This is a genomic window from Streptococcus sp. oral taxon 431, from assembly GCF_001553685.1.
Taxonomy (GTDB): Bacteria; Bacillota; Bacilli; order Lactobacillales; family Streptococcaceae; genus Streptococcus.
Genome location: NZ_CP014264.1, coordinates 819,729 through 935,071, shown reverse-complemented (window position 1 = coordinate 935,071; position 115,343 = coordinate 819,729). Strand labels below are relative to the sequence as shown.

Genomic DNA, 115,343 nt, shown 5'->3' with positions numbered 1-115,343 from the left:
CTTTGCCAATAAAGACAGATGTAAAATCTACATCATAACCATGAATATCATAGACACTTCCCACTCTCTTAGAATGAGTTGAATATTCTCTAAATTCTTTTCCTTTCATACTCCATTGTAGTACCTCTCCAGTAGATTCAATCTTAATAAATTCATAATCATTTGCTTTTTTTACTGGTTTGCAGTACCCAGCCAAACGAAGTGATTTTTTTTCGGAAAATTTAAACTGCTTATCTGGAACATATTTCACCCATTCTTCTATATTTCTTGCAATTTTAAAATATTCTTTTTCTCCTAAATCTTTATATTTAGAAACAAAGTGATCATCCAATTCTTTTTGAGATTCTATTCCTAACAGATCTTTTATAAATTTTATAAACTTATTTGCAAATTTACTATCATTACCTTTTAAAATTCTGAGCTGTGGTTCTAATTCAGGAGTATTATTAACAACACTCTGTACATCTTTAAAAGTTTTTTCAACATATTTATTATCAACTTTTCTTAAACATTGAGTATTATTATAAGAAATTATTAACTGTGAATCATCGAATTCTTTTTTGATATAGTCTAAAACAGATGGACACGGTAGTTTTTCAAACTCTTCCTTAGTTAAATATTTTTTATTATTAGAAATTCCATTAATTTTTTTCAAAAGATCTGTATCAAGCTTTGCACCTGTAGGATACATTAAATCCGTTGTTATTCTAGTTGTTCTCTGGGCTTCATCAATAATTATATAATCATACTTCTTTTTTGGTTCTGTTAATTGATTAAATGTAACTATATCAATATTGTTATCGTCCAGTTTCAATCCGTAACTAGTTAAAATTTTTTCAAATCGATCTCTATGTATATTCCTTACAAATATAGCAATTTGAGAATTAGGTCTTTCTAATTTTAAATGAGCAATAATATGTAATAATAGTACAGTTTTTCCTGTTCCAGCTCCTCCTTTAATAAAATGAACACGCTTACCACTTGGTTTTAAAATCTTTTTTAAAATGGCATTTTGATTTTTCGTGAGTTCAAAGAATGGACTCTCTGCAAATAGACATGAAGTAACCCTCTCTAAGTTAAGTTTATCATCAATAAATTTACTCTTCTTTAAAAAATTAAGAATATTGTTGATTACATTTTTTTCAAGTTCTTCTCTTGAATATTGATTTTTTCCTGACTCATTACCTCTATCTTTGTTTGCAAGTAATTTACCAACGTAATCTCCATCTTTATTCATGTTTACAAAATTTAAAAAATTAAATTCTTCAATAAAAGTTAAAATTAAAATTTTTTCAATATAGTTTAAGTTTTGAGATATATTCTCCCCATAAAAAGCAATATAGTCGCCACCTTTAAAAGATTCAAATCGTTTATCATACTTTTTATTTAATTCTTCTTTACCTTCTTTTATAAGATATCTCTCTATTTTCTTACTATGCTCTTCAGTTCTTCTACTCACATCAATAGTCTGACCAATGTAATACTTTCTTCCATCACTTTGAATAGGAGATATATAAATATATATCAAAGGAAAGTCAGATAGTGCTCTAAAATCTTCATCAGAAATCTCAGGAATAATTTTATCATTGAGTTTAGCTCTAACATATTTAAATTTGGGATTCTCTTTTGGATATTGACCCCAGCATGGAAATTCATTATTTTCTGTAATCTTCATAAGCTCCTCCTATCTAACCCAACGCCTTGACTTCCAACATCATATCACGTATTTGCGCTGCCAACTCAAAGTCAAGCACTTCGACGGCTTCTTGCATTTGTTTTTCCAGTTTCTTGACTAGTTCTTTGCGTTCTTGTTTATTGAGGCTATTGATATCGACTTCCTTGTCCTCTTCTTTAGCCACAGTTTTTGTGACAGAGATAAGGTCTCGGATTTCCTTCTTAATAGTTTGTGGGACAATGCCATGTTCTTCATTATAGGCCATCTGAATTTTACGACGACGAGCTGTTTCATCAATGGCTTTTTGCATAGACTGAGTCATAGTATCAGCATACATGATGACATGCCCTTCACTATTACGAGCTGCACGTCCAATGGTCTGAATAAGACCACGTTCATTTCGGAGGAAGCCTTCCTTGTCAGCATCGAGAATAGCAACCAGACTTACTTCAGGAATGTCAATCCCTTCACGAAGGAGATTGATTCCAACCAAGACATCAAAGACTCCTAATCGTAAATCTCGGATAATCTCTGTCCGCTCTAAAGTCTTGATATCCGAGTGCATGTACTTGACCTTGATCCCCATTTCCTTGAAGTAGTCTGTCAAGTCTTCTGCCATTTTCTTGGTCAAGGTTGTAATAAAGGTACGCTCGTTCTTTTCAACTCGGGCATTGATTTCCCCCAGGAGGTCATCAATCTGTCCCATGGTTGGACGCACTTCTACCTCAGGATCCAAAAGACCTGTTGGACGAATGATTTGCTCAATCACGGTGTCCGTTTGTTCCATCTCGTAATCACCAGGTGTCGCTGAAACGTAGACAATTTGGTGGACATGACTTTCAAACTCTTCACGACGGAGGGGACGGTTGTCCAAGGCAGACGGCAAACGGAAACCGTAGTTAACCAACATTTCCTTACGTGAACGGTCTCCATTATACATTCCTTTGATTTGCCCCATAGTCATGTGACTCTCATCTATCATAATCAAAAAATCATCCGGGAAGAAATCAAGAAGGGTGTACGGTGGCTCTCCTTCGCTTCGTCCATCCATGTGACGTGAGTAGTTTTCGACACCATTGGTATAACCCATCTCACGTAGCATCTCGATATCGTACTCTGTCCGTTGTTTCAAGCGTTGCGCTTCGAGGAGTTTGCCTTCCTTCTCAAAGATAGCTAACTGCTCCTCCAACTCGGCCTCGATCTTAGCAATAGCTACTTCCATGTGGTCATCATTAGTCACAAAGTGAGTAGCTGGAAAAATAGCCAAATGATCCACTTCGCCCAGAACTTGACCAGTTAAAGCTTCGACTTCACGGATGCGATCGATCTCATCGCCGAAAAACTCTACGCGAAAGGCATGCTCATCACGAGAGGCTGGGAAAATCTCCACCACATCTCCACGAACACGGAATCTTCCACGCTGAAAATCAATGTCATTGCGTTCGAACTGAATATCAACCAAGTCATTGAGCAGTTTATCTCGAGAAATCTCAAGACCTGGACGGAGACTAACGACACTATCAGCGTATTCCTTAGGCGAACCCAAACCATAAATACAAGATACAGATGCTACAACGATGACATCGTTACGCTCCAAGAGTGCTGAAGTCGCGGAGTGACGAAGTTTATCAATCTCATCGTTGACTGAACTATCTTTTTCGATGTAGGTATCGCTCGATGGAACATAAGCTTCCGGCTGGTAGTAATCATAGTAAGATACGAAGTACTCAACTGCATTTTCAGGGAAAAATTCCTTAAACTCCCCATAGAGCTGGCCTGCTAGCGTCTTATTGTGGGCGATGACTAGGGTTGGTTTATTAATTTTAGAAATCACCTGGCTCATGGTATAGGTCTTTCCTGTACCAGTCGCCCCCATCAGGATTTGGGCCTTTTCTCCACCCTCAATGTTATCTACCAACTGCTCAATAGCCTGCGGTTGATCCCCAGACGGTTGGTATTTAGATACGAGTTTAAATTTGTTGTCTGTAATTCTATTGATCATAATTGCCTCATACATCTTTTCTATCCTTCTATTTTACCATAAAAAGGATCGACTTACTGATTCTCAACTTCTTGCCATTTAGTATCTCATGTCACATCTTCTTACATAAAAGCACTAAATATTTGCCAACTTTTTTAGTTTCTGCTATAATGGTTAAATATTCTAAAAAGGAGACTAAACATGAAGAAAAAAATCCTTGCATTTTTATTATTTTTATTTCCCTTATTCTCTCTAGGCTATGTTAATGCGGACACTATCAAGATTGTTAGTGATACTGCTTATGCGCCCTTTGAGTTTAAAGATACAGACCAGACTTATAAAGGAATTGATGTCGACATCATCAATAAAGTCGCTGAGATAAAAGGATGGAATATCCAAATGTCTTATCCAGGCTTTGATGCTGCTGTCAATGCGGTCCAAGCAGGGCAAGCAGATGCGATCATGGCTGGTATGACAAAAACCAAAGAACGTGAAAACGTCTTTACCATGTCTGATACATACTATGATACAAAAGTTGTCATCGCAACGACTAAGTCTAATAAAATCACTAAGTATGAAGAACTAAGTGGTAAAACTGTTGGTGTTAAAAACGGTACTGCTGCACAACGTTTCCTAGAAAGTATCAAAGATAAATATGGTTTCACTATCAAAACCTTTGATACTGGGGATTTGATGAATAACAGTCTCAGTACAGGTGCTGTAAATGCCATCATGGATGACAAACCAGTTATCGAGTACGCTATTAACCAAGGGCAAGATCTCAGTATCAACATGGACGGAGAAGCCGTTGGAAGCTTTGCTTTCGGTGTTAAAAAAGGCAGCAAGTACGAATACCTAGTTACAGAATTTAACGAAGCTTTAGCTCAGATGAAAAAAGATGGTAGCTTGGACAAAATTATCAATAAATGGACAAACTCTTCTAAAACTAGTTCACAAGTGACTTCTCTCACTTCTACTACAAGCGCAGGTCAAAAAGCTACTCCAGTTAAATCAAAATACGTTATCGCTAGTGATTCTTCATTTGCACCATTTGTCTTCCAGAACTCAAGCAACCAGTACACTGGTATTGATATGGACTTGATCAAGGCTATTGCCGAAGACCAAGGTTTTGAAATTGAAATCACCAACCCAGGTTTTGACGCTGCTATTAACGCAGTTCAATCTGGTCAAGCTGATGGTATGATTGCTGGTATGTCTGTTACAGACGCTCGTAAAGAAACCTTTGATTTCTCTGATTCTTACTATACAGCTAATACTATTCTTGGAGTTAAGGAATCAAGTACGATTTCTTCTTATGAAGATTTGAAGGGTAAAACCGTTGGTGTAAAAAACGGGACGGCTTCTCAAACCTTCCTAACTGAAAATCAAAGCAAATATGGTTATAAAATTAAAACCTTTGCAGATGGTTCATCTATGTATGACAGCTTGAATACTGGTGCAGTTGATGCTGTGATGGATGACGAACCCGTTCTTAAATACTCTATCAGTCAGGGTCAAAAATTAAAAACACCAATCGAAGGTACTCCAATTGGTGAAACTGCTTTTGCAGTTAAAAAGGGAAGCAATCCTGAATTGATTGAAATGTTCAACAACGGTCTTGCAAATCTTAAAGCAAGCGGTGAATTCCAAAAGATTCTTGATAAATACCTTGCAACTGATTCAACAAGTGAATCATCAACTGTTGACGAAACTACTATTTGGGGCTTGTTGAAAAACAACTATAAACAACTCCTCAGCGGACTAGGAATTACCCTTTCTCTAGCTCTAATTTCCTTTGCAATTGCGATTGTTATTGGGATTATCTTTGGTATGTTTAGCGTTAGTCCTTATAAATCACTTCGTCTCATTTCGGAAATCTTTGTCGATGTGATTCGTGGTATTCCATTGATGATTCTTGCTGCCTTTATCTTCTGGGGAATTCCTAACTTTATCGAATCCCTTACAGGTCAACAGAGTCCAATCAATGACTTTGTCGCTGGTACAATCGCCCTCTCGCTAAACTCAGCTGCCTACATCGCTGAAATTGTTCGTGGTGGTATTAAGGCTGTTCCTATCGGACAAATGGAAGCTAGTCGAAGCCTTGGTATCTCTTACAGTAAAACCATGCGTAAGATTGTCTTGCCACAAGCAACCAAACTTATGCTTCCAAACTTTGTCAACCAATTTGTTATCGCACTTAAAGATACAACTATCGTATCTGCAATCGGGCTAGTAGAGCTCTTCCAGACTGGTAAGATTATCATCGCCCGTAACTACCAAAGTTTCAAAATGTATGCAATTCTCGCAGTCTTCTATCTTGTGATTATCACTCTTCTTACTAGACTTGCAAAACGCTTAGAAAAGAGGATTCAATAATGGCTAAATTAAAAATCGATGTCGATAATTTACATAAGCAATATGGTAAAAACAAAGTCCTTAAAGGAATTTCAGCAAAATTCTATGAAGGAGATGTTGTTTGTATCATTGGACCTTCTGGTTCAGGTAAATCAACTTTCTTGCGTAGCTTGAATCTCCTTGAGGAAGGTACAAAAGGTCATATCACGGTTAATGGTTATGATTTGACGGATAAAGCAACCAACGTGGACCACGTTCGTGAAAATGTCGGAATGGTTTTCCAGCACTTCAATCTTTTCCCACATATGACGGTATTAGAAAATATCACTTTCGCTCCAGTGGAGCATAAGTTGATGACTAAGGCCGAAGCTGAAAAATTGGGAATGGAACTCCTTGAAAAAGTTGGATTGGCTGATAAGGCTAATGCAAATCCTGAAAGTCTATCAGGTGGACAAAAACAACGTGTGGCTATCGCTCGTGGCTTGGCTATGAATCCTGACATCATGCTCTTTGACGAACCCACTTCTGCCCTTGACCCTGAGATGGTCGGCGACGTTCTTAACGTTATGAAGGAATTGGCTGAACAAGGCATGACTATGATCATCGTAACCCACGAAATGGGATTCGCCCGCAAGGTTGCCAATCGTGTAATCTTTACTGCTGACGGTGAATTCCTCGAGGACGGAACACCCGACCAAATCTTTGATAACCCACAACATCCTCGTCTTAAAGAATTTTTAGACAAGGTTCTAAACGCCTAGAGGCAGGGCTAAAAGTCTTTATAATCAAAAAACGCATTGTATCAGGTGTTAAAAGCTTGATATTATGCGTTTTATTGTAGAAAGATTTACTTCGGTTGCTCCTAATACTCAATGAAAATCAAAGAGCAAACTAGGAAGCTAGCCGAAAGCTGTACTTGAGTACGGTAAGGCGACGCTGACGTGGTTTGAAGAGATTTTCGAAGAGTATGAAATTGAGTTTTGCCTAACCTCTTAGTATAGACGTATTGGATTTTTGGTTTTTTTAGAAAATTATGATAAAATAAAGGATATGAAAATGGGGATTCCTCATGCCTAGGATATCTAGGAAAGTAAATAGAAATTAGGTAGCTGGATGTCATCTAAAGTTATTGTTACAATTTTCGGTGCAAGTGGAGATTTGGCTAAACGCAAGCTCTACCCTTCACTTTTTAGACTTTACAAATGTGGTAATCTATCTGATCATTTTGCAGTGATTGGAACTGCTCGTCGTCCTTGGAGTAAAGAGTATTTCGAATCTGTTGTTGTCGAATCTATTTTGGACTTGGCAGATAGCGCAGAAGAGGCTCAAGCATTTGCTAGTCATTTTTACTACCAAAGTCACGATGTTAATGACACTGAGCACTATATTGAATTACGTAAGCTTCAGGCTGAATTAAACGAAAAATATCAGACTGAGCACAACAAACTCTTCTTCCTCTCAATGGCACCTCAGTTCTTTGGTACCATCGCCAAACACCTCAAGTCAGAGCAAATCGTTGACGGTAAAGGCTTTGAACGTTTGATTGTTGAGAAACCTTTTGGAACAGACTATGAAACTGCAAGCAAACTAAACGAAGAACTCCTTGCTACTTTTAACGAAGAGCAAATCTATCGTATCGACCATTATCTTGGTAAGGAAATGATTCAAAGCATTTTTGCCATTCGCTTTGCCAATATGATTTTTGAAAATGTTTGGAATCGTGAGCACATCGATAATGTTCAGATTACCTTTGCAGAGCGTCTAGGTGTTGAAGAACGTGGTGGCTACTATGATGAGTCTGGTGCCCTTCGTGATATGGTTCAAAACCATACCCTACAGCTTCTGTCACTTCTTGCTATGGACAAGCCTGCTAGCTTTACAAAGGATGACATTCGCGCAGAGAAAATTAAGGTCTTCAAGAACCTTTACCACCCTACAGATGAGGAGCTTAAAGAGCACTTCATCCGTGGCCAATATCGTTCTGGTAAAGTCGATGGCATGAAATACATTTCTTACCGTAGCGAACCAAATGTCAACCCTGAATCTATGACAGAAACATTTGCTTCAGGTGCCTTCTTTGTAGATACTGATCGCTTCCGTGGTGTACCTTTCTTCTTCCGTACAGGTAAACGCCTAACTGAAAAAGGAACACACGTGAACATTGTCTTCAAACAAATGGATTCTATTTTCGGAGAACCATTAGCACCGAATGTGCTTACCATCTACATCCAACCGACGGAAGGATTCTCTCTTAGCCTTAACGGTAAAGAAGTTGGAGAAGAGTTCAAACTTGCACATAATTCGCTTGACTACAGAACTGATGCTACAGCTACAGGTGCTTCACCAGATCCTTATGAAAAGCTAATCTACGATGTATTGAATAACGATTCAACTAACTTTAGCCACTGGGAAGAAGTTAGCGCTTCTTGGAAATTGATTGACCGTATTGAAAAGCTTTGGGCTGAAAACGGGGCTCCACTTCATGACTACAAGGCTGGTAGCATGGGACCTCAAGCTAGCTTTGATCTCCTTGAAAAATACGGAGCTGAGTGGACTTGGCAACCAGATATCGCCTATCGTAAAGATGGTCGTTTAGAATAATCAAAAACAATCCTGCAAGAATTCTTGCAGGATTTTCGTTTATATCAAACCTTCTAGAAGGCCCTTCATAAAGTTTTCAGAGTTAAATTCACCGATATCATCGATTTTTTCACCAAAACCAATCAACTTAACAGGAATATTGAGTTCCTCACGGATAGCCAGAACAACACCACCTCGGGCAGTTCCATCAATCTTGGTTAAGACAATTCCTGTAACAGGAGTAATTTTTGAAAACTCTTTGGCTTGTACAAGAGCGTTTTGACCTGTTGAGGCATCCAGAGCTAGGAAGGTTTCATGCGGAGCTTCTGGCACAACACGTTTAATGATACGACCAATTTTTTCCAACTCTGCCATCAAGTTTTCCTTGTTTTGTAAACGGCCAGCTGTATCAATCATCAAAATGTCAACACCTTCTGCTACTGCACGTTCCATCCCATCAAAGACAACACTAGCTGGATCTGCTTTTTCAGGCCCAGTAACCACAGGAACATCTACACGACGGCCCCATTCTGCTAGCTGAGCTACCGCACCGGCACGGAAGGTATCCGCAGCAACAAGCATGACTTTCTTGCCAGCTTGTTTGTAGCGGTGAGCTAATTTACCGATTGAAGTTGTTTTCCCGACACCATTAACACCTACAAAGAGCATGACTGTCAAGCCATCTTGGAAGTTAATGCTTTCATTGTATTGTCCATCTTTTTCGTAAAGCTCTACCAATTTTTCGATGATCACACGACGGAGAACATCTGGTTTCTTGGCATTTTCAAGCTTGGCTTCATAACGCAATTCTTCAGTGAGATTTGAAGCTACCTGTACACCAACGTCACTCATGATTAAGAGTTCTTCTAGTTCTTCGAAGAATTCTTCATCAACAGAGCGGAAGTTAGCAAAGAAGGCATTCAAACGAGCACCAAATCCCGTACGAGTTTTCTTGAGACTACGGTCATACTTTTCCTGTACAGTCTCTTGAACTTGAGGAGTTTCTTCGCTTACTAGATCTTCTTCCACTTCTTCAGAAGTATCTGACTCCGTCTCGTCTGATTGAGCTTGATTAGCTTCTTCCTCGTCGCTATCACTTGAAGGTACTTCTTCGACTGGTGACTCAGGTTCTTCTGCAACAAACTCTGCTACCTCTTGAACTCTTTCTTCAGTTTCTTCAACTTTTGTTGACTCTTCCTGACAACAATGGCATTCAGTTTCTTCTTCAAGCTGAATTTCTTCATGAGGAGTTACTATTGGTTCAACTGTTTCTAGAGTTGTTTCTGCTACTGGTTCTTCCGACTCACTAGCTTCTTTAGAATAAGTTTCCTCAACTTCTGAACTTTGGTCGATTTCTTCAGTATTTTTCACTTCAACTTCTTCAGTTCCAAGTGCTTCAACTTCCTCGCTAGGTTCTGTCAGATCCAAGTTTTGCAAAGCTTCTTTAACGACTTCTTCGATTTTTGGTTCTTCTTTTCTACCAAATAAACGGTCAAATAATCCCATGCTTTAGTTCTCCTTCAGTACATATTTTTCAATGGCCCAAGCAACAGCTTCCTCGTCATTGGTCATAGGGGTCACCACATTTGCAACTTCCTTGACCTCAGGCACAGCATTTTGCATAGCAACACCTAGTCCTGCCCATTCAATCATAGAAAGGTCATTGGCCTCATCTCCACAAGCCATCACCTGACTTTGGTCAATTCCTAGATGGTCGATCAATTTAGCTAATCCAGTAGCCTTATGAACGTTCTTTGGTGACCATTCCAAAAGCATGTCGCGAGATTTAAAAATTTCATAATTGTTAAACAAGTCTGATGAAATGTTAGCAATTGCTGCATCCAGCGGTTCTTGGGCAAAGGCTGTCACACATTTATTATAAGTCATTTGACTAGACAAATCTCCAAAGTCAATTGGAACAAAAGTCAGAGCAGGATTAAATTTAGCATACAGACTCTCTTGATCTGATTGGATTTGGTAAACTGTACCTTCTGAAATGGCGTCTAAGGGAATGCCTAGTTTTTCAGTTTCCTCGTAAATACGTGTCACATCATCAATAGAGAATACTGTCTTATCGAGGATTTCACCCGTATTTTTCTGAACCAATCCACCATTAAAAGTGATAGTATACTCGTCATCATGGCCGTCTGTTCCAAGCTCTTTGAGGAAGAAATCCATAGCCTTGAGGGGACGTCCAGTTGTCAGTACCACTTTGACTCCTTGATCACGCGCAGCCTTTAAAGTTGCCTTAGTACGATCAGTCAATTTCTTGTCTGTCGTCAGCAAAGTCCCATCTAAGTCTAGGGCAATTAATTTAATATCTGCCATTACAATCCCTCCATATAAGCAATAACTGATTGGTCTTTGTGATGTCCGATAACTGTTTCAGCTAGTTCTAAAATCTCTGGACGAGCATTTTCAGGTGCGACTGGGTGCCCTACAACTTGCATCATGTGCAGGTCATTAAGATTATCACCAAAGGCCATCACCTGGTCCATATCTAGATTCAATTTCTTAGCCAATTCGACAATAGCGACTCCCTTATCAACATGGTCTAAAACGATATCAATGGATTCAAAGCCTGTCGTCATAGCCTTGACACCAGGAACATGTTCATTGACCCAAGCTTCTCCAGCGTCAACCGTTTCTTCAGTGAAGTTAGTTGTGAATTTGAAAATCTCATCGGTAATATCTTCTAAACTAGCTACTTTTTTGATATTTTCATTGTAATGATGGCTAAACATAAGATAGGTTTCGTCTACTGTGTCTAATACATAACAAGCTTTCTTACCAGTCAAGAGCATCTTCTTCTCATCAAAATAAGGTGAAGTCTTTAGCTTTTCAAATGTTGATAGGTAAAAATCACGAGGCATGGTTGCTTCATAAAGGTCCTCTCCATGAAAACGAACCAAACTACCATTTTCAGCAATAAAGATTATCTCATCTTTGACATCCGCAAAATGCTTTTCAAGTGACAAAAGCCCACGACCAGATGCAACAGCAAAATAGATTCCTTTTTCTTTATAAGAATGGAGCAACTTTTTCAGACGCTCCATATCAAATTGACCGGCACCATCCAAAAAAGTACCGTCCATATCCGTTGCTACTAATTTAATCATAAAATTCTTCATACTCCAATTAATAAATCTACCTTCTATTATACCATAGAAAAAGTAAAAAAAGACGTGCTGAATTGACACGTCTTTGTCTTCTATAAATAATCCCGTAGGGCCAATTTAAAGGCCAGGCTGATTTGCTTATCTTCTTTTATATCCAACCTCTCAACACTTTTCTTCCAAAATTCTTGATTGAAGTCTATTCTGAGAGTTCATCAGCTATTGCGTAAAAATTATCAATCTTTGGCTGAGATACATTTGTCACAACCATAAATAGTATATAGTTCTTGACATATAATCTTGCTTATGAAAAAATACTTGTTGGAGGTTAATAATATGACTGAAAAAATCAAAAACTGGGTTAATATTTGCGTTTTGAAAAATCAAGAAATTTTATTACTTAATAGACAGCACGATAATTTTCCTGGCTGGATTCCACCGGGGGGAAAAGTTGAATTCCCTGAAAGTTTTTTTGAAGCTGCATTACGGGAACTAAAGGAAGAAACTGGACTCACTGCATTAAATCTTGAATTAAAAGGAATTTCAGGCTTTACTAATTCAATTGGTAATGAGAGATTTGTCTTCTATGACTTTTTATGTACTCAGTTTACTGGTGAACTAAGCACATCTGCTGAAGGTGAGCCAAAATGGTGGAATCTAAAAGATATTGATAAAATACCAATGCAAGATGAAATAAGAAAAAGGCTACCACTTTATTTAAGAAAAGGAAGCTTTGAAAGTATTAACTATTGGGATGATAATAAAAAATGCATTAGTGAAAACAAAACAATTTTATTTGACTAATATTCTCTACGGTATAATCAAGGCTATCTAATAAAAATCATCTACTCTAACAACTTTTTCCTTATATCTATAGATAGCTAAAAAGCCTTGGAATAAGCTGTTTCCAAGGCTTTCTTTGTATTTTACTGTATCAATTTCCTTATTCCGATTTCAGTTGTGACAAGTTTAATCATATATATTTCCATTCTCCGGTTAAAATTCTATCTTCTATTGGGCTAACTGTTATTAAAAATATAAGCCCTTTTCCACACTTTCCTGAATCAAGTCTTCCGTCAATTTCCATAATTCTTCCGATTCACTTTTTATGAACTTTTTCTTTTCTAATACCATTTCTGCACTGATATTATCAGGATTATAATTGAATTCTGACACTTCTAAGTGATTTATCAGTGGTACCAAGGCGTCGATCACTCTTGCATATCTTGCTTCAGCACTCTGCCCTTTTTCAAATTCCAACCACAAATTTTTCATATTCAAATATTTCTCTTCTGGAAGGAGGCTCATTGTTTTTTCTATAGATGCTAGTTCTTTATCATGAGAATGAAGCTTTTTTTCATCATCAAAAACCCAAGTATCTCCGGCATAAATCTCACCTAAATCATGAATCAATAACATAGGAATCACTTTTTCCATATCCAATTTTTTAGGATAATAATCTTGAAGAACCATCGCAGCTATGGCACCCTGCCAGGAATGCTCGGCACTATTTTCAAATCTGCCATCAAGAGTTCTATTAAATCTTGTCACTGACTTTAATTTCTCTATTTCTTTAATAAAATCAACTGAATGTTTCAAATTACTCATTGCTATTCCTACCTTATTCTAAATTACAAATATAATAGCAAAAATTAATCTTTACATCATTAATTTCCCGTATTTGCAAAAAAATAACGCCTAATCCACATGAGATTAGACGCTGATAAAATGACTATTTTAAACTTATTTACGGGTTTAGAATCAAACTTTCAGCCATTCATCAATTCAAGGTTCTCTTATCCATATTTGGCAAAGAGAGTCGGAATTTAATGATGCAGAGTCGAATCACAAAACCAACAATAGAAACAATGATAAAGACAGTGATTCTTGGAAAGTGAAGGACAAAGGCCAACCAATAATAAATAACTCCAATTACGAAAGATAGAAGGGCATAAATATCTTCTTTTAGAACACTTGGTACTTCATTGATCAGGAGGTCTCGGATAATACCTCCACCAGCACCAGTTAAGCAGGCTAAAAGACCTGCAGACATCAAATTTAGCTTACTATCCACTAAGGCTGTCGCTCCAATCAAGGAAAAGATAATCAGCCCAATGGAGTCAAAGATGAGGTAAGCTTCTCTCAGCCACTTATAGAACTTTTTTTCATGACTAGCATTGGCCTGTTTTGAAGTTACAAAGACATACATGATAACCGCTACAAGGATAGAGACATAAATCGGGCTGGGATCAGCAAGAGAGGAAGGAAAACGACTGATAATAGAATCTCTCAAAATCCCTCCGCCTACTGCCGTTACAATTGCCAATAAACTAATTCCAAAAATATCTAATCGTTTACCAAATCCTTTGATAGCACCTGAAGCAGCAAAGGCTATAGTCCCAATATAATTACAGATCATTAGGAATAGATCGAAATCCATATAAGCTCCTCAATTTATTTTTGTAACCCTCCGACTTCTTGAAGGTCATTCTAAATACTTTAGCTTGAAATGTTGTATCGAAAACAAACTAAGCATCCATATTCTCTAAGTCTTTTAGTTTAACAGACACAATCTTAGAGACACCAGATTCTTGCATGGTCACCCCATAGATAGAGTCTGCGGCCGCCATGGTACCCTTACGGTGGGTAACGACGATAAACTGGCTATCCTTGTCAAATCGGTTGAGATAATCTCCAAAGCGTTTAACGTTAGCTTCATCGAGTGCAGCCTCTACTTCATCCAAAATAACAAATGGAATGGTCTTGACACGAATGATTGAGAAAAGCAAAGCAAGAGCTGACAAGGCCTTCTCTCCACCACTCATGAGGTTGAGAGATTGGATTTTCTTACCTGGCGGTTGAACAGAGATTTCAACACCTGCTGTCAATAAATCTCCCTCGGTCAAGATTAGATCCGCTTGACCACCACCAAACATCTGCTTGAAGGTCACCTTAAAGGACTCACGAATAGCTTCGAATGTTGACTTAAAGCGTTCTTTCACTTCATCATTCATCTCTGTAATGGTTTCAAGAAGTAAGTTTTTAGCAGAAAGAATATCATCTCGCTGACTATTTAAGAATTCCAAGCGTTCGTGAACTTCGTCAAACTGTTCAATGGCATCCAAATTGACTGGACCAAGTGAACGAATGGATTTTTCCAAATCCTTGACCTTTTGTTCAGCGACAGCCAAGTCTTCCAATTGGTTGGCTTGTTCTAATGCTTCAGTATAACTAATCTGGTATTCTTCAGTCAGTTGACCTTGAAGATAGCGAAGGCGGTCCGTAATCTTCTCTTTAGTTGCCTCTGCACGTGTTTGCTTACGAATCCATTCTTCATTTTTCTGACGAGCTTGATCCAAATGACTGGCAATATCATCCAACTGACCTTCAATATCATCTAGTTCAAACTGCTTACGAATGAGCCCTTGTTGAATTTCTTCCTTCTGACTCTTGGCTTCTGCTTCCTGCTTGGCCAAAAGTTCTGTATCAACTTTTTCAAGATTGTCTACCTTTTCTTGGAGAAGACGTTCGATTTCATCTTGCTCGATATTGAGGTTCTCAAGTTCCTTGTTAATCCGTTCAATATCTGCAACTTCGTAACGTTTTCGCCCTATCATTTCTGTTTTGAGCAGACGTTCTTGGGAAAGTTTATCCTGCAAGTTTTGATAACGTTCCTGGATAGCATTTTTATTGGACTTGATTTCTTCAATTTCTGATTCTAGCTTTTGCTTTTCAGTTGCAATGATTGAAAGACGTTCTTGGCATTTTTCTTTTTCAGCTTGCCAATCTCCATCTCTGAGATTGTTTAATTCTTTTTCCTGAAGTTCTAGAAGTGTTTCGAGTTCTTCGACTTGCTGGCAAGTTTGTTGATAAGCAAGATATAAGCCCTGCTCCTCTATACGAGCTTGCTCTCCTTGAGACTTAATAGTCTCCAAAGTTTGACTGAGGGCTGTCAAGCCTTCTTGAACAGATTTCAGATTTTCTTCCTCTTGACGAAGAAGTTTTTCTTCTTGAGCAATCTCTTTTTGCAACTGTTCTAATTCAGGCTTGATGAAAATACTGTTATTCTGACGATTAGCACCACCAGCATAAGAACCACCTGTTCGCAATTCTGTACCATCGAGAGTTACCATACGAACCTGATAACGTACCTTACGAGCTGCATCACGCGCATGCTCTACCGTATCAAAGATTGCTGTTGTAGCTAGCAAGTTTTTAAATATTGCTTCATGTTTGGCATCAAAGGTAACCAGTTCATCTGCCATACCAAGAAAACCTGGACTTGAGGCAATCACATCTTGGTTCTGACCAGAAATGCTACGAGCCTTAATCGTTGTCAAAGGTAGGAAGGTAGCGCGACCAGCTCGGTTTCTCTTAAGAAAATCGATGGCCTTTGTTGCTGCCTGTTCATCTTCAACGATAATGTGTTGGCTACTTGCACCAAGAGCAATTTCAAGTGCTGTCTGATAACGAACATCAAAGGTTAAATGTTCACTAACAGCTCCAACAATACCTCCTAGGCGATTTTTCTCTTGTAAAACACTCTTAACACCAGCATAGAAATTACTATGGTTTTTAAGAATGTTTTCCAAACTTTGCGCCTTGGCCTGCTTGTTTTTCAGACTATCCAAGCGGTCAAATAGTTGATTTTGCTGGCTTTGATAAGCCTGCTTTTGTGCTTCTTCTTCTTTGGCACTGGTTTGATAGTCAGCGAGTAAGTTCTGTACTTCTTCTTTAGCAGACTTTAGGGCAAGCTCTTGGTCAGCAGCCTTAGACTTGGCAGTAGCCAATTGTTCCTTCAAGGATACTAATTGTTCTTCCTGCTTTTGAGTCTGTTGGCGACTATTTTCAAGGTCATTTTCAATACGTGTCAGCTGGTTAGACACATCAGCTTCTTCTTGTAAAAAGGCAACGAAACGTTCACGCAATTGCTCAATCATTTGGTCTGGATCATCAGAAAAAGCTAACAACTCAGCTTCTAAACGATTGACTTCCTTAGTATTGACAGCTAGATTTTCTTCTAACTGACTGAGATTTGTTTCTTTTTCTTCCTTCTCTTGAATGAGAACATTTCTCTTTTCGTCCAAACTAGCCAAACGAGCCTGTGCCTCTTGTTGATTAAGAGCAACCTGCTCAGTCTCAAGTTTAGACAAGGCCAACTTACGTTCCAAATCACTGATTAAACTTGTCAAATCCATCAAACTAGTTTGATCTTTAGCCATCTCTGCTTGTAAATCTTGTCTCTGCTTCTTGAGAGTTTGATTTTCAAGCTCTAGTGACTGGCGTTTTTGATAATAGCTGGTCAAAAGTTCCTGAACTTGGTTTAATTCCACTTCTGTTAGATCCAAGTCAGCCTTATTGGCTTGAATTTGTGCGACCAAAACATCCAAGTAGATGGCTTTACGTTGTCCGTCTAGTTCTATAAATTTACGGGCTGTTGCTGCTTGCTTTTCTAATGGTTTGATTTGATTATCCAACTCATAGATGATGTCTTCCAAGCGATCTAAATTGTCTTGAGTTTGTTGCAGTTTACTTTCAGTTTCTTTGCGACGGGTTTTATATTTTAAAACTCCGGCAGCTTCTTCAAAAATAGCGCGACGTTCTTCAGGCTTAGAGTTAAAGATTTCTTCGACCTTCCCTTGGGAAATGATGGAGAAGGAATCACGTCCAAGTCCAGTATCTAAGAAGAGGTCATGAATATCACGAAGACGAACTTTTTTGCCGTCAATCTTGTACTCACTATCTCCGCTCCGATAGATATGGCGCTCCACCTTGATTTCCTGTCCTGCATCCTTGATAAAGCCATCTTGATTATCCAGAGTAACAGTAACAGATGCATAATTTAAAGGTTTCCGACTTTCTGTTCCTGCAAAGATGACATCTGGCATCTTACCACCACGCAGACTCTTGACACTGGATTCTCCAAGTGCCCAACGGAGGCTTTCAGTAATATTTGATTTCCCAGAGCCATTTGGTCCTACAACCGCCGTCACCCCTTGGTCAAAAACAACCTTGGTCTTGTCAGCAAAGGACTTAAACCCTTGGATCTCAATTTCCTTTAAATACATGAATCCAGCCCTTTCTCAACTGCATTTTTAGCGGCTTCCTGCTCGGCCAATTTTTTAGAGCGTCCTTTACCTGAACCTAGACTTTGCCCCTCAACAAGGACTTCAACTTCAAACATCTTATCATGGGCTGGCCCAATCTCTGAAATCACTTGATAACGAATATCAACATCACCATTAACTTGGAGCAATTCTTGAAGGTGAGTCTTATAATCCTTGATCATCTCAAAATCGCCAGCTTCAACCTTTGGAATCATGACTTGGTAGATAAAGGTTTTAACAGTTTTTATATCCTTATCTAAAAGCAGGGCACCCAAAAAGGCTTCAAAGGCGTCGCCCAAGATCGTATCTCGGTTACGGCCTCCCGATTTTTCCTCACCCTTACCAAGCTTGATAAACTGGTCAAACTGACAATCACGGGCAAAACCAGCCAAACTCTCCTCACGGACAATCATAGCTCGTAGTTTTGACAGGTCCCCTTCTGGTTTTTTAGGGTATTTTTTAAACAGATATTCTGAAATCAATAATTGCAGAACAGCGTCTCCTAAAAATTCCAAGCGTTCATTGTGTGAAATTTTTAAGAGGCGGTGCTCATTGGCATAACTGGTATGGGTAAAAGCTGTTTCAAGTAAGCTTTTATCTGCAAAAACAAGCTCAAAACGGTCTTGTAACACTGATTCTAATTCTTTCATGATTACCTCTTTCTAAATCATTATAATCCTATCCATTATATCAAAAAAAGCCTTCATAGTCAGAAAAGAACAGTGAAAAGCTTATTTTCTAACTTCTAGCTAAAATCAGCCCCCAGCTAGCGGATTGGGCTTTTTTTTGGTATAATAAATCTTATGGAAATTGAAAAAACCAATCGAATGAATGCTCTGTTTGAATTTTATGCAGCCCTTTTGACTGATAAGCAGATGAACTATATCGAACTCTACTATGCAGACGACTATAGTTTGGCTGAAATCGCTGAAGAATTCGGCGTTAGTCGCCAGGCTGTTTATGACAATATCAAACGTACAGAAAAGATACTGGAAGATTATGAAATGAAGCTCCATATGTACTCTGACTACATTGTTCGCAGTCAGATTTTTGATCAGATTTTGGAGCGTTATCCAGAGGATACTTTTCTGCAAGAGCAAATTGAGATTTTGACCAGTATTGATAATAGGGAGTAATCATGGAAAATCTTGTCGTCTATAAAGGGATACCCTGTAAATTATTAGCTGCAGAGGAACCATTTCCTAGTCGACTACAGATTACCTCGCCCAATGATATCTCTAAAGCTATGCAAATAGGTTTTAGCTGTTGGGGATATCCAAATGAAATCATGAAAGAAGTCACACCCGAAGAACTAGAGTGTTTGCAACATTTCGGACGATTTCCACTGAATTGAAAAAATAGGAGAAAAATATGGCATTTGAAAATTTAACAGAACGTTTGCAGAACGTTTTTAAAAACCTACGTAAAAAAGGAAAAATCACAGAGAGTAATATCCAAGAAGCAACCAAGGAAATCCGTCTGGCTCTTTTAGAAGCCGACGTTGCTCTTCCTGTAGTCAAGGACTTTATCAAAAAGGTTCGCGAACGTGCGATTGGGCATGAGGTTATTGACACCCTCAATCCAGCCCAACAAATCATCAAGATTGTCAATGAAGAATTGACGGAAGTTCTTGGTTCAGACACTGCTGAGATTGTCAAGTCACCAAAAATCCCAACCATTATCATGATGGTCGGTTTGCAGGGGGCTGGTAAAACAACTTTTGCAGGTAAACTTGCTAACAAACTTAAAAGGGAAGAGGATGCTCGTCCTTTGATGATTGCGGCCGATATCTATCGTCCTGCTGCTATTGACCAGTTGAAAACACTTGGACAACAGATTGATGTTCCCGTATTTGCTCTTGGTACTGAAGTTCCTGCAGTTGAGATTGTTCGCCAAGGTTTGGAGCAAGCGAAAGCTAACCATAACGACTATGTCTTGATCGATACGGCCGGTCGTTTGCAAATTGATGAACTTCTCATGAATGAGCTCCGTGATGTTAAAGCACTTGCTCAACCAAATGAGATTCTCTTGGTCATCGATGCCATGATTGGTCAGGAAGCTGCAAACGTTGCGCGTGAATTCAACGCTCAGTTAGAAGTTACTGGTGTCATCCTTACAAAGATTGATGGTGATACTCGTGGTGGTGCTGCCCTTTCTGTTCGTCACATCACTGGAAAACCAATCAAGTTCACTGGTACTGGTGAAAAGATTACCGACATTGAAACCTTCCACCCTGATCGTATGGCTAGCCGTATTCTCGGTATGGGGGATATGCTGACTCTGATTGAGAAAGCTTCCCAAGAATACGATGAGCAAAAAGCCATTGAAATGGCTGAAAAGATGCGAGAAAACACCTTTGATTTCAACGATTTCATCGATCAGTTGGATCAGGTGCAAAATATGGGACCAATGGAAGATTTGCTCAAGATGATTCCAGGTATGGCCAACAATCCTGCCCTTCAAAATATGAAGGTGGATGAAAAACAAATTGCTCGTAAACGTGCCATCGTCTCTTCTATGACTCCTGAAGAACGTGAAAACCCAGACTTGCTTACTCCAAGTCGCCGTCGTCGTATCGCTGCCGGTTCTGGTAATACCTTTATCGAAGTCAACAAGTTCATCAAGGACTTCAACCAAGCTAAACAACTCATGCAAGGTGTCATGTCTGGTGACATGAACAAGATGATGAAACAGATGGGCATCAACCCTAACAATCTTCCTAAAAATATGCCTGGGGGTATGGATATGTCAGCCCTTGAAGGTATGATGGGACAAGGTGGTATGCCTGACTTGTCAGCTCTTGGTGGAGCAGGAATGCCAGATATGAGCCAGATGTTCGGTGGAGGTCTCAAGGGCAAAATCGGGGAATTTGCCATGAAGCAATCCATGAAACGCATGGCCAATAAAATGAAAAAAGCTAAGAAAAAACGCAAATAAAAGGGACTCGCTTGAGTTCTTTTTTTAGTGGCTCTTTGTCAACTGTAGTGGGTTGAATAAAAGCTAACATCTGGAGAGGACAATCGTTGTCCTCTCCATTTTTATATTCAGAGCGATGAAAATTCGTTTCTTAAAGTTGTTAAAGTTCCTAAAACCAAAAGCATTTCGTTTGATGAGTTTAATGAGATTATTAGTCGCTTCCAATTTAGCGTTGGAATAGGGCAATTGAAGGGCGTTGACAATTTTCTCTTTGTCCTTGAGAAATGTCTTAAAGACAGTCTGAAAAAGAGGATGAACCTTTTTTAGATTGTCTTCAATAAGTCCGAAAAATTTCTCGAGCTCTTTATTCTGAAAGTGAAAAAGCAAGAGCTGATAGAGATTATAGTGGTGTTTCAACTCTTCGGAATAGCTCAAAAGCTTGTCTAGAATCTCTTTATTAGTTAAGTGCATGCGAAAAGTAGGGCGATAAAAACGTTTATCACTCAGTTTACGGCTATCTTGTTGGATGAGTTTCCAATAGCGCTTGATAGCCTTGTATTCATGAGATTTTCGCTCAAATTGATTCATGATTTGGACACGAACCCGACTTATAGCTCGGCTAAGATGTTGAACAATGTGAAAACGATCTAGAACGATTTTAGCACATGGAAAAAGCTGTTTAGCCAAGTTATAGTACGGACTAAACATATCCATAGTAATGATTTTCACTCGACATCGGATCGCTCTATCGTAGCGAAGAAAGTGATTGCGGATGATAGCTTGTGTTCTTCCCTCAAGAACAGTAATGATATTGAGCTGATCAAAATCTTGTGCGATAAAACTCATCTTTCCCTTGGTAAAAGAATACTCGTCCCAAGACATAATCTCTGGAAGACGAGAAAAATCATGCTTAAAGTGAAAGTTATTGAGTTTACGAATGACAGTTGAAGTTGAAATGGATAGCTGATGTGCAATATCAGTCATAGAAGTCTTTTCAATCAACTTTTGAGCAATCTTTTGGTTGATAATACGAGGAATTTGATGATTCTTCTTAACGATAGAGGTTTCAGCGACTATCATTTTCGAGCAATGATAGCACTTGAAACGGCGTTTTCTAAGGAGGATTCTAGTAGGCATACCAGTCGTTTCGAGGTAAGGAATTTTCGACGGTTTTTGAAAATCATATTTCTTCATTTGACATCCGCACTCAGGGCAAGACGGGGCGTCATAGTCCAGTTTAGCGACAATTTCCTTGTGTGTATCCATATTGATGATATCTAGAATCTTGATATTTGTGTCTTTGATATCAAGCAGTTTTGTGATAAAATGTAATTGTTCCATATGATTCTTTCTAATGAGTTGTTTAGTCGCTTTTCATTATAGATCTTATGGGACTTTTTTTCTACACAAAATAGGCTCCATAATATCTATAGGGGATTTACCCACTACAAATATTATAGAGCCTTTTTAGTTATTTCGAAGTTTTTCCAGAGTCTCTTTAAAGATATCTGGGATTTCGGAAGTAAATTCCATGGTTTTCCCTGTTCTTGGATGGGTAAATCCAAGAGTCTTTGCATGAAGAAATTGTCCATGCCCCTTCAGAGTTTTACGAGGACCATAAACCTCATCCCCAGCGACAGGATGACCGATGTAAGCCATGTGTACACGGATTTGGTGAGTTCTTCCAGTTTCCAGTTGCAATTCCAGCAAGGTATAATCACCAAAGCGCTCCAAGACTTGGAAACGTGTCACTGCTGGTTTACCTTTGGCAGTCACAGCTTGTTTCTTGCGGTCTTTTTCGCTACGTCCGATTGGTGCCTCAATGACTCCACGGTCATTTGGGAGATTGCCATGAACGATGGCCCAATACTTACGAAGAGACTTCTTGTCCTTCAATTCCTGAGCTAGTGCTAAGTGGGCTTCATCGTTTTTAGCAATCATCAAGAGACCTGAAGTATCCTTATCAATACGATGGACAATCCCTGGACGCAACACACCGTTGATTCCAGAGAGATCTTTGATATGATACATAAGGGCGTTAACCAAGGTACCAGTGGTATGACCAGCACTTGGATGAACAACCATTCCTTGAGGTTTATTGACTACTGCTACATCCTCATCTTGATAAATGATTTCTAGAGGAATATCTTCAGCTACATACTCCAAAACTTCTGGTTCTGGCACCTGATAAGTAACGACATCGCCCTCTTGGACCGTATACTTTGCTTTTTTGACCTGACCATTGACCAAGACTTGGCCTGACTTGATTTGTTCATTGGCGAGACTTCGCGACAGTTCTGTTAAATCTGACAAAGCCTTATCTAAGCGTAGTCCACCTGTTTCAATTTTAATTTCCATTCATTTCCTCTTTTAGCATTGCAAGCAATAACACAACGACTCCTACTGTCAGATAACTATCAGCCACATTGAAAATCGCAAAATTGATAAAGTCTAAGTGAAACATATCCACAACGAATCCTTGACTGATGCGATCGATAAAGTTTCCCAGACCACCTGCAATAATCAAAACCAATCCAAAGACTGTCCAGAAGGAATCCTCTATATGCTTATGCAAATACCAGATAGCTCCTACCATGACCACTAAGGTAATCACTGCAAAAAACCACTGTTGATTTTGAAGTATAGAAAAGGCTGCACCCCTATTTTGCAGATAGGTTAAACTAACTAGATTTGGGATCCATGACTTGATTTCACCAAGAGCAATATTTTGAACGACGTACGCCTTTACAAATTGATCTAAGACAATCAAGGCTGCTATAATCCCTGCAATTATTCCTCTTTTTTTCATGCTTTCCTCTTCTGATCAAAATACTCTTGCATAACCTCTACAAATAAAGTCCCTGCTTGGCTCAAGTCTACTTCCTCACGTTTTACATAAACCATGCGATTATTGAGATTATCATTTAATGGAATAACGGTAATCCCGTTCACACTGTCGCTATCTAAGAATCCAGAACCAGTCGCATAAGCATTTGTTCTTTCAAGAATCCCATTTAAGGTAGCGCGGTCAGTTACATTAAACATTTGAGAGCTAGCACTGGTATCCACAAAGTTCTCTGAGTAATAAAGATACTCATCCTTTTCCTGTGTAAATCGAACTGTTGGTAAATCTGCCAAATCCTCCATAACTAACTCTTTTTTCTTGGCTAACGGATGTCCTTCACGCAGATAGATATGGGTTTGGAAAGGAATCAACTCAATCACTTCAAGTCCTAACTTTTCAACCCGTTGCATAATTCCCTTTTGGTTTTGATTATTGAGATAAATAATCCCAATCTCACTATGTCCTTGAGCTACTTCATCCAAAATCTGAACAGTTGTTGATTCAAAAATACGGAAATTCTTATAGTCAGGATATTGTTGCGAAAAAGCTGTAATGGTTGGTGGCAAGAAATCATAGTGCTGGCTGGCTATTGAAAACTCATCTTTCTCCTCTTCAGGATTGGCATACTGGTTCTGGAAAACATCAAATCCTTTGACCAACTCTTGTGCCTTTTCATAAAATTCCATACCGCGACGAGTAAGGAAAGTTCCAGAACTGGTTCTGCGAAAAATCTTAAAGCCAAGCTCTTTTTCCAGGTCTCTTACAGAAATAGATAGACTGGGTTGGCTAACGTACATTTTCTCAGCCGCTTCACGAAAAGTACCACTATTAGCAATAGCTACAACGTAGCGTAATTGTTGAATATTCATGATTTCTCCTTCGATTTCTATCTTATCATTATACCATAAATCAAGCCTATCTAACAAAGGAAAATCATGAGTCACAGATATCTTCGCAAAGCAAACAAAAAACACCTTTCAGATTAGACTAAGGTCTAAGCAAAGGTGTTAGGTTCAATATTATTTCGCTACTGCGTAGAGTTCGTCTACTTTATTCCAGTTGATAACTGAGAAGAAAGCTTTGATATAGTCAGGACGCACGTTACGGTATTTCACGTAGTAAGCATGCTCCCAAACATCCAAGCCCAAGATTGGTTTTTTACCTTCTGAGATTGGTGTGTCTTGGTTTGCTGTTGAAGTCACTTCAAGTTTACCTTCTTTGTTAACAACCAACCAAGCCCATCCAGAACCAAAACGAGTTGTTGCTGCTGCAGTGAAGGCTGCTTGGAATTCTTCGAATGAACCGAAAGTTTCATCGATTGCTGCTGCAAGTTCTGCTGAAGGAGCTGTTTTTTCAGGAGTCATCAATTCCCAGAAAAGAGCGTGGTTCAAGTGTCCACCACCATTGTTGATAAGCGCTTGACGGATATCAGCTGGGATAGATTCTACGTCAGCAAGCAAAGCTTCAAGGTCTTCACCGATTTCAGGGTGTTTTTCAAGAGCTGCATTTACATTGTTAACGTAAGTTTGGTGGTGTTTGTCATGGTGCAAGTGCATTGTTTCAGCATCGATGTATGGTTCTAATGCATCGTAAGCGTATGGAAGATCTGGTAAGATAATAGCCATCTGTAATACCTCTTTTTCTTTCTATATAATGATGATAACGCAATCATCCTATTTTTTCAAGTTATTTGCTCAATTTGACTGGCTGGCAATCTGTAATAGAGCCTTCTCAAACAGGTAGCCTTTCTCATAAACTCCTGTCTTAATTTGGTAATCAGCTTGGATGAGATAACGAATAGAATTCTGGAGAAAATCAAGGGATAGTCTTCGAGAATCACGAAGGGCAAATTTGATTTGGTAGGGATTCGGATTGCGACCAAGATAGTGACCCAAACTGCTGACCATCTGGGACTCTGTCTGACCAGATTCTTGCAAAATTTTCACTTGTGTATAGAGTCTGAACTGCCCCAACATAATGGCAATCAGTTTAATCTCATCTTCTCCCTGCAAAGTCAAATCTTTCACTAAATCACGTGCCTGATCAATCTTCTTAGTCAATATTAATTGGGTCAAATCAAAAATATTATCCTGCAAAGTCTTTGGTATAGCTTCAACAATGTCTTCTTCGGTAATCCAGTCATCATCCTTATAAGACTGTAAGAAGAGTAGATTTTTCTGAATTTCACTGAATTGAAAACTAGATTTAATAAGCAACTGTTCGAAGGATTTTCCATCAAAGGTCAGTCCTTGTTCCTGAGACCACTTTTGAAAATAAGCTCGCATCTCTTGCTCTTTTGGTTCAAGGGCTTCAAAAATCTTGGCATCCCTCTTGAGTAATTTGACTAGACGTCTCTTACTATCCAGCTTCCCTTCCGCAAAAATGACTAATTTACTCGTCGGAGATGGATTTTCCAAATATTCTTCAAAAGCCTTAAGCTCGTCATCAGATAGATAGCGTTTTTTAGCTGTTGTTATATCGAGAAAATGATCTAAAATAACAATCTTTTCATCCGCAAAGAAAGGAAGACTGACCAGCTCTAGTTCCAAGCTTTTGTAGTCTACTTCTTTCATATCAAAATAAGCAAAGTTCAAATCAGCAGAATCGTAGCCGATTTGTTTTAGCACCTGAGTTTTCATGACTTCATACTGTCCTTGATCAGCGCCTGTAAACAAGGTCAAACTAGGTAAGTTTGATAAAGATAGCTTTTGGCTTTCTTCTATTGCTAGCATCATTTCTCCTTTCTTTTTAGTTTCGCTTTTATTTAATCAATATAATTCAATTTACCACGGAAATCTTCAAGGCTTTCATAACCTTTTTCCGTCATAATTTCTTTGAGTTCGTTTGTAATGCGATCAAAAGCACCTACACCTTCTTTGTGCAGGGTAGTTCCTACCTGCACCATGCTGGCACCACATAGGATATGTTCAAAGGCATCACGTCCTGTTAATACTCCACCTGTTCCAATGATTTGAATTTCTGGATTCAAGCGTTGATAAAAAGCATGGACATTAGCAAGAGCTGTTGGTTTGATGTATTCTCCACCAATCCCACCAAAGCCATTCTTAGGACGAATCACGACTGACTCGTCTTCTATATAAAGACCATTTCCAATAGAGTTGACACAATTGACAAACTTGAGCGGATATTTGTTAAAGATCGCTGCAGCCTGGTCAAAATGCACAATATCAAAATAAGGTGGAAGCTTAATTCCTAATGGTTTTGTAAAATATTCAAAGACTTCTGACAAGATACGGTCTGTAGTTTCAAAGTCATAGGCAATCTGAGGTTTACCAGGAACATTTGGACATGAGAGATTGAGTTCAGTTAGACCTCGAAAATCACTTTCTTGAACCTTTTTCAAAATGGTATGAGTTTCCCCTGGAGACATTCCAACTAATGATAAAAAGAAGGTACGATTTGCTTCCTTTTCTTGTAACTTTAAAAGATAGTTTAAGTAATAATCTAAACCATTATTTGGTAGACCCATAGAGTTGATTGAACCGAGTGGAACATCTTGATAACGTGGTTCAGGATTTCCCTGACGAAATTCCAAGGTTGCTGTTTTAGTGACAAAGGTTCCTGCTGCTGAGTTTTTGACACCTTCCAACTCCTCAACTGTCATACAAGCAACTCCTGCCGCATTCATCAAGCAATTGTCAAACTCAAAACCAGCAATCTGTGTTTTAGTTGATACCATGATTCTGTTCCTCCAGATTCCTTTTTATGTCTATTATTATACCATACTTTGACTTTTGCTTTTCAATAAAACCATTTCCATAGAAAAGGTTCGTTTTTTAGCATGTTTTGAATCAGTCATTTTAAATTGAAAGAATTTTTAGAAAATTTATGTTTTTTTCTTTACACTGAAAAAATTTTCTGCTATAATGTCTCATGTAATAAAATATGACAACAAAAAGGAGAACGATATGACATCTGCTAAAGAATATATCCAAAGCGTGTTTGAAACTGTAAAAGCTCGTAACGGGCACGAGGCTGAATTTCTCCAGGCGGTTGAAGAATTCTTCAGCACTTTGGAGCCTGTCTTTGAAAAACACCCTGAGTATATTGAAGAAAATATCTTGGCACGTATCACAGAACCTGAGCGCGTGATTTCTTTCCGTGTTCCTTGGGTTGACCGTGATGGAAAAGTTCAAGTTAACCGTGGTTACCGTGTTCAATTTAACTCAGCTGTTGGACCATATAAAGGCGGACTTCGTTTCCACCCAACTGTAAACCAAGGGATCTTGAAATTCCTCGGATTCGAACAAATCTTTAAAAACGTTTTGACTGGACTGCCAATCGGTGGTGGTAAAGGTGGATCAGACTTCGATCCTAAAGGCAAAACTGATGCTGAAGTGATGCGCTTCTGCCAAAGCTTCATGACTGAATTGCAAAAATACATCGGACCATCTCTTGATGTACCTGCTGGTGATATCGGTGTTGGTGGACGTGAGATTGGTTACCTTTACGGACAATACAAGCGCCTCAACCAATTTGATGCTGGTGTCTTGACTGGTAAACCTCTTGGATTTGGTGGTAGCTTGATCCGTCCAGAAGCAACTGGTTACGGTTTGGTTTACTACACTGAAGAAATGCTTAAAGCTAACGACAACAGCTTTGCTGGTAAGAAAGTTGTGATTTCAGGTTCTGGTAACGTAGCTCAATACGCGCTTCAAAAAGCAACTGAACTTGGTGCAACTGTTATCTCTGTATCTGACTCAAATGGTTATGTCATTGATGAAAATGGTATCGACTTTGACCTTCTTACAGATGTTAAAGAAAAACGTCGTGCTCGTTTGACTGAGTACGCTGCAGAAAAAGCAACTGCTACTTACTACGAAGGTTCTGTATGGACTTACACTGGAAACTACGATATCGCTCTTCCATGTGCGACTCAAAACGAGATCAACGGTGAAGCTGCGAAACGCTTGGTTGCTCAAGGAGTTATCTGTGTATCTGAAGGTGCTAACATGCCTAGCGACCTTGAAGCTATCAAAGTCTACAAGGAAAATGGAATCCTATATGGACCTGCCAAAGCTGCCAATGCTGGTGGGGTAGCTGTATCAGCTCTTGAAATGAGCCAAAACAGCCTTCGCCTTTCATGGACACGTGAAGAAGTTGACGGTCGTTTGAAAGACATCATGACTAACATCTTCAACACAGCTAAGACAACTGCAGAAACTTACGGTCTTGGTACTGACTACCTTGCAGGTGCAAACATTGCAGCCTTTGAAAATGTAGCAAACGCTATGATTGCTCAAGGTATTGTTTAAGATAAAATATGCTGAATCCTCAATCACGTTGATTGGGGATTTTTGTGTTGATTTAAAAAGTAGACTAGGTAAAAACTCAATTTGAATATGAAATTGAGTAAATCTTTCCATTATAAAACGCATATTATCAAGATTTTTGAACACCTGATAATATGCGTTTTTCTTATTTTAAAGACTTTTTGTGTAATCTCCTTATCATTAAAAAGGCATAGATCTAGCACTATAGCACTATCTAACTTTCACCATGCATAGTTAGGTTCAACACATGATAGCATGGCTTCAAATAATTCTTCTGGAGTTACTTTCTTTAGGCCACCATAAATTGGATCCTGTTTAGTATAAGATGGATCGATATAGTATAGATAAGCAATATCAGAACCATCTTCAGACAATTGGTAACCAATACCGATAACATTATGTTCACCGTAACTAGCTGGATAAATCTTTGCACAGTCGAATGTATAGTACATTGGATATCCGTCTGCTATATTTTGTTTCAAACGTTTTTTAAAAAGATGCATTTGTTTAGAGTTTACATCAGATGTTGTTACGGTTTCTAATCGATAGCCAGTTTGACTATCTTGTGGTGTAACATAACCAAATAAATGGTAATTTAAAATCTGAATAGCATTTACATTATGAGTTCCAAATGTCTCATCCGTTTGCATTTCTTTTGCCAATAACTGTTGAGAAACTGTAATACCTTGACTAGAAAGTATCATACTTACAGTTGTAGGAGCACACATATTCCAGGAATGTTGAACTTGTGGGGATACATTGAGTAGGATTTTCTCTCCTACATTAGACTGGTTTATCAATTGTTTTTTGTGTACTTGGTGTATTTACTTTGGGAGCGGGCTCTTCATCTGGATTACTTTGTTCAATATCTTCTATTTTTTGGGAAGATTCTTCTTGTGGCTTTTGGATAATTGTAGACTCATCGTCAAAATTTTTCCTTAAACTACTCTCTGTTGTTTTTTCTATTGTTTTAGAGCTTTTAGCGTCCTCCTTTATCTTATCATCTTTGTATCCTGGATTTTCTTTGCGTAGCAAGAGCAAAGCAATACAAGTTAAAATTATAGAGAATAAAACTATAATACTCCAAATTATCTTACTGTTCATAAGCTACGTCTTCCTTTCTAATTTTTAAATTCAAAATTCTTTTTCTTGAATTCTCTTTAGAAAAACTCTAACTTTAGCAACATTTTTGTTTCCTTTCCTCACCCTTTTAAATAATAAATACGAAACAGGAAAAGATACACATATGCAGAAAAAAGCTACTTCCCTTGCCAAGTTTACTACTAATTTTATAATGTAATCGTTTACATCTTGATTGTACTATTTTTCTTTTCTAAAATCAATTCATTTAAGTTCACCCTACAGATTTTAAAGGAGTTGATAATCATAAGCTACTTATTAAATTAAATCCCCCTTCAACATTTTCATGAGTTTCAAGAGTCTTCTAACACACTATATTTGCAGATCACTCTACAATAAAACTACACTTTAAGTAACAAAAAGACCTATCCGAGTGGATAGATCTTTATTTTTTTACAATTTACCTGCTACGGCATCCAATAATTCTTGAATTTTTGCTTGGTTGCTTCCTCCTGCCATGGCCATGTCTGGTTTACCACCACCACGTCCATCGACGATTGGAGCCAATTCTTTGATGACATTACCTGCGTGCACATCTTTTGTCTTGCTGGCTACAAGGACATTGACTTTGTCACCGATTGCTGCGACAAGAACAAGCACATCAGAATAGTCTTTTTGCTTCCAGTTATCCGCAAAGGTACGAAGGGCACCTGCATCTGATACAGAAACTTGACTAGCAATGTAACGGTGTCTGTTTGCTTCTTGAACATTCTTGAAGACATCCCCAGCTGCCGCTGCTGCTGCTTTTTCCTTCAATTCTGCATTTTCTTTTTGCAATTGACGGAGTTGTTCTTGAAGTCCTTCAACCTTGTGAGGTACTTCTTTGAGTTGAGGAGCTTTCAAGGTTGCTGCGACTGCTTTCAGTGCATCTTCTTGTTCACGATAAGCTTCGAAGGCTTCCTTCCCAGTCACTGCCAAGATACGACGAGTTCCTGATCCGATCCCTTCTTCCTTAACAATCTTGAAGAGACCGATTTCAGAAGTGTTACCTACGTGAGTACCACCACAAAGTTCAACTGAGTAGTCACCAATCGTTACAACACGGACTTCTTTACCGTATTTCTCACCAAAGAGGGCCATAGCTCCCATTTCTTTAGCTGTGTCAATATCAGTCTCAACTGTTTCCACTGCGATGGCTTCCCAGATCTTCTCATTGACTTGTTGCTCAATAGCACGCAATTCTTCTGGAGTCACGGCTTGGAAGTGGGTGAAGTCAAAGCGGAGGAATTCTACTTCATTAAGTGAACCTGCTTGAGTTGCATGGTGGCCAAGGATATTGTGAAGGGCCGCATGGAGCAAGTGAGTTGCTGTGTGGTTCTTCATGACACGGTGACGACGATTGCTATCGATGGCCAAAGTGTATTCTTGGTTCAAAGCAAGAGGAGCAAGAACTTCAACAGTGTGCAATGCTTGTCCATTTGGTGCTTTTTGAACATCTGTCACAGTCGCTACTACGTTTCCTTGAGCATCCAAGATTTGACCGTGGTCCGCAACTTGTCCACCCATTTCAGCGTAGAATGGTGTTTCTGCAAAGATAAGTGAAGCAGTTCCTTCTGTTACAGCTTCTACTTCCGCATTGTCCGCTACGATAGCCACCAACTTAGAAGACAATTGACTAGCATTGTAGTTGAAGACACTCTCAACAGTAATGTTTTGAAGGGTTTCATTTTGCATACCCATAGATCCGCCTTTGACAGCAGACGCACGCGCACGTTCTTGTTGTTCCTTCATGGCTGCTTCAAATCCTTCACGGTCTACAGTCATTCCTGCTTCTTCAGCGATCTCTTCTGTCAACTCTACTGGGAATCCATATGTATCATAGAGTTTAAAGACATCTTGACCAGCAATGACAGATTGTCCTTTTTCTTTCAAGTCTGTTACGATGTCCTGGGCAAAGTGTTGACCTGAGTGAAGGGTACGAGCAAATGACTCTTCTTCGCTCTTAACGATTTTCTCAATAAAGTCACGTTTTTCAAGAACTTCTGGGTAGTAGCTTTCCATGATTTTTCCAACAGTTGGAACGAGTTTGTAAAGGAAAGGCTCATTGATACCCAATTTTTGACCATGCATAGAGGCACGGCGGAGAAGACGACGGAGGACATAACCACGACCTTCATTTCCAGGAAGGGCACCATCCCCAATGGCAAATGAAAGAGAACGGATGTGGTCAGCGATAACTTTAAAGCTCATGTTGTCGCCATCTTGGTCATAAACCTTACCAGACAATTTCTCCACTTCGCGAATGATCGGCATGAAGAGGTCTGTTTCAAAGTTTGTCTTAGCCCCTTGGATAACTGCCACCAAACGCTCCAAACCAGCGCCCGTATCAATGTTCTTGTGTGGTAATTCTTTGTACTCGCTACGAGGAACAGCTGGGTCAGCGTTAAATTGTGACAAAACGATGTTCCAGATTTCGATATAACGGTCATTTTCGATATCTTCTGCAAGAAGACGAAGACCGATGTTTTCTGGGTCAAAGGCTTCTCCACGGTCGAAGAAGATTTCTGTATCAGGGCCAGAAGGTCCCGCACCGATTTCCCAGAAGTTGTCTTCAATTGGGATCAAATGACTTGGATCCACTCCCACTTCAATCCAGCGGTTGTATGAATCTTTGTCATCTGGATAATAAGTCATGTAAAGTTTGTCTTTAGGGAAGTCAAACCACTCAGGACTTGTTAAAAGCTCATATGCCCATGTAATTGCTTCGTCACGGAAGTAATCCCCGATTGAGAAGTTTCCCAACATTTCAAACATAGTATGGTGACGAGCAGTCTTCCCTACGTTTTCGATATCGTTGGTACGGATAGCCTTTTGCGCATTGGTAATCCGTGGGTTTTCAGGGATAATAGTTCCATCAAAGTATTTTTTAAGAGTGGCAACCCCTGAGTTGATCCACAAAAGTGTTGGGTCGTTTACTGGAACCAAGCTAACGGATGGTTCTACTGAGTGGCCTTTTGTAGCCCAGAAATCAAGCCACATTTGGCGGACTTGTGCACTAGATAATTGTTTCATATGTATCTCCTTTTTACTAATTTGATTGGCTTTCTAGCATTTCCACATAGTCGATAGCGACACAGAGGGAAATGACTAGGTCTGCATAAGATTCGTCATAAACGGTTACGGTATAGGTAGAGGTTAAATGGAAAAGTTCCTTAGCAATCTCTGCAATTACTTGATCGCGGTCATCTAGCAATTTAAAATTCAAATCCCAGACATTTCCTTCGATACGAAGACCGAGATTGTCAAATTCATACTTATCTCTAAAGAACGTCAACTTCTTCCGAATATAAAAATGATCGCCGTTACTCAGTTGAATTTCAAAACGAGGTAGGAAAGTTAAGACTTCCTTACTAATCTCACTGACCTGTTCACCAGCAACATCATAGATGGTAAAGGTTTTAGGAATCTTAAAAAATGAACCTTCAACCTGATAGGCGACATTGCCCAACTCATCCTTGATATCAAAACGTTCACCACCTAGGCGAAATTTTTGTTTGACAAGAAATCTTCTCATTAGCACCTCCAAAAATAAAAGACAAATCCATATCACAAAGGGCGAAAAACCGCGGTACCACCTTCATTCAATGAACTTGTCATTCTTTCGTTCTTATGCAATTGTTAGATTGAGTAGCATGATTTTCTATCTTAGATGGCTCGCAGCACCGCCAATTCTCTGAACTAAGATGGAGAGAAAATCAATTCTCAACTTTCTTATTATATCGTTTTTTTAAGTCTGCGTCAACTGGAAATAATCCTCATTTAAATAACCAACTCCCTACATCCCTGATTACTTTTTCAGGATATATTTTTTCTTACTGCCATTTTTCTTTTTATCCCAACTTTTATTCCAAGTTTTCGAATTGCTATACATAAATACGAAAATATTTGCAAATATAAAGTAACCTATCACCAAATGTATGGAATCCGTTGTTAGATATTGCCGATCCAAGCCATCCTTTAAATGAAATAGTATAATTGTTTCGTTAACAATCAAAAAGGTTGGCCAATAACTTTTTTTGAAAAAAGTAGACATTTTCATGATTTGTTACCGCTTTCTATTATTATAAACTTAGTATACTACTAGGCTATAAAATAAGCAAATAGGATAGTAAAAATAAACAACTATACAAATTACTTTCTATTCAAAAAACGAACCAGCTGTTACTGATTCGTTCTTTTACGTTTATCTATTACTTCCGATACATCTTAAATTGTAGGAAGAGATCGCTGTAGATACCTGTCCATTTATGGTCAAATTTCTCATAGACCTCTAGGTGTTTCATAGTGTCTGCATCTGGATAGAAGGACTTGTCTTCTTTTGTCTCCTCTGGGAGCATTTCCTTAGCAGCATTGTTTGGTGTTGAATAGCCGACATACTCTGCATTTTTTAGAGCATTTTCAGGTTTTAACATAAAATTGATGAAGGCATAGGCTGCATCCTGGTTCTTGACAGTCTTAGGAATGACCATATTGTCAAACCAGAGGTTACTTGCTTCAGTTGGTACAACATATTTGAGGTTAGGATTCTTTTCCAACATCTGACTAGCTTCACCTGAGAAAGTCACACCAATAGCAGCATTGTTCTGAATCATATAACCCTTCATCTCATCCGCAACAATAGCCTTGATATTCGGTGTTAGCTTGTAAAGTTTATCTACTGTTTCCTCCAACTGCTGTGGATCTTTAGAGTTGAGGCTATAGCCTAGTGAGTTAAGACCTAAACCAAGTACTTCACGCGCTCCATCAAAGAGCATGATAGAGTTTTTATACTCTGGCTTCCAAAGGTCGTCCCAGTGTTCAGGCGCTTCTTCCACCATAGTCTCATTGTAGACGATTCCCAGGGTCCCCCAGAAGTATGGGATAGAGTACTGGTTGTTGGGATCAAAGGACTGGTTGAGAAATTCAGAACCGATATTCTCAATGCCCTCAATCTTACTATAATCCAGCGGTACCAAGAGGTCTTCGTCCTTCATCTTATTAATCATGTACTCACTTGGGATGGCAATATCATAGGTTGTCCCACCCTGCTTGATTTTTGTATACATGGCTTCGTTAGAGTCAAAGGTCTCGTACTGAACTTGGATTCCTGTTTCTTCTGTAAATTTCTCCAGAAGTTGAGGATCGATATAGTCTCCCCAGTTGTAGATAACCAATTTTTGACTATCGCGACTATTTATTTTGCTATCAAGATGATAGGAAATTCCCCATAAGATAAGGATAATGGCTAAAATTCCTGCTAAAAATGAATAGAGTCGTTTCATGCTTGCTCCTCCTTCTCACGTGAAATGAAGTAATATCCGACAACTAGGATAATACTAAAGAGAAAGACCAAGGCTGAAAGAGCATTAATTTCTAGAGAAATTCCCTTACGAGCTCGAGAGTAGATCTCAACTGACAAGGTTGAAAAACCATTTCCCGTTACAAAGAAGGTCACAGCAAAGTCATCTAGGGAATAGGTGAATGCCATGAAGTAACCTGCAATGATAGACGGCGTTAGGTAAGGAAGCATAATTTCCTTGAACATCTGGAACTGACTGGCTCCAAGGTCATAGGCTGCATGGATCATATCTCCATTCATCTCTTTTAATCGAGGAAGAACCATGAGCACTACAATTGGAATTGAAAAAGCCACGTGACTAGATAGAACTGTCAAAAATCCAAGTGAAAACTTGAGTTGGGTAAAGAGAATCAAGAAGCTAGCACCAATCATAACGTCTGGTGCAACCATCAAAATGTTATTGAGTGATAGGAAGGCTTCTTGATATTTTTTACGTGATTGGTAGATGTAGATAGCACCGAAAGTCCCAATAACAGTCGCAATCAGGGCTGATAGGAAGGCTAGTAAAAAGGTCTGAACCAAGATGAGCATGAGTCTTCCATCTCCAAACATGGTTTCAAAGTGAGACAAACTAAAGCCTGTAAAGCTATTCATATCATCCCCGGCATTGAAGGCATATCCGATCAGGTAAAAGATTGGCAGATAAAGGACGATAAAGACAAAGGCTAGGTAAAGATTCGATAATTTTTTCATCGTTCTCTCCTTTCCTTAGTCACCCACATAGTGATAAACATGGTCAGGATAAGAACAACACCAATAGTTGAACCCATACCATAGTTGTCATTGGTCAGGAAGTTCTGCTCGATGGCAGTCCCCAAAGTAATCACTCGGTTCCCCCCAATCAAACGGGTCAACATGAAGAGACTCAAACTTGGGATAAAGACAGATTGGACTCCACTTCGCACCCCGTTCATAGACAGAGGGAAGATGACATGACGGAAGGTTTCCCACTTGGTTGCACCAAGGTCATAGCTGGCATTGATGAGATTGTTATCCATATCATCCAAAACGTTGAAGATAGGCAAAATCATAAATGGAAGCTCGATGTAGCTTGCGACAAAGATAAAGGAGAAATCCGTAAAGAGCAACTGCTGAGAACCAATTCCGATAAATTCTAGGAATTGATTAATAGAGCCATTTTGACCAAAAATTCCGATAAAGGCATAAGCCTTAAGGAGAAGGTTGATCCAAGTTGGTAGGATAATCAGCATGAGCCAGAGTTGACGGTGTTTAAGACGAGTCAAAAAGAGGGCTGTTGGATAGCTAATCAAGAGTGTCACTAGAGTCACAAGCCCTGCATAGAGAACAGAGTTGAAACTCATTTTAAGATAGGTCAAGTTTTGTGACGCAAAATAGGATTTATAGTTTTCTAAACTGAACTGGCCTTCGATATTGAAAAAGGATTGACCAAAAATCAAGACCAAAGGTGCCAAAACAAAGAGTGCAATCCAAAGCATGTAGGGCACTACAAAGAGTTTAGAGGTTGTTTTCTTCATCTCTTTCCTCCTCGATAGCGTTAATCAAACCTGCTTCTTGCTCTTCGATTTCTACATATTCCTCGATACGAGCATCGAACTCTTCTTCTGTTTCATTGAGACGCATGATGTGGATATCTTCTGGCTCAAAGTCCAGACCGATTTCCTCACCAACGATGGCCTTACGAGTTGAGTGGATCATCCATTCATTACCAAGTTCATCATAAGCAATAATCTCATAGTGAACCCCACGGAAGAGCTGTGTATCGACTTTAACTTGAAGTTTTCCTTCTTCTGGAAGGGTAATACGCAAGTCCTCTGGACGAATGACGACTTCGACTGGCTCATTTGGCTTCATCCCACCATCGACCGCTTCAAATCGTTTGCCATTGAACTCGACCAAGTAGTCCTCAATCATAGTTCCAGGCAGGATATTTGATTCACCGATGAAGGTTGCAACAAAGTGGTTGATGGGCTCATCGTAGATGTCAACGGGTGATCCTGACTGAACAATTTCACCGTCATTCATAACGAAGATCCAGTCACTCATGGCCAAGGCTTCTTCCTGATCATGGGTAACAAAGACAAAGGTGATGCCCAAGCGTTGTTGCAGTTCACGTAGTTCGTACTGCATGTCTGTCCGCAACTTCAAGTCAAGTGCTGACAAAGGCTCATCCAAGAGCACCACACGAGGCTGATTAATGATAGCACGCGCAATAGCTACACGCTGACGTTGTCCTCCAGATAGTTTACGGATCGAACGTTTTTCAAATCCTTCTAGCTGAACCATCTTGAGAACTTCTAATACGCGTTTTTCGATTTCTTTTTTATCGACCTTACGCAATCGCAATGGAAAAGCAACATTTTCAAACACATTCATATGTGGGAACAAGGCATAAGACTGGAAGACCGTATGAACATCACGTTTATTGGTCGGGATGTCATTGATTCGCACGCCATCCAGTAAAATATCTCCAGTCGTTGCGTCTAGCAAACCTGCAATGATATTTAGGATGGTTGATTTACCAGATCCTGAGGCACCGAGAAGTGTATAGAACTTCCCTTCTTCCAACTCAAAATTAATATCTTTGAGAACCGTAGTGTTGCTATCTTCAAAAACTTTAGAAACGTTTTTGAATTCGATAATTGGTTTTTTCAATTGTCATAAATTCCTTCTTTTTCATAGATTAACAGATCAAGGCTCTGTCAGGCCGCCACTACCTCTTGCAGGGAGTTAGACCTCCTGCATGCATCTTCGCTACCGATAGGCTTTCACACCCTCTACATTCTAGTTAGTAGCAGCTAAGCTATTTCTACTATTTACTCATGTTCACCCAAGATACGAACTTCTCGCTCAAGAGTAACACCTGAGTGTTCTTTAACTTTTTCAATGACAGACTCAATCAAGTCTTCATAATCTCTAGCAGTTCCATCAGCAACATTAATCATAAAACCTGCGTGCTTTTCTGAGACTTCGACGCCACCGATACGATAACCTTTCAAGCCAGCTTCTGCAATCAATTGCCCTGCAAAATGACCTACCGGACGTTTAAAGACTGAACCACAAGAAGGATACTCTAAAGGTTGCTTGAGTTCACGAAGGTGGGTCAAACGTTCCATTTCTTGCTTGATGACTTGGTGATTACCTGGAGCTAAGGCGAACTTAGCAGATAGGACTACTGCCCCTGACGCTTGAATGGCTGAATGACGATAACCAAAGGTCAAGTCTTTAGCAGATAGGGTTTCGATTTCACCTTCCTTAGTCAAGATTTGACAAGACTGGAGAACATGAGCAATCTCACCACCATAAGCGCCAGCATTCATAAAGACAGCACCACCGACGCTTCCTGGAATACCACAAGCGAACTCAAAGCCCGTCAAACTATGACGAAGGGCAATACGAGTAGTCTCAATCAAGTTTGCTCCAGCTTCAGCCTCAATGGTATAGCCATCAACAGAGACATTATTGAGCTTGTCACACATGATTACAAAACCACGGACTCCACCTTCACGGACGATAATGTTACTTGCATTTCCAAGAACCATCCAAGGAATGTTTTCCTGATTGGCAAACTTGACCACACGAGCCATCTCATAGCGATTGCGTGGAAAAACTAAATAATCTGCCTTTCCTCCAACCTTTGTATAAGTATAGGATTTTAATGGTTCGTCGAAACGAATATCGATTCCTTCTAAGGTTTCTTTTAATTTATCTGATACAGTCATTTTTCTAATCCTTTTATGAAATTCATTCCATTATACCATTTTTAGCTCTATTTTTCGATGATTTGGTTAGCTTTTTCAAAAGCTCAAACTAAAAAGAGGATGAACCTCTTTTTTGTATTATTGCTTTTTATAAAAGATCGATTTTGTAAAGTAAATAAAAATAATAACTTCCACTGCTAACAATCCTTCTACGAGAAGGGGATTTGACAACCAGCCAACTTGAGATAGGCTCGGAGCCAAATCAAATAGTGCGTGTAAACCATAAGCAGCTACTAGGTAAATCCATTTCTTTTGGCGAACTGCTTGATAAACCCAGAAAGAGAGACCGATTTGCATAACAAGAGCAAGCACACGCTCAAAACCGAGTAAATAAACCTGCCATACAGATAGAGATTGTACTGTTTCAAGTGTATTTTGGGGAAGGAGATTTGCCAGAGCTGGATTTGAAGACTCTAATAACGAAAAGAGGATCAAAAGACTAATCAAGCTTCCCATTCCGAGGTAGAGCAATTCCAAGCCACCATGCCCCAATCCATAAGCAAGAGCATCTGAATCTTCCAAAGTTCTTTTCTTCTCCAACCATTTAAAGAAAATAAGTCGAGCTGTTTCTTCAAACAAAGCAGCCATACAGATCCCATAAATCACATAGAGAAGGGGATTTCCCGTCATGAGTGGAACTGTCCCATCCTTTTGTGGATGAAGAACCAAGAGATGAACGATTTTCTCTAAGACCTGAGATGAAGCAAAAAATGCAACTGCCCCAAGTCCCAAAACTGCAAAATTAATCTTGTATTTCTTTCTTGCGTACCAAACTGCTGCAATGAGAACGGCAAACAAGGCCAGCATCGTTATTATTACATGAATTTTCATATTTGACTCCTATTATTCTGCCTGTTCGATATCTTTTTTCATCTCGTCAACGTTAAACTTAGCAAATAGATATTGACGATCCTGAACAGGAAAACGTTGATCCAACTGGTCAACAGCTCCCACTTCTACAATACCTTCCTTGATGACAAAGTCCATGACGTGACCACCAAAGGTTAGGTCATCTGAGATAAAGTGTAGATGGTAACCAGCAACACTAACTCCATGGAAAATTTCAGGTGTCCAAAAACCAACGATAGTTCCTGAAACATTGTCGCAGCTATATTCAGGCTGATGTGTCGCAACCTCAGCAAACTTCGTTTCGTTTGTTGATTTTGGAATCATACGAACATGCATGTATTTAAAATCACCATGAATCTTGATGGAACGAAATAGATTTTCTCCATCATAATAGGACTCAATACGTGTTTCAAGTTCCTGATCAGTCATTTCAAAACGCTGACGGAAAATAACTTCTGCCTGGTGGGGTACAACTGCTGCATAGGGAATCAAAGCATCTGGTGAAACTTCCACAATTTCAGGTTTCTCACCTGATCCCTTAGCCTGATAAGCTTTCCCATCTAAGACAATCAACTCCCCATCAATAGAGTCCAAGGTTCCTAGCCCTAAATCTCCATGTTGGAGTAATTCACCAACGGTCATGGTTCCACCGTAAAGTCCCGCCATCAAGGCTCCCAAAGTATTGTATTGGAATAATTTAACTGGTTCTTGCACCTTCATCATCTCACTCTTCTTTGAAAATTTTACTTACTAAGTATATCACATTTCTGATTAGAATTGAATGCTAGACTGCCTTTTAATACTCAATGAAAATCAAAGAGCAAACTAGGAAACTAGCCGCAGGTTGCTCAAAGCACTGTTTTGAGGTTGTAGATGGAACTGACGAAGTCAGCTCAAAACACTGTTTTGAGGTTGTGGATAGAACTGACGAAGTCAGCTCAAAGCACTGCTTTGAGGTTGTGGATAGGACTGACGAAGTCAGTAACATATATACGGCAAAGCGACCTTGACGCGGTTTGAAGAGATTTTCGAAGAGTATAACATTGCCAAACTTCTAAAAAAAAGGTACAATGTAACAAAATCATGGGAGGTCTGGGATGAAGCAAGAAAGCAAGTACGAACAAGTCGTACACTATCTAAAAAATGAGATAGAATCAGGTAGACTACCAACTGGAAGTCGCCTGCCATCTATCCGAAAACTCAGTCAAGATTTTCACTGTAGCAAAGACACCGTACAGCGCGCACTCTTAGAACTTCGATACCAGAAATATATCTACTCCAAACCTCAAAGTGGTTATTATGTATTGGAGCAACAAACCAGTCATGAAGACTTAATTATCTCAGTTAACGATGAACACGCAGCAGCCTATGATGATTTTCGTCTGTGCGTCAATGAGAGCTTGATTGGGCGAGAAAATTATCTCTACAACTACTATGAACACCAAGAGGGTTTAGAAGAATTACGTCAGTCCGTTCAGACATTACTCTTTGATCAAGCGATTTATAGTAAGGCAGACCAGTTGGTCATGACGTCTGGAACCCAGCAAGCACTCTTTATTCTTTCCCAGATTGATTTTCCAGGTCAAGCTCAGGAAATACTGGTCGAACAACCGACCTATCATCGGATGAACCAGCTGCTACTAGCTCAAAATATTCCCTATCAAACCATTGACCGTCGAGTAGACGGCATTGACCTGAAAGAACTTGAGGAACAGTTTAAAAGCGGAAAAATTAAGTTCTTCTATACCATTCCACGTTTCCACTATCCTCTGGGGCATTCCTATTCTGAAGAGGAGAAACTTGCCATCCTTGACTTAGCTGCAAAATATCAGATTTATATCGTTGAGGATGACTATCTGGGGGACTTGGATCCTAAAATTGGACAAACCTTTCATTATTTAGACCAACATGATTTGGTCATCTATATCAAGTCCTTTTCTACGAGTCTATTTCCTGCCCTTCGAATCACTGCCCTTCTTCTTCCAAACACTATCAAGGAAGCTTTTGTGACCTATAAAAACATTCTCGACTACGATAACAACCTTATCATGCAAAAGGCTCTATCACTCTACATCGATAGTCAACTCTTTGAGAAAAACAGACTAGCACGACTGGCACTGCAAGAAAAAAGTCAGGAGCACATCCAACAGCTCTTACAAAGGTATCCCATTTCCCTACCGAACTATCCACTTCATGATGGGCTTTTGCTTGATCTCAGGAACTATCCTAGCATCGCTAGTCTTAAACACAGCCCTCTAGAACTCGACTTCTTCGAATCTTCCTATCTAGCGAACTGCCCTTATCACTTTGCAAAAATTTCCTTAGAAAATATTGAAGAAACATTAAGCTATTTAAAAACAGAGAGTGGGACAGAAATTGGTAATTCGTTAGAATTCGATTTCGTCGTCCCACCTCCGCACAGTTGAGTAAGGCTGTAAAAGCTGATGAAATCAGCGTAGTACAGCCCACTCAACCACTGCGTCTTGCTCGATAATCCAAAGACAATTGAGAGGCTAGGACTTTTGTCCCAGCCTCTGTTATTTTTTATTGCTCTACTTCTGTTAGCTTAGCAGCTTTTTCAAGATAAGTTTGGTAAGTTCCGTCATCTTTCAGTTTCTGGATGACCTTATCAACCACTTCCTTCAAATCTGAGTTACCTTTTTTGATAGCTACAGCATTTGCTTCGCCTTCCTTCATAGTCAAGCTTACTGTAGCCACTGCCAAATCTGAGTTCTTAGCAGCATAGCTTAGTGCTACTGGCTCATCCATATGAACGGCATCAACTTTACCAGATTGGAGCTCGTTGACTGCTTCTCCCATGTTTGTCAAAGAAGTCAACTGTGCCTTTGGAAGTTGCTCTTTAACCATAGATTCAGGAACAGTTCCTTTCTGAGCTGCAATATTAGCACTTGCTAGAGAGTCCAAATCCTTGTATTTTTCAAGATCTGATTTTCTGATAAGGAAGCTAATTTTATTTTCATAGTAAGGAATTGAGAAATCAAAGACTTCTTGTCTTTCTTCAGTTGCACTGATTCCCGCAATTGCTAGGTCTGCTTTTCCTGTTTGAAGACTGGTCAAGACATTATCAAAACTCATGCTTGAAACTTCCAATTTCACTCCAAGTTCATCAGCGATTGCTTGCGCCATGTCAATATCCGCACCTACGACTTGGTTTTTACCATCCACAAGTGCTTGAAACTCAAAGGGAGCATAGTCGGGACTAGTTGCGACCACTAATTTTCCTTTTTGCTTGATGGCCTCCACTGCAGACTGCGAGCTTGAACTAGACGATTGGCAAGCTACCAATAAGAAGCTTGCAAGAAAACTACATAAGACAAATATCCATTTTTTAAAATTCATAAATAAACAACCTCTCTGTTAATTTTGTATAATTATAACTTATCCAGAAATACTTGTCAAGTTTTTCTTGCATTTTCATAAAATATAATTAAAAAATATAGAAATTCAGTGGTTAGTTTATCTATCTATTGGGAACTTATTTTCAAAAAAATCATTTATCATATCTCGATGTTGCTGGTTTACAATTGTGATATTTTGTATGTCCCTATGTTCAAAAAATCCTAATTCTAAAGTTTCGTCACTCGTAAAAACATTTGTAGAGATAGAAGTTTCAGATGCAACTAAATACAAAATTGTAAGAACTTGAGCCTCATCACCATTTGGATAACTATCTGAATATTTTGTATAAACATTTAAAAGTTTTTTCACTGTCACTTTCAGTCCAGTTTCTTCGTAAAACTCTCGAACTAACGCTTCTACAGCCGATTCGCCTAATTCAATAGCTCCGCCTGGTAATCCCCAAGTTCCTTTATCTGCTCGTTTTTGTAATAATATTTTTCCTGATTGACTTAATATTCCACATGTGAAATTTAAAATAATTTTATCTTTTCCAACTTTTTTTCTTATATTCTTTATGTAGTTCATTATTCACCTCTGACAAAGTAAATTATCTATACAATGAAAGCTTACTCTAGTAAAAAGTAAGCTTTCACAATAATTTTATCATTTGAATACTTTACAATTCAACAATCTTACCTGTTTCAAAGTAAACAACCCATTCACAGATATTTTTTGCATAGTCACCGATGCGTTCCAAGTAAGAAATAACTTGGAAATAATCACGACCTGTGACGATAGCTTCTGGATGTTTTTTGATTTCTTCTGTAGCTAGGTCTCGAATATTATCAAAGTAATGGTTGATATTTTCATCCATGGTTGCAACTTCATAGGCTTGATCCACAGAACCATTCAAATAAAGTTCTAAAGCGGCTTCAACAAAGTTTTTTACTTCACGACCCATTTTTTTAATTTCTTCTTCAACTGCAGGGATACGCTGCTCACCCTTCATACGAATCGTTGCTTTTGCGATAGATACAGCATGGTCCCCCATACGTTCTAAGTCTGACACAGCTTTTAGAACTGTTAAAACTGTACGTAAGTCTTGTGAAACTGGCTGTTGTAGGGCAATCATTTCAAATGATTTCTTTTCAAGTTTCACTTCGTATTCGTTTACTTCTGCATCTTCCTCAATGACTTCTTTAGCCATGTCACGGTCATGTGTTACAAAAGCACGTACGGTACGATTGATTTGGGAAAGAACTTCTTGTCCCATAGCATAAAACTGATTATGCAATTTCTCTAAATCTTCTTCAAATTGAGATCGTAACATCTTCTCACTCCTTATCCAAATTTACCTGAAATGTAGTCCTCTGTCTCCTTATGTTGAGGATAGAGGAACATATCCTTGGTATCGTTAAATTCAATCAAATCTCCATTGAGGAAAAAGCCTGTCTTATCAGAGATTCGAGATGCTTGCTGCATAGAACGAGTAACCAAGAGCATGGTGTATTTGTCTTTTAGACCATACAAGGTTTCCTCAATCTTACCAGCAGAAATAGGGTCCAAGGCTGAAGTTGGTTCATCCAAGAGGATGATTTTAGGGCTAGTCGCCAATACACGTGCCACACAAACACGTTGTTGTTGCCCACCTGAAAGACCGATAGCAGAATCATGCAAGCGGTCCTTGACTTCATCCCAGATTGAGGCACGTTGTAAAGCCTTCTCCACTGCTTCATCTAAGACCTGCTTGTCCTTTTCTCCATTTATACGGAGGCCATAAACGACATTTTCATAGATAGACATAGGAAAAGGATTGGGTTGTTGGAAGACCATACCAATTTCTTTACGTAATTCAACTGTATCCGTACGAGGGCTATAGATATTGTGACCGTTATAAACAACTGATCCAGTTGTCGTCACTTCAGGATTAAGGTCACCCATTCGGTTAATAGCCTTTAGAAGTGTTGATTTTCCAGATCCAGACGGACCGATAAGGGCCGTAATTTCCTTGGGTTGGAATGATAAGGAAACACTATTCAAGGCCTTCTTTTTATTGTAATAGACTGACAGGTCTGAAACCTGTAAAATCGGTTCTGTCATACTATTTCCTCTCTAACCAAAGTGTCCAGTTACATAGTCATTTGTTGACTGTAGCTTGGCATTTTGGAAAATATTTGAAGTTTTATCATACTCAATCAAGTCACCCAGGTAGAAGAATCCTGTATAATCACTAGCACGCGCAGCTTGTTGCATACTGTGAGTTACGATGATAATGGTAAAGTCCTTCTTCAACTCCAACATGGTTTCTTCAAGCTGAGCTGTCGCAATCGGATCCAAGGCTGATGCTGGCTCATCCATCAAGAGGATGTCTGGTTTTACAGAAATAGCACGCGCGATACAGAGACGTTGCTGCTGACCACCTGAAAGCGTCAAGGCTGACTTGTGAAGATCGTCTTTTACTTGGTCCCAGAGGGCAGCCTGACGAAGAGAGGTTTCTACAATTTCATCAAGGACCTTCTTATCCTTAACACCTGCACGTTCATGTGCAAAAGTGATGTTGCGGTAAATAGATTTAGCAAATGGATTTGGACGTTGGAAAACCATTCCGATGTGTTTACGCATTTCATAAACATTAATTTCAGGACGGTTAACGTCAATACCTCGATAGAGAATCTGTCCTGTCACCTTTGCAATATCAATGGTATCATTCATACGGTTGAGACTGCGTAGGTAGGTTGATTTCCCAGATCCAGACGGGCCAATCAAGGCTGTAATTTTATTCTTTTCGAATTGCATATCCACGCCCTTGATGGATTCATTTTTACCGTAGTAAACATGTAAATCCTTAGTAGAGAGGGCCACTTTTTCTTCTGGAAAAGTAATAATATGCCTTTCATCCCAATTATATTTCGACATGGCTTCTCCTTTAGGCAGCAGTTAATTTCTTATGTAGATAGCTTCCGAGTTTTCGTGCTCCAAAGTTAAAGATCAAGATAAAGATGAGGAGCACCGCAGCAGAACCTGCTGAAACAAGTGTTCCATCAGGAATAGTTCCTTCACTGTTGACTTTCCAGATATGAACAGCCAAGGTTTCTGCTTGACGGAAGATTGAGATTGGACTGGTTACGCTGAGGACATTCCAGTTTGACCAGTCAAGAGCTGGTGCTGATTGTCCTGCCGTATAGATAAGAGCCGCAGCTTCACCAAAGATACGACCTGATGCAAGCACGATACCTGTTACAATACCAGGTAGGGCTTCGGGGATAACGACATGAAGAACTGTTTCCCAACGAGAAAGCCCAAGCGCCAAACCAGCCTCACGTTGCGTGTGGTGAACATGCTTCAAACTATCTTCAACATTACGAGTCATCTGAGGTAGGTTAAAGACAGTCAAAGCCAAGGCACCTGAAATAATAGAAAATCCATACTCGAACTGGACTACAAAAATGAGGTAACCAAAGAGTCCCACAACTACGGATGGTAGAGAAGACAAAATTTCAATACAGGTACGAACGAAATTGGTAACACGACCTTTTTTTGCATATTCAGCCAAGTAAATTCCAGCTCCCATTGATAGAGGTACTGAGATAAATAAGGTAATCACCAAAAGGAAAAAGGAATTATAGAGCTGGATTCCAATACCACCACCTGCTTGGTAAGAAGATGATTTTCCAGTCAAGAAGGACCAAGAAACATGAGGTAAGCCTCGAACCAAGATATAGAGAATCAAGGAAGCAAGGATGGTCACAATGATTCCTGCGATGGTATAGAGGACAGCTGTAGCAAGTTTATCTAATTTCTTAGCGTGCATAGTTTTTCTTTCCTCTTTCTTTCGTAATCAATTTAATCACACTGTTAAAGGCCAAGCTCATCAAAAGCAGTACTAAGGCTAGTGACCAAAGAACATTATTATCAACAGTTCCCATAACAGTATTTCCGATACCCATGGTCAAAACAGAGGTCAAAGTCGCAGCCGGTGTTGTCAATGAAGTTGGGACAACGGCTGAGTTTCCGACCACCATCTGAATAGCTAGTGCTTCACCGAAAGCACGCGCCATACCAAAGACTACTGCCGTAAAAATACCTGAACGTGCCGCCTTCAAGGTTACACGCCAGATAGTCTGCCAACGAGTAGCTCCCATAGCTAAACTAGCTTCACGGTAGTGACGAGGAACTGCACGTAAGCTATCAGTTGTCATAAAGGTTACAGTCGGCAAGATCATAACAAAGAGAACGAAAATCCCTGATAAAATACCAAAACCTGTTCCACCAAAGACACTACGTACAAATGGTACGACGACCTGCAATCCGATAAATCCATAAACTACTGAAGGAATCCCGACTAGGAGTTCAATAGCAGGTTGCAAAATCTTTGCCCCTTTTGGTGATACTTCTGTCATAAAGACTGCAGCCCCAATGGCAAATGGTGTTGCAATAAGAGCTGATAGGATGGTAACAATAAAGGAACCTAAAATCATCGGAAGAGCACCAAATTGTTTCCCTGAAGGATTCCAAGTCTGTCCAAATAAAAATTCAAAAATGTTAACACCATTGACGAAGAAGGTAGATAACCCTTTCTGAGCCACGAAAATCAAAATCATGGCTACAATGATGACAATCAAAGAAAGGCAGGCAAAGGTTAGCCCTTTTCCTAATTTCTCAAGACGAGAGTTTTTTGAAGGAGAGAGCAATTTTTTAGATAATTCTTCTTGATTCATTATTGGCTCCCTTCTATTGCTGTCACAGTACCTGCAGCATCTTTTTCAACCTTCATTTCCTTGACAGAAATATAACCCATTCCTTTAACGATTCCATTCTGAGCTTCGTCTGAAAGGACAAAGTTTAGGAATTCGGCAACCAGTTCATTTGGCTCACCAAGTGTATACATATGTTCATAAGACCACAAAGGCCAATTATTCGTGGTTACATTCTCTGAAATGGGTTCATAACCATTGAGTTTGATAGTCCCAACAGAATCATCAACATAGGCAAAGGCTAAGTAGGAAATAGCTCCAGGGGTCTGAGAAACAATTGATTTGACCATTCCGTTTGAATCTTGCTCCTGACTTTGCATTGCTGATTGCCCATCCATGATCACACTGTCAAAAGTAGCACGAGAACCTGAACTTGCCGCACGGTTGATAATAGAGATGGCTAAATCTTTACCACCGACTTCTTTCCAGTTGGTAATTTCTCCTGTGAAGATTTGTCGGAGCTGATCGGTCGTTAGATTATCAACATCTACTTCTTTATTGATAATAACAGCCAAACCTGCGACAGCTACCTTATGGTCGACTAAGGCTGAGGCATCAATACCGTCTTTTTCCTCCGCAAATACATCGGAGTTGCCGACATCTACTGCTCCTGACTGAACCTGCGACAGTCCTGTACCAGAACCACCACCTTGAACATTGACTGTTTTTCCGATGTGAGCTGATGCAAATTCATCTGCAGCCGCCTCGACTAAAGGTTGGAGAGCAGTTGAACCAACAGCCGTCATAGACTCCCCACGATCAATCCAACTTGCACATCCTACTAGCGAACCAGCAAGTAAAAGAGTCGCAAGAGAGAGTGTGAGTTTTTTAAATTTTTTCACTATTTGTCTCCTTGAAAATAATGATGAATAGCTTGGAATTTCGCCCTATTTTTCTATGTTTTATGCAAAAAATCCATACTTCCACTATAACATAGAATACTGATTTTGACTAGTTTTTCACCTTAAACCTCAAGCCCTTAGGGAAATAATTCTTCAAGATATTTCCGGTCACTTTTGCAAAGCCTAAACCATTCCCACCAACCAAAACTTGATACCAGCCATTTGACAAAGTTTCAGACAGCTGAACTGTTTCACCGGCCACGTATTTAACGAAGTCTTCTTGATGTATTTCAATGACTTGCTTGACTTGGCTTGGTTTTAAGGCTAAACCAAGAGCAAAACTTGGTTCAAAACGTTTCTTCTTAAAAGTTCCAAGATGAAGTCCGTTTCGAGCAATCCTAAGTTTACCCAAATCTGGTAGAACTTCAGGCAAGAGATACAGTTGGTCACCAAAAGTCTGTAAAATACCTGGCAAATTAATCTTTAGATGTTTTTTTTCAAAATCTTGCCATAAACTCAACTGTTCGCGACTGAGATTAGTCTTTGAAGGCTTGAACTTAGAGGCTTTATTTTCCCCTCGAAATTGCAAATGGGCAACAAATTGACCTTCTCCCTTAAAACGATGTGGGTACATCCGAGCTGTCTCTGGAAAATCAATCCCAGGAGCCATACCATTAATATGTTCGATTGGAATCAATTCAAAATCATAACTATCCAATAACCATTTGACAATTTCTTCGTTTTCTTCTGGAGCCCATGTACAAGTCGAATAGACCAAACGACCACCATCAGCTAACATGGTGACCGCATCCTCTAGAATTTCACGCTGCAAGTCAGCACATTGGCTTGGATATTCTACACTCCAATAATCCATGGCATCTGGCTGTTTTCGGAACATCCCTTCTCCAGAGCATGGTGCATCTAGGACAATTAGGTCAAAATATCCCTTAAATACTTTAGCCAAACGATCGGCAGATTCATTGGTTACAACAACATTTGTTGCACCAAAACGCTCCATATTTTCAACCAAAATCTTAGCTCGCTTGCTAGAAATTTCATTGGAAACAAGAAGACCTTCGCCTGCAAGATAGGCTGCAAGTTGAGTGGATTTACCACCGGGAGCCGCTGCCAAGTCCAAGACCTTCATACCCGGTTTTGGTTGAGCTACTTGTGCAACCATTTGTGCAGCAGGTTCTTGGGAATAGACCAAACCTGTTACATGCTCAGGTGATTTCCCTGAAACCTTGCCATAATAGCCCCAGGGCGTATTTGGAATAGCATCTGAAAAAGAAACTTGGCTTTCTTTTAAGGGATTGATGCGAAAGGCGGAAACTGCCTCATCATCAAAAGAGGCAAGAAAAGCTCTTGCCTCATCTCCCAATATTGCTTCATATTTTTTTACAAATCCTTCTGGAAATTGCATGTAAGTTTATTTCCTTTCATAGATATAGGATTGGATTTCTGTCAACTTGTCAGTTGGAACCATCATAATTGGTTGTCGTGTCTGAAAATCCACCGGTTCTCCAGTTAAGGTTACAATCTGATACCCTAAACTTTCTCCTATAATACTAGCTGCAGCATAGTCCCAAGGTTGGAGGTAGGTGATATAAGTCAATAGCTGACCTGAGAGGATTTTTGAAAAGCTGATAGCTGCACTTCCATATATCCGCACACCAAGTGAAGCATTAGCCAATTCTGCTACACCCCAAGCGTTTGTTTCCAACATACCAGCATTACTCGCAATCAGAAAATCACGCAAGGGCTTATCCTTAAAATTAGGCAAGGGTTCTTCATTGAGACAGGCCTGAAAAGCACCTCCTCCATGGTAACAATGACCTTTCATGACATCATAAATGATCCCAAACTGACCCACACCGTTTTCAAAATACGCTACCATAATGGCGAAATCTTCACCTTGGGCGACAAAGTTGTTAGTACCATCAATGGGGTCAATGACCCAAACAGATCCATATCCAACTGAAGCACGCAGACAGCCCTCTTCTGCACAAAATTGGTCATCAGGATAATGCGAACGAATCCTATCAACCAAAAAATTCTGAACTTCCTTGTCCAAACGAGTCACCAAGTCTGTAGGAGATGATTTTCTCTCAATATGCAATTCTTCCTGCATGTGAGCTAGAATATAGTCCCCTGCTTCCTTGACAATCTCTTTGGCAAACACAAATTTATTTTCCAAGCGAAATCTTCCCTTCCCCTTGTTCTTTAGCTAATTGGACAACTCGATAGAAGGAATAACCACTCGCAGTTTCAAATTCACGGCCCAGGCGTTTTTCTTCACTTTTGCTTGGAACAACTGCTTTGAATCCCTTGTAGGAATCTAGTAGTTTCTTTGCTTCTACCTTAGTCTCATAGGCTGCTTCAACATCATTAAAAAAAGAAAGCACTGAAGCAAGTTCTTCAGTGCTCCACGACAAATCTAGTGGGTAACTATACTGTTTATTCATCTAATTAATACCAGCTCTCAATGTAGCTTCTTTCAGTTCTTGTTTACGGTAACTACGAGGGAGAAAAGCACGAATCTCATCTTCATTAAAACCGATTTGCATCCGCTTTGCATCAATAATAATCGGACGACGCAAAAGACTTGGATACTGCTCAATTAAATGAAGCAACTCCGATACTGAGATACTCTCTACATCAATATTCAATTTTTGAAAAATCTTTGAACGAGTCGAGATGATGTCATCAGTACCATTTTCGGTCAAGGAAAGAATATGTTGCAGTTCTTTTCTCGTTAAAGGGCTGGTCATAATATTATGCTCTTGGAAGGGCACTTTATGCTTCTCGAGCCAGGCCTTTGCTTTACGACATGATGTACAACTCGGTGATAAAAATAGTGTAATCATGCTTTCCTCTTCTTTACATACTTTTCTATTTCTATTATACAAAAAAATAAAGCGCTTGACTAGTTATTTCCGTAAAAAAAAACCTACTTTTTCAAGAAAAATAGGTTTTTTAGAATCAAATGTGAATGTTTTGCTTAAATATAGACATATTCATGTTACAAAAGATAGTTTTTTCCTACATTTTATTTGGAATCAGTAAGACTTTTCTTCACTTATCTATTTGTTTTTCGACTCTGTAGGTACATAAATCCAAAAATCAATTCATACAAGCAGAAAAATAGGAGAAAGGCATGGAGGAAAAAGTTCTCTGGTAGGATGAGAATGACTGGATCTTTAGCGGGATCAAAAAGCCAGGTATCATCACCTACAAAAAGAATCTGATGAAATAAGGTAAAGAATTGTTCAAAACCAATGAAGACACCAACTAAACCAAGAACCAAAGGTAGAGAAAGTATGATTAAGAGTGCTCTACGATAAAGTGGCAGAAAACCTTTCTGAATAACTTGCTTCCAAAAAAGATAGAAAATCGGTAGAGTTACTACTGCTACTCCTTGAGCAAGATGGAAAAGTCCCTTTACAACCACAAAGTGGTGAATACCAGAGGCAGAGGAAGGAAAATCCGGCATTTCCAATACTTGAGTCAATGGATTGGTCAAATAATCCATCAAAACATTAAAATTATGCTGGATGGTCTGAGGTTGCAGATGAACACGATTTGTCAAGTTTAACCAAGAAATTTCCTGAGGATAAAGCAACCAAGCCAAGTAAATAGTCAATAAAATCGTAAGCGAGAGGAGAAAGAAAAGACTTCCTACAAAAGTAAACTTAGTTTTCATCGAAATTCCACTCCGCTAGACTTGAGAGGACATGAGTTGGTGCAATTGGCAAATCCTCTACTTCTTCAGGTTTTGTAAATCCTGTCGTTACCAAAAGACTAGGAATGCCATTGTCAATACCAGCTCGAATATCAGTAAGATAATTATCTCCCACCATGACAATTTCTTGGCGTTCAAGTCCTAGGTGTTCAACAGCCTTGTCCATAATAATCGCATTAGGTTTTCCAATATAAACTGGTTTTACACGAGTTGCTGCTTCAAGAAGAGTAATCAGTGAACCGGCACCAGGCAAAAGTCCACGTTCCGTTGGAATATTTAAATCTGGGTTGGTACCGATAAAGTGAGCACCTTTATGGATAGCTAGGGTTGCCTTAGCAAATTTTTCATAGTCTACTTGCCAGTCCAAACCAACAACTACATAGGCTGGATTTTCTTTATCTTCGACATACCCTGCTGCTTGAATGGCCTCCTTGAGCCCTGCTTCTCCGATGACATAGACTGTCTTTTCAAGTCCTAGGTCATTCATGTAATCAATAGTCGCTAAAGTTGCAGTATAGATCGTCGATACAGGCGTGTCAATGTTAAACTGATTGGCTAACATCTCTTGAACACTTTCAGGTGTACGAGTGGTGTTGTTTGTTACAAAAAGATAAGGAATCTCTCTTTTTTGTAACTCGTGAACAAAAGCCTCTCCCGCGGGGATTCTATCTTTCCCCTTATAGATCGTTCCGTCTAAATCAATTAAATAGCCTTTATAAGTCATATCTTTCTTTCTAATCTTTGTTAATTTCTTGCCAAGTTATCTTTGCTTGAGCATTGATGTCACCATCACTTGTGACTTGATGATTACTCTCTAATCCATTTAATTCATAACTAGAAGTAATCATTCCACCTGGTCGAACTTCCTTGACATATTTGAGGTTGATTTTTTGGGGGATATGATTTGTAAGGAAATCTGCTCCCATGACCTCAAAAATCCAGTCTAGGTATTTGCTGTTATTGACGTGACCATTCATATCTAAGTCATAGAAACGAACGTGATAATCCTTGCTTATCGCTTCTTCCAGCTCTCTATATTTTGGCCCACGAACCAGTTTCTTAGAAAACTCAGAATGATAAGGGGCGACAATTTCTGGTACTACAGGATGAACCTTTCGACTTTCACGATCCATAAGGACAAAGGTAGCTACCATGCGAATGATTTCTTGACCATCTTCATCATAAATAGTAAATCGGCGGTAGCAAAAGAGACGATTATAGGTCAAAGCTTCTGTTTCAATGGTGATTTCCTCAGCAAAACGAGGCAAACGAGCCACATTGATATCATAATCTGTGATAATCCAGACCAGATTATACTGTTCTAAAACATCCTTGTCACTCACTCCCAGTTCAATTGACTGCATCCCTGAGACCTGCAGGGACAACAAGATCACATCTGGCAACTTGATATGGCCATTCATATCAGCCATATCAAAAGGAATTTTCATCTTCATTTGATAAGTTAAGCCCATAATTTTACTCCAATATAAATCGTTCTGCTACTGTATCTCCTAAAAAAAGACCTCTCTTGGTCATGCGAACACGGTCACCATCAAGCTGCATGAGACCTTGTTGAATCAAGTCTTTGACGATTTCTCCATACAGTTCCTGGAAAGACCGTTCGAATTTTTCTTCAAAGCGTGCCATGGAAACTCCTGACTTCTTGCGAAGACCGAGAAACATCTCTTCTTCCATTTGTTCTCTCTGACTCAAGTGTTCTTCATTTATGCGAGCACTTCCCTCTTCTACCGCCTTTAAATAATGGCGGATCGGCCCATGATTTTTATAGCGAACACCGTCTACATAGCCTGATGCCCCCGCACCGATACCATAGTACTCGGCATTATCCCAGTACATGAGATTATGTCGACTTTCAAAGCCTGGCTTAGAAAAATTAGAAATTTCATAGTGCTCAAACCCAGCTTTTTCTAGCTCTGCAATGATATACTCAAACATCTCTGCTTCTACTTCTTCTTTAGGAAGAGGTAATTTCCCGCGTCTCATACGGTTCATAAAGACCGTATGATTTTCCAAAATCAAGCTATAGAGGCTCATATGAGGAATATCAAGGGCAATAGCTTTAGCGACATTGTCCTTGACCTGATCCATGGTCTGACCAGGAAGTGCGTAAATTAAGTCAATAGAGATATTATCAAAACCAGCAAGTTTGAGACGATTGATATTTTCATAAATATCCTTTTCCGTATGACTACGCCCAATCTTTTTCAGCATTTTGTCATCAAAGGTCTGAACTCCTAGTGATACACGATTAACTGCAGAGTTTTGCAAGACAGCAATCTTATCAGCATCCAGGTCACCAGGATTAGCCTCAATGGTCAACTCTTCCAACATTGATAAGCCCAGGTTTTTAGTCAATCCATCTAACAAAACTTCCAATTGAGAAGCAGACAAGGCTGTCGGTGTCCCACCACCAATATAGAGTGTACGCAATTTTTGAATATCATAAGAATGAAATTCTTGCAGTAGATGCTCTAAATAGCTGTCTACTGGCTGATTTTTAATAAAGACCTTTGAAAAGTCACAATAATAACAAATCTGTGTGCAAAACGGAATATGCACATAGGCTGATGTCGGTTTCTTCTGCATAGTATTTATTATACCACAAAGAGTTCACTCAAGAAAAAAATCACCATTCTTGATTTTCTAGAAAACCAAGAAATGGTGATTCTATGTTAATTTTCTTGAAGCTCGATGACAATTTCTTGACCAGTTTCTTTTTCTTCCACAACTACTTTCTCTTCCAGTTGTGATTTAAAATGATTCAAGGTTTCTTTTGAAGCTTCAGTCGCTTGTTGAGCATGATATTTTGCTTTATCAAGAACAGTGTCAAGAGTAATTTCCCCAGATTCAATCTGCTCTTTTGTTTTAAGAACAAATTCTTTGGTTTGTTCTTTGACATCCGTTAATTTTTCACAAACCTGCTCTTTAGCATACTCAGGATCTTCTTTTAGATCTTCTAAAAATTCTTGTGCTTGGCTTCTAACTTGTTTTCCTTTGTCACTTGTTAGAAACAAGGCAGCTGCAACACCTGAAACTGTTCCTAAAAGGATAGATGATAGTTTTCCCATTAGTCAACTCCTTTTTTATTTTTTAAAAAATTTACTTGCAACACGAATAGCAGACAAACCTGCACCAGTTTTTATAGTTTTTGATCCAGCAGATGATGCCTTTTTACTCAAAACACGTGCTTGTTCATTTAGGTCAGAAACAGAAACAGAAAGGTCTGCAACAGCTGTAAAGAGGGGATCAATTGTAGCAACTTTGACATTGATATCATCAACAAGAACGTTGACCTTTGTAAGCAATTCATTTGTTTGATGAAGAGTTACATCTACATCTGATGTTAAAGTTTTAACAGTTTTTTCAGTTTCATCAATTACACGACCAACTTTTTGAAGGGTAATAATCAGATAAACTAAAAAGACAACCAAGGCAATCGCCACAATAATATAAGCCACTTCTAACATTTTAATTCTCCTTTTTTACATTATAAAATGGTGCTTTTTTCCGATTTTGATAAAAGATGATATAAATACCGAGGCCAATCAATAGCGCAGACAACCACTGGGATACTCGGAGTCCAAAGAACATGAGACTATCCGTACGCATGCCCTCAATAATCATACGTCCAAATCCGTACCAAATTAGATAAAAGGCAGTGATATGCCCACGACGGATATTCTTTAACCGGCGTCTAAAAATGACAATCAAGGCAAAACCGATCAGATTCCAGATAGATTCGTATAAGAAGGTTGGTTGGCGGTAAGAGCCATCAATATACATCTGATTCTTAATAAAATCAGGTAAGTAATCAAGATTTTCAACGACTGCTCCATAAGCTTCTTGGTTAAAAAAGTTTCCCCAACGCCCTAAACTCTGAGCAATCATGACGCTCGGAGCTGCAATATCTAAGAAATCCCAAGTATTGATTAATTTGCGATCAGCAAAGATATAGAGAACAATCGCTCCAGTAATTAAACCACCATAAATCGCAAGACCACCATTCCAAATAGCAAAAATCTCTCCCAGATGTTGGCTATAATAATCAAATCTAAAAATAACATAGTAGAGTCTAGCACCAATGATGGATAAAGGAAAGGCAATTAAGATAAAGTCCAAAATATCATCAGATAAAATCTTCTTTTTAGGCGCTTCTTTACTAGCAAGATATACCGCTAAAACAAGACCTGAAACAATGCAGAGTGCATACCATCTAACAGCTAAAGGACCAATTTGAAAAGCGATTGGATCAATCATCTTTCACCTCGTTCTTTGCAATCAGATTTGTCAATCTTTCTTCAAACAAGCGAGTAGCATCAAAGCCCATTTCCTTAGCACGATAATTCATCGCTGCTGCTTCGATAACTACAGAAATATTACGTCCTGTTTTTACAGGAATGCGGATACGTGGAATGGTTACTCCAGAAATCTCCAATTCCTCAGCATTATTGCCTAGGCGATCAAAAGTCTTTTGCGTGTCATAATTTTCTAGATAGACAGCTAACTGAACTTGTGAAGAATCCTTAACTGCACTGGCACCATAAAGACTCATCACATCTATAATACCAACACCACGAATCTCAAGTAAATGCTTCAAGATTTCAGCTGGTTCACCCCAGAGAGTCATTTCATCCTTAGCAAAGATATCTACACGGTCATCAGCCACCAAACGGTGTCCTCGTTTCACGAGTTCTAGACCTGTCTCACTCTTACCAATACCACTGTCTCCCTGGATTAACACACCCATACCATAGATATCCATCAAGACACCATGTACACTTTCACGCTCAGCCAAACGAGAATCTAGGTAACTTGACAATTCCCCAGACAGACGACTTGTTGCTGTACGACTCGTTAAAATAGCGATTTTACATTCTCTAGCAGCCTTTAGCATTTCCTCTGGAACTACTAAACCACGCGCAACAATAACTGCAGGTGTTTCCGGCTGGAACAATTTCTGCATAATATGGTAGCGATTATGAGAAGACATGCTAATCAGATAAGACCACTCTTTCATCCCCAGTAGTTGAATCCGCTCTGGGGTATAGTAATCAAAATAGCCTGTCATTTCGAGACCTGGACGACAAATATCGCCTGTATTGATTTCTTTTTCAAGTAATTCTGGCTCACCATAGACAATGTCTAGTCTGAGCTTATCAATCACTTCTTTGACTAAAACCGACATAATTTTCTCCTTCAATCGAGTTCTCCCTACTATTATATCAAATTGTAGTAGGAAGTTTATGTTTTTAACAGTATTTGAGGTATTTATTTAAGAAAGTAACCTTTATAATTTTAACAATCAAAAGGGATTAAACAGACTCTTAGAAGCTAACAAAAAAAGACTAGACAAGTCTAGCCTTTCTTATTAATTAGAATTTTTTACGTTTACGAGCTGCTTCTGATTTACGTTTACGTTTTACAGAAGGTTTTTCATAGAATTCACGTTTGCGTGTTTCTTGAAGAGTACCAGCTTTAGTAACTGCACGTTTGAAACGACGAAGAGCATCGTCAAGAGATTCATTCTTACGTACTACTGTTTTAGACATTTTTTTCACTCCCTTCAAGTTCAAGATCTATTCTATTTTACACGGAATAAAGAAAATTGTCAAGAAAAAAATGAAATTCTCCCAAATCATTCCATTTGATTTTTAAAAAATTTCCCCCTTACACCTAACCTAGTTCTCCACTTATAAAATTCATTCCAGACGGCCAAATAATTCATTTATTTCACACTCAATGGAATCTAGATATTCCCGATAATCTGACGGTAAATCAGAAATGATATACAGATCCTGACTATCAAAATGCCAGACAAGATGTTTAAGTATCTGCTCTTGAATAAAATGTGAACCCTTTAGTTGAGCTAAACTGATAGCTTCTATCTTTGCCAAATACTGACAAAAAGCAGAAAGTGCAGAACAATCAAATTTGTCTTCTTCATATCAATTCCTATAACATTTCTTTTTCAAGAATTAATAATTCTTAAAAAATGGAGATTATATATTCTTCTTTTCAAGGGAAAATCTATCATACACCCTACTATTAGAACTAATGTACTACTTTCAGAAAAACTGTATTCATTTTTGAACATATCCAGACCAAAAAACCACCCAATCCATAGGATCGAATGGTCTTTAATGAAAAAAATCTTATTTCTTTAACAAGCTGAGTGCTGCTGCATCTGCGATAATAGTCACATCTGGATGGTTTTGCAGGCTGCTTGCTGGAAGACTTTCTGTCACAGGACCTTCAACAGTTCCAGCGATAGCTTCTGCTTTTGATTCCCCATAAGCAAAGAGAAGGATAGATTTAGCATCCAAAATATTTTTAATCCCCATTGAAATAGCTTGTGTTGGAACATCTTCAATCTTCTCAAAGAAGCGCGCGTTAGCTTCGATTGTAGACTGGTCAAGCTCTACAAGGTGAGTTTGGCTATCAAATGGTGTGCCTGGTTCATTAAAGCCAATATGACCATTGCGACCAATTCCTAAAATTTGTAGGTCAACTGGATGGTCAGCAAGAATTTGGTTGTAGCGTTCTACTTCTGCTTCTGCATTATCCTTGACACCACGTGGCAAGAAACTTTCTTTAAACGGTTTCTTGTTAAATAGATTTTCTTGCATAAAGTAACGGTATGATTGAGGATTATCCCCATCAAGACCTACGTATTCATCCAAGTTTACACTTGTGAGATTTGAAAAATCAAGATCGCTCTCAACGATTCGTTGGTAAAATTCCAGAGGGCTACTTCCTGTTGCAAGCCCTAATGTTTGTGCACCGTTTTCCAATTTTTCTTTTAAGATATCAAAAGCAACTTTTCCACCTTCAATTGGATTTTCCACTTGAATAACTTTCATAATTTTGTCCTCCATATTCTTTATTTCATTATATGGTATAGACCAATTTTTGTCAAGTGAAAACGGTTTATTTTTGTTGGAAATATAAATATACTAAACAAAGCAATTAAGAGTTCTACCCTTAAACAAAAAAAGAGAGGAGTTTGACGTCCTCTCTTAAATCTTCTATCAGAAGCACTTCCTGATTATATTTTAGAAAATGATTCTTTTTCTTATACTATTTTTTACGTTTGGCAACCAAACTCAATCCAACTAAACCAAGTGCTACTCCTAAAATGATTAAGACTGTAGTTTTCTGTTCACCTGTTTTCGGTAACTCATTAGCCTTTTTCTTTTCAGGCGTTGACGATGTTACTGGTGCTGGAGGTGTAACTGGGCTTGGAGGTGTTACTGAACCTGGAGGTGTTACTGGACCTGGAGGTGTTACTGGACCTGGAGGTGTTACTGGACCTGGAGGTGTTACTGGACCTGGAGGTGTTACTGGACCTGGAGGTGTTACTGGACCTGGAGGTGTTACTGGCCTGGAGGGTTACTGGACCTGGAGGTGTTACTGGACCTGGAGGTGTTACTGGACCTGGAGGTGTTACTGGACCTGGAGGTGTTACTGGACCTGGAGGTGTTACTGGACCTGGAGGTGTTACTGGACCTGGAGGTGTTACTGGACCTGGAGGTGTTACTGGACCTGGAGGTGTTACTGGACCTGGAGGTGTTACTGGACCTGGAGGTGTTACTGGACCCGGAGGCACTGGTGGTTGGTAAGTGTTAATCAAGACTAGGTTCGTTTCGTTTTCTCGAACTGTTTTTGATACATATCCCTCAGGAACATTGACCTCACTAATTGTATAGCTAATCATTTTTCCTGCTATATATTTCGGAAGATTTGTAAAAGTATGAGTCCAATTATTATCTTCTTTTAAAATAACTTCTGGCCCTACTTTACTTCCATCAGCATAGAGTTGTACCTTAATGCTATTTGGGCGTTTTCCTGCTTTATTATCAGCATCCTCCCAAAGCTTGCTGACTTTTAATTCTGTCACTTCAGGAATATCAGGGACATGTGTATTAGTGATAATATAGTTTTTCTGATCAATAACAGTCGTATATCCTGCAACTTTATCTTCTGCTACAGTATAAACAATTGCATTTCCCTCAGCATCATTTTCAGGTAGCTGCTCAAAGATAAAATTCCAATTCTCTTCTGATTTAACTGATTTACTTGCTACTTCTTTACCATTAGCCAAGAGACGAACAGTTATAACATCGGGACGGATACCAGCTTTATTATCAGCATCATCCCATATTTTCTTACCTTTTATACTTGTAGTTCCTCTGTAAATATTGGTAAATGTAGTTTCCTCTTCACCGTAAGACACTGTTCCCATTTTGATACCATCATCATCCGTTACTGTTACAGTAACCTTTAGTTCATGGCTATCATAATCGTAATTATCAGTGCTTTCAGGAAGAACTTCACGAATGATATAGTTATAAACTCCTTCTTTTTTATACTTAATAGCATTGAAGGTTACACTTCCATCTTCAGCATTTTTTACAATTTGAAGAGGTTCACTAGGGTTTGCAGCATCATAAAGTGCAAAGTTAAACTGATCTTTTTCTAGTGTTTTCCCTTTTAAAGTTTTGTGAGCCTTTAAGATAACTGATTCTGATTTTTCAGCGTTACCAAAACCTGATCCTGACTCTAGACGGACTTCACGTACCATACTACGTGTCTTAAAATTTGTGGCAGACCATGCCAAATTATTCGATACTAATGAACCTGCAGGAACTCCATCTGGTAATTTAGTAGAGTATTCAATATACATTGCCCAATGATAGTTATCTCCAAATGGAATCGTAAAGCCTGTGATTCCTCCTTGAGCATTTTTAGTGAATACTGCCTTGTTTGAAAAGTTATCTGATGGCTCTAACGTGAGAATATGAGCCTCATTACGAATTTTTGTAGGTTGTGTATCATAACGAACAGCTCTAAATGATTCAGGAATTAAGGTTTGTCCATTACCAAAAGTATCCGTAATTGTCATCCCACGAATCATATCTTGATTGGCATTCAAGAGAATACGCCACTTAATAATACTTGGATCTGTATCATCTTGATAACCGTATTTCATCTCATAGTCGCCTGCTTCACCACTATCTTGTTTGTACTTGAAGCTATAAGTCTTATGACCAATGGTAACAGTAACTGGTTGACTCTCCTTAACGACTTCTCGATTAATAGTTAAATTAAACTGTAAAGAAAGCTCTTTATTCTCAGGTCTCTTAGAAAAATAATCTGTAAAAGTTACCGTAACTTTTCCTGTACTAGGATCTGTATGAGCAACACCAACCTTCGTACCCTTACTATTTGTAACTTCAAAGGTCAAATTTGTAATCAATCTGAGCTCTCTAGGAATATCTAAAATCAATTGATCATTCTCAGAGATATTCTGATTATCTGGAAAAGTTAATAGATAAGTTGCGATTAAACGTTCCCCAGCAATAACTTCCACATCATCACTCAATTCAAGGCCAGATCTCTCATGAATAATCTTAGTATCAAGATTATAACCCGTCACCGAATCCGCTTGAACTGTTTTTGATAATTTAACTATTGATAAGCCTATTAGCAAAAACATTAAAAAAAATGTTAAACATTTAGACAATTTATGCTTCATAATAACCTCCTTTACGATTAGAAAACATTTGATTATCCAATCAAATTATACCATACTTATTTAAAAAATGTACAATTACTGACTATTTGTTTAATTAATTTTAAAGATTTATACTTATTCAAAGTTTTCGTTTTCTTAAATAAATTATAAAAACAAAAAGAGAGGTATTAACCTCTCTTCTTGCGATTACATACACTTATTTAATAAATGTATAACCAACTTTAGAATATCTTTTGTTTAGATACTCAAAGATAAATCTTGATTCGTTCTAGAAACCTAGAAACATTAAGCTTCATCTTCTTTTTTGCGTTTTGCAACCAAACCTAGACCTACCAGACCAAGTGCAGCACCAAGTACAACAAGTCCAGATTTAGATTGTTCACCAGTGTTTGGCAACTCAGGACCTTTAGGTTTTTCTGGTGTTGGTGGTGTTACTGGTGTTGGCGGTGTTGGTGGTGTTGGCGGTGTTGGCGGTGTTGGCGGTGTTGGTGGTGTTGGTGGTGTTGGTGGTGTTGGCGGTGTTGGCGGTGTTGGCGGTGTTGGCGGTGTTGGCGGTGTTGGCGGTGTTGGCGGTGTTGGCGGTGTTGGCGGTGTTGGTGGTGTTACCTTGTTGTTAAACTCAGTATCTTCAGGCATTTGTGAAGTAAGAGTTAATACTTTACCTTCTTTCGTCACAGTAACTCCAACAGTAGCTACCATCTTATCGTACTCAACCCCAGCCTCTGTACCTTTCACTTCTTCTACATGATAGATATAAGTACCTTCTTGACCACGTTTGAACTCAAGAGCTGAGAACTTGATCTTACCTTCAGAATCGTTACTTACGGTTTCAATCACGTTACCATCTTTGTCTTTCAATACGAAGCTGAATTCACCAGCCTTCAACGCACGACCTTCCAATTTCTTCGTGAAGTTGAATTCAACTTTCACTGGAATATTAACAACACGTTTTTCAGTTGGTTTTTCTGGTTTTTCAACTGATTTCTTAGTTGGATCATATTGGTGAACAATTTGAGAAGCTGTATTTTCAATATCTACACCTTCTTTAGCAGTTCCCTTGATACGTGCTGGAATATCAAACTTGTAGTAACGTCCAAATGCTAATTTAGCAGTGTCGATTACTTGAGTATTTTCTGCATCTCCAAGTGACTTAGTCAAGTCAGCCTTAGATGTAGCAGTAATGACACCATCCACAATTGAGATATCAAACTTAGCTGTTACATCTTCACCAGTTACTGAATCATAAGCCTTAATTTCAGCTACATTAACATCCAAGTTTTCGCTATCATATTTATCTGTAATACCAACAGATTGAATATTGTGAGCTTCAGTGAATTTAGTTGTATCTAACCATACTTGGTAAACAACCTTATCACCCTTATGGAGTGTTTGAGTATTGATATTTTGCTTTTCATTATTATCAACTTTGTCCACGTATGGATCTTTGTTGGTATCAGCTACTTTATCAGTCAACTCTTTATCATCATCAAGGAGTTTATTTCCAGTGATATCAAATTTCTCTTCATTAAGAATATATTTCTCTGGATTGAACTCAGGAGTTTCTGGTGGAGTCACCTTGTTGTTGAACTCTTTATCCGCAATGTCGCCTACAGTCGCGATAAGAACTTTAGCTGTTCCATCGTGTTTCACTGTAACTGTTACATTCGCTTTCATAGTGTCGTATGTAACGGTTGCGTCAGATCCTTTAACTTCTTCTACTGTGTAGTTGTGTACGCCTTCTTGACCTTTCTTGAATTCAAGAGCTGAGAACTTAACGTTACCAGATGCATCGTTCTTCACAGTTTCAAGAGTCTTACCTTCTGAATCTTTAAGAACGAAGCTGAATTCGTTCGCTTTCAACTCACGACCTTCCAAGCGTTTAGTGAAGTTGAATTCTACTTGTACTGGTACGCTATTCACACGTTTTTCAGTTGGTTTGCTTGGTTTTTCAACTGTCTTAGAAGTTGGGTTGTAGTAGTTGACTACTTGAGCCGCAGTATTTTCGATATCTACTCCGCCAGGAACATCAGCTTTCACTGTTGTTGGGATGTCAAACTTGTAGTAACGTCCGAAGGCGAATTTAGTTGTGTCGATCACTTGAGTGTTTTCTGCGTCGCCAAGTGACTTCGTGAAGCCAGCTTTAAGGGTTGCAGTGATCACACCATTGTTCACAGCGATATCGAATTTAGCTGTGACATCATCACCTGTTACTGAATCGTAAGCTTTGATCTTAGTAGAATCAAGATCCAACTTAGTTTCGTCGTAGTCATCTGAAATTCCTACTGATTGGATGTTGTCCTTATTAGCTGCGTCAAATTTAGTTGTATCCAACCAAACTTGATAAACCAATTTATCGCCACGTTTAACAGTCTTCGTATTCAAGTTTTGAGCTTCGTTGTTTGATGCATCATCCGCATATGGGTTGGCATTTGTATCTGCGACCTTATCTGCCAATTCTTTGTCATCGTCAACGAGCTTGTCGCCTGTGATATCGAATTTCTCTTCAGAAACAACGTATTTCTCTGGTTGGAACTTAGGTTCTTCTGGAGGAGTTACGCGGTTGTTGAATTCTTTATCAGCGATATCGCCAACAGTTGCCACAAGAACTTTAGCTGTTCCATCGTGAGAAACAGTTACTGTTACATTCGCTTTCATAGTATCGTATGTAACGGTTGCGTCTGTTCCAGCTACCTCTTCAACTGTGTAGTTGTGAACGCCTTCTTCACCCTTCTTGAATTTAAGAGCTTTGAACTTAACGTTACCAGCCGCATCGTTGCTTACAGTTTCAAGAGTCTTACCTTCTGAATCTTTAAGCACGAAGCTGAATTCGTTCGCTTTAAGTTCACGGCCTTCCAAACGTTTAGTGAAGTTGAATTCTACTTGTACTGGTACGCTGTTTACACGTTTTTGAGTAGGTTTGTTTGGAGTTTCAACTTTCTTAGTTGTTGGGTTGTAGTAGTTCACTACTTGAGCCGCAGTATTTTCGATATCTACTCCGCCAGGAACATCAGTTTTAACTGTTGTTGGGATGTCGAACTTGTAGTAACGTCCGAAGGCGAACTTAGTTGTATCGATCACTTGTGTGTTTTCTGCATCGCCAAGTGACTTCGTGAAGCCAGCTTTAAGGGTTGCAGTGATCACACCATTGTTCACAGTGATATCGAATTTAGCTGTGACATCATCACCTGTTACTGAATCATAAGCTTTGATCTTAGTAGAATCAAGATCCAACTTAGTTTCATCGTAGTCATCTGAGATTCCTACTGATTGGATGTTGTCCTTGTTAGCTGCGTCAAATTTAGTTGTATCCAACCAAACTTGGTAAACCAATTTATCGCCACGTTTAACAGTCTTCGTATTCAAGTTTTGAGCTTCGTTGTTTGATGCATCATCCGCATATGGGTTGGCATTTGTATCTGCGTACTTATCTGCCAATTCTTTGTCATCGTCAACGAGCTTGTCGCCTGTGATATCGAATTTCTCTTCAGAAACAACGTATTTCTCTGGTTGGAACTTAGGTTCTTCTGGAGGAGTTACGACGTTGTTGAACTCTTTATCAGCGATATTGCCAACAGTTGCTACAAGAACTTTAGCTGTTCCATCGTGAGAAACAGTTACTGTTACATTCGCTTTCATGGTGTCGTAGGTAACGGTTGCGTCTGTTCCAGCTACTTCTTCTACTGTGTAATTATGAACGCCTTCTTGACCCTTCTTGAATGTAAGAGCTGAGAACTTAACGTTTCCTGCCGCATCGTTCGTTACAGTTTCAACAACTTTACCTGTTGAATCTTTAAGGACGAAGCTGAATTCGTTAGCTTTCAACTCACGGCCTTCCAATTTCTTAGTGAAGTTGAATTCAACTGAGATTGGTACGCTGTTTACACGTTTTTCAGTTGGTTTGTTTGGTTTTTCAACAGTCTTGCTTACTGGGTTGTAGTAGTTAACAACTTGGGCTGCTTTGTTTTCGATATCTGCACCAGCTGCCACATCAGCTTTCACTGTTGTTGGGATGTCGAACTTGTAGTAACGTCCAAATGCGAACTTAGTTGTATCGATGACTTGTGTATTTTCTGCATCGCCAAGTGACTTCGTGAAGCCAGCTTTAAGGGTTGCAGTGATCACACCGTTGTTCACAGCGATATCGAATTTTTCTGTGACATCATCACTTGTTACTGAATCGTAAGCTTTGATCTTAGTAGAATCAAGATCCAACTTAGTTTCATCGTAGTCATCTGAGATTCCTACTGATTGGATGTTGTCCTTGTTAGCTGCGTCGAATTGAGTTGTATCCAACCATACTTGGTAAACCAACTTGTCGCCACGTTTAACAGTCTTCGTATTCAAGTTTTGAGATTCATTGTTTGATGCATCATCCGCATATGGGTTGGCATTTGTATCTGCGTACTTATCTGCCAATTCTTTGTCATCGTCAACGAGCTTGTCGCCTGTGATATCGAATTTCTCTTCAGAAACAACGTATTTCTCTGGTTGGAACTTAGGTTCTTCTGGAGGAGTTACGACGTTGTTGAACTCTTTATCCGCAACATCCGTTACGTTCGCAACGATCGCTTTAGCAGTACCATCATGTGATACCACAACTTTAACAGTAGCAACCATTGTGTCATATGTAACAGTTGCATCTGTACCAGGAGTTTCTTCTACAGTGTAGTTATAAGTCTTACCAAGATCATCACGTCCGAACTCAAGAGTCTTGAAGACAATCTTACCAGCCGCGTCATTCTTCACGCGTTCTACTTCAACACCGTCTTTCTTCAATACGAATTCGAATTCGTTCTCTTGAAGTTCACGGCCTTCCAAACGTTTCGTGAAGTTCATTTCCACTGGAACTGGAACGCTGTTCACACGTTTTTGAGTAGGTTTTTCTGGTTTTTCAACTGTCTTGCTTACTGGGTTGTAAACGTGAACAGTTTGGTTAGCTGTATTTTCAATATCAGCACCAGCTTTAACTGATTCTTTCACAGTCGCTAGGATATCAAATTTATAGTAACGTCCAAATGCGAACTTAGTGGTGTCGATAACAGGAGCATTAACTTTATCTTTGATAAATTCTTCTTTAGAAGTTGCAGTGATGGTGCCATTTTCAACTTTGATGTCGAATTTAGCTGTTACATCATCACCTGTTACTGAATCGTAAGCTTTGATATCAGCCGCGTTAACGTCCAATTTTTCTGCATCGTATGTATCAGATACACCAACGTATTGGATGTTGTTTGCTTCAGTGAATTTAGTAGTATCAAGCCATACTTGGTAAACCAATTTAGAACCACGTTTAACTGTCTTAGTATTTAAGTTTTCTAGTTCATTGTTAGTTGTCTTGTCTACATATGGATCCGCATTTGTTTCAGTGTACTCATTGCTCAACTCATCGTCGTCATCCATCAACTTGTTACCAGTGATGTCATATTTCTCTTTAGAAACGACAAATTTTTCTGGTTGGAATTCTGGAGTTTCTGGTGGAGTGACTTTGTTGTTGAATTCTTTATCTGCAGTACCGTCAGTTGCATTGCCGTCAGCATTTTTACCGCCAGTTGAGGTAACATTTGTAACGGTAGTCAAGGTGTGACCATTCTTAGCAACTTCAACTGTAACAGTCGCCTTCATTTGGTCATAGGTCATTCCGTATTCTTTGTTTTCATGAATAACTTCTTCTACAGTATAAGTATGAGTACCAACTTTCGTGTTATCAAATGACAATTCTGAGAAAGTGACATTACCATCTTCATCATTCTTCACTGTTTCAACTTCTTTACCAGTTGAATCTTTCAATACGAAGCTGAATTCACCTGCTGCCAATTTACGTCCAGCTAATTTCTTAGTAAAGTCAAATCTTGCAACGACTGGAGCCACATGATAGTTGTTAAACTCTGTATCTTCAGGCACTGTAACATTAGCAGTCAAAATACCAGATGCAGCATCTTTCGTTACATTCACTGTAACGACTGCATTCATTGAATCGTAGTCGATGTTTGTATCTGTTCCAGCTACTTCACGTACAGTGTAAGTGTGTTCACCTACAGCGTTGTATTCAATTGCATCAAATGTGATAGATCCATCTGCTGCATTTTTCTTGGTTTGGATGACATTACCGTTTTCAAGCAACTCAAATGCGAAGGCATCCTTAGTAAGCTCTTTACCTTCCAATTTCTTAGTGAATCGGAATTGAGCATTGGTTGCAGCAGGTGTGAAGGTATTGTTGAACTCTGTATCGGTTGGAAGAGCTTTTGTTGCTGTAAGAGCATGACCTGACTTAGTAACTGTGATCGTTACTTCAGCCTTCATTGGGTCATATTCCATACCAGCTTCTGATCCAGCTACTTCTTCTACAGTGTACTTATGAACACCCACTTGAGTATTGGTAAATGTCAAGGCATCGAATTTCACTTTACCATCAGCATCGTTTGTCTTAGTTTGAAGGGTATTTCCTTCAGCATCTTTCAATACGAAGCTGAATTCACCTGCTGCCAATTTACGTCCAGCTAATTTCTTAGTAAAGTCAAATCTTGCAACGACTGGAGCCACATGATAGTTGTTAAACTCTGTATCTTCAGGCATTGTAACATTAGCAGTCAAGATACCAGATGCAGCATCTTTCGTTACATTCACTGTAACGACTGCATTCATTGAATCGTAGTCGATGTTTGTATCTGTTCCAGCTACTTCACGTACAGTGTAAGTGTGTTCACCTACAGCGTTGTATTCAATTGCATCAAATGTGATAGATCCATCTGCTGCATTTTTCTTGGTTTGGATGACATTACCGTTTTCAAGCAACTCAAATGTGAAGGCATCCTTAGTAAGCTCTTTACCTTCCAATTTCTTAGTGAATCGGAATTGAGCATTGGTTGCAGCAGGTGTGAAGGTATTGTTGAACTCTGTATCGGTTGGAAGAGCTTTTGTTGCTGTAAGAGCATGACCTGACTTAGTAACTGTGATCGTTACTTCAGCCTTCATTGGGTCATATTCCATACCAGCTTCTGATCCAGCTACTTCTTCTACAGTGTACTTATGAACACCCACTTGAGTATTGGTAAATGTCAAGGCATCGAATTTCACTTTACCATCAGCATCGTTTGTCTTAGTTTGAAGGGTATTTCCTTCAGCATCTTTCAATACGAAGCTAAATTCACCATCTTTAAGTTTACGTCCTGCAAGAGCTTTGCTGAAGTCAAATTGAGCGGTGACTGGAGCTACTGCATAGTTGTTGAATTCAGTATCTTCTGGCATAGTAACTGCAGCGTTCAAAAGACCAGTTTGTGCGTCTTTTGTGACATTGACAGTCACAACTGCGTTCATTGAATCGTAATCGATGTTGGTATCTGTTCCAGCTTTTTCACGTACAGTGTAAGTATGTGTACCTGCAACAGCGTATGGGATTGCATCGAATTGGATTGAACCATCAGCCGCATTTTGTTTGGTTTGAATCACATTGCCATTTTCAAGCAATTCGAATGTGAAGGCATTGTCTTCAAGAGTCTTACCTTCCAAACGTTTTGTGAAGCGGAATTGCGCTTGTGTTGCAGCAGGTGTGAAAGTATTGTTGAACTCTTTATCTGCTGGAAGTATTGCTACAGCTGTAAGTGCATGACCTGATTTGGTAACAGTAACTGTCACGTTAGCCTTCATGGTGTCATAAGTCATACCAGCTTCTTTAGTTTCTGGGATAACTTCTTCTACAGTGTACTTATGATCTCCAACTTGAGTATTTGTAAATGTTAAAGCATCAAACTTAACTTTTCCATCAGCATCATTTTGCTTGGTTTGAAGAACTGTTCCTTCAGAATTTTTCAAGACAAAACTGAATTCGCCTGCTTTAAGTTTACGGCCTGCAAGAGCTTTGCTGAAGTCAAATCGAGCTGTTACTGGTGCCACTACATGGTTGTTAAAGATTTTATCATCTGCACCAGTTGCTTCACCACCTGTTGAAGTCATTTCAGTTTTAGCTGACAAAAGACCAGTAGTTGCATCTTTGGTTACAGTTACTTTAACTGCGATTGTCATTGCATCATAGTCTACATCGGCTTTATTGCCCTTCACTTCTTTTACAGTATAGTTGTAGACACCTGCTTGGTCAAATGACAATTCGCTGAAGTTAATCTTACCATTAGCTTTATTTGTTACAGTTTCATTAACATTGTTATCACCAGTCAAAGTAAAGCTAAAGTTTCCAGCATTCAAGGTACCATTTGAAAGTGATTTATCAAATTCAAGGTTAACTTTAACAGGAGATGGTGTGAAGGTATTGTTGAATTCTGTATCTGCAGGAAGTGTGTTTGTTGCTTTAAGAATGTGACCTTCTTTAGTAACAGTGATCGTTACTTCAGCTTTCATTGGGTCATAAGTCATTCCTGCTTCAGAACCTTGAACTTCTTCTACAGTGTACTTGTGAGTACCAACTTGTGTGTTGTCAAAAGTCAAATCATCAAAGGCTACTACACCTTCTTTAGTATTTGTCTTGGTTTGAAGGATCTTACCAGTTGAATCTTTCAATACGAAGCTGAATTCACCAGCTTTCAACTCACGACCTGCCAGAGCCTTACTGAAGTCAAACTTAGTCTTAACTGGAGCTACAACATAGTTGTTGAAGACCTTGTCATTCTCACCCTCAGCATGACCACCTGTTGATGTATAGACTGCTCCAACTTCTAGTTTATCCTGAGCATTTTGTGTAACGGTAACTGTAAGAGTAACCTCCATACCATCATAGTCAACATTCGTATCTGAACCAGCAACTTCTGTAATCTTATAAGTGTAAGTACCTGGTTTTTCGAATGTTAGTTGGCTAAAGGTTGCCTTACCATTTTTGTTGGTAACAGTTTCTTGGTGTGTACCACCTTCTTGTTTAAGAGTAAAGCTAAAATCACCATCATTTAAAGTACGTCCTTCAAGGACTTTACTTACTTCAGGGGTGTAGGTTACTGGATCTACTTTTTCATAGTAGTAAACTGTTTCCGTATATGGCGTCAATCCATTAAGAAAGTCAACGTTTGTACCAATACCGAAATTTCCTTTTTCCAACTGTTCATTTGGAGAAAGGTGTCCTATATTATCTCCTAAGAATGGGACAAACACCGTTTTCTTGGGTGTGTATCCTGAAGCTGTTTGGAAGCCAAATGCAGTTTCCTTACCGTTTGGATAGCTTACTCCATTTTTAACAGTAAAAGGGATCGTGTACAGTGGTGTCTTTTGGACAACTAAATCTTCTGTGTTATATTTCCCTGGTTTAATTGGCTTGGTTTCTGCAAGGAGCATATAGCCATCTGTACTTAATGAACCGTCAGAACGCTTGCTTTGTTGCTTTGGATCAAGAAGATAGACACGAACGACAACTGAACCATCTTCTCCGACGATTTCTTTGATACGCTTGATGCCCGCACGCTCAGCATCCATGAATTTAGTCCCAACAACATATGGACGAGAAACATAGCCCGTCATACTATCGACAGAAGCTTCTTGATAGAGTTTGTAACCTGCAAACTGACGTTTACCTGAAGCAGTGAAGTTTTGACCTTCTGTAGCTGTCAATGTATACTTAGCTAATTCAACTTCATTACCATTCGCCTCATAATCTTGAACTGTTGTGTCTGTTTTACTAGCATTATAGGTAGGATTGGCTTTGTCGACTACTTTATAGTAAGTGCTTTTGGTAACAACTTTTGGAAGTTTGAAGTTACTATCTGTAATCGTGCGTCCATTATAGGTAGGCTCAACTACGTTTATAATATCAGTAGTTGTACGAGCATTATAAACTGCGTTATAAAGTGCTTGTTCTGTTGGTGTAAGTTCATGACCAGGCTTTACTAGAGATGCAATTTTATCAGCTACCTTATAGCCTGTTTGTAGAAAAGGCTGAGCTGTTTTATCTGCTGCTGTAGAAGTCTGATAGTCAACTTGGAAGGTCAACTCAGAGTTTGACTTAGCTGTTGTCGTAGAGAACTGCTGAACACCACTTGTTGCAGTGATTGTCTTTGTTTCTACAATAGCACCTGTATTCTTATCGATTAGTTCAACGACAGAATCTGTTGACGTACTAAAGTTTTTATAGATGCGGACATAGTAGTTAGTATTGTAGCGTTGATTAAATCTTGTAAGGTCAAGTATACTAAAAGTATAAACATCACCTTCTTTTCGCTGATAGCCTGATGGGACATTTTGAGACCTAACAGATGCACCAACAGGATCTGACATATCCGGATCTGCTGTTTCACCTTCTTTAAGTGTGGTTGTAGTTGCTAATGCTTCTGTATTATGGTCAGTTGCAGCACGGCGACGGCGACGACCACCATCTGTAGCCAAAGCACCAGCATTCACAGTATTTTCCGCTGCTAAGGCAAGGGTTGCTTTATCAACGAGTGGTTTTTCCTCAACCTTAGTTGCTCTAGCATTAGTATCAAGGATAGTTGCCTCTGTTACAGCTGAAAGTTCTGCTTTGGGCTCAGATTTTTCCTCTGGTTTAGATTCAGTTTTTTCTTCTGCCTTAGGCTTAGCTACTACAGTTTCTACTGTTTTTGGTTCACTTGCTACCGGTTTAGAAGACTCTGATTTCGCCTCAGAACTACCAGATGGTTTTTCCTCAGTTTTTTCAGCTTTTGTTTCTTCAGATTTTGCTTCAGTTGATTCTGATTTTGCTTCTTCAGGCTTAACTTCAGGTGTTGAAGGTTCTAACGTAGCTTCTAAAGATTCGGTAACAACTGTATTCTCAACGTCGGCGGCTGACTCTTTCGACTGATTTTTGTCGATGAGTTCAGTATTCTCTCCAGGATTTCTTTGTGCTACAATCTCAGATGCTTTTACAGCACTACCGTTAGCCATCAAAAAGCTAAGGGTTGTTCCTAAGAAAACTGATGCGACCCCAACTTTATATTTTCTTAAAGAAAATCGTTGTTGCTCTCTTCTTATCATGTGATAAGTTCTCCTTTTTTAAACATTTTTACTAATAATATGTAAGAATATTTGGAATTTTCAGAAAAGAAAACACTTTCCTCCACATTAGAGTAACGCCTTCAGTATACCATATTAGCACCTTTTCTAGCAAGAATAGGGATTTCATAAACGAGTTAAGTTGTGTATATTATGCATTTCTATAAGAATGAATATACGCATCCATATCGTGTTCATCAGAGACGTATTTTTTGTGGAAATGTGCTATTTTAGCATTTATATTTTAAAATAACTCTCAAACAAGGATGGTTTCTATGTAAAAAAACTCTAAATTTCATAAGTAAATAATTTTTATTCACTTAAAAAAATTAGAGAAATTTTTATTTTAGCAAAATTAATTTACTGTAATGAATATATCATATTCATACTGTTGCTAAAAAAGATAGTCTTTTAACACATTTGAAAGAACCTGATAACCAGCAACACTTAGGTGTAGGCCATCGGTTGTGTAGGTAGGTTTTAATTGTCCAGCTTCATCTAAGAAGCTATCAAATACTGGGATATATTCAACCTGCATATAGGCTGAAGCTAAGTCTTGATAAGCTTGATTCCACGCTTTGATTTTCTCATTGGTGCGGATATAAACTGTCTGTTTAAAGTCCTCACCTTCATTGACAGGCAAGATAGAAACTAGCTTTATCTGTGACAGTGGGTAGTCGCGAGAAATGGTTTGAATCACACTCTCGAGATTGGTCAGCGTTTGACTCATTGGAATATCTTTTCCAATGTCATTTGTCCCAATCAAAATCACAATTTGATCCACTGCATCACCATAGAGGTGGGCATCAAGGTTATCTAGTAAAAGTCCGGTCTGATAACCACGAATACCTCTATTCACGATGGTCTTTGTTGTCCCTAGTAATTCTTGCAAGGGAAAATACTCAACAATAGAATCTCCAATAAAGATGATATCTGGTTCAATTACTGAGATTTGATTGAGTTCACGATACTTGGTTTGGATTTTCTCCTGCTCTTTCAAGAGCCAGTTTTCTAATAATTGTACTGCCAAGTTATTCTCCTTCTTCTAGCCAGTTTTCTAAAACTTGGTAAACACCTGCCTGACTGTTTGCTGGCGCTACTTCTGTCGCAATTTCCTTGACTCTATCCTCTGCATTTTCCATTGCGTAAGAAATACCTGCCAACTCTAACATTTCAATGTCATTTTCACTGTCTCCAAATGCCATGATTTGTTCGGGTTTTAAGTTCCAACGTTTGAGCAATTCTACTAGCCCCCACGCTTTATGAATCCCATCTTGTAATATATCAATACAGCCATATCCACTCGAAACGGCTCGAACACCACCATCAAACAAGTCATTAACTTCTTGCAAAACCGAATCCAATCGTTCTTCACCAACAACCATACTCATCTTGAGAACACCACCGAAGAGTTTAGAGTCAAATTCATCGACGAAGTGCATCCGTTGATAGAATTTCTCAATCATCTCCGGAGTCATGAATTTATCAAGTTCGGTAAAGACAGTGCCTTCCTTGACAAAACCGCCATTCATAGCAGTTACGACAAACTGATCCTGACACTCTCTGCCTTTAAAATGAGCTAAAGCTCTATCAACCATAGCATCGTCCCAAGTCTGAGCTTGAATCAATTTATCACTTTCGAATATACGAGCACCATTAGCAACCACGAGAACTACTCTATCTGCTAGATGTTTCAGTAATTGTCGCATTCGATGAACTTCATTTCCCGTTGCAATGACAAAACGAACTCCACGCTGATCTAGCTGATCTAAAATTTTCTCTAGTCGAGGTAGATCCAGTTGTCCTTTAGGATCCAACAAAGTACCGTCCATATCCGTCGCTATTATCTTAATATCCATCTTGCTCCTCTTTTAATGTCACTACCACTTCAAACCTACATGCTCGTTCATTTCTTTATAGGCTGTATCAATCCGTTGCTTGGTAGCCTCGTCTAACTGACTACGGTATTTCCCACCCTCAATAAAGTCTTCCAGGATATAAGTTTGGTAAAGATAGAGTGGGTATCCTTCTGAAGAATATCCTCCCTTTGGAGTTCGACTCACCCAGCTTGGATGTGCTTGGGCAGTTTCGATAGTCGTTTTACCAGATTTCTTCTTAATGGTCACATCCATGAGAACTCCACGTTCCGTCCACTTGGCATTTTCCACATCCTGCATGGTTTCAATCCGTTGATTTGAGATGAAATTCCCCATAGAGTAAATGATAAGCTTTTTATCACCGTCTTTTTCAACCGTTTCAGCTGGTTCAACAACGTGAGGATGACCACCAAAGATAATATCAGCTCCCCAATCAATCATTTTATGGTAAAGTTTCTTTTGCTCCTCAGTCGGCTCAATTTGATACTCAACTCCCATCTGAGGCATGATAATTGTAATATCTGCCTCCTTCTCTGCTCGTTCAATTTCAGCCTTCATTTTATCTTCGTCTAAGTCTGAAAGATAACGATTATAATCCTCTTGTGAAATGCTTTGTTCAATGCCGTTAAAGCCATAGGAATAAGCTAAAATAGCAACTTTAATACCATTAACTTCCTTGATAACTAAAGGAGCCTTATCTCGTGATTCATGGGTATAGACCCCGACCGGTGTCATTCCTGCCTTTTCAATAGCATCTGCAGTTGAAATCACTCCCTCAATCTGAGAATCCAAGATATGATTGTGAGCCAAATCTAGCACTTGATAGCCTGCATCTTTTATAGCATCCATAACTTCACCAGGTGCATTGAACAAGGGGTATCCTGCAAGATAGTGGTCTTTATTTACAGTTCCTTCAAAATCACCAATGACTAAGTCAGCTTGCTTCAGCCAGGGTTTTACATACTCAAAATTTTCATGGAAATCATAGGTGCCGTCTGATTTTTTGGCTGAAATGTAGATAATGTCATGATAGAGCAAATCACCATTTGCCATGATACGCGCACTCGTTTCTTGTTCCGTCTCTGCATTCTTTGCCTGAGAACTTGACTCTTGGTGTGCGGAACTTGGATCACTACTGCTTAAAGAAATCCCTCGAGCTCCTTCCACTAATAAAGTAAGCATCATCGAGACAGCTACCGAAGCTAACAAGACCACAATAAAAGTGCGATTATTCCACTGCTTATAGTTCCTGAAAAACCGAACGGAATGTCTAATAGCTTGTAAAACGGGACCATTTTTTCTTTTTCTACTACGTTGTTCCATCATTTTTCTCCCATGATTTTAAAGTCTATTTTCTTACTCTATTATACCACAGACAAATAGGTATTTCCTTTTATTATATTATTTTTTAGCAACTTCTGTGACTTTCTTTCTCATCTGTTTTGTGTTATCATGTAATTGTAATAGAAGGAAAGGAAAGAATATGTCTGCTATAGAACGAATTACCAAAGCTGCTCATTTAATCGATATGAAAGATATTATCCGAGAAGGGAACCCTACTCTTCGTGCTGTTGCCGAGGAAGTCAGTTTCCCTTTGAGTGATCAAGATATCATTCTTGGAGAAAAAATGATGCAATTTTTGAAACACTCGCAAGATCCTGTTATGGCTGAAAAATTAGGTCTACGTGGAGGAGTTGGACTTGCTGCACCGCAGCTCGACATCTCAAAACGCATCATCGCCGTACTGGTACCAAATATCACTGAGGAAGGTGAAACTCCTCAAGAAGCCTATGATTTACAGGCTGTCATGTACAATCCGAAAATTGTATCCCACTCAGTCCAAGACGCTGCTCTAGGCGAGGGAGAAGGTTGCTTGTCTGTTGACCGTGCTGTTCCAGGCTATGTTATCCGCCACGCTCGAGTAACCGTTGACTATTTTGATAAGGATGGAGAAAAGCACCGCATCAAACTTAAGGGCTATAACTCTATTGTAGTTCAACATGAAATTGACCACTTAAATGGCATTATGTTCTATGATCGTATCAATGAAAAAGACCCATTTGAAGTTAAAGATGGCCTGCTCATTCTTGAATAAAGAAAATCCCGTTGCAAGACGGGATTTTGTGTTATAATGAAGATATGAAAACAAACGATATTGTCTATGGCGTTCATGCCGTCACAGAAGCTCTTTTAGCAAATACTGGAAACAAACTCTACCTTCAGGAAGATTTACGAGGAAAGAATGTGGAAAAAGTTAAGGAATTGGCTACTGAAAGGAAAGTATCCATTTCTTGGACTTCCAAAAAATCACTTTCTGAGATGACTGAAGGAGCTGTTCACCAAGGTTTTGTCTTGCGCGTTTCTGAATTTGCCTACACTGAACTTGAGCAGATTCTTGCTAAGACACGCCAGGAAGAAAACCCACTACTACTAATCCTTGATGGTTTAACGGACCCACATAATCTTGGTTCTATCTTGAGAACAGCGGATGCAACCAATGTTTCAGGTGTCATTATTCCAAAACATCGAGCAGTTGGTGTAACACCCGTAGTTGCAAAAACAGCAACAGGTGCGATTGAACACGTTCCTATTGCTCGAGTCACTAATCTTAGCCAAACCTTAGACAAACTTAAGGATGAAGGTTTCTGGACATTTGGAACTGATATGAACGGAACTCCTTGCCACAAATGGAATACCAAAGGAAAGATTGCTCTCATCATCGGAAATGAAGGCAAAGGTATCTCTAGCAACATCAAAAAACAAGTGGACGAGATGATCACTATTCCAATGAATGGGCACGTACAGAGCCTCAATGCCAGCGTTGCTGCTGCCATTCTCATGTACGAAGTTTTTCGAAATCGACTCTAATAAAAAGTGAGGTTGGGACAAAAGATCCCGACCTCACTTTTTATTAGCAATCAAACTTTGACACGGTAGCTGATTGAACTTTTTGTTCATCTTTTAGACTCCAAAAAGCTCCTAATCATCCTCGCAGGGCTGGAACTTCGAAATCTAGACTTTGTCTATCGTTTTCTGTCCCACCGCCTTTTTAATAATGTTCGGTAATATATTTGTAGGCCTCTTGACCTGCAATAGCGCCATCTCCAACAGCTGTTGTAACTTGGCGAAGGTCTTTTTGACGAACATCCCCAACCGCAAAGACACCTGTAACACTTGTCTTCATGTGATCATCTGTCACAATCCAACCTGCCTGGTCGCGAATCTGCAACTCTTGGACAAAGTCACTAACAGGGTCTAAACCAACATAGATGAAGACACCACCAAAAGCTTGTTCTGTCACCTGACCTGTTTTAACATTTTCAATCACAACCGATTCCACACGGTTTTCACCCTTGATTTCTTTAACGACAGAATCCCAAATGAAGTTGATTTTTTCATTGGCAAAGGCACGATCTTGCAAGACCTTTTGGGCACGTAGTTCATCTCGACGGTGAACAATGGTAACAGATTTTGCAAACCGTGTTAAGAAGATAGCCTCTTCAACTGCGGAGTCACCTCCACCTACGACCAACAAATCCTGGTCGCGGAAAAAGGCTCCATCACAAACTGCACAGTAAGAAACTCCACGACTATTGAGTTCTTCTTCTCCTGGAACCCCCAAGAGACGGTGCTTAGAACCAGTCGCTACGATAACTGTGCGAGTTTCATAAACTTGGTCGTCTGTTACGACTTTTTTGAATTCGCCATGATCCTCAACATTTTCAACGAAACCATAGAGATGCTCAACACCTAGATTTTCAAGAGGTTCAAACATCTTTTCAGCTAATTCAGGACCACTGATATTAGCATAACCTGGATAGTTTTCAATGTCAGAAGTATTATTCATCTGACCACCAGGAAGTCCACCTTCAATCAAAGCAACTTTCAAATTGCTACGTGCTGCGTACAAGGCTGCAGTCATCCCAGCAGGCCCTGCACCGATAATAATCGTATCGTACATTCACTTTCCTTCTTTCTTGTTGTAACTATTTTTATTCTAACGGATTAAATCCCATTTTACAACTATTAAGCCTTGAGAACCAACAAAATGCTCATGGTTGCAAATGACAATACTGGAATTGTTAAAACTCCAATCATAATCATATCGTAGAGATGGGCTTGACGTGCTTTAGCAGTTTTGTCAACCCCAGACAGAGCTCTAAGTCCAATCCAGAGTCCTAAAATAATCAAGACCAGTAGAATTGTCAACACTAAACTCTCTAAATACAAAGCAAATAGCTGAACTAGCATGCTCTCTCTCTTTTCTATTAATTTTAAAGAGCAAACCCAGTTAGCCTAGCCAACTGAGTCTTTCTTATCTTCTATTATATCAAATATAGGTTCGTTTGTAACTAGCAAAGAATTCTTTTGTTCGTTCTTCTTTAGGATGATTGATAATCTCATCTGGTGTTCCAGACTCAATAATCTTTCCTTTATCCAAGAACAAAACCTTATCAGCTACTTGGGAAACAAAGGACATATCGTGACTGACTAAAATCATGGTTTGACCTGATTTAGCTGCATTAGCTATAGATCTTTCTACCTCACCAACCAATTCTGGGTCAAGGGCTGAAGTAGGTTCATCCAAGAGCAAGATTGCTGGCTTCATGGCTAAAGCACGCGCCAAAGCTACCCGTTGTTTTTGTCCACCTGATAAGTGGCGAGGATAGTGCTGTTGACGATCTGAAAGACCAACCTTAGCCAACTCTTCTTTGGCAATCTTAGTTGCTTCTTGGTCGGAAAGTTTTTTAACAACTACCAAACCTTCCTTGACATTGTCTAAGGCTGTTCTACGCTCAAACAAATTGAACTGTTGGAACACCATGGACAACTTACGACGAAGAGTCAAGATTTCATCTTGAGTAATTTGAGAAAAGTCAACTTTGAAATCATCAATCTGAATACTTCCACTATCAGGTGTTTCCAAATAATTTAGGCTACGAAGAAAGGTTGACTTCCCCGCTCCTGAGGAACCAATCAAAGCTACTACTTCCCCTTTTTGAATATCTAAATTCAGATGATCCAAGACGGTTTGACCAGAAAAGGATTTGCTTAAATTTGAAATCTTAATCATTAGCGAAGGTCTCCTTTCACATCTGTTTTCGCATTATCTGGTGCTTCGATTGCCATTTTTTTCTCAATAAAGCGGCCAAGATTTTCAATAGCGATATTTACCACCCAGTATACAAGGGCAACTGAGATGAAACGTTCGAAGTAACGATAGTCGGCACCACCCAAAATCTGAGCTTGGGCGAAGACTTCTACAACACCCGCACTAAAGGCTAGGGAAGTCCCCTTAGTCAAACCGATTAGGGAGTTAATCAAGGTTGGAGTCGCTACTACCGCTGCATTTGGAATAATCACACGACGGTAAACTTGTGCACGTGTCATTCCAAGACTACGAGCGGCTTCAATCTCTCCAGGATTAACAGAAAGAATAGCTGCACGGATAGTTTCACTAGCGTAAGCTGCTTCGTTAAAAGCAAAAGCTACAATGGCAAAAGCTGCAGCTGGAATCGCATTGATATTAAAAGCAGTTCCCCATTGTTGATTCAACGCTTTTAATGCTAGAGGAATTCCATAGTAAGTCAACATCAACTGCACTAGGATTGGTGTCCCTTTTAAGAAACTAACAAAGAATGCTTGTAATGGATAAAGAATTCTAACTCGATTAATTTTTACAATAGCAAAAACCAAGGCCAATATTATACCAAAAAAAGCACCAAATACTGTCAACATCAATGTTGTTGGCAATTGTTGTACAATTCTTGGAATCCCATCAAAGACAGAACGAAAACTAAACAGTTTGCCGTCTGGAATATACTGCATCAAGTTTTGGTACCAATCTGATGCTAAAATTGTTGTAACATTCATAGAAACATCCTCTCCTGATAATGAATCATTCTATCATACTTCTGCCTAGATTTAAAATATTTGCTACGAGCAGAAGAGACTTTGTTTACCTACTAGTTTATCATACTTTAAAAGCGTGAGGTTATATATTTTACCTATCAAGGAGATAGAAAAAAACTATTTCAAATCCAAGTTGTCGTAGGTTTTACGATAACCAATCTGCTTCACAGCACCATTCTCCACTAATATAGGACGTTTTAATAACATACCATCACTGGCCAAGAGTTTGGCCGCTTCTTTTTTGGATAAAGTTCCAACCTTGTCTTTTAAACCCAGTTCACGGTATTTAATACCACTAGTATTGAAAAATTGCTTCAACTCAAATTCTGAAGTTTCAAGCCAATTTAAAATGACTTCTTCACTCGGAGTTTCTTCTACAATATGAACATCTTTATACTCTAATCCGAGTTGATCTAACTCTTTTTTGGCTTTTTTACAAGTTGTACATTTTGGATATTCGATAAATTCTAACATTTTTTCTCTTTCTATTTTTTATTTTCTTGATAACTTGCACCTTCATGATTCAAGAGCCAAGCCTTCTTATCAAGTCCCCAAGCATAGCCTGTCAGACGTCCTCCAGCACCTAGCACACGGTGACAGGGGACAAGAATAGACCAGGGATTGCGCCCTACTGCTCCTCCGATTGCTTGGGCAGAAGCTACTTGCAAGTCCTTAGCTATTTGTCCATAAGTAACAGTCTGACCGAAAGGAATTCCCCTCAAGTAGTTCCAGACTCTTTTTTCAAAGTCACTACCGACAGGAGCTAAAGGTAACTGAGACAAGTCCTGATTTTGTCCTTTAAAATAAGCATCTAAATAGCTAGCAATCTGGTTTAAAATGGGATGACTTTCCACCTCAACTAGATTACCTACCGACAAGCCTCTCTCAAAATAACTCTGTGCTTCAACCCATATCCCATACAGATAGTGATCATCAGCTACCAGAGATATGATGCCAATTGGAGAACCGTACAGCATCTTTGCATATTTCTTAGGCATTTGATTTTAATTTTTGGTAGGCCAAGCGTTCTCCATCTACTGGAACTTTACCGACCTGTTTAAAACCAAGCTTTTCAAAGATATGTTGCATGGCCTTGTTTTTAGCATGTGTATCTGAACGAAAATCTAGGTAATCAAAGCCTTCAATCAAGCCTTCCAAGAAGGTCTGCGCTACCCCTTGACCTTGAACATCTGCTGCCACAGCAATACGATGAAAAACCAGATACTCTGAATCTCCATCTTGCCAAGCTCCTTCATAAATAGCTTCATAGGCTGCTTCTGGGCTCTTAGTCACTGCAGCATAAGCCAATAGTTCCCCTTCTTCCAAGGCTACATAGGCTTGACCTGAGATGATATCATCGATGATAATATCAGCATTGGGATAACCATTTTGCCATTGGTCGCTACCAGCTTTGGCTAGAGTTTTTCTAGCATCTTCAATTACTTTCATTACTGCATCAACTTCATTTGGAAAAGCTAAACGAATTTCCATTTTTCTTCCTCTTTTCTGACTAGTTTCTCTCATGATAGCATAATTTAAGGCTTTCTACAAGCAGTTAAAACTTGACTTTTTATTTCTATTATTTTATAATCTAGTTATCAAAACTAGATAAACAGGAGTTGGAAATGAAAACTACTTTTTCCTACCCAGAATGGGACGAAATTCCAAACATTGATCTCTATTTGGATCAGGTCCTACTTTATGTGAATAAAGTTTGTTCCCCTATTTCTCTTGCTAAAGAGAAAGGTTTAACTGCATCAATGGTGAACAACTATGTGAAGCATGGCTATATCAGTAAACCTGAAAAGAAAAAATACCAACGCAAACAAATTGCCCGATTGATTGCTATCACAACACTCAAGTCTGTTTTTTCAATCCAGGAAATTGCTCAAACCCTAAACACCCTACACACAGAGACTAACTCACAAGAACTTTACAATGCTTTTGTGGACTATATGAATGAAGACATTGATCCAGCTAATCCAATCATTCAAGCAAGCTGTCAAACGGTCAAACTTTATCATCAAACACTAGCACTAGTCTATACAGAAAATGAAGAGGAGGAAACAAATGAATACTAGTTTTAAACTTAGCAAGCGCCTTAGTTTTGAAGAAGAAATTGCCAACAGTGTCACCCATGCTGTAGGGGCACTTATCATGCTGATTTTGCTCCCTATCTCATCGACTTATAGTTATGAAGCTCATGGATTTTTATCATCGATTGGGGTGTCGATTTTCGTTATTAGCCTCTTTCTCATGTTCCTTTCATCGACTATTTATCATTCTATGGCTTATGGTTCCACTCATAAGTATGTCTTGCGCATTATCGACCATTCCATGATTTATGTTGCGATTGCAGGTTCTTATACTCCTGTCGTTTTGACCTTGATGAATAACTGGTTTGGTTATCTGATTATCGCCATTCAGTGGGGAACAACTATTTTTGGTATTCTTTATAAAATCTTTGCGAAAAAAGTCAATGAAAGATTTAGTCTGATACTCTACCTCATCATGGGTTGGCTAGTTGTGGCTATCCTACCAGCAATTATCAGTCAAACAAATCCAATCTTTTGGACTCTTATGGTATCAGGTGGGCTTTGCTATACAGTTGGTGCTGGTTTTTATGCTAAGAAGAAACCTTACTTCCACATGATCTGGCATCTCTTCATTCTGGCAGCTTCAGCTCTCCAATACATTGCCATTGTTTATTACATGTAAAAATAGGCCGGGAAAATCCCGACCTATTTTTATTTGCACATATTGATAAAGTATTGATGCAAGCGAAGATCATTTGTCAATTCAGGATGAAAGGACGTTACCAGCATATTTTTTTCTTGTGCCGCAACGATTTGATCGTTCACAATTGCTAAAACATCAACATCCTCACCAACACTACTGATAATTGGACCACGGATAAATGTCATGGGTATTTTACCAACGCCCTTGCAGTCTGCTTCGCTATAAAAGCTTCCTAACTGACGTCCATAGGCATTGCGCTCTACTACTATGTCCATGGTCGCTAGATGGCTCTCTTCCTGAGAAGTGATTTGTTTTGCTAGCAAAATTAAACCCGCACAAGTTCCAAAGACTGGTAAACCATTGAGAATAGCCTCTCTTAGAGGAATTAGCATCTGCTGATCTCGCAACAGTTTCCCCATGGTCGTTGACTCACCTCCTGGCAAAATCAAACCTGATAGCTCACTTCGATGTTGCTGAAAGTCTTCTAGATTTCGCAGTTCAACACTTTCAACTCCTAGTTTTGCAAGGACTTTCTCATGCTCTACAAAGGCGCCTTGCAAGGCCAATATTCCAATTTTCATCTATTTTCCTCTCTCCGCCATGAGAATTTGGATTTCATTCTCGTTGATACCTACCATGGCTTCTCCCAAATCTTCTGAGATTTGAGCTAAAATTTGAGGATTTTGATAGTTTGTAACTGCCTTGACAATTGCTGCTGCACGTTTAACAGGATCACCTGATTTGAAAATCCCTGAACCAACAAAGACACCTTCTGCACCTAGTTGCATCATAAGAGCAGCGTCCGCTGGTGTTGCGACTCCTCCAGCCGCAAAGTTAACAACTGGTAATTTTCCATTTTCGTGGACATATTGAACTAATTCTACAGGTACTTGGAGTTCTTTTGCAGCAACATATAACTCGTCCTCACGGAGGTTTTGAATGCGGCGAATTTCTTGATTCATCATACGCATATGACGAACCGCCTGAACAATGTCTCCTGTTCCTGGTTCCCCTTTTGTACGGATCATAGAAGCTCCTTCAGCGATACGGCGCAAGGCTTCTCCTAGGTCTTTAGCACCACAAACAAAAGGAACTTGAAATTCTTTCTTGTCCACATGGAAACGATCGTCAGCTGGAGATAGAACTTCGCTCTCATCGATATAGTCAATCTCGATAGCTTCTAAAATCTGAGCTTCAACAAAATGCCCAATTCGAACCTTAGCCATAACTGGAATGCTGACTGCTTCTTGGATTTCCTTAATCATCTTTGGATCACTCATGCGAGAGACACCACCCGCTGCACGAATATCAGCTGGGATTCGTTCCAAAGCCATAACTGCTGCCGCACCTGCAGCCTCAGCAATTCTTGCCTGTTCAGGATTTTGAACATCCATGATGACGCCACCCTTAAGCATCTGTGCTAAATTCTTATTTAATTCATAACGATTTTCAGTCATTTTTTTCATCCTCAATAATTGTATTGGTAGCTACAGTTTTATTGTAAGGTATAAAAGACTTCATAACAAGATAAAATAAATCGATTTGTCCGGGTACAATTATCTCTATCACAAAAAAAGCACCCACATTGGGTACTTTTATTTCTTAAATTTTTTAATACTTTTCACAAGATAAAAGAGATATCCTGAAACCATGTAGGCAACAAAGATAGTTGCTGCCCATTTAAAGACAAAGCCCCAACCATGTTTTGTAGCATTTAAAAAGAAATAAGGGAAGGGACTATCCTTAGCATTAGGGACATCCATCTTTAGAACAAAACCGTTTAAAAGGGCAAAAATCATATAAAGCAAAGGAAGGCTAGTCCAAAGCATGGGATCAACTAACTTATATTGACGACTCTTATCAAAAATAATTGTATCTGCTAAAAACCAGAGAGGGACAATATAATGGCAAAGGAAATTTTCCAAACGGTAAAAATCTGTCGTCAAAGGAGCTAGCATGAAATGATAGATGACACAAGTAATCATAATACTCATAGTGACACCACCTTTGAGACGTAGAATCCCAGCACTCTGCCAACTATCACCACCACTACGCATCTTTAACAAAAGATAAGCTGTAAAGATGACAACCAAAAGATTGGAAAGGACTGTATAGTAAAGCAACATCCCTAAACCACCACGTTTGGTAATTTCCAGATAGACCCCTGTAAATGCTGCGAAAAACAAGAGAGTCCGACTGAAAAAAATAAATTTATTCCAAGTAGCCATGATTAAATCTTTTTAACAAATTCTGATTTTAGTTTCATAGCACCAAAGCCATCAATCTTACAGTCGATGTTGTGGTCACCCTCGACGATACGGATATTTTTAACGCGTGTTCCTTGCTTAAGATCTTTCGGTGCACCTTTCACTTTCAAGTCTTTGATCAAGGTTACTGTGTCTCCATCAGCCAATTTATTTCCATTAGCATCGATAGCAACAAGGCCTTCTTCAACCTCTGCTTGCTCAGCAGGATTCCATTCATAAGCACACTCTGGGCAGACTAGCAAGGCTCCGTCTTCATAGACATATTCTGAATTACATTTTGGGCAATTTGGTAGATTGTTCATTTTATCTCCTTATAGTTGCATCATTGTTTGATTGTCAAATTTTCTTTAACAGAAACTATTATACCCTAAAATAGAAGATTTGACAAATCGTAAAAAAATTGACCACCATCGTGGTCAATCGATTATGAGTTCCAATTAAAAATGTTTGACTGCTTCTGATTTAATTTTTTCGACAACTTCTAAAATAGTTAGTCCTGTAGTATCTAAGTAGATAGCATCCTCTGCTTGTTTAAGAGGCGAAGTTTCTCGATGACTATCTTTATAATCACGCGCAGCAATCTCTTCTTTCAAAGTTTCCAAATCTGTTTCGATCCCCTTTGAAAGATTTTCCTTATAACGTCGTTCTGCACGCTCATCCACTGAAGCAACAAGAAAAATCTTCAATTCAGCCTTAGGCAAGACCACTGTACCAATATCTCGACCATCCATGACGATTCCGCCTTGTTGGGCAATTTCTTGCTGGAGGGCTACCAATTTTTCACGAATAGCTGGAATAGCTGCAAAAGCTGATACAGCATTAGTTACTTCATTTTCTCGGATTGGATTGGTAACATCAACGTCTCCAACAAAAACAAGCTGTTCTCCTGTTTCGGCACGACCAAAACTAATCGGATATTGTTCCAATAATTCAAGAAGTCGAGATGACTCTTCTGGGCTTACTTGGTTATTTAAAGCAATGTAAGTCGCAGCACGATACATGGCACCTGTATCCAGATAAGTATAGCCAAAGTCCTTAGCGATAATCTTAGCTACTGTACTCTTACCACTTGAAGCTGGACCATCAATAGCGATCTGAATTGTTTTCATTCTAACTCCTATCTTGTCTTAAGGACATCACCAGGATTTGCAAACCAAGTTCCTGAAGACATATGACCAGGGTTCAAGGCTTCAAGCTGGGCAATAGAAATGCCTGCTCTAGCTGCAATAGCTGCCTCACCTTCACCTGCAAGGACAGTAATGGTTCCCTCAGCATTTGTATGCTCCTCTGAACTACTTGAAGAAGTTGATTCTGCTTCAGAACTTGATGCTTCAACTGAACTACTTGATGATGTTGAAGAAACTTCCTCTACCTTAGGCGCAGAAGAATCATGAAAATCTTTCAAGGCTGCCGTACGATCACTTCCACCGGATGACAGGTAGATTAGAATAGCAATCATACCGACAACGATAACAAAGAAAATACAAGCCAAAATCGTTAAAATACGATTAGCTCCTACTCCTGATTCCTTATTTCCTCTGCTTCTGCGTTCCGAACGACTTTCCTCGATGTCGTAAATATCTTCTTGCCATGGTTCCTTTTCCATACCTTACTCCTTGTTTTTTTTCTAATTTCTTATTACAATATAAATATGAAAATCACACTTATACCTGAACGATGCATTGCCTGCGGGCTATGCCAAACCTATTCTGATTTATTTGATTACCATGATAATGGTATAGTGCGTTTCTATGATGATCCTAATCAACTAGAGAGAGACGTCCCAGCTAGTGAAGAGCTACTGGAAGCTGTAAAACAGTGTCCCACTCGCGCGCTCATCAAAGATTAATTTGTCATCAGTGGTGATTCGATTTCCAAATACCACTTCCTCTAGTTTAGCATATTTTTCCAGAAAATTATAGTCTTTTGAAGGACTTATTTTTAGCAAATCTTATCTTGACTCACTCTGTTCTTTTATCAGATAGAGGGGCCTTTTTTTTGTTTCTAGATAAATTTTACTGACATATTTTCCCAGAATACCAATGGTCAATAATTGGACACCACCAAGAAATAGAATGACAGCCATCAGAGATGTCCAGCCAGAGGTTGGATTCCCAAGCATAAGAGTACGAATAACTACAAAAAGGGTCATCACCAAAGCCATAAAACAAGACGTAAGACCAGCAACAAAGGCTAATATCAAAGGAAAATCTGAAAAATTTACAATCCCTTCGATAGAGTAGAAAAAGAGTTGCCTAAAGCTCCAACTAGTCTTACCTGCCTGCCTTTCAACATTAGGGTATTCTAGATAGTGAGTATGAAAACCAACCCAGGCAAAGAGGCCTTTGGAAAAGCGATTGTATTCTGTCAATTCTAACACTGCATCTACTACTGATTTTCTCATCATCCTAAAATCACGAACCCCTATGGGAAGAGCTACTGGGCTAATTTTTTGCATGAAACGATAAAAAAGATTGGCACAGAAACTACGTAGAAATGGCTCTCCCTCTCGACTAGTTCTACGTGTTCCCACACAGTCCAAATCTGGATTCTGATCTAGTAGTTCTTTCATCTCAAGCAAGAGGCTTGGTGGATCCTGAAGGTCTGCATCCATAACCACCACCAAGTCTCCACTTGCTTGTTGTAAACCTGCATATATGGCCGCTTCCTTCCCAAAATTTCGCGAGAAAGAGATATAATGTACTGCAGGATTTTTCTCTCGATAAACCTTTAGAACGTCCAAAGTCTTATCAGTTGACCCATCATCTACAAAAATGTATTCGATTTCTGTTCCCAAATCTGGGATCAGTGCTTCAAGAGTTTGATAAAAAAGAGGAAGTACTTCCTCTTCGTTTAAACATGGGACTATGATTGAAATCATCATCTTAGTCTTCAAATCCATTTGGATGTTGACTTTGCCAACGCCATGCGTCTTCACACATCTCTGTAATACCAAGTTCTGCTTCCCATCCTAGCTCTTCCTTAGCTTTTGCCGGATCTGAGTAGCAAGCTGCAATATCACCTGGGCGACGTTCAACAATACGGTATGGAATAGGACGTCCGACTGCTTTTTCCATATTTTGGATAATTTCAAGAACTGAGTAGCCTTTTCCTGTACCAAGGTTGTAAATGTTTAGTCCTGAACCTTTTTGAAGCTTCTTAAGTGCCGCAACGTGCCCTTTTGCTAGGTCAACGACGTGGATATAGTCACGAACACCTGTTCCATCTTTAGTATCGTAGTCGTCTCCAAAGACCTGAACTTGTTCCAACTTACCAACTGCAACTTGTGTCACATATGGAAGAAGGTTATTGGGAATACCGTTTGGATTTTCACCCAAATCACCGCTCTTATGCGCACCGATTGGGTTGAAGTAACGAAGTAAAACAACGTTCCACTCTGAATCTGCTTTATAGATATCTGTCAAAATTTCTTCCAGCATTAGCTTGGTACGACCATATGGATTTGTAGCTGAAAGTGGGAAATCTTCTAGGATTGGGACTGTATGAGGATCTCCATAAACAGTTGCTGATGAACTGAAGATGATATTCTTACAGTTTGTCTCTTCCATAACTTTCAAGAGACTGACAGTTCCAGCGATATTGTTATCATAGTAGGCAAGTGGGATACGTGTAGACTCACCTACAGCTTTCAAACCAGCAAAATGAATCACACCTGTTGGTTCTTCATGTTTGAAAATATCACGAAGTGTATCTGTGTCACGAATATCTGCTTCGTAGAAAGGAATTTCTACCCCAGTGATTCTTTCGACTACTTCAAGACTTTTATGACTACTGTTTACCAAATTATCCACGACAACTACTTGGTGTCCAGCTTGGATCAATTCAATGACAGTGTGAGTTCCGATAAAACCTGCTCCACCTGTTACCAGAATTTTTTCTTGCATTTTATTTCCTCAATTCTTGGATTATTTTTTTCATTTTACCATTTTTGATAGGGAAAGTCATTTACTTTCCTAAGACTATCGTAAAAACTAGGTAAAAGGTTTACTATTGTTTCTTTTTAATGTATCTTTCAGTCGGATAATCTGCTGGATCCAATACTCCTTTTCTCCCTTGAAGCATTTGAGCTAGATGATAACCGATAATAGGACCAGTCGTTAACCCTGAAGATCCTAGACCACTTGCTGTATAGACTCCTGATAAGTTTGGAACCTGTCCGAAAAATGGAGAAAAGTCACTCGTATAAGCCCGAATTCCTACACGTTCGCCATAGATGTCAGCATCCTTCAATACTGGATAACAAGGCAAGGCAGCTCCCTCCATTTGATTAAGCAAATTCTCATCGACCGTCAGGTCAAATCCCATGTCATTTTCATGGGTAGCTCCTAGAGATAACTTACCGCCGGGAAATGGTATCAAATCCCACTCACCTTCCGGCATAACTACAGGGTAAGCTCCCATGTCTTGTTCCACTTGGTAATCTCGGAGTTGCCCCTTTTGAGGACGAACATCAACCTCATAGCCTAAAGGCTCCAAAATGTGTCCAAGCCAAGCTCCTGTGGACAAGATAACTTGGTCAAACATTTGGTTGTCTATTTGATAACCAAATGCTAAGGGTTTTAGACTGACCTCTTTCTTTACGACCTTCACTTGACTGGCTTCAAGCAAGCGACTAACTAAAAGTTGTCCATCTACTCGAGCCCCTCCAGAAGCATAGAGCAATCTCTCAAATCCCTTTAGACCAGGGAATAACTTACTCGCAGACTCTTGATCCAGAATGGCTAATTTCCCTATCAAGGGAGATTCATCTCTACGTTGCAAGGCTAGTTGATAGAGTTCCTCTAGTTTGGACTCATCTTTTTTAAAAAGAAAGACTCCTGAGCGTTGGTAAAAATCTACCTTTTGACCAGATTTTTCTATATCAGCTAATAAATCTACATAAAAATCTGCTCCTAGGCGCGCCAACTTGTACCAGACCTTATTGCGTCGTTTAGAAAACCAGGGGCTGATAATTCCTGCCGCTGCCTTGGTCGCTTGTCCGTGCCCATGATCAAAGACAGTTACTTCGATATCAGTTTCTTTAGAAAGATAGTAGGCAGCCGTTGCCCCTACAATTCCTGCTCCTACAATGGCAACTTTTTTCATTGTCTTTACCTTCTAACTAGATATGATGGAATGGATTGGTCGATGCCTGACTTGCGATAACCTCTAAAGGCCAATCATTTTCTTCCTTCCATTCGTTCAGGAACGCTGCAATTTTTTCAACAAAGAGAACTTCAATATAGTGTCCCGGATCCAAAGCCAACAAGCCGTCTGACAACATCTCTTGAGCAGTGTGGTAATAGATATCACCAGTAATGTAGACATCTGCTCCTTTGGCTATTGCATCAGAAAAGAAAGACTGCCCACTGCCACCACAAATAGCTACTCTTGAGATTATTTTTTGCAAATCAGTCTCTTTATAATACACCATACGAAGACTATCTAGACCAAATACTTCCTTAACATGGTCAGCAAATTCCTTAAATGTTTGAGGTCTAATAGTTCCAATACGTCCAATCCCACGTTCAGGACCGGTCTCCTGTAGGTACGTTGTATCCTTAATATCTAACAATTGGCAGAACCAATCATTAAGACCATTTTCAACGATATCAATGTTTGTATGACTGACGTAGACGGCAATATCATGCTTGATGAGGTCGATATAAATTTGATTTTGAGGGCGACTAGCTACCAAGTCCTTGATAGGACGAAAGATAGGCGCGTGCTTAACGATAATCAAATCGATACCCTTTTCGATGGCTTCTGCCACTGTATCTTCACGTATATCAAGAGCAATCATGACCTTTTGGATTTCTTTGTCTAAGGTACCAATTTGAAGACCACGACTATCACCTTCCATAGAAAGTTCTTGTGGGCAATAGATTTCATAACGCTTAATCACTTCACTTGCTTGCATGGAGCACCTCCTTGATGGCTTGAATTTTATCTACTAAAACTTGACGTTCTTCATGATTTTTTTCTGGGATTTGACTAAGGGCAAATTCTAGCTTACTTGCTTCTCTTTGCCACTTTTGGACAAATACGGGGCTAAGTTCTTTAGATAGAAAAGGACCAAAACGGATATCGCTAGCTGATAAATTCATTTTCCCAGCTTCCACTACTAGAATCTCGTAAAATTTCCCAGCTTCCTCTAAAATACTTTCAGCTACAATCTGAAATCCATGCTCTTGTAACCAACTACGTAACTCATCTTCTCGGTTATTTGGTTGAAGAATTAAACGCTCAACATTGGCTAGTTTGTCCAATCCTTCTTCTAATATCGTAGCAATCAAGTGACCTCCCATCCCAGCAATAGTGATAACAGAAACCTGGTCACTTTCTTCGAAAGCTGCTAAACCATTGGCTAAACGAACCTGAATTTTCTCAGTCAAGCCATGGCTCTCAACATTTTTTACAGCAGATTGATAAGGACCTACTACTACCTCTCCTGCAATAGCACGTTCAATACGACCTTTTTCAACTAGTTCAATCGGTAAATAAGCATGGTCGCTCCCGACATCCAGTAAAACGGCTCCTTGGGGAACAAAAGAAGCTACTGTTTCTAATCTCTTTGAAATCATCTTCTCTCACTTTCAAAAACTCTATTTCCCTTTATTATACCATATTTTATCTGGCAATCCTGCACCTAAAAAAGACCGCAATCATGGATTGCAGTCTTTCTTTATCTTTTAACTTGATAACGACTTGTCAGTATGAAAATCACAATAAAGACGAGCATCATAATGCCATAGATAGGCAATGTTTGACCTGTAAGTGTTGAAATTTCAAGCAATTTTTGGATTCTTGGGAATAGAGCTGTTCCAAGGAAACCTCCAACTGACCAAATAATCAATAGCACACGCCACAAGCTAAATGGCAAGCAAGCTCTAACTACAGACATGAAACCAATCGATGCTAATAGATAATACAAAAGTGTCGAAATTTCAATGGCTGACCAGCCTTGACTGGTTCCAAAAATTTTAACAAAGAGAACACTAAAGACTACCATCAAGGCACTTGGTAAAGCACGGAGCATGGATTTTCTGAGGAAGTTTTGTTCAACAGGTTTGATATTTCTCTCAAAGGTCAATACGAACGGTGGGAAACCTTCCACGAACTGGTCAATCATAGTTATCTGAATCGGAATGAATGGGAAAATCAAAATCCATTCAGTACGTCCCAACAATGCACTTGCAATACAGATAACTGCTAACAAGAAAGAATAGATGGTCTTAATCAAGAAAATTGGAGCAATGTGGGCAATGTTATTGACCACACGACGTCCTTCAAAAAGAATCTCAGGAACATCATTGAAATCTGAATTCAAGAGGACCAGATTTGCAATCTGACGAGTCGCTGGATCTCCTTCAGCCATAACGATGGAGCAGTCTGCCTCACGGAGAGCTAGGATATCATTGACACCATCCCCTGTCATTGCTGTAGTATGTCCTGCTTTTTTCAGAGTTTGGATGATTAGTTTCTTTTGATGAGGCGAGACACGTCCGAAAATGGCTGTTTCCTCAGCCATGGCTATCAATTCTTCATCATTAATTTTCGAACAATCTACATAGCTCTGATAGTCTGCGAAACCAGCTTTTTGAGCAATACTTGAAACGGTAACTGGATTATCACCAGAAATAATTTTCAGCCCTACTTCCTGAGAACGAAGATAGTCTAGCGTCTCAGCAGCACCTTCTCGAATCGGATCTAGAATCTCAAGCAAAGCCAAGGCTTGAATATCAGATGGTTTTTGTGGCTTGTGATGGTCAAGTTTTTCTTGACTGAGCGCTAACACCAAGACACGAGATCCTCGTTCAAGAGCTTCTCTAGCTTCAGGAACTTCAGCATCCAACAACATCTCCGGTGCACCTAGGAAAACAGTTCCTAGACCTTCCAACTCCATTGCTCCCCATTTTCGATCACTTGAAAATGGAAGGCTTGAAATCATCGGATAAGCTACCTCTCCCACAAAACGCTTTCGAATAGCTTGAGCAGTTGGATTTTTATCCTCACTGTGTGCCATATAGCTAGTTAGTATTTTGGCAATGGCATCTTTGTCGTAAGCTTGCGTAAGAGGAAGGACAGTCTCAACCTGCATCTTCCCTTGGGTGATGGTACCTGTCTTATCCAAGCAGAGCATATCCACGCGCGCCAAGGTCTCAACAGAATACATCTCCTGCACCAAAACCTTTTTCAACCCAAGCTTGATAACAGCAGTTAAGAGAGAGGTGATGGTCAAAAGGGCGATTCCCTTAGGCAACATTCCTAAAAGAGCTGTAGATGAATTGACTACAGAAGACTTCAGTGGCAGACCTTTTAAGACCAAGGCTTCAAGCAAGAGAGCAATACCAAAAGGAATGATAATTTTCCCAGTAAAGCCGGCTAACTGGTCTAGCGATTTCATGATACGAGAGTTAATTGGCTTGACTGTCTTAGCTTCAAGCATGAGTTTAGCAGCATAGTTATCTGCACCGACATGGTGAACTTTAGCCAAAACTGATCCACTGGCTAAGAAACTTCCAGACAAAAGCAAGTCTTCAACTTCCTTTTGGACCAAGTCGCTCTCACCCGTTAACATAGCTTCATTGACTTCTGCAAAACCTTCTAATACAATGGCATCACTTGGAATCTGATCCCCTGCTGACAAGCGAATCACATCGTCCAAAACAAGCTCCTCAGGATCCAGAGCTATCTCTTGTCCATCACGAATAGTGATAATCTTTTCTTTATTCAAGAGATTGAGCTTATCAACCATATGTTTGGCACGTAGCTCGGTTACAATCCCAGAAAATGCATTAAAGCAGATAACCGCAAAGAAAACTAGATTGCTCCAAGCTTGAACAAAGGCGAGCGCTAGGGCAATGGCAAAGTTTAAAGCATTGAAGAGAGTAAAAACATTTCGTTTTACAATCTGCCAAGTACTGGTACTAGCTGATGCTTTGAAATCATTGACTTGCCCCTGTTTCTGACGTTCATTAACTTCTGATTGGCTTAAGCCTATAATTTTATTTTTATCCATAATCTCTATCATATCATTTTTTTTTGAATAATTCTAATTTCATATAAAGAGCTTTTCCGCCTATACAAAAAAATTTGCCTGTCCTACAACGATAAGGTATAATAAAAGAAAGAAATTTGAAGGAGACACCATGTTTTATACTTATCTTCGTGGGCTCGTTATGTTGATTCTCTGGTCTATCAACGGTAATGCTCATTATCATAATACCAATAAAATTCCGAGTCAAGATGAAAACTATATCCTAGTCGCTCCCCATCGTACCTGGTGGGATCCTGTCTACATGGCATTTGCGACCAAACCGAAACAGTTTGTTTTTATGGCTAAAAAGGAACTTTTCTCCAACCGAATCTTTGGTTGGTGGATTCGTATGTGTGGTGCCTTTCCTATTGATCGGGAAAATCCTAGTGCTTCTGCCATTAAGTATCCTATCAATGTTCTTAAAAAGAGCGACCGATCTCTCATCATGTTTCCAAGCGGTAGTCGTCATTCTAACGATGTAAAAGGTGGCGTAGCTCTGATTGCTAAAATGGCCAAGGTTCGCATCATGCCAGTTACTTATACTGGTCCAATGACCTTAAAAGGACTCATCAGTCGTGAACGTGTCGATATGAACTTCGGAAATCCTATCGATATCTCAGACATTAAGAAAATGAATGATGAAGGAATTGAGGTGGTTGCTGAACGTATCCAATCAGAATTCCAACGTCTGGATGAGGAAACAAAACAATGGCATACAAATAAAAAACCAAATCCTTTGTGGTGGTTTATTCGCATACCAGCACTGATTCTTGCTGTCTTAGTTGCAATTGTTACCATCATCTTTAGCTTTATCGCAAGTTTTATCTGGAATCCAGAAAAAAACAAAATTAATTAGGTTAGAATAAAATGGCTGAGGGATATTCTCTTAAGCCATTTTAGTTTGACTGACAGCTGATTACTTTTAAATAAAACATTTTATTGACAAAGATTTGATTCTATAGTATACTTTTTAAGTAAGCTGATTTAGCTCAGTAGGCAGAGCGCATCCATGGTAAGGATGAGGTCGCCGGTTCGATCCCGGCAATTAGCATTCTTTAACAGTTCCTTTTTATAGGAACTTTTTTATTGACTTTTTTTCGACCTTATAGTAAAATAAAATTTGCGATGAGTCGATATGTAGCGAGAGCTACTATTGAGCAAAGGAGGTCATAACGCAGGAGCGGACCTTGAGAAATTGTGTGAACCGATTTCTCACATGGAGATGCCTCTCAAGCTTTCTGGTTTTTCCAGAGAGCTTTTTTATTTTCCTAAACACTACTAAACCCTATCTTTTAGCAATCCTTTCTGCACAAACAGTAATAAGCTCAAGCCTCAATCATACACTTATAGACTTATTATCCAAAAAATCCTAGCTAGGTTTAGTCATAAAGATAGAAAGATGACCATTGCAATCTATAATTACAGCAAAAGTTACAGGACAAGCTGTATTATATACCTTAGCATTGAAAGGAAGATGATATATTTTGCACCTCGTCACAAAAAAAGACCTATCACACAAGCTAGAAAGCTTGATATGATAGGCTTTTTAATATTAGATTAACGTACAGTGCGGATACGCATTGTGTTAGTACGAACTGCTTCACCAAGTGGCACACCTGCAACGATAACGATGTCGTCACCAGATTGTACAAGACCTGCTTCAACTGCTTTACGTTCAGCAATTTCGAACATGTCATCAGTTGATGATGGAGCTTCTGTCAACATTGGGATAACACCCCAGTTCAACATCAATCCACGTTCTGTCAATTCGTCAAATGTCAATGCCAAGATATCAGCATTTGGACGGTATTTAGAGATCAAACGTGCTGTGTGACCAGTCTTAGTAAGAGTTACAACCAATTTAATGTCCATTGAGTTTGTAGCATCTTTAACTGCTGAAGCCATAACTTCTGTCTTAGAGTTACGTTCAAATGAATCTGAGTTCAAACGTCCGTATTCGTTAAGAAGAGTTTGAGCATTCTTATCGATAGTTGCCATTGTACGAACAGACTCAAGTGGGTATTTACCATTTGCTGACTCACCTGAAAGCATTGTAGCGTCAGTTCCGTCGATAACAGCGTTAAATACGTCTGATACTTCTGAACGAGTTGCACGTGGTTTTTCAGTCATTGTTTCAAGCATGTTTGTTGCAGTGATAACAACTTTACCAGCAGCGTTCACTTTAGTGATGATCATTTTTTGGTAAACTGGAACCATTTCAAATGGTACTTCGATACCCATGTCACCACGAGCGATCATGATACCGTCAGCAGCTTCAATGATTTCATCCAAGTTATCGATACCTTGTTGGTTTTCGATTTTAGCGAACAATTGAACATGACCGTTACCAGTTTCTTCACAGATTGCACGAACTTCATTCACGTCTTTTGCAGTACGTACGAATGAGATCGCGATGAAGTTGATACCTTGTTCAAGACCGAAGCGGATATCAGCGTTATCACGTTCAGCAAGAGCTGGGAAAGGAATTTTAGTGTTAGGGATGTTTACACCTTTTTGTTTAGCGATAACACCGTCATTTTCAACTTCAACGACAAATTCACGAGTTGCATCGTCTTTTTCTACAACACGAAGACCAAGTTTACCATCGTCAACCAATACTTGACGACCAACTTCAACATCATCATAGATGTCAAGTGCTCCAGCAACGTTCAAAGCAATCACTTCACGAGTTGATTTGATTCCTTGTTTAGTTGCAACACGGATTTTTTCACCAGTTTTGTATGAATACTCTTTAGCTTCACCTTCGAACAATTCAGTACGGATTTCTGGTCCTTTAGTATCAAGAAGGAAACCAACTTTTTTACCTGCAAGTTTTTCTGCAAGTTTAACAGTCGCCATACGGTCACCTTGTTCTTGGTGGTCACCGTGTGAGAAGTTGAAACGGAAAGTGTTAGCTCCTGCTTCAATCAATTGAGCAATGTTTTTAGCTGAAGCTTCAACGTCAAGTTTTTCACCCCAGTATCCGTCATCACCAAATTTTTTACCACCGCGGATTTCTACCGCAGGACCCAAAGTTGCAACGATTTTTACACGTTTGTTCATGATTTTGTGACTCCTTTATATAATTCGACCTTTTATGGTCATTTTACCAGATTAGTTAAAGTTGATTATGACAAGCTCTTGTTCAAGTCAGAAAGTTCAAGGTCAGCTTTGTGAGGGTTGTTAACAACAATCTTACCATCAGCTGTTAGGCTAAATAAAGCTCCTTCTTCTGCAGTTCCAAGAATTGGATTTTCAACCATTTTCTCATTGCGAATACCAACAGCGACACCACCGATTCCTTGTTTAAGGAGTTTAACAGCATGTGCACCCATACGTGACGCCAATACACGGTCACGAGCAGTTGGTGATCCACCACGTTGGATGTGACCAAGTTCAGTTACACGAAGGTCGCTTGTATCTCCAGCTTCTTTTAGTTTTTGACCAAATTCTGCCGCTGACATAACACCTTCTGCCAAAACGATAATGTTGTGTTTCTTACCGTGTTCATATCCAGCCTTGATACTTGCTACGATGTCTTCCATCTTGAATCCTTCTTCAGGGATGATAATTTCATCAGCACCTGTTGCAATACCAGCCCAAAGAGCGATATCTCCAGCATTACGTCCCATTACTTCAACTACGAAAGTACGACGGTGACTTGATGATGTATCACGAATCTTATCAATGGCATCCATTGCAGTCGTAACTGCAGTATCAAATCCGATTGTGAAATCAGTACCTACGATATCGTTATCGATTGTTCCTGGAAGTCCAATAGCAGGAAATCCATGCTCAGTCAAGCGCATAGCTCCGTGATAAGAACCATCACCACCGATAACCACGACACCTTCGATACCGTGTTTTTTCAACTGCTCAATCCCTTTAAGTTGACCTTCGAGTTTTGCAAACTCAGGGTAACGAGCAGAGTGAAGGAAAGTACCACCACGTGAAATGATGTCTCCCACTGAAGCTGCATCAAGTGGATAAATTTCACCGGCAACCATACCAGCGTATCCATCATAGATACCAAAAACTTCCATTCCTTCTGAGATTGCTTGACGAACAACTGCACGGATAGCAGCATTCATACCAGGGGCGTCTCCACCACTAGTCAAAACAGCAATACGTTTCATTTGGTTTTGCTCCTTTTTCTTTAACATTCTAACTGATTATACCATAATTAAAGTTAAAATTCTTTTATTTTCATTGATTTTTAACGATAAATCGTTTTCATAACTATCTGACTTAAAGATTCCTGTAAACTAACATCTTTTGCAACAAAATAACTCGGTAAAAGGACATTTTTTTGTTCATTTTCGTAACGAATGATGACTGGAATTTCTCCCTTATATTGCTCTAAAATATGATAAATTTCAGTATCATGTTCATGATCAGCAGCCTGTATCCAAAATCGTTCACTCACTGCTTCTTTTAGATTATTTAACACTAATTGAAGCCGACCATCTCTTGCCTGTACTTTTCCATTAAGGTAGTAGAATCTTCCTTCATGTAAGAGATTTTTAAATTGGCGATACTGGTCAGAAAAAACTGTGACTTCCAAATTTGATTTGCTATCACTAACTTTCAAAAAGGCCATATTTTCACCTTTTTTAGTTCTGATTACTCGGATAGACTGAATCTCAACGAGTACTGTAGCTGTCTGTCCTTCAAATAGTTCAGACAAACTCACAATTGGGTACAAAGGATTCTTTGCTAAGATCAATAGAGGATGCGGACTGATACCTACCCCAAGCCACTCCTGTTCCTTACGGAATTTTTCGACTTGCGTAAAATCCTCACTCTCAAGCCAATTGTAGCTATTATCTGCAAATAAACTACCCAATTCTTCCACAAAAATAAATAAAGTAGGTAAGTTGGATAAGATTTTTTGGCGATTTTTTTCGAAACTATCGAATAAACCAATCTCGACTAGGGGAGTTAAGAGGCTAATCTTTTGATAATTTTTGGGTAATCGTGTGATAAAATCTTCAACACTGCTAAATGGACGATGCTCGATAATCCAGTAGGCAAAATCACGAGGCATTCCCTTGATACTCTTAAGTCCCAAGTAAATAGTCTGGTCTGTCAATTTATCCTGATATGGGATTGTATTGATAGAGAGTGGTGTTAGTTCAAAACCCATTTCAAGGGCATCGAGAATATAATCTCCACTAGCATAATTGAGCGTGACCTGATAAAAGATTTCTGGGTAATGTGTTTTAAAGTAGGCAAGTTGAAAAGCTAAAGCCGCATAAGCATAAGCATGCGATCGGTTGAAACCATAACCAGCAAATTTTTCCATGACAGCAAAAACCTGCTGAGCCTGTTCCTTTCCATGACCTTTTTCGAGGGCACCTTGGATAAAACTCTCTTGCATTTGATGCATTTCCGCAGCATTCTTTTTCCCCATAGCCCGACGTAAAATATCGGCCTTTCCAAGACTAAAGCCAGCGTAGCGTTGGGCTACTTGCATAACCTGCTCTTGATAGAGCATGATACCATAGGTAGAAGCTAAAATATCTTCTAGCACAGGATCAAGGACTGTTACCTTTTCTTTACCATGTTTTCGAGCCACAAAGTTGTCGATATAGTCACTCGCCCCCGGTCTGTTGAGGGAAGTCGTTGCCACTACTTCTTCAAAGCTTTCTGGTTTCACGCGCTTTAATAAGCGAATAGCACCAGGTTGTTCAAACTGAAAGATTCCCTTGGTCTTCCCAGCTGCAAAGAGGGCTAAAGTTTTCCTATCCTCAAGGTCAATTTCCTCAATCCTTAACTGAATTCCTTGAGTTTCAAATAAGAGCTCCTGCATTTTTTGAGCAAAAGTTAGGTTTCGTAAGCCCAAGAAATCCATTTTGAGCAAGCCATTTCCTTCAACTCCATGAGCATCATACTGGGTAATGAGCATATCCTCTCCATACTTAAGAGGAATATAGTCCGTTAGATTTTTATCACTAATCACAACACCAGCAGCGTGGATAGAAGTTTGCCGAGGATAGCCTTCTATCTTTTTAGCAATTTCAAAAGCCTTTTGGTACTCAATCTTACCTTGAATCAGTTGTCTAAAGCCTAGATTACCTTCATAGGCACTTGTTAAGGTATCTTTGAAACCGATTTTTTTGGTAATAGCCGTTAATTCATACTCAGGTACACCATAGCGTTTAAAAACATCTCTGACGGCCTGTTTAGCACCAAAGGTTGAGTAGGTGACAATCTGAGCAGCGTGAATACTGCCATAGCGGTCACGAACATAGCGGATAAATTCAGGACGATAGATATCAGGAATATCAATATCGATATCGGGCATGGTATAGCGTTCACGATTCAAAAAGCGTTCAAAGATGAGATTTTTAGCTACAGGATCAATACCAGTGATATCTAAGGCATAGGCCACTAGACTTCCAACTGCAGATCCACGTCCCATACCCATATAATATCCTTGAGAACGACCGAAACGTAAGAGGTCCCAGACAACCAAGAAATAGTCATCGAATCCCATATCATGAATCACAGATAGCTCTTCTTCTAAACGAGCCTGATAAACTGAATCTAGTAAGCCTTTCAGTTCCAAGCCCTTAATAGATCTTTCGCGCAACTCTTCAACAGCTGGTCTCTCTGGATTGAAGCGAGGAAGCTTGAGACTACTATCAATCTCATAAGTAGTTGCTCCAATCAGTTCAGATAGATTGTCTAAAGCTTTTGGAAACTTTTCTACAAAAAATTGTTCAAGACGCTCAGCAGGTAAAAACAAGCCTTGTTGCGATTGAACATCCACCTCTCGCAAGGTCACATTCTCCTTAATCGCCTTGAGCATTTGGAGCGTTTCTAAATCCTCAACTTCGAAAGAATTAACATGATAAAGTGGGAGAATGGGGTGAGAAAAATTCGACTGAGCTGTATCTGGATACACTCCGATATAATAATCATGTCCCAAATCTAAGTGAGCTATTTCATGGAAATAGGGAACAATAACACAAACATCTTCTAGATAGGGAGAAAAATCAGTCCATTCTTTTTTACCTGTCATTTTTAGAGTCGAAAGCTTCATGAGATTTCGATAACCACGATTTGACAAGGCTAAAAATCGAAGGTTGAGGAGTTCCTCCTTATGATGAACTGTCATCTCAAGACCTAATAAGGGCTGAATCCCTTGCTTTTGGCACTCTTTGATAAAATAATAAGCTCCATAGAGGTTGTCAACATCCATGATTCCAAGTGCTGAGTAGCCGTATGCTTTCCCTTGGTCAACATACTTCTGAATAGAAATCATACTCTCCATAAAACTATAAACCGTTTTTGTATCAAGTTGTGCAATCACTCGCTATCACCTCCCTTTTTCTTCTTATATTATACCATTTTAGAAAATAGAAAAACAATTTCTTTCTTCCCTTGTAGAAAAAAGAACCACAGTTGAATTAACTGTGATTCCCATTCATTATTCTACCTCTAGGATAGGATTTGTAGCTGTCAAGTGGCTGATCTTACCACTGATACCAAAATATTCCTCAATTTTAGTATGTAATTCTAGCATTGCTTCCCTAGCTCGTGATGCCTGTTCTTCATTGATAGCTTCAATGACTAAAACAGCATCTTTGGTTTCTTCTGTTAACATGGTTCTTTGGGCTTCACGCCAGTTTAAACACCGACAAACCGCGCCTTGTTCATCAAAATAAATAATTTCATCTGCTAAGGCTGGAGCATCACTTTCAGCCCCTAGTGGAAAGAAGGATTCATTTCCTTGAGCTCTTCCAAGACATAAGTCACCAACAATCTTAGCTAAATCCTCTCCCCCACAAGGAACAGCGTAAGAAAGTGAGACGCTATTATAGATATCTACCAAAGGATTTATTGGATTAAATTCTCTTCCTTGACTCACACGCTTTAATAAGGCTTCAATAGAAGAACGAGCACCTTTTTTAGTTTTGAATTTAGTGAATGCCTGACGCCATTCTTGAATCACTTCATTCTGAGTGAAATTTTCATCTGTTATAAAAGTACGGGCTTTTTGGGTTCCTTCATCCAGTAAAGCTTTAAAATAGGGATCCTCACTCTCATCAATAGTATTGTTGAGACCTTTTACCACCAATACAGAGATTTGAGCATCTGGAAATAGTTGCCAAAAATCATCTTTTACATGAACTTTCATGACCTTGCCTCCATTCTTTTTCTTTCATTCTACCACAAATTCTAAAAAAGAGTAGCATAGAAGCTACTCGATAGGAACTATAATGAATTTTCACGAATTACTTCTACCTTGTATCCATCTGGATCTTTGATAAAGTAATAGTTTGGTTGAGTCCCTGGAAGTCCATTAGGTGCTGTCACTTCATAGCCTTTGTCGCTATGTTCTTTATGAAGAGCCTCAAGGTCAGGTGTACTTAGGGCGACGTGAGCAAAACCGTCACCGACAACATAAGGTCCGTGATCATAGTTGTAAGTCAACTCTAACTCATAATCATCACCTTCAAGTCCAAGATAAACAATAGTGAAAGCATAGTCTGGAAAGTCTCTACGACGTAATTCCTTAAAAGCAAAAGCATCTTGATAAAAAGCGATTGATTTTTCAAGATTTTCAACTCGCAAGCAAGTGTGTAGCATTTTAGAAGCCATTTTTTTCTCCTTTGTTTAAAAAAGACTGGAACAAACCTGCACCAGTCTTATGAATAATTATTTACCAAGTTTTGCTTTAGCTGCATCTGCAAGAGCTGTGAAAGCTGCTGCATCGTTAACAGCCAAGTCAGCAAGCATTTTACGGTTAACTTCGATCTCAGCCAATTTCAAACCATGCATCAATTGTGAATATGAAAGTCCGTTGATACGAGCTGCCGCATTGATACGTGTGATCCACAATTTACGGAAGTCACGTTTCTTTTGACGACGGTCACGGTATGCATAGTAGTAAGAGTTCATTACTTGTTCTTTTGCAGTACGGAACAAGATGTGTTTAGCTCCATAGTAACCTTTTGCTAATTTAAGAATACGTTTACGACGTTTGCGTGATACAACGCCACCTTTAACACGTGCCATTTATATTTCCTCCAAATATTTCCTAGAATTGTTTACTTACAAATACGCGATTATTTCAAGCGAGTAAGCATTGCTTTGATACGTTTGAAATCTCCTGAATGCACCATAGATGCTTTACGAAGATGACGACGTTGTTTTTTAGTTTTTCCGTGGAAACGGTGAGAAGTGTAAGCACGGAAACGTTTAAGTCCACCAGAACCTGTACGTTTGAAACGTTTAGCTGATGCGCGGTGTGTTTTTTGTTTTGGCATGATTTTTTCTCCTTTATTTAACTTTCTGACAATTATTTTTTGTCAGTTGCTGGCGCCAACTGCATGAACATTTGGCGTCCATCCATTTTAGCACGTTGTTCAATGATAGCAATATCTTGAGTTGCTTCAGCGAACTCGGCTAAAACTTTTGCACCAATCTCTTTATGGGTGATCATACGCCCCTTAAAGCGAATGGATACCTTCACTTTATTCCCTTTTTCAAGGAATTTGCGAGCATTGCGAAGTTTAGTTTCGAAGTCACCCTTGTCAATAACCGGGCTCAAACGAACTTCTTTCACGGTTACAACGCTTTGTTTTTTGCGCTGTTCTTTTTGTTTCTTCTGGTACTCAAATTTGAACTTGCCGTAGTCCATAATTTTTGCAACAGGAGGTTTAGCTTGAGGTTGAATGAGAACCAAGTCCACATTAGCTTCGTCCGCAAGTGCTTGCGCTTCGCTCAGTGGTTTGATACCCAATTGCTCACCTTCAAGACCGATTAAGCGAACTTCGCGTACACGAATTTCATCATTGATGAATAAGTCTTGCTTTGCTATGGTTTTCACCTCTTTTTTTAATTTAGAGAAAAACAAGAGCGGACTTGCTAACGCAAACCCGCACTACATGATTGTATTTCATTTCTGAAATTTGATCCGTAGGGGCCAGACAACGTTAGTCGCAAGGCGAGAAGTTCTCACTTCTGCTTTTCTCAACTTTTATATGATATCAAGTTTTCCCCTACTTGTCAAGATTAAAACTATCTTTTTTTAATTTTTTCTAAATATTTGCCGACAATGACCTTACTGGTTACGAGAATAGTAAATCTCATGTGGCTTCAAACGAGTGTTGAGTAGATCTGATACAGTAACAAAACTATAACCTTGTCCCTGCAGATACTCAATTACCTTTGGTAATGAATTAACAGATGTTTGATGGATATCATGCATCAAAATGATAGATCCATTGCTTACCTGACGTTGAATTTCTGTTAAAATAGCAGCTTCATTTTTACTCTTCCAATCCAAACTATCCACATCCCACATAATAAAGCTTAAATCAAGGCTATTGCGAATATCATCTGAGATTGCACCGTATGGCGGACGCATCAATTTAGAACTTTTTCCAAGAACTTTTGTAATGGCGTTTTCGGTATCTGTGAGCTGTTTCTTAGCATCTTCCAATGACAGCTTTGTTAAAATTGGATGATTCCAACTATGGTTTCCAACTTCATGTCCTTCAGACTGCATACGTTTAAGAATCGACTCATTACCTGCAATATTCTTTCCTTGGACAAAGAAAGTTGCTTTAATCTTGTATTTAGCCAAGATATCCAATGCCTGTGGTGTTGTATTTCCGTCCGGTCCATCATCAAAGGTAAGAGCTACTACTTTTTTATTTTTCTCAACCTGAGCCTTCTTATAAAGTTCTGCATCCTTTTCAGTTAGATAGGAGGATTGGATAACATCAAAGAAGTCTGAAATAGGTAAAGCTATTTCTTCTACATTATTAGTTGCTTTGACTGGATATAACACCAATTGACTATCTTTGTATGCGAACTTCCAAGATGATAAATCGCTAGCTAAAAAATCGGCTATTACTTGATCAACAAGAGTTTGTTCAAGCTTTTTATCTTGGAGCGTTGACTTGATATTCTCAAGAATTGTTTCTTTGGCTTTGCTAGCATCTATAAAGAGCTGATCTAAAGTAAACAGGGTCCCATCTTCCTTAAGATAAAGCTGATCCAATGATGTATTTTCTAATTCTACAACAGTAGAATCACTCAAATCATAGACCTGTTTTTTCACAAGATGACTCTCCACACCCTTGATAGAAGAAGAAGCTTTCTCAGAGTAGTAAAAGATCAAATCTTCCTTATCTTCTACCTTATCCGTGATATCTTTTACAATGATATCCTGAACAGGGGTAATGACCTTGTCCCCCGTCATAGGATAGTAGGTGATGATTTCTGCCTGCCCTTTACGAAAATGATCTTTCTGACTTCCTTGTGAATAGGAATCATCTTTTTCTTTTTTCAGTGCTTCAATTTTTTGCTCAAAAGCTTGCTTCGTCAAGACTTTATAAGCAATACTTACTCCTAATGTTAAGATTGTGAAGAATAGAAGCCCCACAATAATCCACAAATTTCTTCTCTTTCTGTCGTTTACTTTACGGCTTGTTCTTTTTTTTGTCATAGTCTTATCATATCAAATCATGCCTATAATTTCAATGATAAATAGGAAAATGTCCATTTTTTAGAAAAAGATCGGTAAAAGAAAGAGGTTGGGACAAAAGATCCCTACCTCACTTTTTATTAGCAATCAAACTTTAACGCGGTAGCTGATTGGACTTTTTGTTGGTCTTTTAGACTCCAAAAACTCCTAATCATCTTCGCGGGGCTGGGACTACGAAATCGAGACTTTGTCTATCGATTTCTGTCCCACCGCCTTCACTTGATTAAAATCGAATGATTTCTCTTGTTTTTTCATATGAAGAAACAAAGCGATTTGTTACTCCTGGTTCAGCAACTTCCAAAGCTTGGGAAATCTTTTCAAAAGATGATTGATAATCAAAGGCATTTTCAAAGATTTCTAAAGATTCATGGAAGGCTTGTTGAATCCCTTCATCAAATGATCTGTAGCGATTAGAATATTGAAGCAACTGTTCTGTCAAGGTAGCATATTGCACGATACTGTATGTTTCTGTTTCCAAAACTTCCATATCATGTGACGCGATTTCTAGGATACGATTGACAGACTCAATGTTGACTTGTGACTGTTCCAACTCTGCCATCAAATCCTCAGTACTATGGCTAGCAGCAAAGAACAATTTCAAGAAGTTCTGTGGGATTCCTGGAAGATTTCTCTTTTCCATGTAGCGCTTAATGGTGTGGAGGCGATTGACGTAAACATTTGCCTTTTGACGAGCATTAACATCATCTTTTTCAATCTGTACTAGACGTTCGCTCACTGAAACTTGATCATCTTCAATTTCTTTTAATGTAGCTTGAACATTTTCTAAACGTTCTTCCAATACAGAGTAAGCTTCTGAATATTCCTCTTGTTCTGAAGTCAAATCGCTAACTGTAAGTTCTAGGGAATCCAAATCCACTTGAAGACGACGAACATGATTTACATCACTCTCAGCCATCAAGTAGGTCTTGCTCAAACGCTCGATATCTTTCACCAAGACTTGATTATTGTCTTTTAAGTGGTCAAGGTAGGTTGGAAGTGTTGACAACAAGTTTTCAACAACTTTTTGAGAAGCAATCTCTCGTGTGAAAATATTATAGAGAGCATTGATTTCTTCTTGAATCTGAGTGTTTTCATATTCAGCATTGTCCAATTCCAATTTTTTAATATTTTCTTGGTTATTTTTCAAAGCTTCATACAACAACTGTAAACGTGATTCAATGTCAGTTTCTACAAAGTGATAGTTGGCATCAAGCAACTTACGATAGCCAGCCTCTAGATCTTCAAGTTGATCAGGAAGTTCAGTCGTTAGTTTAGTAACAATTGCTGGAATTCTCTCTACGATATGTGTCAAAGCGAGAATATGGTTTTCAGCATTATCTAAAATTCCTGCTGCTTCAACTGGATCTCCTGAAGAGTTTAGCGTCACAAATTGAGAAAATTCAGATTGGATGTTCTCCAATTGTTTTTCAATTTCAGGAAGTGCTTGACCATATTTCTCAGAATCTTCTGCGACTGTTTTCTGCAGGCTTTCAAATAAATCTAAAGCATGCAAGACACGACCACTATTTTTGGATTCTTGTTTTTCTAGATCTGCCAAAGCATTTCGAATGGAAGCAATATCTTCTTCGATAAGGGTAATCTGGCTTTCAATTTGATCAATTTTGTGTTGAGCCTTCAAGAAACGAAATGAATTATTGTACCCTTCTGCTTCAAACAGATTATTCTCAATATCCGCAAATGAGTTGAGTGATAGGTCTACCCATTTTTGGTTCCACTCTCTAAATGCAATCTGACTTTGACCAATCAGATGCATATTCTTAACAGCTTCTACTTCATCGTTAACTGGAAGGTTATACAACTCTTCCTTTCTTTCTTCTAATACTGCCAGCCTCTTTTCATTGCGTTTGCGTAACAAAACTGCCACAACATATGCAATAATCAGAAGAGCCGCGATTGCAATCATAGTAATAATCAACAGATTATCAGACATATCAAACTCCTTTTTATACATGAAACAATTGTAATGATTATATCATATTTTTCAAACCATGGGAACTATTTCCCAATTTTTTTAAACGTCAAGCGTACTGTAGACAGCATTTTCTTCGATAAATTCTCGACGTGGTTCTACACGGTCACCCATGAGCATATCAAAGATTTTATCTGCTTCTGCAGCATCATCAACTGATACACGAGCCATGAGACGATGTTCTGGGTTCATGGTTGTTTCCCAAAGTTGATGATCATCCATTTCTCCAAGACCTTTATAACGCTGAATAGTTGGTTTTGAACGTCCTTCACTATAGCGAGCCAAGGCTTCCTGTAGACGGGTTTCTTGATCTGCTCCAGGTTGGATGTATTCTTTAATTTCACTGCCGACCTTAACACCGTAAATTGGTGGTTGAGCGATATAAACATAACCTGCTTCTAAAACGGGTTTCATATAACGATAAATCAAGGTTAACAAGAGGGTACGGATGTGGGCTCCATCAACATCGGCATCCGTCATGATAACGAGTTTTTGGTAACGGGCCTTGCTGACATCAAATTCAGCACCAAAGCCTGTTCCCATAGCTGTGAAAAGGCTACGGATTTCTTCATTGGCAAGGATTTTATCCATGCTGGCCTTTTCAACGTTGAGGATTTTACCGCGAATTGGTAAAATCGCTTGGAATTCACGGTCACGACCAGACTTTGCAGAACCTCCTGCTGAATCTCCTTCGACGATGAAAAGTTCAGTTTCAGCTGGATTGTTTGAGGAACAATCTGCTAATTTCCCTGGAAGGTTTGAAATCTCTAAACCAGATTTCTTACGAGTAACCTCACGCGCACGCTTGGCTGCGACACGCGCCTTAGCTGCCAGAATCCCTTTTTCAACGATACGCTTAGCAATCTGAGGATTTTCCATCAGGAAGTCTGAAAATGCTTCACTAAAGAGTCGGTTGGTAATCTTGACAACTTCACTATTTCCAAGTTTAGTTTTCGTTTGTCCTTCAAACTGAGGATTTGGATGCTTCACAGAGATAACAGCAGTCAATCCTTCACGGACATCCTCACCTGTTAGATTATCTTCATTGTCTTTGAGGAGTTTGTTTTTACGAGCGTAGTCGTTAATGACACGGGTTAAGGCTGTACGGAACCCTTGCTCATGGGTTCCACCTTCATGAGTATGAATGTTATTGGCGAAACTCATGACATTTTCATGGTAACCAGTTGTGTACTGCATGGCTACTTCGACTGTGATATCATCCATTTCTCCATCAGTGTAGATTGGTTTTTCAAAAATGACATCCTTGTTTTCATTGATATACTCAACATAGCTCGCAATCCCACCTTCGTAGTGATAATGCTTGGTTTGTTCAAGTCCTTCACGTTTGTCAGTGATGGAGATTTGAAGGCCACGATTCAGAAAGGCGAGTTCTTGGATACGTTTGTTTAATTTATCGAAATCAAAGGTTGTTGTTTCTGTAAAAATCTCTGGGTCTGGAGTAAAGTGTACGGTTGTACCTGTTTTATCAGTATCTCCAATCACCTCAAGGTCAGCAACAACATGTCCACGACGGTATTCTTGGTAATGGATTTTTCCATTTTTGTGAACACGAACATCCAACTGAGTAGAAAGAGCATTTACAACGGATGAACCTACACCGTGGAGTCCACCTGAAACCTTGTATCCGCCACCGCCAAATTTACCTCCAGCGTGAAGAACGGTAAAGACAGTTTCAACGGCAGGACGACCTGTCTTTTCTTGAATATCAACAGGGATACCACGTCCATCATCAACAACCGTGATAGAGTCATCTGGCTCAATAAAAACCTGAATATGACTAGCAAATCCCGCCAAGGCCTCATCGATAGAGTTATCAACGATTTCCCAGACTAGGTGGTGAAGACCTTCTTTTGAAGTCGACCCGATATACATTCCAGGACGCATACGAACGGCTTCCAGACCTTCCAAAACTTGAATCTGACTGGCATCATAATCCTGTGCCTGTTGGTTTTTGATTTCTTCTGTCATTTTTTCCCTTTTTCTTACATTTCTAATACTTGTCTCAATGTCACGATATTTTCAAAGAGATGCGTCGCTAAGCCAGCCGCTTGTCCAGCTTCAATATCGATAGGACGATCACCAATAACGATGCCAGAGCTTATCTTGTACTTATCTCGCAAATAGATCATAGACTCTGGATTTGGTTTTCTCTTAAAGCCAGAGCTAGCTGTTACTACTTCTGTAAAATAGTCAGCAATTCCAGTCTTTTCAAGGATTTCCAAAACTTGGTCATTGCGATGCGAAACTAAAAAGTTCCGTCCTCCCTGGTCTGAAATTTCCTCCAATAAAGCAGGTACTCCCTCAAACAAGGCAGGATGTTCAAGCTCTCGCGCTTCATTTTCCTTATATTTTTCTAAAAAATGCTCTATTGTTGGGGCAAATTGGTCAATCGCAAAAGCAGTTGACACTTTCAAGGCATTGTAAACTTTATCATGTTCTTCCTCGATTCCAAATTGAGCTAATGTTTCCACAAAAGCAGCGGTCGAAGTCTCATAATTATCAAGTAAAGTTCCACCTAAATCCCAGATGTAATCGTGATATTTCATACCCTTCATTATAGCATTTTTTTATCAAAAAAGCGACGATTTCCTTCTATTTTAACAGTAAAAAACGAGAAGAATCCCCTAATTGATAGATTCCTCTCGTTTTAGTTAATCTAATCCAAACACATCACGATAGAGCATGGCTTCTCTTAAACCATCTGCATCGCCTCCAAGTTGCTCCACTAGGTTATAAGCAAAGGCAAGTGCAGTTGCTGGCCCGCGACTGGTAGTCAGCTGACCATCAACAACTACTGTTTCCTTGCGATAGTGGCCATCAGCAATTTGCTCTTGGACACCATCATAGCAGGTGAACCCTTTATCCTTGAGGAGTCCAGCTCGATTCAGTACAATTGGTGCTGCACAAATGGCTGCTACTTTTTTACCAACTTGCTCAAATTTTTGAAGTTCAGCAATCAATTGCTCATTATCACGCAAGTGAGCTGAACCTGGCATACCTCCTGGTAAGACAATCATGTCGTACTCAGATAAATCACCATCAAACACACGATCTGCTTGTACTTGGATGGCATGTGATCCCGTCACTTGAGCTTCAAAACCAACCATATGACAAGTAATATTGGCACGACGTAATACGTCCACAACTGTTAGGGCTTCGATTTCTTCAAAGCCATCTGCTAAGATAACTGCAACTTTAGCCATGATTTACTCCTTATTTAACTTTTTTCAAAACAACTTTCTTCCGTTTAAATCTTGTCTTACCGCTCTTTTCTTCGGCTAGATGCGTTTGATAACTCATCGATAGAAGCAAACCAACACCAATTAGATTACTGATAATGGCTGATCCCCCTTGGGAAATGAAAGGCAGAGGAATCCCTGTCAGAGGAAGGAGGCCTGTCACTGCACCGATATTTTCAAAGATATGGAACAAGAGCATCATAATGAAGCCAGTTGAAATGTAGGTATAAAATTGATTATTGGACTTCAGAGTGATTTTTAACATTCGATAGATAAGTAGGAGATAAAGTGTAATTACAAGGACAGAACCAATAAAACCAAAATCTTCTGCAATGACTGTAAAAATCATATCACTCTCACGAACGGGAATGAGGAGATTGGATACATTAAATCCTTGACCAAATAAGCCTCCACTTCCAATGGCGATTTGCCCTTGCGCCTGTTGATAGGTGGTCGTTTGTGCATAATCAAAGGGATTGAGCCAAGCAAGGATACGGTTGATCTGATAGGTTGGCATCCCGATCTGATGCATAAAAGCACGCCCATCTTTTGTGATGAAAATGGCCAAAAATCCTGCAATTCCTGATACAACTGTCGCAAAAATTGGAATGATAATTTTCCAAGAAACGCCAGAAAGCAAGACCAGTCCAGCAAAGATGGCGACAAAAACCAAGGCCGTTCCTAGGTCACTCTGCAAGGCCAGTAAAACTAAGACTGGCAGTGTGAAGACAATCATCCACAGTATCAAGTGAAAGTCTAATGCAATCGTTCGTTCTTTTTCCTTATGTTTTTGTGTGAACTGAACAATGACCCGAGCCAAAATCAAAATATAGGAAATTTTCATGAATTCGGAAGGTTGGAAAAGTGTCACTCCTCCAATTGACACCCAGTTTTTGGCCCCTGTTGCTGCAACTAAATTGGGATTGTAAAAAACCAAGGGTAAAACCATGAGGACTAGACCTAGGGCGTAGAGATAGGGAGTTGCCTGCCATAAAAATTTTGTATTAAAAAACATGACTACAAAGCTGATGATAATTCCCAAGACGATCCATGCTAGTTGCTGACCGAGAATAGGCCAAATATTTTGAGGATAGTCATGACTGACAGCTATGTAAATAGCCACAACTCCAATCACCAGCAAACAGAATACTGGCAATATCAAACTATAATCGACCCGAGAGTCGAGAGAACGTTTCATAAAGGTCTCCTTCATTCTTTCAGATGTTTATTTTATTTTTTGTGTAAAAATTCTTGAACTTTTGAAAATACTTGCTCTTTGCCAATTTCTCTGACTCGACTAGTCTGTGACAAAGCCTTGTCAATCTGCTTTCCATATCGCTTGCTTGTCATTCGGCTATCCAAGATAAGGACAGAGGAGCGTTGCCCTAGACGACGCATGGTTCTACCAATTGCTTGTTTGAGGCGAATAATAGCCATTGGCAGTTGATAGTCGTAGAAAGGATTTTTCCCTTCAAGACGCAGTTCCTGATTCATTTTTTTCGTAAAAGGATCTTCTGGATTTTGGAAGGGCAGGCGTGTCACCACTTCAATCACTCGAGGATGAGTCGCAAAATCAACTCCCTCCCAAAAACTACCTGTCCCTAGTAAGAGTTGAGAGTCTCCTCTTTCAAATCGTTTCTTGAGTTGAACCGGATCCCCGTTCTTATATTGGGCTAAATGAGAAAGAGATAAAGAATCTGATACCTGCAACAAAAGGTCTTTTGAAGTGAATAAAACGAGCATGGGCTCTTCAAGATAAGACAAATCTTCCAGCACTTCTACAAGAGCATGAGCATAGTCTTCTTGAGAGGTTTCAGTCACCAATGGAAAATCCTTAACAACCAAAATTTCTTGATTTTCTTGAAAATTCTCATCCAGTCTGTCAAAGGCCGCATGCGGGAATCCCATTAGTTCTGGTAAAGATACTCTGCTACTAATTTCCAAAGTTGCAGAGACAGCTAAGAGTTGACAACTCTCTGGAAAGATTTCCGAAAAGAGCAGACGTTGATTGCGACTGGAAGAAATGACAACCTTCTTGCTAGACAAGTCTGAGGCTGATAGCCAAAATTCTCCATCAGTGCAGAAAAATCGCTGACAGTCCTTGAAACCTTGAACTTCTAACTCTGAGAAATCCTGTTGGAGTTGTGCCATTGTTGTCGCAGGGCACATTCTTCGTTTGCCAGATAGGAACTGGTTCATCAAATGACAAAGCTCAAAGCGAATACTCTCCATCAAGCGTCTCTGAAGCGTCCCTTCTTCTCGAACTAGAGCTTGATCTAGCTGGTCTACTATGTCGTTTAAAACGAAACTCTTTTGTAAAAGACTTTCCAAAGTTAGTAAGATCTTCTGGGCCTCATCCAAAATCAAGAGACGGCCCTCTAGTAGACTGGGATCATCCTCAAGTCGGGTAACGAGATAAGCATGATTTGTCACAAGTAGCTGGCAAGAGCGAGCTTTTTTCTGCCCCCGTCTCCAAAAATCCTCTAACCAAAAGAGAGAAGCTTTGGGAAGATTCCCATCATGTACCAAGTTTGGTAAAAACTGCTGGTAGCGATAAAGTTGTCCAATCTCATCTAAATCTCCAGTTTCTGTTTCGGTCAACCAAACTAGGAGTTGCATCTTAAAACGTGTGTACAAGCGATTGGATTCTTCTTCCTCTAGTGCTGCATGAAAGGCATCTAGTTTTAGATAATTCTGTGGTCCTTTAAGATTATGAATCGAAAGGTGAAAGACCTCTTCCAATCTACGAGCCTCTTCTTGCATCACTTGATTTTGTAGAACTTTAGTAGGAACACTGAGAAGGATTCCTTTTTCGTTTTCTAGTGATAAAGCGGGTAACAAATAGCCGTAGGTTTTCCCAATTCCAGTCTGAGCTTGCACAAAAGCAATTTTCTCATTCTGTAGAAAATCTTGAACCTTTTGAGAAAAGCTAGCTTGTGGAGCTCTATCTTCCAAATCCAACAAGGCAATATTGGTTTGGAAATCTTTAGATAGTTTACGTGGAGAAAGGACTGGCTTCTCTTTTCTTAAAAATAAACCTTGCACCTCTACCAGGTCATGTTCAACTAGGATGGACTGCTTCTGATAAACTTCCTCGATGACTAGGTAAGACTCATATAGTAAACCATCTGACAAACTTAACAAGCGCTCCAACAACCCTTTTGGCAGTTGAAACATTTTTTGTCGCATACAGAGAAAGAGCTCTGCTGTTGCTTGGGCATCTGATAGGGCAGTATGGGCCTTTTCTAGTAAAATACCCAACTCTTGACAGAGAATCCCCAGATTGTATTTTTCAAGTTGAGGATAAAATACCTGTGCCAACTCGACTGTATCGATACGGGGAGTGCGCAATTCATAGCCCTCAAAAAAGAGAAATTCTGCCAACAAATTGGCATCAAACTGGACATTGTGCGCAACAAAAACACCGTCCTTGACCAAGTCAAAAATTTTTCCAGCCACCTGAGAAAATTCCGGTGCCTCTGCTAGTCGCTGATCGGTCAAGCCCGTTAATTCTTTGATATGAGAATCCAAGGGTTCGTGGGGATTGACATCCGTTGCAAATTGGTCAACAATCTCGCCATTTTCAATGACCACGATTCCCACTTGGATAATTTTTGCCTTGC

The 115,343-nt window shown here is 39.3% G+C and carries 104 protein-coding genes, 1 tRNA gene, 1 pseudogene and 1 other annotated feature (2 of these 107 cut by a window edge); of the genes and pseudogenes, 16 read left to right on the top strand and 90 right to left on the bottom strand.

Annotated features, from left to right (window positions below):
• Both AXE83_RS04380 and uvrB read right to left on the bottom strand, forming a co-directional pair.
• On the bottom strand, nt 1-1,675 hold the 5' portion of the coding sequence (locus tag AXE83_RS04380; protein WP_060955582.1) for a DNA/RNA helicase domain-containing protein. Its footprint begins 215 nt before the window's first position; only the first 1,675 of its 1,890 coding nucleotides appear in the window; its start codon is at nt 1,673-1,675; its stop codon lies off the left edge, out of view.
• 13 nt (nt 1,676-1,688) lie between these two features.
• Nucleotides 1,689-3,677 (bottom strand): excinuclease ABC subunit UvrB, encoded by a 1,989-nt coding sequence (gene uvrB, locus AXE83_RS04375; RefSeq protein WP_060956367.1) that lies wholly within the window; start codon nt 3,675-3,677, stop codon nt 1,689-1,691.
• A 180-nt stretch (nt 3,678-3,857) separates the two neighbouring features.
• Here uvrB and AXE83_RS04370 point away from each other — a divergent pair, with 180 nt between their 5' ends.
• The 3 genes from AXE83_RS04370 (at nt 3,858) to zwf (ending at nt 8,612) form a co-directional block, all read left to right on the top strand.
• On the top strand, nt 3,858-6,032 hold the full coding sequence (locus AXE83_RS04370; RefSeq protein WP_060955581.1) for an ABC transporter substrate-binding protein/permease: 2,175 nt from the start codon (nt 3,858-3,860) through the stop codon (nt 6,030-6,032).
• Nucleotides 6,032-6,772, top strand: a complete 741-nt coding sequence (locus AXE83_RS04365; RefSeq protein WP_049503260.1) for an amino acid ABC transporter ATP-binding protein — start codon at nt 6,032-6,034, stop codon at nt 6,770-6,772. The genes AXE83_RS04370 and AXE83_RS04365 overlap by 1 nt, the downstream gene beginning before the upstream one ends.
• A 352-nt stretch (nt 6,773-7,124) precedes the next feature.
• Entirely contained in the window at nt 7,125-8,612 is a 1,488-nt protein-coding gene (gene zwf / locus AXE83_RS04360) for a glucose-6-phosphate dehydrogenase (protein WP_060955580.1), read from the top strand.
• A gap of 39 nt (nt 8,613-8,651) precedes the next feature.
• Here the strand turns inward: zwf and ftsY are convergent, their stop codons facing one another.
• From ftsY to AXE83_RS04345, 3 genes are read right to left on the bottom strand one after another with little or no spacing between them, the layout of a single operon-like run.
• Nucleotides 8,652-10,097: a signal recognition particle-docking protein FtsY gene (ftsY, locus tag AXE83_RS04355; protein ID WP_060955579.1), complete on the bottom strand. Its 1,446-nt coding sequence runs from the start codon at nt 10,095-10,097 to the stop codon at nt 8,652-8,654.
• Between the two features lie 3 nt (nt 10,098-10,100).
• Nucleotides 10,101-10,919: a Cof-type HAD-IIB family hydrolase gene (locus AXE83_RS04350; protein WP_060955578.1), complete on the bottom strand. Its 819-nt coding sequence runs from the start codon at nt 10,917-10,919 to the stop codon at nt 10,101-10,103.
• Nucleotides 10,919-11,710: a Cof-type HAD-IIB family hydrolase gene (locus AXE83_RS04345; RefSeq protein WP_060956366.1), complete on the bottom strand. Its 792-nt coding sequence runs from the start codon at nt 11,708-11,710 to the stop codon at nt 10,919-10,921. Before AXE83_RS04345 ends, AXE83_RS04350 begins: the two co-directional genes overlap by 1 nt.
• Before the next feature lie 333 nt (nt 11,711-12,043).
• Between AXE83_RS04345 and AXE83_RS04340 the strand changes: the two genes are divergently transcribed.
• Complete coding sequence (locus tag AXE83_RS04340; protein ID WP_000136624.1) at nt 12,044-12,511, top strand: 8-oxo-dGTP diphosphatase; 468 nt, start codon at nt 12,044-12,046, stop codon at nt 12,509-12,511.
• 225 nt (nt 12,512-12,736) lie between these two features.
• Here the strand turns inward: AXE83_RS04340 and AXE83_RS04335 are convergent, their stop codons facing one another.
• The 4 genes from AXE83_RS04335 to rnc form a co-directional block, all read right to left on the bottom strand.
• Nucleotides 12,737-13,315: an HD domain-containing protein gene (locus AXE83_RS04335; RefSeq protein ID WP_060955577.1), complete on the bottom strand. Its 579-nt coding sequence runs from the start codon at nt 13,313-13,315 to the stop codon at nt 12,737-12,739.
• A 172-nt stretch (nt 13,316-13,487) separates the two neighbouring features.
• Entirely contained in the window at nt 13,488-14,147 is a 660-nt protein-coding gene (locus AXE83_RS04330) for a trimeric intracellular cation channel family protein (RefSeq protein WP_049530871.1), read from the bottom strand.
• An 88-nt stretch (nt 14,148-14,235) separates the two neighbouring features.
• Nucleotides 14,236-17,775, bottom strand: a complete 3,540-nt coding sequence (gene smc, locus AXE83_RS04325; protein WP_060955576.1) for a chromosome segregation protein SMC — start codon at nt 17,773-17,775, stop codon at nt 14,236-14,238.
• Nucleotides 17,766-18,464 (bottom strand): ribonuclease III, encoded by a 699-nt coding sequence (gene rnc, locus AXE83_RS04320; protein ID WP_060955575.1) that lies wholly within the window; start codon nt 18,462-18,464, stop codon nt 17,766-17,768. Before rnc ends, smc begins: the two co-directional genes overlap by 10 nt.
• 153 nt (nt 18,465-18,617) lie before the next feature.
• On the opposite strand from rnc, the gene AXE83_RS04315 reads away from it, so the two are divergent.
• Genes AXE83_RS04315 through ffh form a run of 3 tightly spaced genes read left to right on the top strand, consistent with a single transcriptional unit; the run spans nt 18,618 to nt 20,751 of the window.
• Nucleotides 18,618-18,950, top strand: a complete 333-nt coding sequence (locus AXE83_RS04315; protein WP_000402065.1) for a putative DNA-binding protein — start codon at nt 18,618-18,620, stop codon at nt 18,948-18,950.
• Nucleotides 18,951-18,952: 2 nt separating this feature from the next.
• Complete coding sequence (locus AXE83_RS11410) at nt 18,953-19,168, top strand: hypothetical protein (protein WP_060955574.1); 216 nt, start codon at nt 18,953-18,955, stop codon at nt 19,166-19,168.
• Nucleotides 19,169-19,185: 17 nt separating this feature from the next.
• Nucleotides 19,186-20,751 carry a signal recognition particle protein gene (gene ffh / locus AXE83_RS04305; RefSeq protein WP_060955573.1) on the top strand — a complete coding sequence of 522 codons (1,566 nt, stop codon included), beginning with the start codon at nt 19,186-19,188 and terminating at the stop codon, nt 20,749-20,751.
• A 63-nt stretch (nt 20,752-20,814) separates the two neighbouring features.
• Here the strand turns inward: ffh and AXE83_RS04300 are convergent, their stop codons facing one another.
• From AXE83_RS04300 to AXE83_RS04270, 7 genes are all read right to left on the bottom strand, one after another.
• Complete coding sequence (locus AXE83_RS04300; RefSeq protein ID WP_060955506.1) at nt 20,815-22,071, bottom strand: ISL3 family transposase; 1,257 nt, start codon at nt 22,069-22,071, stop codon at nt 20,815-20,817.
• A gap of 126 nt (nt 22,072-22,197) precedes the next feature.
• Nucleotides 22,198-23,088, bottom strand: a complete 891-nt coding sequence (locus AXE83_RS04295; protein ID WP_060955572.1) for an RluA family pseudouridine synthase — start codon at nt 23,086-23,088, stop codon at nt 22,198-22,200.
• On the bottom strand, nt 23,078-23,539 hold the full coding sequence (gene lspA, locus AXE83_RS04290; RefSeq protein WP_060955571.1) for a signal peptidase II: 462 nt from the start codon (nt 23,537-23,539) through the stop codon (nt 23,078-23,080). Before lspA ends, AXE83_RS04295 begins: the two co-directional genes overlap by 11 nt.
• Nucleotides 23,536-24,444: a LysR family transcriptional regulator gene (locus tag AXE83_RS04285; protein ID WP_049526940.1), complete on the bottom strand. Its 909-nt coding sequence runs from the start codon at nt 24,442-24,444 to the stop codon at nt 23,536-23,538. The genes lspA and AXE83_RS04285 overlap by 4 nt, the downstream gene beginning before the upstream one ends.
• Nucleotides 24,445-24,594: 150 nt before the next feature.
• Entirely contained in the window at nt 24,595-25,200 is a 606-nt protein-coding gene (gene sodA / locus AXE83_RS04280) for a superoxide dismutase SodA (protein WP_049526942.1), read from the bottom strand.
• Nucleotides 25,201-25,269: 69 nt separating this feature from the next.
• Nucleotides 25,270-26,307 (bottom strand): DNA polymerase III subunit delta, encoded by a 1,038-nt coding sequence (gene holA, locus AXE83_RS04275; protein ID WP_060955570.1) that lies wholly within the window; start codon nt 26,305-26,307, stop codon nt 25,270-25,272.
• 32 nt (nt 26,308-26,339) lie between these two features.
• Entirely contained in the window at nt 26,340-27,275 is a 936-nt protein-coding gene (locus AXE83_RS04270; protein ID WP_060955569.1) for a dihydroorotate oxidase, read from the bottom strand.
• A gap of 229 nt (nt 27,276-27,504) precedes the next feature.
• Between AXE83_RS04270 and gdhA the strand changes: the two genes are divergently transcribed.
• The gene (gene gdhA / locus AXE83_RS04265) at nt 27,505-28,851 is read left to right on the top strand and encodes an NADP-specific glutamate dehydrogenase (RefSeq protein ID WP_060955568.1); all 1,347 of its coding nucleotides are present in this window, start codon (nt 27,505-27,507) and stop codon (nt 28,849-28,851) included.
• A gap of 239 nt (nt 28,852-29,090) precedes the next feature.
• Here the strand turns inward: gdhA and AXE83_RS04260 are convergent.
• The 12 genes and pseudogenes from AXE83_RS04260 to budA form a co-directional block, all read right to left on the bottom strand.
• Nucleotides 29,091-29,633, bottom strand: a pseudogene (locus AXE83_RS04260) (C39 family peptidase); the annotation flags it as partial.
• A 19-nt stretch (nt 29,634-29,652) separates the two neighbouring features.
• Nucleotides 29,653-29,973 (bottom strand): hypothetical protein, encoded by a 321-nt coding sequence (locus AXE83_RS04255; RefSeq protein ID WP_060955567.1) that lies wholly within the window; start codon nt 29,971-29,973, stop codon nt 29,653-29,655.
• Between the two features lie 429 nt (nt 29,974-30,402).
• A complete protein-coding gene (alaS, locus tag AXE83_RS04250) occupies nt 30,403-33,021 on the bottom strand; it encodes an alanine--tRNA ligase (RefSeq protein ID WP_060955566.1) in 2,619 nt (872 codons plus the stop codon).
• Between the two features lie 16 nt (nt 33,022-33,037).
• A complete protein-coding gene (locus AXE83_RS04245; protein ID WP_060955565.1) occupies nt 33,038-33,523 on the bottom strand; it encodes an LURP-one-related/scramblase family protein in 486 nt (161 codons plus the stop codon).
• Nucleotides 33,524-33,796: 273 nt separating this feature from the next.
• Nucleotides 33,797-34,048, bottom strand: a complete 252-nt coding sequence (locus AXE83_RS04240; RefSeq protein ID WP_060955564.1) for a hypothetical protein — start codon at nt 34,046-34,048, stop codon at nt 33,797-33,799.
• 151 nt (nt 34,049-34,199) lie between these two features.
• Complete coding sequence (locus AXE83_RS04235; protein ID WP_060955563.1) at nt 34,200-35,270, bottom strand: ABC transporter substrate-binding protein; 1,071 nt, start codon at nt 35,268-35,270, stop codon at nt 34,200-34,202.
• Nucleotides 35,267-36,040, bottom strand: a complete 774-nt coding sequence (locus AXE83_RS04230; protein ID WP_045763347.1) for an ABC transporter permease — start codon at nt 36,038-36,040, stop codon at nt 35,267-35,269. The genes AXE83_RS04235 and AXE83_RS04230 overlap by 4 nt, the downstream gene beginning before the upstream one ends.
• The gene (locus AXE83_RS04225; protein WP_060955562.1) at nt 36,037-36,843 is read right to left on the bottom strand and encodes an ABC transporter permease; all 807 of its coding nucleotides are present in this window, start codon (nt 36,841-36,843) and stop codon (nt 36,037-36,039) included. The genes AXE83_RS04230 and AXE83_RS04225 overlap by 4 nt, the downstream gene beginning before the upstream one ends.
• Entirely contained in the window at nt 36,824-37,981 is a 1,158-nt protein-coding gene (locus AXE83_RS04220; protein WP_060955561.1) for an ABC transporter ATP-binding protein, read from the bottom strand. The genes AXE83_RS04225 and AXE83_RS04220 overlap by 20 nt, the downstream gene beginning before the upstream one ends.
• Before the next feature lie 161 nt (nt 37,982-38,142).
• Nucleotides 38,143-39,048 carry a UDP-N-acetylmuramate dehydrogenase gene (murB, locus tag AXE83_RS04215; RefSeq protein ID WP_060955560.1) on the bottom strand — a complete coding sequence of 302 codons (906 nt, stop codon included), beginning with the start codon at nt 39,046-39,048 and terminating at the stop codon, nt 38,143-38,145.
• A gap of 117 nt (nt 39,049-39,165) precedes the next feature.
• Nucleotides 39,166-39,918 (bottom strand): YhfC family intramembrane metalloprotease, encoded by a 753-nt coding sequence (locus AXE83_RS04210; RefSeq protein WP_060955559.1) that lies wholly within the window; start codon nt 39,916-39,918, stop codon nt 39,166-39,168.
• Nucleotides 39,919-39,930: 12 nt separating this feature from the next.
• Entirely contained in the window at nt 39,931-40,659 is a 729-nt protein-coding gene (budA, locus tag AXE83_RS04205; protein ID WP_060955558.1) for an acetolactate decarboxylase, read from the bottom strand.
• Nucleotides 40,660-41,033: 374 nt separating this feature from the next.
• Here budA and AXE83_RS04195 point away from each other — a divergent pair, with 374 nt between their 5' ends.
• The gene (locus AXE83_RS04195; RefSeq protein ID WP_060955556.1) at nt 41,034-42,362 is read left to right on the top strand and encodes an aminotransferase-like domain-containing protein; all 1,329 of its coding nucleotides are present in this window, start codon (nt 41,034-41,036) and stop codon (nt 42,360-42,362) included.
• Between the two features lie 118 nt (nt 42,363-42,480).
• On the opposite strand, the gene AXE83_RS04190 is transcribed toward AXE83_RS04195, so the two are convergent.
• The 28 genes from AXE83_RS04190 to AXE83_RS10505 form a co-directional block, all read right to left on the bottom strand.
• Entirely contained in the window at nt 42,481-43,296 is an 816-nt protein-coding gene (locus tag AXE83_RS04190; protein WP_049509820.1) for an ABC transporter substrate-binding protein, read from the bottom strand.
• Between the two features lie 117 nt (nt 43,297-43,413).
• Nucleotides 43,414-43,881 (bottom strand): NUDIX hydrolase, encoded by a 468-nt coding sequence (locus tag AXE83_RS04185; RefSeq protein ID WP_060955555.1) that lies wholly within the window; start codon nt 43,879-43,881, stop codon nt 43,414-43,416.
• A gap of 91 nt (nt 43,882-43,972) precedes the next feature.
• On the bottom strand, nt 43,973-44,626 hold the full coding sequence (gene phoU, locus AXE83_RS04180; protein WP_045763359.1) for a phosphate signaling complex protein PhoU: 654 nt from the start codon (nt 44,624-44,626) through the stop codon (nt 43,973-43,975).
• 11 nt (nt 44,627-44,637) lie between these two features.
• Entirely contained in the window at nt 44,638-45,396 is a 759-nt protein-coding gene (gene pstB / locus AXE83_RS04175; protein ID WP_045763360.1) for a phosphate ABC transporter ATP-binding protein PstB, read from the bottom strand.
• 12 nt (nt 45,397-45,408) lie between these two features.
• A complete protein-coding gene (pstB, locus tag AXE83_RS04170; RefSeq protein ID WP_060955554.1) occupies nt 45,409-46,212 on the bottom strand; it encodes a phosphate ABC transporter ATP-binding protein PstB in 804 nt (267 codons plus the stop codon).
• A 10-nt stretch (nt 46,213-46,222) separates the two neighbouring features.
• Nucleotides 46,223-47,107 carry a phosphate ABC transporter permease PstA gene (gene pstA / locus AXE83_RS04165; protein WP_000543058.1) on the bottom strand — a complete coding sequence of 295 codons (885 nt, stop codon included), beginning with the start codon at nt 47,105-47,107 and terminating at the stop codon, nt 46,223-46,225.
• The gene (pstC, locus tag AXE83_RS04160; protein ID WP_049509826.1) at nt 47,097-48,014 is read right to left on the bottom strand and encodes a phosphate ABC transporter permease subunit PstC; all 918 of its coding nucleotides are present in this window, start codon (nt 48,012-48,014) and stop codon (nt 47,097-47,099) included. Before pstC ends, pstA begins: the two co-directional genes overlap by 11 nt.
• Complete coding sequence (locus tag AXE83_RS04155; RefSeq protein WP_049530895.1) at nt 48,014-48,892, bottom strand: phosphate ABC transporter substrate-binding protein PstS; 879 nt, start codon at nt 48,890-48,892, stop codon at nt 48,014-48,016. Before AXE83_RS04155 ends, pstC begins: the two co-directional genes overlap by 1 nt.
• A 109-nt stretch (nt 48,893-49,001) precedes the next feature.
• Nucleotides 49,002-50,315: an RsmF rRNA methyltransferase first C-terminal domain-containing protein gene (locus AXE83_RS04150; protein ID WP_060955553.1), complete on the bottom strand. Its 1,314-nt coding sequence runs from the start codon at nt 50,313-50,315 to the stop codon at nt 49,002-49,004.
• Nucleotides 50,316-50,321: 6 nt separating this feature from the next.
• On the bottom strand, nt 50,322-51,089 hold the full coding sequence (locus tag AXE83_RS04145) for an inositol monophosphatase family protein (protein WP_060955552.1): 768 nt from the start codon (nt 51,087-51,089) through the stop codon (nt 50,322-50,324).
• Nucleotides 51,079-51,357, bottom strand: coding sequence for a UPF0223 family protein (locus tag AXE83_RS04140; RefSeq protein ID WP_060955551.1), 279 nt, complete (start codon nt 51,355-51,357; stop codon nt 51,079-51,081). Before AXE83_RS04140 ends, AXE83_RS04145 begins: the two co-directional genes overlap by 11 nt.
• A complete protein-coding gene (locus AXE83_RS04135; protein ID WP_000631256.1) occupies nt 51,358-51,759 on the bottom strand; it encodes a Spx/MgsR family RNA polymerase-binding regulatory protein in 402 nt (133 codons plus the stop codon).
• 212 nt (nt 51,760-51,971) lie between these two features.
• The gene (locus AXE83_RS04130) at nt 51,972-52,595 is read right to left on the bottom strand and encodes a TIGR01906 family membrane protein (RefSeq protein ID WP_060955550.1); all 624 of its coding nucleotides are present in this window, start codon (nt 52,593-52,595) and stop codon (nt 51,972-51,974) included.
• Nucleotides 52,585-53,358, bottom strand: coding sequence for a TIGR01457 family HAD-type hydrolase (locus tag AXE83_RS04125; protein ID WP_060955549.1), 774 nt, complete (start codon nt 53,356-53,358; stop codon nt 52,585-52,587). Before AXE83_RS04125 ends, AXE83_RS04130 begins: the two co-directional genes overlap by 11 nt.
• A 10-nt stretch (nt 53,359-53,368) precedes the next feature.
• Entirely contained in the window at nt 53,369-54,106 is a 738-nt protein-coding gene (locus tag AXE83_RS04120) for an acyl-[acyl-carrier-protein] thioesterase (protein WP_060955548.1), read from the bottom strand.
• Between the two features lie 4 nt (nt 54,107-54,110).
• Entirely contained in the window at nt 54,111-55,241 is a 1,131-nt protein-coding gene (hemW, locus tag AXE83_RS04115) for a radical SAM family heme chaperone HemW (protein ID WP_060955547.1), read from the bottom strand.
• Nucleotides 55,242-55,327: 86 nt separating this feature from the next.
• Entirely contained in the window at nt 55,328-55,723 is a 396-nt protein-coding gene (locus tag AXE83_RS04110) for a YtxH domain-containing protein (RefSeq protein WP_060955546.1), read from the bottom strand.
• A 15-nt stretch (nt 55,724-55,738) separates the two neighbouring features.
• Nucleotides 55,739-56,122 carry a DUF948 domain-containing protein gene (locus AXE83_RS04105; protein WP_000895021.1) on the bottom strand — a complete coding sequence of 128 codons (384 nt, stop codon included), beginning with the start codon at nt 56,120-56,122 and terminating at the stop codon, nt 55,739-55,741.
• Between the two features lies 1 nt (nt 56,123).
• Nucleotides 56,124-56,912 (bottom strand): prolipoprotein diacylglyceryl transferase, encoded by a 789-nt coding sequence (gene lgt / locus AXE83_RS04100; RefSeq protein WP_049504378.1) that lies wholly within the window; start codon nt 56,910-56,912, stop codon nt 56,124-56,126.
• A complete protein-coding gene (gene hprK / locus AXE83_RS04095; RefSeq protein WP_060955545.1) occupies nt 56,905-57,840 on the bottom strand; it encodes an HPr(Ser) kinase/phosphatase in 936 nt (311 codons plus the stop codon). Before hprK ends, lgt begins: the two co-directional genes overlap by 8 nt.
• Nucleotides 57,841-58,027: 187 nt before the next feature.
• Nucleotides 58,028-58,204: a 30S ribosomal protein S21 gene (rpsU, locus tag AXE83_RS04090; protein WP_000048054.1), complete on the bottom strand. Its 177-nt coding sequence runs from the start codon at nt 58,202-58,204 to the stop codon at nt 58,028-58,030.
• A 603-nt stretch (nt 58,205-58,807) separates the two neighbouring features.
• Nucleotides 58,808-59,515 carry a glucosamine-6-phosphate deaminase gene (locus AXE83_RS04085; protein ID WP_049508421.1) on the bottom strand — a complete coding sequence of 236 codons (708 nt, stop codon included), beginning with the start codon at nt 59,513-59,515 and terminating at the stop codon, nt 58,808-58,810.
• A gap of 217 nt (nt 59,516-59,732) precedes the next feature.
• Nucleotides 59,733-59,792: a hypothetical protein gene (locus AXE83_RS11720; RefSeq protein WP_443031036.1), complete on the bottom strand. Its 60-nt coding sequence runs from the start codon at nt 59,790-59,792 to the stop codon at nt 59,733-59,735.
• A gap of 58 nt (nt 59,793-59,850) precedes the next feature.
• Nucleotides 59,851-62,190, bottom strand: a complete 2,340-nt coding sequence (locus AXE83_RS10950; RefSeq protein ID WP_060955544.1) for a Cna B-type domain-containing protein — start codon at nt 62,188-62,190, stop codon at nt 59,851-59,853.
• A 285-nt stretch (nt 62,191-62,475) separates the two neighbouring features.
• The gene (locus AXE83_RS04075; protein WP_060955543.1) at nt 62,476-73,110 is read right to left on the bottom strand and encodes a Spy0128 family protein; all 10,635 of its coding nucleotides are present in this window, start codon (nt 73,108-73,110) and stop codon (nt 62,476-62,478) included.
• Nucleotides 73,111-73,522: 412 nt separating this feature from the next.
• A complete protein-coding gene (locus AXE83_RS04070) occupies nt 73,523-74,158 on the bottom strand; it encodes an SGNH/GDSL hydrolase family protein (RefSeq protein ID WP_060955542.1) in 636 nt (211 codons plus the stop codon).
• A gap of 1 nt (nt 74,159) precedes the next feature.
• Nucleotides 74,160-74,987 (bottom strand): HAD family hydrolase, encoded by an 828-nt coding sequence (locus AXE83_RS04065; RefSeq protein ID WP_060955541.1) that lies wholly within the window; start codon nt 74,985-74,987, stop codon nt 74,160-74,162.
• A 21-nt stretch (nt 74,988-75,008) separates the two neighbouring features.
• Nucleotides 75,009-76,328 (bottom strand): CapA family protein, encoded by a 1,320-nt coding sequence (locus tag AXE83_RS10505; RefSeq protein ID WP_083500983.1) that lies wholly within the window; start codon nt 76,326-76,328, stop codon nt 75,009-75,011.
• A 160-nt stretch (nt 76,329-76,488) separates the two neighbouring features.
• Here AXE83_RS10505 and def point away from each other — a divergent pair, with 160 nt between their 5' ends.
• Together def and rlmB are read left to right on the top strand one after the other, a co-directional pair.
• On the top strand, nt 76,489-77,100 hold the full coding sequence (gene def / locus AXE83_RS04050) for a peptide deformylase (RefSeq protein ID WP_001272935.1): 612 nt from the start codon (nt 76,489-76,491) through the stop codon (nt 77,098-77,100).
• Nucleotides 77,101-77,144: 44 nt separating this feature from the next.
• Nucleotides 77,145-77,873, top strand: a complete 729-nt coding sequence (gene rlmB / locus AXE83_RS04045; RefSeq protein WP_060956364.1) for a 23S rRNA (guanosine(2251)-2'-O)-methyltransferase RlmB — start codon at nt 77,145-77,147, stop codon at nt 77,871-77,873.
• Nucleotides 77,874-78,054: 181 nt separating this feature from the next.
• Here the strand turns inward: rlmB and trxB are convergent, their stop codons facing one another.
• The 7 genes from trxB to AXE83_RS04010 form a co-directional block, all read right to left on the bottom strand.
• Entirely contained in the window at nt 78,055-78,966 is a 912-nt protein-coding gene (gene trxB, locus AXE83_RS04040) for a thioredoxin-disulfide reductase (RefSeq protein ID WP_060955540.1), read from the bottom strand.
• Between the two features lie 65 nt (nt 78,967-79,031).
• Entirely contained in the window at nt 79,032-79,256 is a 225-nt protein-coding gene (locus tag AXE83_RS04035; protein WP_000960970.1) for a DUF4059 family protein, read from the bottom strand.
• 79 nt (nt 79,257-79,335) lie between these two features.
• Complete coding sequence (locus AXE83_RS04030) at nt 79,336-80,079, bottom strand: amino acid ABC transporter ATP-binding protein (protein WP_049502693.1); 744 nt, start codon at nt 80,077-80,079, stop codon at nt 79,336-79,338.
• The gene (locus AXE83_RS04025) at nt 80,079-80,879 is read right to left on the bottom strand and encodes an amino acid ABC transporter permease (RefSeq protein ID WP_049508615.1); all 801 of its coding nucleotides are present in this window, start codon (nt 80,877-80,879) and stop codon (nt 80,079-80,081) included. The genes AXE83_RS04030 and AXE83_RS04025 overlap by 1 nt, the downstream gene beginning before the upstream one ends.
• A gap of 156 nt (nt 80,880-81,035) precedes the next feature.
• Complete coding sequence (locus tag AXE83_RS04020) at nt 81,036-81,392, bottom strand: Spx/MgsR family RNA polymerase-binding regulatory protein (protein ID WP_049530911.1); 357 nt, start codon at nt 81,390-81,392, stop codon at nt 81,036-81,038.
• 11 nt (nt 81,393-81,403) lie between these two features.
• Nucleotides 81,404-81,895 (bottom strand): methylated-DNA--[protein]-cysteine S-methyltransferase, encoded by a 492-nt coding sequence (locus tag AXE83_RS04015; protein ID WP_190279322.1) that lies wholly within the window; start codon nt 81,893-81,895, stop codon nt 81,404-81,406.
• A gap of 13 nt (nt 81,896-81,908) precedes the next feature.
• Nucleotides 81,909-82,409 (bottom strand): GNAT family N-acetyltransferase, encoded by a 501-nt coding sequence (locus AXE83_RS04010; protein ID WP_060955538.1) that lies wholly within the window; start codon nt 82,407-82,409, stop codon nt 81,909-81,911.
• Nucleotides 82,410-82,543: 134 nt separating this feature from the next.
• Between AXE83_RS04010 and AXE83_RS04005 the strand changes: the two genes are divergently transcribed.
• Nucleotides 82,544-82,999 carry a DUF1836 domain-containing protein gene (locus AXE83_RS04005; protein WP_060955537.1) on the top strand — a complete coding sequence of 152 codons (456 nt, stop codon included), beginning with the start codon at nt 82,544-82,546 and terminating at the stop codon, nt 82,997-82,999.
• A complete protein-coding gene (gene trhA, locus AXE83_RS04000) occupies nt 82,989-83,636 on the top strand; it encodes a PAQR family membrane homeostasis protein TrhA (protein WP_060955536.1) in 648 nt (215 codons plus the stop codon). Before AXE83_RS04005 ends, trhA begins: the two co-directional genes overlap by 11 nt.
• Before the next feature lie 29 nt (nt 83,637-83,665).
• Here the strand turns inward: trhA and pdxT are convergent, their stop codons facing one another.
• The 6 genes from pdxT to AXE83_RS03970 form a co-directional block, all read right to left on the bottom strand.
• Nucleotides 83,666-84,238, bottom strand: coding sequence for a pyridoxal 5'-phosphate synthase glutaminase subunit PdxT (pdxT, locus tag AXE83_RS03995; protein ID WP_060955535.1), 573 nt, complete (start codon nt 84,236-84,238; stop codon nt 83,666-83,668).
• Nucleotides 84,239-85,114: a pyridoxal 5'-phosphate synthase lyase subunit PdxS gene (gene pdxS / locus AXE83_RS03990; protein ID WP_004253907.1), complete on the bottom strand. Its 876-nt coding sequence runs from the start codon at nt 85,112-85,114 to the stop codon at nt 84,239-84,241. It abuts the gene before it with no gap.
• 138 nt (nt 85,115-85,252) lie between these two features.
• Nucleotides 85,253-85,885: a Pr6Pr family membrane protein gene (locus AXE83_RS03985; protein ID WP_060955534.1), complete on the bottom strand. Its 633-nt coding sequence runs from the start codon at nt 85,883-85,885 to the stop codon at nt 85,253-85,255.
• Between the two features lie 2 nt (nt 85,886-85,887).
• A complete protein-coding gene (locus tag AXE83_RS03980; protein WP_045762909.1) occupies nt 85,888-86,226 on the bottom strand; it encodes a zinc ribbon domain-containing protein YjdM in 339 nt (112 codons plus the stop codon).
• Nucleotides 86,227-86,361: 135 nt separating this feature from the next.
• A complete protein-coding gene (cmk, locus tag AXE83_RS03975) occupies nt 86,362-87,033 on the bottom strand; it encodes a (d)CMP kinase (protein ID WP_060955533.1) in 672 nt (223 codons plus the stop codon).
• An 8-nt stretch (nt 87,034-87,041) separates the two neighbouring features.
• On the bottom strand, nt 87,042-87,530 hold the full coding sequence (locus AXE83_RS03970) for an SAG1386/EF1546 family surface-associated protein (RefSeq protein ID WP_000410178.1): 489 nt from the start codon (nt 87,528-87,530) through the stop codon (nt 87,042-87,044).
• 45 nt (nt 87,531-87,575) lie between these two features.
• On the opposite strand from AXE83_RS03970, the gene AXE83_RS10500 reads away from it, so the two are divergent.
• Entirely contained in the window at nt 87,576-87,773 is a 198-nt protein-coding gene (locus AXE83_RS10500; protein ID WP_080979354.1) for a ferredoxin, read from the top strand.
• 102 nt (nt 87,774-87,875) lie between these two features.
• On the opposite strand, the gene AXE83_RS03965 is transcribed toward AXE83_RS10500, so the two are convergent.
• From AXE83_RS03965 to AXE83_RS03940, 6 genes are all read right to left on the bottom strand, one after another.
• Nucleotides 87,876-88,826 carry a glycosyltransferase family 2 protein gene (locus tag AXE83_RS03965; protein ID WP_083500982.1) on the bottom strand — a complete coding sequence of 317 codons (951 nt, stop codon included), beginning with the start codon at nt 88,824-88,826 and terminating at the stop codon, nt 87,876-87,878.
• The gene (gene galE, locus AXE83_RS03960) at nt 88,810-89,829 is read right to left on the bottom strand and encodes a UDP-glucose 4-epimerase GalE (RefSeq protein ID WP_060955532.1); all 1,020 of its coding nucleotides are present in this window, start codon (nt 89,827-89,829) and stop codon (nt 88,810-88,812) included. Before galE ends, AXE83_RS03965 begins: the two co-directional genes overlap by 17 nt.
• 103 nt (nt 89,830-89,932) lie before the next feature.
• A complete protein-coding gene (locus AXE83_RS03955; RefSeq protein WP_060955531.1) occupies nt 89,933-91,030 on the bottom strand; it encodes an NAD(P)/FAD-dependent oxidoreductase in 1,098 nt (365 codons plus the stop codon).
• Nucleotides 91,031-91,046: 16 nt separating this feature from the next.
• Nucleotides 91,047-91,844: a Nif3-like dinuclear metal center hexameric protein gene (locus tag AXE83_RS03950; RefSeq protein WP_060955530.1), complete on the bottom strand. Its 798-nt coding sequence runs from the start codon at nt 91,842-91,844 to the stop codon at nt 91,047-91,049.
• Nucleotides 91,831-92,508, bottom strand: coding sequence for a tRNA (adenine(22)-N(1))-methyltransferase (locus tag AXE83_RS03945; protein ID WP_060955529.1), 678 nt, complete (start codon nt 92,506-92,508; stop codon nt 91,831-91,833). The genes AXE83_RS03950 and AXE83_RS03945 overlap by 14 nt, the downstream gene beginning before the upstream one ends.
• 101 nt (nt 92,509-92,609) lie before the next feature.
• Nucleotides 92,610-94,946 carry a cation-translocating P-type ATPase gene (locus AXE83_RS03940; protein ID WP_060955528.1) on the bottom strand — a complete coding sequence of 779 codons (2,337 nt, stop codon included), beginning with the start codon at nt 94,944-94,946 and terminating at the stop codon, nt 92,610-92,612.
• Between the two features lie 130 nt (nt 94,947-95,076).
• On the opposite strand from AXE83_RS03940, the gene AXE83_RS03935 reads away from it, so the two are divergent.
• Nucleotides 95,077-95,820, top strand: coding sequence for a lysophospholipid acyltransferase family protein (locus AXE83_RS03935; RefSeq protein ID WP_060955527.1), 744 nt, complete (start codon nt 95,077-95,079; stop codon nt 95,818-95,820).
• Between the two features lie 122 nt (nt 95,821-95,942).
• Nucleotides 95,943-96,015: transfer RNA gene (locus tag AXE83_RS03930), tRNA-Thr, on the top strand.
• A gap of 506 nt (nt 96,016-96,521) precedes the next feature.
• Here AXE83_RS03930 and pyk read toward each other — a convergent pair.
• The 15 genes from pyk to AXE83_RS03855 form a co-directional block, all read right to left on the bottom strand.
• Nucleotides 96,522-98,027, bottom strand: a complete 1,506-nt coding sequence (gene pyk, locus AXE83_RS03925) for a pyruvate kinase (protein ID WP_014713116.1) — start codon at nt 98,025-98,027, stop codon at nt 96,522-96,524.
• A gap of 65 nt (nt 98,028-98,092) precedes the next feature.
• Nucleotides 98,093-99,100, bottom strand: coding sequence for a 6-phosphofructokinase (pfkA, locus tag AXE83_RS03920; RefSeq protein WP_060955526.1), 1,008 nt, complete (start codon nt 99,098-99,100; stop codon nt 98,093-98,095).
• Nucleotides 99,101-99,180: 80 nt separating this feature from the next.
• Entirely contained in the window at nt 99,181-102,282 is a 3,102-nt protein-coding gene (locus AXE83_RS03915) for a DNA polymerase III subunit alpha (protein ID WP_060955525.1), read from the bottom strand.
• Nucleotides 102,283-102,399: 117 nt separating this feature from the next.
• Complete coding sequence (locus AXE83_RS03910) at nt 102,400-103,110, bottom strand: B3/B4 domain-containing protein (RefSeq protein WP_060955524.1); 711 nt, start codon at nt 103,108-103,110, stop codon at nt 102,400-102,402.
• Nucleotides 103,111-103,187: 77 nt separating this feature from the next.
• Complete coding sequence (gloA, locus tag AXE83_RS03905; protein WP_060955523.1) at nt 103,188-103,574, bottom strand: lactoylglutathione lyase; 387 nt, start codon at nt 103,572-103,574, stop codon at nt 103,188-103,190.
• A 57-nt stretch (nt 103,575-103,631) separates the two neighbouring features.
• Nucleotides 103,632-103,991: a 50S ribosomal protein L20 gene (gene rplT, locus AXE83_RS03900; RefSeq protein ID WP_060955522.1), complete on the bottom strand. Its 360-nt coding sequence runs from the start codon at nt 103,989-103,991 to the stop codon at nt 103,632-103,634.
• Between the two features lie 50 nt (nt 103,992-104,041).
• Nucleotides 104,042-104,242: a 50S ribosomal protein L35 gene (rpmI, locus tag AXE83_RS03895; protein WP_001125942.1), complete on the bottom strand. Its 201-nt coding sequence runs from the start codon at nt 104,240-104,242 to the stop codon at nt 104,042-104,044.
• Nucleotides 104,243-104,274: 32 nt separating this feature from the next.
• Nucleotides 104,275-104,805 carry a translation initiation factor IF-3 gene (gene infC / locus AXE83_RS03890; protein WP_000848177.1) on the bottom strand — a complete coding sequence of 177 codons (531 nt, stop codon included), beginning with the start codon at nt 104,803-104,805 and terminating at the stop codon, nt 104,275-104,277.
• A gap of 15 nt (nt 104,806-104,820) precedes the next feature.
• Nucleotides 104,821-104,951 (bottom strand) — a sequence feature (ribosomal protein L20 leader region).
• An 88-nt stretch (nt 104,952-105,039) separates the two neighbouring features.
• Nucleotides 105,040-106,431 (bottom strand): peptidoglycan-N-acetylglucosamine deacetylase PgdA, encoded by a 1,392-nt coding sequence (gene pgdA / locus AXE83_RS03885; protein ID WP_060955521.1) that lies wholly within the window; start codon nt 106,429-106,431, stop codon nt 105,040-105,042.
• Between the two features lie 262 nt (nt 106,432-106,693).
• The gene (gene ezrA, locus AXE83_RS03880) at nt 106,694-108,421 is read right to left on the bottom strand and encodes a septation ring formation regulator EzrA (protein WP_060955520.1); all 1,728 of its coding nucleotides are present in this window, start codon (nt 108,419-108,421) and stop codon (nt 106,694-106,696) included.
• Between the two features lie 81 nt (nt 108,422-108,502).
• Entirely contained in the window at nt 108,503-110,449 is a 1,947-nt protein-coding gene (gene gyrB, locus AXE83_RS03875; protein WP_060955519.1) for a DNA topoisomerase (ATP-hydrolyzing) subunit B, read from the bottom strand.
• Nucleotides 110,450-110,463: 14 nt separating this feature from the next.
• The gene (locus AXE83_RS03870) at nt 110,464-111,027 is read right to left on the bottom strand and encodes an HAD family hydrolase (protein WP_049531027.1); all 564 of its coding nucleotides are present in this window, start codon (nt 111,025-111,027) and stop codon (nt 110,464-110,466) included.
• Between the two features lie 105 nt (nt 111,028-111,132).
• Nucleotides 111,133-111,684 (bottom strand): DJ-1 family glyoxalase III, encoded by a 552-nt coding sequence (locus AXE83_RS03865; RefSeq protein ID WP_060955518.1) that lies wholly within the window; start codon nt 111,682-111,684, stop codon nt 111,133-111,135.
• 10 nt (nt 111,685-111,694) lie between these two features.
• Nucleotides 111,695-112,918, bottom strand: a complete 1,224-nt coding sequence (locus AXE83_RS03860; RefSeq protein WP_060955517.1) for an FtsW/RodA/SpoVE family cell cycle protein — start codon at nt 112,916-112,918, stop codon at nt 111,695-111,697.
• A 32-nt stretch (nt 112,919-112,950) separates the two neighbouring features.
• Nucleotides 112,951-115,343: the 3' portion of a bifunctional DnaQ family exonuclease/ATP-dependent helicase gene (locus AXE83_RS03855; protein WP_190279321.1), read on the bottom strand. The gene runs 61 nt beyond the window's last position; only the last 2,393 of its 2,454 coding nucleotides appear in the window; the start codon falls outside the window, past its right edge; the stop codon is at nt 112,951-112,953.

Coding starts and splice junctions, on each gene's coding strand:
- uvrB (WP_060956367.1), bottom strand. CDS start 3,677: ATGATCAATAGAATTACAGACAACAAATTTAAACTCGTATCTAAATAC.
- AXE83_RS04150 (WP_060955553.1), bottom strand. CDS start 50,315: ATGCAATTTCCAGAAGGATTTGTAAAAAAATATGAAGCAATATTGGGA.
- ffh (WP_060955573.1), top strand. CDS start 19,186: ATGGCATTTGAAAATTTAACAGAACGTTTGCAGAACGTTTTTAAAAAC.
- AXE83_RS10950 (WP_060955544.1), bottom strand. CDS start 62,190: ATGAAGCATAAATTGTCTAAATGTTTAACATTTTTTTTAATGTTTTTG.
- AXE83_RS04245 (WP_060955565.1), bottom strand. CDS start 33,523: ATGAGAAGATTTCTTGTCAAACAAAAATTTCGCCTAGGTGGTGAACGT.
- AXE83_RS04270 (WP_060955569.1), bottom strand. CDS start 27,275: ATGGTATCAACTAAAACACAGATTGCTGGTTTTGAGTTTGACAATTGC.
- AXE83_RS03955 (WP_060955531.1), bottom strand. CDS start 91,030: ATGAAAAAAGTTGCCATTGTAGGAGCAGGAATTGTAGGGGCAACGGCT.
- AXE83_RS11410 (WP_060955574.1), top strand. CDS start 18,953: ATGGAAAATCTTGTCGTCTATAAAGGGATACCCTGTAAATTATTAGCT.
- AXE83_RS04035 (WP_000960970.1), bottom strand. CDS start 79,256: ATGCTAGTTCAGCTATTTGCTTTGTATTTAGAGAGTTTAGTGTTGACA.
- AXE83_RS03940 (WP_060955528.1), bottom strand. CDS start 94,946: ATGGATAAAAATAAAATTATAGGCTTAAGCCAATCAGAAGTTAATGAA.
- trxB (WP_060955540.1), bottom strand. CDS start 78,966: ATGTACGATACGATTATTATCGGTGCAGGGCCTGCTGGGATGACTGCA.
- AXE83_RS04105 (WP_000895021.1), bottom strand. CDS start 56,122: ATGTTAGAAGTGGCTTATATTATTGTGGCGATTGCCTTGGTTGTCTTT.
- AXE83_RS04030 (WP_049502693.1), bottom strand. CDS start 80,079: ATGATTAAGATTTCAAATTTAAGCAAATCCTTTTCTGGTCAAACCGTC.
- AXE83_RS03980 (WP_045762909.1), bottom strand. CDS start 86,226: ATGAACAATCTACCAAATTGCCCAAAATGTAATTCAGAATATGTCTAT.
- AXE83_RS04230 (WP_045763347.1), bottom strand. CDS start 36,040: ATGAAAAAATTATCGAATCTTTACCTAGCCTTTGTCTTTATCGTCCTT.
- def (WP_001272935.1), top strand. CDS start 76,489: ATGTCTGCTATAGAACGAATTACCAAAGCTGCTCATTTAATCGATATG.
- AXE83_RS03935 (WP_060955527.1), top strand. CDS start 95,077: ATGTTTTATACTTATCTTCGTGGGCTCGTTATGTTGATTCTCTGGTCT.
- AXE83_RS04010 (WP_060955538.1), bottom strand. CDS start 82,409: ATGGAAATTCGTTTAGCTTTTCCAAATGAAGTTGATGCAGTAATGAAA.
- AXE83_RS03865 (WP_060955518.1), bottom strand. CDS start 111,684: ATGGCTAAAGTTGCAGTTATCTTAGCAGATGGCTTTGAAGAAATCGAA.
- ezrA (WP_060955520.1), bottom strand. CDS start 108,421: ATGTCTGATAATCTGTTGATTATTACTATGATTGCAATCGCGGCTCTT.
- rpmI (WP_001125942.1), bottom strand. CDS start 104,242: ATGCCAAAACAAAAAACACACCGCGCATCAGCTAAACGTTTCAAACGT.
- rpsU (WP_000048054.1), bottom strand. CDS start 58,204: ATGTCTAAAACAGTAGTACGTAAGAATGAATCTCTTGACGATGCTCTT.
- AXE83_RS04085 (WP_049508421.1), bottom strand. CDS start 59,515: ATGAAAGTTATTCAAGTGGAAAATCCAATTGAAGGTGGAAAAGTTGCT.
- AXE83_RS04025 (WP_049508615.1), bottom strand. CDS start 80,879: ATGAATGTTACAACAATTTTAGCATCAGATTGGTACCAAAACTTGATG.
- AXE83_RS04005 (WP_060955537.1), top strand. CDS start 82,544: ATGAAAACTACTTTTTCCTACCCAGAATGGGACGAAATTCCAAACATT.
- smc (WP_060955576.1), bottom strand. CDS start 17,775: ATGTATTTAAAGGAAATTGAGATCCAAGGGTTTAAGTCCTTTGCTGAC.
- AXE83_RS04140 (WP_060955551.1), bottom strand. CDS start 51,357: ATGAATAAACAGTATAGTTACCCACTAGATTTGTCGTGGAGCACTGAA.
- lgt (WP_049504378.1), bottom strand. CDS start 56,912: ATGATTGATCCAATCGCTTTTCAAATTGGTCCTTTAGCTGTTAGATGG.
- AXE83_RS04350 (WP_060955578.1), bottom strand. CDS start 10,919: ATGGCAGATATTAAATTAATTGCCCTAGACTTAGATGGGACTTTGCTG.
- gdhA (WP_060955568.1), top strand. CDS start 27,505: ATGACATCTGCTAAAGAATATATCCAAAGCGTGTTTGAAACTGTAAAA.
- hemW (WP_060955547.1), bottom strand. CDS start 55,241: ATGCAGAAGAAACCGACATCAGCCTATGTGCATATTCCGTTTTGCACA.
- AXE83_RS04210 (WP_060955559.1), bottom strand. CDS start 39,918: ATGAAAATTCATGTAATAATAACGATGCTGGCCTTGTTTGCCGTTCTC.
- holA (WP_060955570.1), bottom strand. CDS start 26,307: ATGCTAGCAATAGAAGAAAGCCAAAAGCTATCTTTATCAAACTTACCT.
- AXE83_RS03945 (WP_060955529.1), bottom strand. CDS start 92,508: ATGATTTCAAAGAGATTAGAAACAGTAGCTTCTTTTGTTCCCCAAGGA.
- AXE83_RS04225 (WP_060955562.1), bottom strand. CDS start 36,843: ATGAAGAAAACAACCTCTAAACTCTTTGTAGTGCCCTACATGCTTTGG.
- hprK (WP_060955545.1), bottom strand. CDS start 57,840: ATGTCGGTTTTAGTCAAAGAAGTGATTGATAAGCTCAGACTAGACATT.
- AXE83_RS04295 (WP_060955572.1), bottom strand. CDS start 23,088: ATGGAAATTAAAATTGAAACAGGTGGACTACGCTTAGATAAGGCTTTG.
- alaS (WP_060955566.1), bottom strand. CDS start 33,021: ATGAAACAATTATCTAGTGCACAAGTCCGCCAAATGTGGCTTGATTTC.
- AXE83_RS04330 (WP_049530871.1), bottom strand. CDS start 14,147: ATGGATTTCGATCTATTCCTAATGATCTGTAATTATATTGGGACTATA.
- AXE83_RS04300 (WP_060955506.1), bottom strand. CDS start 22,071: ATGGAACAATTACATTTTATCACAAAACTGCTTGATATCAAAGACACA.
- pstB (WP_060955554.1), bottom strand. CDS start 46,212: ATGTCGAAATATAATTGGGATGAAAGGCATATTATTACTTTTCCAGAA.
- AXE83_RS04190 (WP_049509820.1), bottom strand. CDS start 43,296: ATGAATTTTAAAAAATGGATATTTGTCTTATGTAGTTTTCTTGCAAGC.
- cmk (WP_060955533.1), bottom strand. CDS start 87,033: ATGAAAACAATTCAGATCGCTATTGATGGTCCAGCTTCAAGTGGTAAG.
- AXE83_RS04135 (WP_000631256.1), bottom strand. CDS start 51,759: ATGATTACACTATTTTTATCACCGAGTTGTACATCATGTCGTAAAGCA.
- AXE83_RS04340 (WP_000136624.1), top strand. CDS start 12,044: ATGACTGAAAAAATCAAAAACTGGGTTAATATTTGCGTTTTGAAAAAT.
- gyrB (WP_060955519.1), bottom strand. CDS start 110,449: ATGACAGAAGAAATCAAAAACCAACAGGCACAGGATTATGATGCCAGT.
- AXE83_RS03910 (WP_060955524.1), bottom strand. CDS start 103,110: ATGAAAGTTCATGTAAAAGATGATTTTTGGCAACTATTTCCAGATGCT.
- AXE83_RS04235 (WP_060955563.1), bottom strand. CDS start 35,270: ATGAAACGACTCTATTCATTTTTAGCAGGAATTTTAGCCATTATCCTT.
- AXE83_RS04370 (WP_060955581.1), top strand. CDS start 3,858: ATGAAGAAAAAAATCCTTGCATTTTTATTATTTTTATTTCCCTTATTC.
- pstB (WP_045763360.1), bottom strand. CDS start 45,396: ATGACAGAACCGATTTTACAGGTTTCAGACCTGTCAGTCTATTACAAT.
- AXE83_RS03970 (WP_000410178.1), bottom strand. CDS start 87,530: ATGGAAAAGGAACCATGGCAAGAAGATATTTACGACATCGAGGAAAGT.
- AXE83_RS03965 (WP_083500982.1), bottom strand. CDS start 88,826: ATGGATTTGAAGACTAAGATGATGATTTCAATCATAGTCCCATGTTTA.
- pgdA (WP_060955521.1), bottom strand. CDS start 106,431: ATGACAAAAAAAAGAACAAGCCGTAAAGTAAACGACAGAAAGAGAAGA.
- AXE83_RS03950 (WP_060955530.1), bottom strand. CDS start 91,844: ATGCAAGCAAGTGAAGTGATTAAGCGTTATGAAATCTATTGCCCACAA.
- AXE83_RS04125 (WP_060955549.1), bottom strand. CDS start 53,358: ATGACTTATAAAGGCTATTTAATTGATTTAGACGGAACGATCTATAAG.
- budA (WP_060955558.1), bottom strand. CDS start 40,659: ATGATGAAGGTGCAAGAACCAGTTAAATTATTCCAATACAATACTTTG.
- AXE83_RS10500 (WP_080979354.1), top strand. CDS start 87,576: ATGAAAATCACACTTATACCTGAACGATGCATTGCCTGCGGGCTATGC.
- AXE83_RS04185 (WP_060955555.1), bottom strand. CDS start 43,881: ATGAACTACATAAAGAATATAAGAAAAAAAGTTGGAAAAGATAAAATT.
- AXE83_RS04020 (WP_049530911.1), bottom strand. CDS start 81,392: ATGTTAGAATTTATCGAATATCCAAAATGTACAACTTGTAAAAAAGCC.
- gloA (WP_060955523.1), bottom strand. CDS start 103,574: ATGGCTTCTAAAATGCTACACACTTGCTTGCGAGTTGAAAATCTTGAA.
- pdxT (WP_060955535.1), bottom strand. CDS start 84,238: ATGAAAATTGGAATATTGGCCTTGCAAGGCGCCTTTGTAGAGCATGAG.
- pstA (WP_000543058.1), bottom strand. CDS start 47,107: ATGCACGCTAAGAAATTAGATAAACTTGCTACAGCTGTCCTCTATACC.
- lspA (WP_060955571.1), bottom strand. CDS start 23,539: ATGAAAAAAAGAGGAATAATTGCAGGGATTATAGCAGCCTTGATTGTC.
- trhA (WP_060955536.1), top strand. CDS start 82,989: ATGAATACTAGTTTTAAACTTAGCAAGCGCCTTAGTTTTGAAGAAGAA.
- AXE83_RS04315 (WP_000402065.1), top strand. CDS start 18,618: ATGGAAATTGAAAAAACCAATCGAATGAATGCTCTGTTTGAATTTTAT.
- AXE83_RS03860 (WP_060955517.1), bottom strand. CDS start 112,918: ATGAAACGTTCTCTCGACTCTCGGGTCGATTATAGTTTGATATTGCCA.
- sodA (WP_049526942.1), bottom strand. CDS start 25,200: ATGGCTATTATCTTACCAGATCTTCCATACGCTTACGATGCATTAGAA.
- murB (WP_060955560.1), bottom strand. CDS start 39,048: ATGACTGTATCAGATAAATTAAAAGAAACCTTAGAAGGAATCGATATT.
- pstC (WP_049509826.1), bottom strand. CDS start 48,014: ATGAATCAAGAAGAATTATCTAAAAAATTGCTCTCTCCTTCAAAAAAC.
- AXE83_RS04065 (WP_060955541.1), bottom strand. CDS start 74,987: ATGGATATTAAGATAATAGCGACGGATATGGACGGTACTTTGTTGGAT.
- pyk (WP_014713116.1), bottom strand. CDS start 98,027: ATGAACAAACGTGTAAAAATCGTTGCAACTTTGGGTCCTGCGGTAGAA.
- pdxS (WP_004253907.1), bottom strand. CDS start 85,114: ATGACTGAAAATCGTTATGAATTAAATAAGAATTTAGCACAGATGCTT.
- phoU (WP_045763359.1), bottom strand. CDS start 44,626: ATGTTACGATCTCAATTTGAAGAAGATTTAGAGAAATTGCATAATCAG.
- AXE83_RS04335 (WP_060955577.1), bottom strand. CDS start 13,315: ATGAGTAATTTGAAACATTCAGTTGATTTTATTAAAGAAATAGAGAAA.
- AXE83_RS10505 (WP_083500983.1), bottom strand. CDS start 76,328: ATGGAACAACGTAGTAGAAAAAGAAAAAATGGTCCCGTTTTACAAGCT.
- AXE83_RS04285 (WP_049526940.1), bottom strand. CDS start 24,444: ATGAATATTCAACAATTACGCTACGTTGTAGCTATTGCTAATAGTGGT.
- AXE83_RS04365 (WP_049503260.1), top strand. CDS start 6,032: ATGGCTAAATTAAAAATCGATGTCGATAATTTACATAAGCAATATGGT.
- galE (WP_060955532.1), bottom strand. CDS start 89,829: ATGCAAGAAAAAATTCTGGTAACAGGTGGAGCAGGTTTTATCGGAACT.
- zwf (WP_060955580.1), top strand. CDS start 7,125: ATGTCATCTAAAGTTATTGTTACAATTTTCGGTGCAAGTGGAGATTTG.
- AXE83_RS04255 (WP_060955567.1), bottom strand. CDS start 29,973: ATGAACAGTAAGATAATTTGGAGTATTATAGTTTTATTCTCTATAATT.
- AXE83_RS04130 (WP_060955550.1), bottom strand. CDS start 52,595: ATGAAAACTAAGTTTACTTTTGTAGGAAGTCTTTTCTTTCTCCTCTCG.
- AXE83_RS04240 (WP_060955564.1), bottom strand. CDS start 34,048: ATGAAAATGTCTACTTTTTTCAAAAAAAGTTATTGGCCAACCTTTTTG.
- AXE83_RS04195 (WP_060955556.1), top strand. CDS start 41,034: ATGAAGCAAGAAAGCAAGTACGAACAAGTCGTACACTATCTAAAAAAT.
- ftsY (WP_060955579.1), bottom strand. CDS start 10,097: ATGGGATTATTTGACCGTTTATTTGGTAGAAAAGAAGAACCAAAAATC.
- AXE83_RS04110 (WP_060955546.1), bottom strand. CDS start 55,723: ATGGGAAAACTATCATCTATCCTTTTAGGAACAGTTTCAGGTGTTGCA.
- AXE83_RS04015 (WP_190279322.1), bottom strand. CDS start 81,895: ATGCTGTACGGTTCTCCAATTGGCATCATATCTCTGGTAGCTGATGAT.
- rlmB (WP_060956364.1), top strand. CDS start 77,145: ATGAAAACAAACGATATTGTCTATGGCGTTCATGCCGTCACAGAAGCT.
- AXE83_RS03870 (WP_049531027.1), bottom strand. CDS start 111,027: ATGAAATATCACGATTACATCTGGGATTTAGGTGGAACTTTACTTGAT.
- AXE83_RS04120 (WP_060955548.1), bottom strand. CDS start 54,106: ATGGGCTTAACTTATCAAATGAAGATGAAAATTCCTTTTGATATGGCT.
- AXE83_RS03985 (WP_060955534.1), bottom strand. CDS start 85,885: ATGGCTACTTGGAATAAATTTATTTTTTTCAGTCGGACTCTCTTGTTT.
- rplT (WP_060955522.1), bottom strand. CDS start 103,991: ATGGCACGTGTTAAAGGTGGCGTTGTATCACGCAAACGTCGTAAACGT.
- AXE83_RS04075 (WP_060955543.1), bottom strand. CDS start 73,110: ATGATAAGAAGAGAGCAACAACGATTTTCTTTAAGAAAATATAAAGTT.
- pfkA (WP_060955526.1), bottom strand. CDS start 99,100: ATGAAACGTATTGCTGTTTTGACTAGTGGTGGAGACGCCCCTGGTATG.
- AXE83_RS04345 (WP_060956366.1), bottom strand. CDS start 11,710: ATGATTAAATTAGTAGCAACGGATATGGACGGTACTTTTTTGGATGGT.
- rnc (WP_060955575.1), bottom strand. CDS start 18,464: ATGAAAGAATTAGAATCAGTGTTACAAGACCGTTTTGAGCTTGTTTTT.